The organism is Dorea hominis, from assembly GCF_014287705.1.
Lineage (GTDB): Bacteria > Bacillota > Clostridia > Lachnospirales > Lachnospiraceae > Dorea_D > Dorea_D hominis.
Window position 1 is genome coordinate 1 of the sequence record NZ_JACOOY010000010.1, and the last position, 103591, is coordinate 103591.

A 103591-nucleotide genomic window follows, 5' to 3' on the forward strand; every position below is an offset into this window, starting at 1 on the left:
GCTTCTACTTTTAAGATCATCTCGCCCTCACCGGCTCTTGGTGTGTCCACCATCTCAAATCTGTAGTCTCCAGGTGCATACGCAACGATTGCTTTCATTTTCTCTGGTAAATTGCTCATATTTTTTCCCTCCTATACTTGAAACATACACTTATATCAAAAAGAGCTGCCCTGCGCAGTCTTTTTGTATACTTTGCTATTTATACATAACGCCAGGCACAAAAGTCCTAAAAGCTACGAAACTCTTTTCTCTTGTCCCTGGCATTATAATATCTAACTATTCACGGATACGATCTCCGGTCTCAATATCAAACAAGTGTGTTTTTTCTCCACGAACTTCCAGTTTGATAATATCTCCGGCTTTATATCTTGTCTCATCATCCGTGATAATCATCAGAAGCGATTTTCCTACACGGATACCAATTCTTCTCTCGTCACCGAGGTTCTCAAATGTTGCAACCTCTTCCGGTGTTCCTTTGGAGTGCTCTCCTCCGATCATAACGTCCATAGGACGAACACCCATTTTACATTTGAATCCATTGCTTACTACATTGTAATAACGTTCCGGAACCTGGATCTTCAGGTTACTATCTTCGAATGTGAAGAAGAAGTGCTCTCCGTCTCCAACAATCGTTGTCTCCAAAATGTTCATCGGAGGCTCACCGATAAAGGATGCAACGAATTCATTTACCGGATCATCATATACTTCTGCCGGTGTTCCATACTGCTGAAGAACACCAAAGTTGATAATCGCTATCTTATCTGCCAGCGACATCGCCTCTAACTGGTCATGTGTTACATAAACCGTTGTACATTTGATATCATTGATCAGACGTTTGATCTCTGTACGCATTGCCTGACGTGCTTTACCATCCAAGTGGGAAAGTGGCTCATCCATGAGCAGCAGTTCCGGACGACGGATAATTGCACGAGCAATATTTACACGCTGTTTCTGTCCACCGGATAATTTAACCGGCATTTTGTCAAGCAGGTCATCACACTGCATGAGTGGTGCGATCTCACGGACACGTTTATCGATCTCTGCTTTGTCTACACCTTTTGCTTTTAAGTTGAAAGCAATATTATCATATACGGTAAGAGGCGGATACATCGCATAATCTTCGAACGCCAGACCGATATGTCTGTCCTTCGGATGAAGATCATTTACAAGTGTGTCTCCGATGTATATTTCTCCTTTTGTGATGTCCTCCAGACCGGCTGTCATACGAAGCGTTGTTGTCTTACCACATCCGGAAGGTCCGAGGAAAGCGATAAATTCACCCTGCTCAGCGACAAGATTCAGATCTTTTACCGCATAATCATTCGGTTTTGCACCTTTTTTCTTCTTACCCTGATTGTCATAACGTTTATAAAGATGTTTGATAGTTAATCCTGCCATACTCTTATCCCTCCTGTTCTGCTGCTAACGCTTTCACAGCCGCTTCTCTGTATCTTGTCAAATATTCCTGAGTCTCTGCGTCAAAGAACATAGCATGATCTAACTTCATATCTACATATATATCCTGGTCAATCTTAACTGTCAGTCCGTTCGGTGCGATCATACGAAGCTGCAGTCCGTCTTCTACGTCAGCTACGATAACGGCTTTGTTACCGATACTTTCGTAACTGTAAACGCTACACTTCATATAGCCTTCCTTCGGCTCAAATGAATAAGTAAGATTTTGTGGTCTCATACCGATATCTACGCGATCCAGTCCAAGTTCATCCAGTTTTGCATACAGATCATCCTCATGAGGAAGATCATATTCTTTTCCATTTGCTTCCAGCGTGAACTTATATGTATCGCCGGCTTTTTTGATTGCTCCGGTGATGATATTGATCTCCGGATCACCCATCAGTTCTGCAACGAACTCGTTACATGGCATATAATAAATCTCATCTCCGGTACCAACCTGAACCACTTTACCCTCATTGATAATAGCAATTCTGTCACCAAGTGACATAGCTTCCATGAAGTCATGTGTTACGTATACAGATGTTGTTCCGAAGTTTGCCTGGATCTCTTTTAACTCAGTACGCATGGAGTTACGAAGTTTTGCATCCAGATGTGCCAAAGGCTCATCCATCAGATATACTCTAGGAGAACGTACAAGTGCACGTCCCATGGCAACACGCTGTTTCTGTCCATTGGACAACTGACTCGGAAGACGCTCTAACAGATAGTCCATCTTCATCATCTCAGCAACTTCTGTAATTTTCTTTTTGATATATTCTTCATCTCTCTTGTATAATTTGCTTCTAAGCGGAGATGCCATATTATCATAAACTGTCATCTGCGGATACAATGCATAGTTCTCAAATACCATTGCTGTATCTCTGTGTGCAGCATCAGTCAGGTTTTCAACCTTTCCGTCAAATTTGATCACACCCTCTTCCGGAAGCTGGATTCCGGCAATGCAGTTCAGGATTGTTGTCTTTCCTGCACCGGCAGGTCCAAACAATACGAAGAACTCTTTATCTTTGATATCCAGGCTTACTCCATCAAGAGCTGTAACTTTTCCGAATTTTTTAGTAACATTTTCCAATTGTATTCTTGACATATTCTCACCTCTATCCCTTTACTGCACCGAAACTCAGACCACGAACCAGATGTTTCTGGATACACAGTGCGAAAATGATTGCCGGCAGAGCGGATACGGCTGCTGCTACAGCAAGCTGTCCATAGTGTGCACTGTCTGTTCCAAGGAACTTTGTGATCGCTACAGTGATCGGCTGAACGTTTGTACCTCCAAGCATCAACGGGAATGTAAAACTGTTCCATGCGAAGATAAATGCAAGGAGTGCAGCGGATACAAGACCCGGTTTGATAAGTGGTACAAGGTTCTTAAAGAAGATCTGATACCAGGAATATCCGTCTACCTGGGCTGCATACTCAATCTCAACAGAAATATCTTCGAAGTATCCTCTTACTACCCAGATCAGAAGCGGCATAGAGATTAACTGGTATACCCAGATCAGTCCAAAGTAAGAATCATAGATTCCTAATCTCTGATAGATCATGAACAGTGGTAATACTACCAGGATCTCAGGTGCGAATTTGAAAGAAAGAATCTGGAATGCGATATCTTCTTTCTTCTTGAAGTTGTATCTTGCAAGGGCATATGCTGCCGGTACACCTGCAAGTACGGAAATCAGAACTGCTCCTCCGGATACGATCAAACTATCTAACATATATTTCATATAATCTGTGTGAAGTAATACTTCCTTGTAGTTTGCAAGTGTTGGTGTAAATACAAATGTTGTTGTATACATCTCCGCATCTGACTTAAATGTCAGGATCAGCATCCAGATCAGCGGAAACAGAGCAAATATTGAATATATGGCTAAAAGTCCATTCTGAACTATACGGCCTAATCTTTTTGAAGCTGTACTCATGCTTAACATCCTTTCTATGTGAAAATAATCTTGTTTTCCAGTAACCTGTTATTCTTCCAGACCTGCTGCCTGTTTCTGTGCAGCTCTCTGTCTCTTAACGATCTGTTTTGCAATGATATTAATGAATACCCACAATACCAGGATGTACGGAAGTGCATATCCGAATTTCTGGAACTGGAATCCTGTCTGATAAGCGGTCAGTGACAGGTTCATAAGTGTATCTCCAGGGCCTCCCTTTGTCAGAGCGAAGATAACGGCATATTCCTGTAATGCTGCCATCAATCTGAACAGGAGTGCAATATATAAACTTGGTTTTAACATTGGCAGTGTCAGGTTACGGAAGTTAAACATTGTACTTCCTCCATCGATCTTAGCAGATTCGAATGGTGACTTCGGCAGTGACTGAAGACCTGCAAGTACAAGTAACATACAGAATGATGTGTTAACCCATACATCGATCATAACTGCTGTCATAAGTGCAGTCTTCGGACTTGCTGCCCAAGGGAATCCGACAATACCAAAGATGTTCAAGAATTTTTCGATAATACCAACGGAGTTGTTCAGCATCAACTGCCAGATGATCGTAGCTGTTACAGGTGCAACCATCAGCGGGAAGATCAATGCAACTCTCATAATCTTTGAAAATCTGTTGTTCAGGTTGTTGAGGATAATTGCTACCCCCATTCCTAATCCCATCTCAATTGCTGTACTAAAGAATGCATATTTAATTGTTACCCATGTTGCTTTTAAGAATTCTTTCGATGCCAGAATCTGTGTCCAGTTTCTTAATCCTACAAAACTATATGTTGGCATTCTGAAAGAGAAGTTTGTAAGTGAATAGTAAATTGCCATTACGAAAGGAATCATAATACCTATAGTAATGATTAGAGCAGGTGCCACAATCATATACGGAAGTGCTTTTGTTTTAAAAGGCACCACATTCAGCTCACTCGCAGCGGCACTGTTCTTATTCTGTTCTTTCATCCTAGTTCCTCCAATCAAAAATATTTAACATCCGGTACGGAGTTCTCACAATTTCAAAAGTAAAATCGAGGAGGGTCAGGTAACCCCTCCTCGACTCTAACCCTTAATATGTACGATTATGTCCATTTCGTACTTCAATTTTTAATCTCTCAATTAATCGTCGATCGCAAATAATCTAAACGTTCCCAATATTATTCATCGATCTGAATGTCAGCTACGATCTTATCAAGATCTTTCTTCAGCTGTTTCATAGCCTGCTCTGTAGATTTGTACTTGTTGCTTGTTACAAGATCCTGCAGAGTCTCTGCCCATTTTGTTGTACACTCGAAGAAGTACGGCTGTGGTGTGAAGTAGATAGATGCGTTCTTCTCAAGAGCTGCGATAGACTCGAGATAGTTATCTGCTTTACCAACGATAGATTTGTACTCATCACTGTTCATAACAGATGTACGAGGAGTATCCGGAGAAGCTCCTTCAGTTCCTGACCAAAGCATGTAATCTGGGCTTGTGAAGTACTGAATGAAGTACCAAGCTGCTTCTTTGTTCTTAGAATCTTTGTTCATAGCCAGTGACCAGATCCAGAGGTTTGTCTTAGCGTCAGCATCTGTCTTTCCTTCCGGAAGCGGAACTGTTGACCATGCAATATTTCCGGATTCTGCAGAAGCGCCTTTGTAGTTGTTGAAGTAAGCGTTACTTGATGCATCAAACATCATAGCTGCTTTCTTAGCTCCGAGGTCTTTACCACACTCATACCATGTAGCGTTTGCCCACTGAGTAGATCCGCCTTCTTTGATAAGTTTAACCCAGTAATCTGTCATATCAATAGCTTCTTTAGAATCAAGTTTACATACTAACTTGCCATCTTCGATTGCAAAGTCCTGAGCTCCCCATGTTGCGAATAATGACATATATCCAGGATGGATTGTTGCCCACTCACGAGTACCACGAACTGCGATTCCATATGTTCCGGATCCGTTGAATCCCTTTAATGCTTTAGCAGCTTTCAGAAGGTCATCTGTTGTCTTCGGAACCGCGATTCCTTTTTCTTTTAATACTTTCTTGTTATAGGAAATGTTGTTTAATTCCCATCCCATTGGAAGTGCCCACTGAGAACCTTTTCCAACTTTGTGTCCAGCTGTCAGATCCCATTTCAATGCCCCAACAACACCTGGAATGAAATCATCATAGTTGTAATCTTTGTCTGTAAGAGCCGGGTTGTTAATGTAGTCATCCAATGGCTCCATGTATCCAGCCGGTGCATACTCCCAAACCTGATAAGCACCTGTCATGTAAACATCAGTGTCACCTGAGTGGCTGCTAAGAGAAGTGTTCAACTTGTCAAAGTAGTTAGACTCTGGTGTAGAAGAATATTTAACCTTAATTCCTGTCTTCTTCTCAAATTCCGGGATCTTCTTGATAACGGCTTTTGAGTAGTTGTGCTCATTGAACATTACGTTGATTGTTGTTCCCTTGTAGTTCTGCCAGTCGAAATCTTCGGCTTTTCCTTTGTCCGGCGCGTCACTCTTAGAAGAATCACTTCCTGTGGATCCGCCACAACCAGCGAGCATTGTAGCAACCATTGTCATACATAACAGTGCGCTTATAACCTTTTTTTTCATACCTTTCTTTCCTCCCTTTTCTATGGATTTTAATTTTGTACACTTTGTTTACGTATCAGTTTACCTGCCTGAACGTTTTGTACAAATTGTTTAATATTATTATAGCACAAAGCTGACTTTTGTCCAGGTGTTTTACATATGTAATGTTTCACAAAAAATTCATGGTGTTTTTGCACTATTTTTTCATTTTTTTGGTGATTTTTTTGTTAAATTTTTATTTATCCACTAAAAAAATGACTATAGTTGCCTTAAATACGCTTTTCGTGTATCATTAGTAACATATTGGACACTTTGGAGGTATACATCATGAAAGCATTTGAATACGACAGTGGCTTTATGAAATTTGCAATTCTTCTAAGCCGCCTGACACTCTTAAATCTGATCTGGCTGATCGCCTGTATCCCGGTTGTCACCATCGGTGCCTCGACAGCCGCCATGCATTACAGCGCAGCGAAGCTTATGAACGGCGACAGTCATGTTTTCGGGAATTACAAAACCGGTTTCCGTACATATTGGAAAAAAGGAACTGTGATCTGGCTGATCACCGCAGTATTCAGTGCCATCTTCGGTATGGCATCCTACCTGTTCCAGACAGCACGTATTCCTTATCATACAGTACTGATGGTCATCTCCGGCATGGCTTTCCTTACATTATTATTAGTAGTGATCTGGATCTATCCGACAATGGTGAATTTCTCCGGAAAGTTACAGGAGTTATTTTTCAATGCATTTATCTTCGCTTTTATGTACGCACCTGTCACACTGATCGCAGTGGTATTCTATGGAATCGCAGGATTTTTATTTATCCGCTTCCTGCTCACCAGAATGCTCGTAGTACTGTTCGGACCGGCTCTTATCGTTTACAGTACGCTGGTGCTTTTTGAGAAGGTATTTAAAAAATACAGACCTAAGACCGAAGAAAGTTAAAGTCTGAATTGTAACTACATGCAAAGAACTGTCACTGACATATTTCTTCAGATACTATGACATCAAAAAATCTGTGCAAGCTATGCTTACACAGATTTTTTAATGTCCTTATTATTAGAAAGGAACTAAACGATATCTTATTTTCTACGATGCATTAGTCGAATTTGAATGCAACTTTGAAGTCGCCGTATTTTCCTGATGCATAGTCAAATGCTTTCTCCCACTCTTCAATCTTGAAGATGCTGGATACAACACCGTCTGTCTTTAAGTTGCCTTTCATCATGTTCTCGATTACGAATGGATATGCATACGGGCTTAAGTGTGATCCCAGGATATCCAGTTCTTTACGGTCACCGATGATAGACCAGTCAACTTTTGTCTCTGATCCAAATACACTGAACTCTACGAAACGTCCAAGTTTACGTGTTACAGTCAGTCCCTGGATAACGCTTGAAGGATGTCCGGTTGCTTCGATGTAAACGTCGCATCCATAGTCATCTGTCAGAGCTTTGATCTCTTTGTCAATGTCGCATTTTCCTGGGTTGAATACAAGGTCAGCGCCAAATTCTTTTGCTTTCTCCAATCTTCCATCCTGCATATCCAGAACGATTAAGAGTTTTGGATTCTTCATTCTTGCGTATGTGATCATGCCAAGTCCGAGAGTACCTGCTCCGGAGATAACTACTACGTCTTCGTTTGTGATGCTTCCACGGTCAACTGCATGTTTGGAACATCCATAAGGCTCTACCAGAAGTGCCTGCTCGATAGACATATCTTCCGGTACACGGCTTAATACACAGTTCTTAGGATATCTTACATACTCTGCCATACCACCGTTGTTGTATGACTGGAATCCGAGCATGTCGTGTGGCTGGCACATCCAGTAATGTCCGTCTTTACAGAAACGGCATTTTCCGCAAGGAACAATTTGGTCTGCGATGATTCTGTCGCCCAGCTCATATCCTTCTACGTTCTCACCCATCTCAACGATTCTTCCGAAGAATTCATGTCCCGGAATAAATGGTGGTTTAACCCATGATGGCTGTACATCATCTCCCCAGAACATTGCTGCACCGTGGCTGCACTTTAAATCACCTGCACAGATTCCGCAAGCCTCTGTCTTGATGATAATGTCGTCCGGTCCACATTCCGGTGTTGGATATTCCGGTTCAAAACGATAATCGTCTTTTGAATATGCTACCAGCGCTTTCATTGTTTTCGGAGTACTTCCTTTTGTTGCCATAATACAAACACCTCTTTCTTAAAAAATATATCTTTTGTTATACTTCAAACTGTCCCCAGACAGTATCGAGAGCTTTGCTCACTGCATGATATTTCTCATATTTTTTCTGATAAATCTCATGCATCTGCGGATTCGGTTCTACTCTTCCTGATACGTGTACCATATGTTTTGCCGCATCCTCATAATCCTTGTATACACCAGCTGCGATCGCTGCTGCCATACCACATCCGAGTGCACCTAATTCTTTGGCATCTACCGTCTCAATCGGGAATCCTAAAATATCCGCAAACATCTGTACCCAAACTTCTGAATTTGCAGCACCTCCCGCCATACGAATTGCCTCCGGGCGTTCTCTGGATAATAATAACCTCTCAATATGTGTCTTATGTGAAAATACAACACCTTCATAAATCGCACGTAGCATATGTGCTTTGTTATGGTAAGTTGTAAGTCCGATAAATGCTCCCTTTCCAAGTGGATGTGCATTCGATCCATATAAGAACGGAAGGAAATATACATCACATTCTTCCGGTTTTACGGAAGCTACTTTTGCATTGACTACACTGTAGATATTTTCACCTTCCGGAATCTTCTCATTCTCCATACAGTTCTCCAGATACCACTCCAGGTTCCCGGATGAAGTTGCACTGCATTCTTCTACGAGATAATATCCCGGCATTGCAAACAGAGAGTTCATGGCGATCGTTCCATCCATAACCGGCTCTTTTGCAATATATTCATTGATACTCCATGTACCTGCGATCGTACACATTCTGTCCGGTGATGTAACATCTACCGCAACTGCACAGGCATCAATATCAAACATACCGCCTGCCACTGCCGTCCCTTCCGGAAGTCCGGTCAGTTCAGATGCTTCTTTGGAAATCGTACCGCACAGGTCATAAGAATAACGGATTGGCGGAAGCATATCATATACTTCTCCGATTCCCATCTTCTCTAAAATATCTTTATCAAATCTGACATCTCTGACATTCATAAGTCCTGATCCGGAAATGTCCGTTGCTTCACTGTAAGCCTCTCCGGTCAGTCTGAATCTTACATAATCTTTTACTGAAAATGCATACTGGATATTATCGTAAATATCTCTGTGGTGATCCTTAAACCATGCAAGTAACGATACCTGCTGGCATGCCATGATCTCCTGACATGTTCTGTCATGGATCTCTTCATATACACCATTCTCATGCCACTTCTCCGGATATTTCCACGCACGGCTGTCTGTGGAAATAATTCCGTTATATGCCGGTTTGCCGTCTTTGCCCCAAGGATATAAGCCTTTGCCGTGACCGCACACTGCAATACCCAGAATATCTTCGCCATTAATTCCCGCTTTCTTGATCGCACGCTTGATGCAGTCACAGTTTGCAAGCCAAAGTTCTTCCATATCTCTTTCCGTATAGCCTGACTTTGGTGTGATCACTTTCGTTGATCTGCCGGCTGTTGCAATCTCTTTTCCGGTCAGATCAAAGATCGCAGCCTTGGTCGATGTACCACCATTATCGAGTCCTATTACATACCGTTCCATATTCACGTCCTCCTTTGCCTGTCTCAATTATATATTCTTTGTGCAAATATATCAATGACATTTTTCCACCTCCGTGACTTTTGTCACATTTACACAAAAAAAGAACCTGACGATATTTACCGTCAGGTTCTACGCATGTCTATCTTTAATTTTTAGCCATCTACTATCTTGTAACGTATGCATGTTTGAGTTCAACAGATGTTGCTTTCTTGTCTGCTTTAACTCCTGATGCTGTAATGCCTGATGCCAGTGCTGCTCCAATGTTGTAAAAATCTCTAACCATTACATAAATTCCTGCTGCTACAAAAAGAACGGATAAAATTGTTGCTACTAATGTCATCATACTTGTCACCTCATACTTTAGATTGTTAAAAATTTGTTTATCTTTTTTCTGATTGTATAATAACACAGCCTGTGCTCTTCGTAAATGTCAAAAAGCTCCAATCTTTTTTTGTTTTCAGCATATTTTTTGTTACTTTTTTATCAATGTGTTTTGGCTTTTATTTAATTTTAGCAATTGCTTCCTGTTCTATGCTTAATCCCTGTTTAAATTGCTCTATAAATTTCTCGAATCCGTCCACATCTTCCGGAACTGGTTCCATCTTGCTGCCCTCATTTCCGGCAAAAACTTTATTGTCAAGATAGTCTTCCAACGTCTCGCCTTCTGCTTTTCCAACTTCGTATGCAGCCAGAAGTGCAATTCCCCATGCGCCGCCTTCGCCAGCTGTCTCCATTACGGAAACCGGAGCCTGCATTGCAGCTGCCATGATGCGCTGACCAACTCCCGGAGTCTTAAAGAGTCCACCGTGTCCTAAGATCTTATCAATCTGGATATGCTCTTCTTTTACAAGGATATCCATTCCGATCTTGAGTGCACCGAGTGCCGCATACAAATGTGTACGCATAAAGTTTGCAAGATTGAATTTACTGTTTGGTGTACGAATAAATACCGGTCGGCCTTCATCAATCGGAATAATATTTTCACCGGAATAATATCCATATGATAACAGACCACCACAGTCAGCATCACCTTCCAGTGCTTTGTTATATAATGTTCCGAACAATGTATTCATATCTACTTTCATGCCCATTGCTTCTGAATACTCTTTAAAAATATTCACCCATGCATTCAGATCAGAAGTACAGTTATTTGCATGTGCCATTGCCACCGGACTTCCGGATGGTGTTGTTACCATATCAATTTCCGTATATACTTTGGAAAGTTCTTTTTCCAGTACGATCATAGCAAATACAGATGTTCCGGCAGATACATTACCGGTTCTCTTTGCAACACTGTTTGTTGCAATCATACCGGTTCCGGCATCACCTTCCGGCGGGCACACCGGAATTCCTGCCTGAAGTGTTCCGGTCGGATCTAATAATTTGACACCTTCTTCTGTCAGGCATCCTGCATCATCGCCTGCGCAGAGGACTTTCGGCATGATTTCACGGAGTTTCCAGCTATATCCACGGTCTTCGACAAGTTTGTCAAATTTTTCGATCATTCCATCGTAGAAATCGGATGTAGCCGGATCAATCGGGAACATACCGGATGCATCACCGACTCCTAGGACCTTCTGACCGGTCAGCTGCCAGTGAATATATCCGGATAAGGTTGTAAAATATGCCACATCCTTCACATGTTCTTCTTTATTAAGAATCGCCTGATACAGATGTGCAATGCTCCATCTCTGCGGAATATTGTACTGGAACAGCTCTGTCAGCTCTTCTGCTGCCTGTCCTGTGATCGTATTTCTCCAGGTACGGAATGGAACGAGCAGTGTTCCTTCTTTGTCAAATGCCATATAGCCGTGCATCATTGCACTGAATCCGATGCCGGCAAGGCTTTTGATCTCAGTACCGTATTTTTCCTTTACGTCTGCCGCCATATTAGCATAGCTGGCTTTCAGTCCTTTCCAGATGTCTTCCAGATCGTATGTCCAGATATGTCCGTCCAGTCTGTTCTCCCAGTCATAACTTCCTGTTGCTACCGGCTGATGATTTTCATCGATCATAACCGCTTTGATTCTTGTCGAGCCGAGTTCAATACCTACTACTGCTTTTCCGGCTTCAATCAATGTTTTTACATTCTCCTTGTTCATCTAGTTTCCCCCCTGTCCATAGTATGCATTTGCTCCGTGTTTTCTGTAATAATGCTTGTCCTGCAGTTCCTGTGGTGCCGGCTTATTTTCCGGATTGATCAGTTCACAACGGCACGCCATCTTTGCAACTTCTTCTAATACTACTGCGTTGTGCACTGCTTCGTTGGCATCTTTGCCCCATGTAAACGGACCGTGGTTCTTACAAAGAACTGCCGGTGTTGCAATATAGTCTTTTCCGCGTGCTTCAAACTCGTCCGCGATCAGCACACCTGTATTTTTTTCATAAGCTTCTTCAATCTCTTCTTTTGTCAGATTGCGCACACATGGAACTTCTCCATACAGATAATCTGCATGTGTGGTTCCGTAGCATGGAATGTCTCTTCCTGCCTGCGCCCAGCTTGTAGCCCACGGGGAATGGGTATGTACGATTCCCCCGATATCCGGGAAACGGTTATATAATACCATGTGAGTATCTGTATCGGATGAAGGGTTGTATTTTCCTTCTACTTTGTTGCCCTGAAGATCAACGACTACCATATCATCCGGTGTCAGTTTATCGTATTCTACTCCGCTTGGTTTGATTACAAAAAGACCTTTTTCTCTGTCAATTCCGCTCACGTTACCCCAGGTAAATGTAACCAGTCCATACTTCGGCAGCATCATATTGGCTTCGTACACTTTCTTTTTCAGTTCTTCTAACATTCTATTGTCCTCCGTTCTTAAAGTCTACTATAGTCAATATATCTTAATTTTTATATGTTTTCAACTGATTTTCGGTAATATGTGCCAATAATCACTAATTTTAGTATCTGACGTACGGTTCCGTATACAGCGGTTCTTTCGTTTTCACAAACTACCAGATAATAGTCAAGCATGGATGTGTATCCTTCCCACTACCAGGGCTGATTAGGAACTCTCATCCATGAGTGACGTGCGCTGCAAGGCGCACGCAAAAAAGGAGCAGGAAACTTGCGCTTCCTGCTCCTTAATTGTTCTTTATTCTGTTAAATTCCTGAATTACTCGATTATAACTCCGTCTTCTTCTACAACATTTTCTGTTATATCATCAACGTCATTCATCTCACCGATTTCTATATCATCACCTTCATCAAATGATAATTCATCATCTAATGCGTAATCGGAACCGAGTTTAATATCACGGTATTTTCTCATACCTGTACCGGCTGGGATGTGTTTACCAATGATAACGTTCTCTTTCAGACCTACCAGTGGATCGATCTTGCCCTTGATTGCTGCTTCTGTCAGAACTTTTGTTGTCTCCTGGAAGGATGCTGCTGACAGGAAGGAGTTTGTAGCAAGGGATGCTTTTGTAATACCAAGCATGATCTGTTCTCCGGTTGCCGGCTCTTTACCTTCTGCTTCCAGAGCTGCATTTGTATCTTCAAATTCCAGAATATCTACATTTGTTCCCGGAAGGAATTCTGTATCTCCTGCTTCTTCGATACGGATCTTCTTCAGCATCTGACGAACGATAACCTCGATATGCTTATCGTTGATCTCAACACCCTGCAGACGGTATACACGCTGTACTTCCTGGATCATGTAATCCTGTACGGCGCGGAGTCCTTTGATCTTCAGGATATCATGAGGATTTACACTACCTTCTGTCAGTTCATCACCGGCTTCCAGTTTTGCTCCGTCTAATATTTTGATACGTGATCCGTAAGGGATCAGATATGCTTTGGATTCTCCTGTTTCTTCATTTGTAACGATAATCTCACGTTTTTTCTTCGTGTCGCTGATTGTTGCAGTTCCTGCAAACTCTGTGATAATTGCAAGTCCCTTCGGCTTTCTAGCCTCAAAAAGCTCCTCGACACGAGGAAGTCCCTGTGTGATATCCCCACCGGCTACACCACCGGTATGGAATGTTCTCATAGTAAGCTGTGTACCAGGCTCACCGATGGACTGGGCAGCGATAATACCAACAGCCTCTCCAACCTGTACCGGCTCACCGGTTGCCATGTTGGCTCCGTAACATTTTGCACAGATACCGCTGTGTGAACGGCATGTTAAAATTGTACGGATCTTAATCTTCTTCAGTGTCTCACCATTTTCATCGACACCTTTTTTCATGATCAGCTCTGCACGTTTCGGAGTAACCATATGGTTCTTCTTAACAAGTACATTGCCATCTTTATCTACGATATCCTCGCACAGGTAACGTCCTGTAATACGCTCCTGGAGGCTCTCGATCTCTTCATTTCCATCCATGAATGCATGTACATACATTCCAGGGATCGGACCATCCTTCGGTGCACAGTCTACTTCGTGAATAATAAGCTCCTGGGATACATCAACCAGACGTCTAGTCAGGTATCCTGAATCGGCTGTACGAAGGGCTGTATCAGAAAGTCCTTTACGTGCTCCATGCGCAGACATGAAATACTCCAATACGTCCAGACCTTCACGGAAGTTTGACTTGATAGGCAACTCGATCGTATGACCGGTTGTATCTGCCATCAATCCACGCATACCTGCAAGCTGTTTGATCTGTTTGTCAGATCCACGGGCTCCGGAATCCGCCATCATGAAGATGTTGTTGTATTTATCAAGTCCTGTCAGCAGGGCATGTGTCAGAGCATCGTCAGTTGTCTTCCATGTCTCAACAACTTCTTTGTAACGCTCTTCCTCTGTGATCAGACCACGCTTGAAGTTCTTTGTGATCTTATCTACTGTATCCTGTGCTTTCTGGATCATCTCTGGTTTCTGTGGCGGTACTGTCATATCTGAAATAGATACGGTCATCGCAGCTCTTGTAGAATACTTGTATCCGATTGCTTTTACATGGTCAAGAACTTCTGCTGTAGCAGTTGCTCCATGTGTATTGATAACTTTCTCAAGAATCTGTTTTAACTGTTTCTTACCTACGTGGAAATCAATCTCCAGTAACAGTTCGTTGCCTTCTACTTCACGATCTACGAATCCAAGATCCTGTGGAATGATCTCGTTGAAGATAAATCTTCCCAGTGTAGACTCAACAGTAGCTGTCTTATCTGTTCCGTCGGCAAGTGTCTTTGTTACACGTACTTTAATGCGTGAGTGCAGAGTAATTACCTGGTTCTCATATGCCAGGATTGCTTCGTTCACGCTCTTGAAGAACTTACCTTCTCCGATTGCTCCAGGTCTTTCCTGAGTCAGATAGTAAATACCAAGTACCATATCCTGTGAAGGTACAGCTACCGGTCCACCATCGGAAGGTTTCAGTAAGTTGTTCGGTGAGAGCAGAAGGAAACGACACTCAGCCTGTGCTTCTACAGACAGCGGAAGATGTACAGCCATCTGGTCTCCATCGAAGTCGGCGTTGAACGCGGTACATACGAGTGGATGAAGCTTGATTGCCTTACCTTCTACAAGGATCGGCTCAAATGCCTGGATACCCAGTCGATGAAGTGTAGGGGCACGGTTTAACATAACCGGATGCTCTTTGATCACTTCTTCCAGAACATCCCATACTTCCGGCTGAAGTCTCTCTACCATTTTCTTAGCATTTTTGATATTGTGAGCAGTTCCATTCTGAACAAGTTCTTTCATTACAAATGGTTTGAACAGCTCGATCGCCATCTCTTTCGGAAGACCGCACTGGTAAATCTTAAGTTCCGGTCCTACGACGATAACGGAACGTCCGGAGTAGTCAACACGCTTACCAAGCAGGTTCTGACGGAAACGTCCGGATTTACCTTTCAGCATATCAGAGAGGGACTTAAGAGCACGGTTACCCGGTCCTGTAACCGGACGGCCACGGCGTCCGTTGTCGATCAGTGCATCTACTGCTTCCTGTAACATTCTCTTTTCGTTTCTTACGATAATGTCCGGAGCACCTAACTCAAGCAGACGTTTCAGACGGTTATTTCTGTTGATAATTCTTCTGTACAGATCATTCAGGTCAGATGTTGCAAAACGTCCACCATCTAACTGAACCATCGGACGCAGATCCGGTGGGATGACCGGAATGTTATTCATGATCATCCACTCTGGTTTGTTACCGGACTCACGGAAAGCTTCTACAACTTCCAGACGTTTTACGATTCTTGCACGTTTCTGTCCGGTAGCTCCCTGTAAGCCTTCTGTCAGTTCATTGTATTCTTTGTCAAGGTCGATTGCTTCCAGCAGTTCCTGTACAGATTCAGCACCCATACCTACTCGGAAAGCACTTCCCCATTTTTCTCTTGCTTCCTGATATTCCTGTTCAGACAATACCTGTTTGTACTGAAGGTCTGTATCCCCTTTGTCCAGCACGATATAGGATGCGAAATACAGAACTTTCTCCAGTGTTCTTGGAGACAGATCCAGGATCAGTCCCATACGGCTCGGGATTCCTTTGAAGTACCAGATATGGGATACCGGAGCTGCAAGAGCAATGTGTCCCATACGCTCACGTCGTACGCTTGCTTTTGTAACTTCTACACCACAGCGGTCACAAACGACACCTTTGTAACGGATCTTTTTATATTTACCACAGTGGCATTCCCAGTCTTTGCTTGGTCCGAAAATCTTTTCGCAGAACAAACCATCTTTCTCCGGTTTCAGAGTTCTGTAGTTAATTGTCTCCGGTTTTGTTACTTCTCCCCTTGACCATTCCAGAATCTTTTCAGGTGACGCCAAACCGATTTTGATTGCATCAAAAGTCATAGGCTGAAATGTTTGTTCCTTAGTATTTTCTGGCATACTGGCACCCCTTTCTATTCGTTATCTGCATCATATGCATAGTCATCAGTTTCATTAAAATCGATTGAGAAGTCATCCTCTTCCGGCTCTTCTTCTACATCAACGAGTTCTTCTCCCTGGAATTCCTGTTCGGTATATCCATGTTTACCGAAGTCATCGTCCTGTCCGTATCTTCTGTCTCCTTCAATCAATGAGCGGAAATCTGTATTACCCATCTCTGAGGTTTCCATGATCTCAACTTCTGTATTGTCATCGCGCAGTACACGCACATCCAGTCCGAGAGACTGTAACTCTTTGAGCAATACTTTGAAGGATTCCGGAATACCTGGCTCAGGGATGTTCTCACCTTTGATGATCGCTTCGTATGTCTTCACACGACCGATAACATCATCGGATTTGACTGTCAGGATCTCCTGCAGAGTATAAGATGCACCATAAGCTTCCAGTGCCCAAACCTCCATCTCTCCGAAACGCTGCCCACCGAACTGTGCCTTACCACCTAATGGCTGCTGTGTAACCAGTGAGTAAGGACCCGTTGAACGTGCGTGGATCTTATCATCTACCAGATGATGCAGTTTCAGGTAATGCATGTGTCCGATTGTTACCGGGCTGTCGAAGAACTCTCCTGTTCTACCATCACGAAGACGTACTTTACCGTCTCTTGAAAGCGGTACACCCTTCCACAGTTTTCTGTGGTCTCTGTTCTCATACAGATAATCCAAGACTTCCGGAAGGAGTTCCTGTTCGTGTTTTGCTTTGAACTCTTCCCAGCTTAAGTTGACATAGTCATTAGCCAGATCAAGAGTATCCATAATATCATTCTCATTTGCACCGTCAAATACCGGTGTTGCAATGTTAAATCCAAGTGCTTTTGCTGCCAGGGACAAGTGAATCTCCAATACCTGTCCGATGTTCATACGTGATGGTACACCCAGTGGGTTCAGTACGATGTCAAGCGGACGTCCGTTTGGCAGGAATGGCATATCTTCTACAGGAAGTACACGAGAAACGACACCCTTGTTACCATGACGACCAGCCATCTTATCTCCAACGGAGATCTTTCTCTTCTGTGCAATGTAAATACGAACGGACTGATTTACACCAGGTGACATCTCGTCACCGTTCTCTCTTGTAAATACTTTCGCATCTACAACAATTCCGTATTCACCATGTGGTACTTTCAGAGATGTATCACGTACTTCACGTGCTTTTTCACCGAAGATCGCACGAAGAAGTCTCTCTTCTGCTGTCAGTTCTGTCTCTCCCTTCGGAGTTACTTTTCCGACCAGGATATCACCGGCACGCACTTCTGCACCAATGCGGATGATTCCTCTGTCATCCAGATCTTTCAGAGCTTCATCTCCAACTCCCGGAATATCTCTTGTGATCTCTTCCGGTCCGAGTTTTGTATCACGTGCTTCTGCTTCGTATTCTTCAATATGAACGGATGTATATACATCATCCTGTACAAGTCTTTCACTTAAGAGTACCGCATCCTCGTAGTTATAACCTTCCCAGGTCATAAATCCGATCAATGGGTTCTTACCTAACGCAAGTTCACCGTTTGATGTAGACGGTCCGTCTGCGATAACGTCTCCGGCTTCTACTCTGTCACCTTTGAAGACAATTGCTCTCTGGTTGTAGCAGTTGCTCTGGTTGCTTCGCTGGAACTTCGTCAGTTTATATTTTCTAAGTTTTCCGTCATCCTGCTTAATCTGAATCTCTGTGGATGTAGATCTCTCTACGATACCGCCTTCTTCAGCAACAACACATACTCCGGAGTCAACGGCTGTCTTCTCTTCCATACCGGTTCCGACTACAGGAGCCTCTGTAATAAGAAGCGGTACTGCCTGACGCTGCATGTTGGATCCCATCAGCGCACGGTTCGCATCATCATTCTCCAGGAAAGGAATCAAGGCTGTAGCTACAGAGAATACCATCTTAGGAGAAACGTCCATGTAATCGAACATCTTTCTCTCATATTCCTGTGTCTCTTCACGATAACGACCGGATACATTCTTACGAACAAAATGTCCTTCTGCATCCAGCTGTTCATTCGCCTGTGCTACATGGTAGTTATCTTCTTCATCCGCTGTCATATAAACAACTTCGTCTGTTACACGCGGATTTTCCGGATCGGAGTGATCAATCTTACGGTACGGAGCCTCAACGAATCCATACTGATTGATTCTTGCATAACTTGCAAGAGAGTTGATCAGACCGATATTCGGACCTTCAGGTGTCTCAATCGGACACATTCTTCCGTAATGGGAGTAATGAACATCTCGAACCTCGAATCCGGCACGGTCTCTTGACAGACCACCCGGTCCAAGGGCTGACAGACGTCTCTTATGTGTCAGCTCACCTAACGGGTTGTTCTGATCCATGAACTGTGACAGCTGAGAAGAACCAAAGAATTCTTTTACTGCTGCTGTTACTGGTTTGATGTTGATCAGGGACTGTGGTGAAATACCTTCCAGATCCTGTGTTGTCATACGCTCACGTACAACTCTCTCCAGTCTTGAAAGACCGATTCTGTACTGGTTCTGAAGCAACTCACCGACAGCACGGATACGTCTGTTTCCGAGGTGGTCGATATCATCATCATTTCCAAGTCCATATTCCAGATGCATATTATAGTTGATAGACGCAAAAATATCTTCTTTTGTGATATGTTTCGGGATCAGATCATGGATGTCTCTTCTGATCGCGTCTTTTAATTCATCAATGTCTCCTGCTGACTCTTCTAACAGATTAGCCAGTACCGGATAATAAACAAGTTCTGTTACCCCAACCTCTGCCGGATCAATGTCAACAACAGTCTTAAGATCTACCATCAGGTTCGACAGAACTTTGACTTTTCTGTCCTCTTCCGGCAACTCGATCCATACATATGGAACTGCTGCATTCTGGATCTCATCTGCAATCTCTCTTGTAACCTTAGTTCCGGCTTCTGCGATCACTTCTCCGGTCAGAACACTTGCTACGTCCTCTGCAAGGATCTGTCCTGAAATACGATTTTTCAGCAGAAGTTTTTTATTAAATTTATAACGTCCGACTTTCGCCAGATCATAACGTCTCGGATCGAAGAACATGCTTGTGATCAGGCTCTCTGCACTGTCCACTGCAAGCGGCTCGCCCGGGCGGATCTTCTTATATAATTCCAGAAGACCTTCCTGATAATTGGTAGCGGCATCTTTCTCGAAACTTGCAAGGATCTTCGGCTCTTCACCGAACACTTCCAGGATCTCCGGATTCGTACCAACACCAAGTGCACGAATCAATACTGTGATCGGCACCTTTCTGGTTCTGTCTACACGTACATAGAAAACGTCATTGGAGTCTGTCTCATATTCCAGCCATGCACCACGGTTCGGGATAACAGTAGCGGAATACAGTTTTTTACCAACTTTATCATGTGAAATTGCATAATAAATACCTGGTGAACGAACGAGCTGACTTACGATTACTCGCTCTGCACCATTAATCACAAATGTTCCGGTTGCAGTCATTAACGGCAGGTCACCCATGAAAATCTCATGCTCGTTAATCTCGTCTGTCTCCTTGTTGTGGAGTCTCACTCTCACTTTCAGCGGTGCTGCATATGTTGCGTCACGCTCTTTGCACTCATCGATCGTATATTTTACTTCATTCTCGCATAAAGTAAAATCTACAAATTCCAGGCTGAGATGACCGCTATAATCGGCGATAGGGGAAATGTCATCAAATACTTCTTTTAATCCTTCATCCAGGAACCACTGATAAGAATCTTTCTGGACTTCGATCAAATTCGGCATCTGAAGCACTTCTTTTTGTCTGGAATAGCTCATACGTGAACTTTTTCCGCTTTTGATAGGACGAATTCTGTTTTTCTCCATATTGACGTTTCACTCCTCGTTTATTTTTTGGCGGGCTTTACGAATGCCCTTAAATATTGAAAATTCCGGCAAAAACCTTCGTATTTTACTGGTTTTTGTGCAATATCATGGCATAACTTTCCACAATAGCGCATTTTTAACTATAGCATAGCGATATTTAGCTTGTCAATACCCAATTCAAACTTTTTTTCAAAATAACAGGAGGCATCGTGCTCTCTGCACAGTGCCTCCTGCTTTTCATTTTATGTCTGTAGTATCTGCAACCTATTTTACGGTCACTTTTTTAACCTTAGACCAGTCAGAATGTAAATTCATCTGCTCACCATTGTATTTTATTGTCGTATAAGTACGAACTCTTACATAGTAAACTTTTTTAGATTTTAAGTTTTTCACTGTCTTTGTGACAACCGAGTTCTTTGTGATCTTTTTATTCTTCACAGCTTTTACAAAATTCTTATCTGTAGAATACTGTACCTGATATCCGGTTACTTGTGTCGTCTGTTTGCTCCATTTTACATCAAATCTCTTCTTTGTGGCTTTTAATGATTTTACTGTTACAGATTTCGGAGCAATCTTGAATGTCTTTGTCTTTGTTCCGTTGTAATCACCCTTGAATGTAAGAGTTACTTTGTATTTTCCAACGTTCTTGCAGTTACCTGCATATTTTACAGTGTAGCCTTTGATTACTTCGCCTTTTGCGTTCTTAACTGTTACTTGCGGTTTCTGTACTTTGCCATTGTAAATGTATCTTGTATTGGAAAGTGTAATTGACTTCGGAGTGGCCGCTACTTTTGCATCATCTGCATCTTTAGCATCTTTTAACTCTTTCAGTGTGGTCTCTGCTTTCTCAAGTACATTTTTATTGCTTACCAGTTCTTTCTGTGCATCTGTCAGTGCATCGTAAGCTGTTCTTGCTTCTTTGATCGCATCTTCGGATTCCAGTGTTACATCTCCGATCGCACTGATCTTATCGATCACTGCCGTAACTGCTTCCGGCATGGTTACTGTAACTTTGCAGTATGCATTGCAGGCACCTCTTGTATTATCGTTATTATAATAACGTCCAGATACTACATAAGTTCCCGGTTTATCAAAAGATACTTTGAATTTACCATCTTTATCTACTTCAATATCTTCGCGGTAATCTTCATCTGTAACCTTATCTGCTCCATTCTTTCCGACGAAAATCATTGTATATGCACCATCTTCATTATTACATGGTCCATACTGTGGTGTGTGCATAGAGCTTGTATAACGATAAGTCAGTTCTACATCAGACCCAACCCCCGTTGTAACGTCGTCTGTCTCAATTGCGCTGTAAGGTGTGTAATCCTGTCCCGGTCCATATTCTCCAAAGAAACCATATCCAGGATATCCATATCCTGCGCCCCAGTTTCCGGCTGCCTGATAGAATGTATATTTGTCTCCGTCTTTTGCTTTATACTTTGCACTTACCGTAGGCGCATCAATACCATTTAAGCACCAGAGCTGATCCATTCCCCATCCAAACATATCTGTGATCCATCCGCTGGATCCAATATCTACAGTTGCAAGTTCGTCTGTCATTCCTTTATCTGTTAATGCCTGAAGTAAGATATGAAGCGGTGTGATATAATCCGCATCATCCGGTGCATTTTTAATCTTGTAGGATTGGAAAGACGGTACCTCGTCTTTGTTCATTGTTACTTTCGTATACGGAAGAATGGTTCCGTCATCCTGTTCTGCTCTTACATAGCAGGTAATTGTATTCTTGTCTGATGAATCTGCGTTATCTGCAGCAGATACTGCCATTGGCAGGATAAATGCAAGCATACAGATACTGACTATAGCAGTCATTATTTTGTTTTTAAACTTCATAAATCTTATTTCCTCCCTTTTCTCTTTTCTTTATATATAAAACCTCAGATAAATTCTGAGATATAAGCACAACAACAATAAAAAACCGGCTCCTGAATCACCCAATTCAAAAGCCGGTTATATGCACACACAAGAAAAACATTTGTTTTTCTTCTTACAGCATAACAAATCTTTTATCTAATGTTTCAACTTCGGATTGGGCAAAGTCAAGGATGCAGCACTCCGTGTATCTGACTTAGTCTGTGTATTATAATGGTAAAAATTTCATATTATAATTTCCAGACTTCACAGTGACCGTCTCGCGAGGCTTCTCACCTCATTCCACTGCCGGGGGATTTCTTTATCAATCATCCCGGACGCACTGACCTTTCTTATTCTCTTTTTTATTCATTTCATAATGATACAATATTTTGTTTCATATTTCTACTATTTTGTTTTTACTTTTTTGTAAGATGACCATCCTGAATACAGCTTTGTTGTCTTTCCGTTTATTTTCACAGTTTTGTATGTGCGTACTTTTCCGTAATACAGCTTCTTAGATTTTAATTTTTTCACTGTTTTCTGCACTGTTGTATTCTTAGATATCGTTATGGTCTTTACTGATTTTTTAAATTTCTTATCCGTTGTATAAGAAAACTGATAACCGGTTGTCTGGGTTTTCTGTCTGCTCCATTTTGCTGTAAAGCTTTTCTTTCCGGCTTTCAAAGTTGTGATCTTCGTTCCCTTTGGCACAATCTGAAATATCTTTGTGACCGTGCCTTTGTAATCACCTTTGAATTTTACAGTCACTTTATAGCTTCCGACATTTTTTCGTCCAGATGCATAGGATACGGTATAGTTACTCGTTGCAACGATCCGCCCTTTGGCATTTTTCGCCTTCACGGTTGGCTTCTGCACCTTTCCATTATATGTATAACTTGTTTTCGCAAGAGTTACATTTTTTTCCTGTATGACCTCTTTTTCCGGCTCTACTTCCGGTTCTTTTTTGGAAATATCCAGTGAAACGCTTGTGATCGGCGCTGTGTAATCACACCCTGCCTGTCCGTCTCTGTTCTGATATTTCACATATGGGAATGTGATTGTAAGATCCGTATCATCCGGTGTAAGAGATTCTTCTGAGTAGCTGACATATTCTGTCACATCTCTCGTCTTTCCGTTCGTATAAGTCGCTATAACCTGCATACCGGATGGGTCGAATTTTTCTCCTTCTTTATAAGATGTCTTCTTCGGCTGCTTTGTCACTTCCAGTTTACTGATCGTCGCTCCAAGCGCCATCATATGGTTGGAATCATTGCGGAAATATAAAGTTCCGTACTCGTCCACGATCGGGTTGCAGAGTGCATACTGCGCCTGCGCATCAGACGGTGTAAAAAGCACAGTTCCTACATCATATGTATTTCCTTTATCAGTTTCCTGCTCCAGATCAGTGGCTTCCGTCTGTCCCGGTTCATCAGAGATCACACGGAGTTTCCCCGGTGTGTAATTATCAAAGAAATAGACATACACTTTTCCGGTCTCTTTCTCATATGCTCTTGTCAGAACACCACTCGTCTGCGGATATCCCTGCGTCGGTACAACATATGCAATCGACATTGTTTTCAGATCCAGCACCGCGATTCCATGTCCGCTGTATGCACCAAACTGTTCTGATCCCGACACGCCTACATATGCTCTTCCATTGTAAACCGTCGGTGTTGAGGTACTCATTGTAAGATCGGAGCCTTTGCTGTTCTCCAGCTTGATCCACCGCAGCGAATCTTTGTCAAACGTTCCGTCCGCATTTACGGAAATACGATAGAAATAACCGGATTTTGATGTGAAATAATAATCACCCGTCGGGTTGTCCCCTTCTGTGTCTTTTACAATGTTACATCTGATATCTCCGGTAAACGGCAAGGTCAGATCATCGATCACTTTTCCATTTTTCGGATTCATGGAGAACACATGTGCATATCCGCTCTTGTAACCACTCTCTCCGTCTTCCGTTCCCTGCAGCAGGAATTTTCCACTCTCATCTGTGTAAGTTCCTGCCCAATAGTAGCCGCCTTTTCCGGTATGTGTCCAGGTTGCCACTTTCTTTTCATTTGTCTGGGACGGATCTTCGTCTGCTGCCGAAATACATACATAATTCGCTTCTGCTGTCTCTGAATTCCAGAAACCGGTATAAATATATCCATTTTTATACGTAATCTGGCAGTTCGGCTGTCCGCCGAGCGGATCTTCATAAACCCACAGCGATTCCATTGTCTTTGCATTAAATGCCTGGATCGTTCCCTGGCTGAGTCCGACAAAAATCATTCCGTCCGCATAAGTCGGTGGCTGGATTGCAAAGGAAGAAGGTCTTGCAAGCGCACCTCCGCGTTTCACCAGTTTTCCGGTTATCGTATCCATTTTCAGCAGATTCTTACTGTCATATGTGTACAGATATCCGTCTACAAGAATCGGATGTCCGCAGTAACCGTCAAAATCATCTTTATTTGCCCAGTAGAGAACGCTGTCTTCTGCTTTGACCGGTGTCTTCTCATCTAAGACTACGTTATTATTCTCATCCCGGAAACTCGGCCACTGAGAATTCAAATCTTTAATTTCTGTATTTTCCGGCGCTTCTTCCAGTGTGACCGGAACTTTGATATCTTCCTCCACACGGAAATCTGTCACCCTGACTGCCTTGTAACCATTTTTTGTAATCGTATAGGAATACGGTGTTCCAGGCAACAGTTCACAGATTCCATTTTCCGTATAAACAGTAGTATGATCCGTCTCATTCTGAATGAAAATATTTGCATCTTCCGGATCTACCTGAAATGTCACCTGAACCGGTTCTTTTTTCTTCACACAGATCGTGTATGTATTCTGCACGGTATCCAGATTCGCATGCGCAACCTGGATTTTGATCTCCTCATCTTCTCCATTTTCAGAAATTGGGACTTCTATATCCGACAGATCCGAATACATCTTATCGCCAATGACTGCATAATAGCCGCCATCATACCAGTTTCCATTTTCTTCATTCAGGAAACTTCCGGAAAGGTGTACAGATTTCGTTCCTTTTGCAACATTTACCTGATATTCATAAATTTCCCGGTCAAACGCCTCTGCCGTTCCATTTGCATTTACAAATGTAAGATCTCCGGAAGCGTTTGATGCTTTCAATGACTTTAAATGCAGAGAACGCCGGATATTCATTTCATAATTCTGGTAATAAGTCACACCGGATATTTCTTTGTAAGTGACGATCGTCACTGTATTTCCATACGCACACGCTTCGATCACATGCCCCAGCACCGTTGCTCCTTTGCTTGTATTTACTGCTGCAATTCTTGTCTGCTCTGCCTGGGTTCCATCGGATTGTTTTGTCCAGACAGCTTTCACCTGATAATCATTTTGCGTATTCGCCTGTACATAAATGGCACTGTTTGCATCCGGTACCGCGTACTGGTACATATGCCGACCGGATTCAAATTCCTGCTCCGGTGTAAATACTTCCCGTCTGTTACCCATAGCAGCATTGTACATTGCGAATCCCGCAAGTCCGTCTTTTTCTTCCGGTTCTGTGGCGGTCACCGTCATTGTGCCGTCCGCAACCGCTTTCACCTGAAATGTCTCTTTTGCAAAATAGGTATCATCCTTTGATGCAATGTAAGAGTAGGAAGCGCCCGGAATCAATGCATACGTTCCATCCTCTTCCGGTTCGATCTCTTTATCTTTTGCATCTACAATGACTGCTTTCACACCATCTGGTGTTTTCAGCGTTACCGGTACTTTTTCAACCAGATTTACTTTGAAATGATAGGTACGCGATTTTCCATTCGTGTGGGCAACTGTCACAGTAACCGAATTTGTGCCTTTGGAAAGATTACAGTTTCCATCTTCCGAAACAGTATCTCCATTTTTTACCGTCACGCTGTAGCCGTCCGTTCCATAGGTTTTCGTTTCTACCGATACTTTACTGCTGACTGTATCTGTCTCATATTCTGTAATATCCGGCTCAAATCCCAGATTCAGCGCACGACCTTTTGCATCTTTCAGCGAAATGTCTGCGGTCGGGACACGTTCAAACGTCACCTGGTATTTCTGCACCTGCACACCACTTGTGCCGGAAGAGTTTTTCACCGTATAACGTGCTTCCAACTGAAGTTTTCCACCAGTCATTCCTTCTTTTATACCGGAAGTGCAATCGTTCTTTTCACTTTCCCACGCAATGGTTTCTCTCTCTGCGGATGGCTCCGAATCCTGCGTATCTTCCTTTATTTCCCGCCAGGAGAGGACTGCTGATGCATTTTCCCTGTCCGGAAGATCCTGGCCACGCTCTGCATAGAGGTATACCTTTTCATTTTCCCCGGCACGGTCGTCCACCTCACAGGTTACGCTGTGCCCATCCGCATCCGTTTCATATGCATATGCCTGTTTTTTTCCATCTGCATCTGTCCGGCTTTTCAGTAATTTCACATCGCTAAACCATTTCCCGGACGGAAGTTCCGCCTGAATGGTCATACTTTTTGTAATCTTCAACTCTTTTCCGTCTGCGTTTTCATAACTGTTATAACCGCCATCGGATATTTCATAGCTGTATGTTCCGGGTCTTAAACTGATCGTTGTCCCTTTTGCCGTAACGGTATTGTCATACGCATCTGTAAACTTAAGCGTCAGATTCTTCTGTGTTTTCCCGTCCTGCGTCGCATTTACCGTGATCTTTACGGCTGCCGCACTCAGATATTTTTCATATGCGGCAATTGCATTATTCAATTCTTTTAAAAGAGACGCCGCTACATCCTCTTCGGCATTGCGGTACATTTTTCTTGCATTGTCATATGCCTTCGCACATGCCGGATCTTTCTGCACATGATTCGTCATCTTCTCGTATTCTGCCATGCGAAAAAGCAGCGCACTTCTGCTTTTTGCATATTCTGTCATCTCAGTAAATTCTACTACCTGAATGTCTTCCGGTGACGCATCCAGATCATAACTGCCGTCGTCGCAGAACACGCAATAGTTTCCCGCTTTCCCTTCTATTTTCTTTACGAAGCTGTCATCTACACTTCTTTCGAATTTGTATCCACTTTTCTGCAAAGCCGTCCAGATGGTATCTCCTGCCTCATACGTTACATATACTGGCAAGATCAGATTCTCATTTTTACCGGATGCTGCCAGAACGAAACTTCCTGCTCTCTTCGCGGTTTCTTCTTTCTGTTCTGTCAAATCTGCCGTCTGCTTTTTTGCACCGTCTGGTTCACTCTGCATTTGACTGTCTTTTGCAGAACTTTCCTGCTCATAACTTTCCTTTGCAAAACTGCTCTGCGTGGTGCTCTCATCCGCCGCATACACAACCGGCCCCGTACTGACGCTTACCATCGTCACACATAGTATTCCCGCAAGTAATCGTTTCCACTGTTTCGTTTTCATGCGCATTCTCCTTCCTTCTTATCTCGTTTGTTTCTGTTCAAATATTCTCTGGCTATCCTGCTGTACTTTTTGAATCAGCCAGCTCATTTTGCCAGCTTTATCTGTATCTCCAGCACAGATAATGATCCCGGAAACATTTCCATTTACTCCTTCGTTTCTTACAAAGACAAATCACTTTTTCCACATAAGCAAGCATTTCCTTTCTTTCTTTTTCGCTTACGGTATGCCCGCTGAATCTCGCTTTCTGATTAAGGAAATGCATCCGTTCGCTTTCTGCCTGCGCACATGTTTCGTCAGCCTCCGTTGCACCTGCAAAACCTGCCACCGGCACTTCCATGCCACAGACTTTCACCTCGCACAGTTCCATAAGCTTCTGACTGTAGCCATACAATTCCGCAACTGCTGCCGCTGGTTCCATCTTACTGACTTCTATTTCAAAAGAAACTAATTTTTTTCTTCTCTTCCATAAAATGATAACGCTGATTCCCACAATAACAAGCACCAGAATCAGAAGAAACAGCCACAGAAGATGTTTCCCGGTCTGTCCACGGAATACAGGTTTGTCATTCGAACTCTTCTCCTGCTGACCGTCCGCTTTTCGCGGCTCGTAGGTCTGTCCGCTTTTCTGATATAATTTTCCTGCTGCTCCGCCTTTTCCGTTTGTGCCTGACAGGATGTCTGATAATTTCTGCTCATCTTCCTTATCTGTATAACCCGGTGTCACTTCAAACGGGATCCAACCAACACCGTCCAGATAATATTCTGTCCACGCATGCGCCTGTTTTTTCTTAATTTTCACCGGCTGTCCGGCTTTCACATTTCTCATCTCATCTACGGACATATAATAACCTTCCACATAACGCGCCGGTACTCCGAGATAGCGAAGCATCAATGTAGCTGCTGTCGCATAGTGTACATCATATCCATTTTTTGTCTGCTCAAACGTATAGCGCAGAAAATCCTGTTTGCCATTATCTGTTCGTACAGCTTCATTATAATTCAACTGGTTCGCCAAAGTATCCTTCACCAGCTTTAAGATCTCTGTCAGCGAATGTTCTTCCTTTTTTTCATTTTTCAGAAGTTCTTCCATCACGCCGATCGCCGTGTTCGTAAGGCGGAGATCTTTTGCATAGACAAATTTCCGGTATGCCTCTTCCTTCTTAAGATACTGCTGTACTTTTTGCTCCTTCTGGTGTTTTTCAATCCAGACTGCCTGTTTGTACCAGTCCGCCGTACTTCCGGTGTAGTATGTCAGTTTCTCTTTTCCGGTCTGCGCCGGATTTTCTGTATCTCCGATCACATCTTCCGCAAAAGCGGTTCCTGCTTTCAAACCATATGGTAAATACCTGTTTTTCTCGCATGCCGATACATTTTCAACTATCACGGACGCTGTTTTTTTCTTACCGAAAAGTCCAAGTGCCTCGCCCGTTACGTTCTGTCCATAGAGGCCCGATCTGTGCATCCAGTAAAATAAAGCTTTTCCTTCTTTTCGATCTTTCGCATCCAGTGGCTCCCAGGAACTCCCTGTATAGATTTCCCCGGTCATCTGTCTGAGATAAAGTTTCTGCGGATGCTCCATCGTGACAAGAAGCGCTGTCTTTTTACTCTGTGTCCGCTGTTTTACATCCGTAAGCACACCCTCTGTCAGCGCAGTCTCTCCACGATCGTAACGCATGGCATGTATTTTTCCTGCAAGTTCCAACCTTGCATGTCCGGCATTGAGCGTATCTGCACCTGTACGTTCCAGTATTTCTTTTACGATTCCACTCCCTGCGAGGCAGATGCCGGATATCAGCACCAACGCACCTGCAAGTGCTATCCTGTTCTTCCAGAATCTTTTTCGTAAACTATCTCCTGCCATACCGGAACGGCACGCAAAATATATGGCAAGAAAGAGTGTTCCTGCAAACAGTCCCCATCTTTTCCGGAAAAATCCGATTCCATATCCTGCCATCCAGATTGTCCAGACCACAAGGAGCATTCCTGTTCTTTTCTTTTTCACAAGAACAAAAAGCAACATTCCGAGAAGTACTGCAAGAAGAACTGCTGCCAATACACTTCCTGCTTTTCCATGCACCGGATAATCCAGCCAGATTTTCCCTGTCTTTCCTGTGAGAAATGCTCTCCAGACATTTCCCTGTCTGCTGAAACCATTTTTCACAGCCTTTCTCTTTACCAGCGCTGTAAGAAGCAGGATTATGCTGAGCCCTGCGAACCACCAGTTGTCAGAAATGGCTTTCTTATTCTGTTTTTTCTTTGTGATATAAAGTCCTGCCAATATAACATCCTTCCTGCATTTTACACGCTGTTCTTTACAAACTGTTTCTTATAATCTCTTCTTTGTGATCTGTTCTTTATAATTCCATTCTTATCAGATCTTCTCTGTAAGTTCCGGCGCAGTAGATGATCCTGCCCGGTTCCGCAATTCTTCGTTCCGGTTCTCTGGCGCAGAGCACCTCTGTCACCTGCGTTTCTTTCAGCTCATCCGGAAGATTTCCTTCTTCCTGATTTTCCATTCCAAAAACAATCACTTTCGCATATGTATTCTGCGTCTGCTCTTCCACCGGAAATTCTCCTTTTAACATCTGCGCGATCGCCCGCTGCAGTTCTTCCTCTGTTCCGACCGGCATATAACAGCTCTCCTCATTCTGCTGCCATCCAAGTGTAAATGTCTCACCCATTTCCCAGATCATCTGAGCAGCAGATGAAACAACTTCTGCCATCGTATCCATTTCTCCTGCTTCTGCCTGTCCTTCCTTATTCCAGAACAAAAGCAATGTTTTTATTTCCGGAAGGCTCGGCTCTCTTATGATAAGCTGCCCTCTCTTTGATGATAATTTCCAGTGGATCTGCCGCAGGCTGTCACCGGGTGCATAATCGCGGAGCGCATACGTCTCGGTCTGATCGTTTCCTTTCCGGAACGGCGACCATTCTTCGGCATCCTCTGTACTTCCGGCTGCCGGCTCTAAAACTATCTGCGGTACAAATGTATCCGGCAGTACAACCGTTTTTGCCACAGACTGTGTCCCGTTCTCTTTACAGCGGACAGCAAGAAAACCAAGCCAGTCCATCAGAAAAACTCCGGTTACCTTCATCGTCAGATAACCGCAATAATCTGAGCGAAAGGAAAAACTTTCTTTTGTCTGTTTCTCTGTCACTGTCGGAATCTCAATATCCTGTTCCGTCATTTCTTTCGTCAGCCTGTTTTTCATCTGTACTCTGACAAAACTATGAAATACCGGAAGTTTTCCTCTGTTTTCAACAAAAATATCCGCAGACTGTTCTTTTCCTTTTTCGGCAGACGCCGGGCAGAAAATCTCCATTTTCAGATTCTTTCTTATGTACAGATTCAAAGCTGTGCTTATAAACGGAATCAGAAACCAGAACACCACGCAATAAAATGCTATGGCACTGTCACGAAAAAATACAACTGTTCCAAGTACCGCCAGCACAAATATCCAGCTGATCATTCCTTTGATCCTTTGTTTTCTCATTGAATCACTGACTCCTTTATCTCCGGTCCCGGAATCTGTTCTGTCAGTTCTTTTAAGACAAACTCCGCAGACTGTTCATGCAGTCTGGCTTTGGCGGAAAGCAACAGTCTGTGCACACATACCGGTGCAAAGATTTCCAGCACATCTGCCGGTATCACATAATCCCGTCCTTTGATAAATGCACATGCTTTCGCGCTCCGGCATACTGCAAGCGCCGCTCTCGGACTTAAGCCAAGCTGAATATTTTCCTGTGTTCTCGTCGCTTCAACAAGTTCTGAAATATAATTGTAAATCAGATCATCCACATAGATGTTCTGCACCTCTCCGATCAGTCCGAGAAGTTCCGGAATATCCACTGCCGGCTGCACATCATCCAGCGGATTGGCGTGATGTCTGTCTTTCATCATCTCAATCTGCCCGGCACGATCCGGATATCCCATTTTCAGTTTCATCAGGAAACGGTCAAGCTGTGCATTCGGCAGTTTCTGAGTACCCGCTGTACCGACCGGATTCTGGGTCGCAAGAACAATAAATGGTTCTTCCAGTTTTCTCGTGACGCCGTCCACTGTCACCTGTTTTTCCTCCATTGCTTCCAGAAGCGCTGCCTGTGTCTTGCTGGACGTACGGTTGATCTCGTCTGCCAGCAGAAGATTTGTCATGATCGCGCCCGGTTTATACTGCAATTCTCCCGTCTGCATATCATAAGCAGAAAATCCGACAATATCAGACGGCATCGTGTCCGGTGTAAACTGGATACGCTTATTATCCAGGCCAAGCGCCTTCGCAAATGCTGTCGCAAGTGTTGTTTTTCCGGTTCCCGGCACATCCTCCAACAGCACATGTCCCTGTGCCAGTACTGCGATCAGAACTTTCTCTATGACATCATCTTTTCCGACAATGGCTTTTTTCACTTCTTCCTGTATCTGTACTATTTTATCGTGCATATCTGTTCCTTTCTCCCTGCTATCCTTCTGCATTTTATTTAAAATCAAAAATCCATTTCTTCTCTGTCCGCAATTTCTGTACCGCTTCCAAAGCGATCATTGCCTGATACGTTGCCATCGCACTTCCTTCTTCGTCCGCTTTTTCATGCATATATATGCCATCCTCTTTACGGAACTTTGCAAGCGCGTCCAACAGTGTGCTTTCTTTTTTCGTAAATGTCTCATCCTTTCCCGGATCTCTTTCTAGTGCGCACAGTGCAAGGATCACCTGGGAAATGGATTCAGAACTTGCAATATTATCATATAGAAATTCTGCATCGTCAGACTCCTGCGCAGCAAGCCATTTTACTGCTGCATCGATACTTTCTTTCATCTTCTGCGCATCCAGTTTTTCCTTCTTGCATTTGTCTTCTTTATAATAAGGTGCAAGTGCCTGCACCGCCATAGCTGTTATATCTACTTCCGGATCCAGACTGTTGTCGATACAAAAACCACCACTTTCTTTTTGATACTCCAGAAGCTCTGTTATAAACTTCTTTCTAAGCTCCGGCTGCTTTGGATTGTTATAATCTCCGGCATCCAGCATAAGCAATGCATAGCACAGTCCATTTGCGCCCTGGATTCCCGGATCGCCTTTCGTAAAATTCCAGGTTCCGTCCGCAACAAGATCGATCACTTTCCCGGATGCGTTTTTCACTTTTTCCGGATTCCCGTCAAGCGCCAGCATCGTAAGTGCGATCCGGTGATATTCGGTTGCCTTTACTTTACTTAAACCGCCGCCCCGCTCATATGCTTTTTCGACATACTTCTGCAGCCGATTCAAATATGCCGCCTGCACTTTGCTGTCTGCTTTTCCCGAGAATGTCAGCGCAACCGCCGTCCAGTCGCTCGTTCCGTCTCCCGCCGGGAGCGTACTTTCATCCAGCAGGACAGATTTTTCTTGTGATTCGTAAAATGTATCCAGACTTTCCGCGCTCTGTGCAATCTGCGATTTCAAATCTTTTTTTACCTGCGTCTCTTCCTTTGCACATCCGGCACTTCCAACAGCAAGTGTAAATGCAAGGATTCCTGCAAGCAGGCGTTTTCCATATTTTCTCATCTTCTTCTCCCTGGCAGAGACTTTTATTCTCTGTGATCTCTTAATTTTCTGTTTCCCCTATTTTGTTTGGCGTATCAGAAATTGTTGGTTTTTTCATTTTCTCACTTTCGTGTATCTGCAGTTGTTTCTTCTTTATCTGTCGGCTGCGTCTTATCCGATGAATCCGGCTTATCTGTGGAACCTGGTTTGTCTGATGAATCCGGCTTATCTGTGGAGCCCGGCTTGTCTGTGGAGCCCGGCTTATCTGTGGAACCCGGTTTGTCTGATGAATCTGGCTTATCTGTAGAACCTGGTCTATCCGGTTTCTCAGAGTTTCCTGTCGCCGGAAGTGTTTCCCGCTTTGTCTCGCCACACCGCTTACATGTATACTCTACATATCCATTTTTCGTCGCTGTAGGCTCCACGCGGGATGTCTCTTTATAACTGTGTCCCTGTTCAATAATCTCGCCGTCTCTCCAGACTGCACAATAACCGGATAATGTTCCTTCTGTTGTCGCTGTCACACCGACGTCTTTTCCATAAGCAACTGTATAGCGGAGCACGATCTTCTCTCCACCGTTTAACTTCCATGCAGACATTGCCTTACCCGGGCAGTAACTTCCGTTTATGAAATACAACCATCCCGAACCTCTTGTGAAATCAAATTCGCTCAGCCGGTCTCTGGAGCCCGGCGAAGTAAACGTAATACCATCACGCTTCAGCAATTTTTCCAGTCGTTCTCCAATCTTACAACCTTTAAATGCATCCGCGCGGGCAATGCTGCTCAGATAAAATTCCTGTTTTACAGAACCGCCGGAATTATAAGCATACCCGTAATCATCCAGCATTTTCAGCACCGCTTCTGCCGCCGTATCTCCGGCTTTTACATCTACCGTTCCTTCTTCTACAACGCCACATTCCACGGTTGTCGCGTCAATAACAACCGAAACGCTTCCGATTTTCTCATCTTTATTATGATACTGGTAGCGAAGCTTATATTCCACATACTTGGAATTGCCGTCTTTGTCCCACGCAAGCACTGTGATCACATGGTCGGAAGTATCGCCCACATTCGGACGTTTAAACTGTAATTCATATTCATATACACCACTGCCGGTCGGATTTGTCACTTCTTTTCCATCCATGATTACACGGATCGCATTCGAATAAATACGTTTTTCTTCCCATGTTTTCGCACTGACTGTAAATGTAAATTCCGATGTATGGATCGTATTTAATCCGTCATCCAGATTTGTCTCTATCAATGGCGGATGCTTTCCTACTGTCGGATTATTTTTATCTGCCTTATCTGCCTCATAATCGACCACTGCCTGCACCCAGTCACGGTTTCCTTTTTCATCCGTATAGTAAATGGTAATAACATTTTTACCATGCTTTAATGTTGCCTGATAATCTTTCTGATTTTCTGACTTCAGCCAGGTTCCGTTGCCGGTATCATTCTCATGCTTGTAATTTACTTTTATCTTCGCGTCTACATCAGACTTCGAATAATATGCATAAAAATCCAGCTTATCTTCTGTAAGCTCCGAATAAGTGATTGTCCGGCTGTAAAGATCCGTCACCAGTTTCCCGTCTTTGTTTCCGGTATTATCTCCGTTATCCGGCTTTTTCAGATTATGTTTTCCACTGTCTGCATCATTATCTCCATTCGGATTCTTCCCCGGAACTTTATCGTCCGGTTTGCCATTATCACCCTTTGTCTCCTGGTTTCCTTGCTGTTTCTGCGCTTTTGAACCAGAAGATTTCTTTGTCTTTTTCTGTTTCTTCTGTGTGGTGTTCTCTTTTGACATCTCCTGCGTCTTCGTCCCGGAACCATTTCCGTTCTTCTGCGCTTTGTCATCGGTTCCATTTTTTAACTGTTCTTTTTTCTTACCTGACTGACCGCCGGTTCCGAAATTCGTCTTTAACTTTGTTGTCTTATCCGAAATCGGATTATTCGGTTTCACAGTCCGCCCCGGCAGCATCCACAAAAGTGCAACAATCAGAAGAAACGGAAGGATACCTGTCAACAGTTTTTTTATTCGTTTCTTATCCATTTATTTCTCTCCCAGACTAAATTTTCTTCTGATCCTCATTAGTTTTCGCGTCCACGGTTCTGCTGCCAGATACAGCACAAGCGCCGTGCACACTCCATGACTGATATCAAAATACAAACTCTGTGCATAGGCAAGTCCGATTGTTTTCCAGTTGATCGGATCTACATATCCGATAATATATTGAAGGTTCATAAACCAGCCATAAGCAATTCCGCAGAAAAATCCGAACACACACAGCCGGACTGGTTTCTTTCTCTTTCCATGTTCATCTGTCTGCACCTGTCCTACTGTACCAAATATACCGATCCGGTACAGAAGTCCGGTCACCAGACCGATCATCCCCCATGAAAACATCTGCCACGGTGTCCACGGTCCCTGCCCGAACAGAAAATTACTCAAAAGCGCCGCAAGCGCACCGGTAAGATATCCTGCTTTCGCACCAAATGCAATCGCCGTGATCATCACGATCGCCGTCACCGGCTTGAAATTCGGAAGTGGTACTATGGAAAATGCCGCTCTTCCCACTACGCACATTGCCGCCATCAGAGCAACCGGCACGAGATCTCTCGCCTGTGCTTTTCTTTTATCAAATGTCAGATAGAACGGTACCGATGTCAGAATCAGAAACAGCACTGCCAGCGCCAGATCTGAATTTTGCATGATCCAGTTCAGGAACGGCTTTCCTGCTTTTAAAGAAAGGAACGAAGGCGTACGCATCATCCATGTATAGCAAATAAGCGAAATAATAAGCAACAGACATGTGAAAATTGCTGCTATGTCACTTCTTCGTTTTGTCTTCTGCATACGGGGTCCTCCTCTCCTTGATTTCTGTTCTCTTTGCCGGTAACTGCAAAGACTGCAAATGTATATTATTTTTTATAAACTTATGCGTTTTCAAATTTCCATATGTGATAATACCGCACGCACAACTTCCTCGCACGTAATCGCCTCCGGAATTTCATTCCCGGCAATCTGGTTTGCCGCTGTTGTGTAGAAACGGTTTCCCGCAAAAAATGCGTGCGGCTCTCCTTCGGAGATCACCTGACCGTCGAACAATAAACCGCATCGATCGGCATAAGCTGCCGCAAATTCCAGATCGTGTGTTACAAGGAGAATCGCAATGCCACCCTGTGTCAATTTCTTCAGTAAGCCTGCAAGTTTCTTCTTAAGATATGCATCCAGACCTTTTGTTGGCTCATCCAGAAGCAGTATCTTCGCATCCAGAAGCAGTAACTTTCCAAGTGCCGCCCTCTGCATCTCACCTCCGCTTAAGTCATATGGATGCATGGAAATCTTATCTGAAAGCTCCAGAAATTCTGCCATTTCTTTCGCACGTTCTACATCCTGTCCGGCACTTTCCAGAAGTTCTTCCCATACAGTATCATACTGGAAAAGTACTTGCGGACTTTGCGGGAGCATGGCAATACGTTCTCCCTTTTCCCGGATTACTCTGCCTCGCCGCTCTTTTATAATTCCGGTCAGTATTTTTAATAATGTGCTTTTCCCAGCTCCGTTCCCGCCAAGAAGAGCAAACATTTCTCCTTTATATAAAGACAGATCCAGACTCCTTAAAATGTCCACTCCGCTTCTCTCATACCGGAACCAGACTTCCTTCGCACGCAGGACGATGTGTGAATCTTTTTTATCTGCTTTTCTTGTTCCGCTATATTTCATATCAGACTGTCTATTACATCTGTCAGTCAGCACCTCCGCCAGAGCAAGTCTGCCATCCCGAATTGTAAGTGGCAACGGCTTCCCACTGTCATAGATTCCTCTTTTCTTTAATTCCTTAAATATCCGTACTGCTGCCGGAAGTCCTTCATAGATTCTTGATGTATGCTCATTGTTCTCCTCTTCCATTGAAAAGCTCAGCATCTCTGCCAGCTTCTGCGGTGTTTTCAGTGCTTTTTTCTTTCCATTTTCCATCAAAAGGACACGGTCTGCCATCAGAAATACTTCTTCCAGCCGGTGTTCACACAAAAGTACCGCAACGCCCAGCTCCCGATTGATCTTGTGAACCATCTGCAATAAATTAGATGCCGCCAGAGGATCCAGCATACTGGTCGGCTCGTCCAGGAGCAGAAGTTCCGGATTCATCACCATCACAGAGGCAAGATTTAACATCTGCTTCTGTCCACCGGATAATTCGCATGTCTTTCTGTGAAACAATGTCTCCATGCCGAAAAAGCTCGCCATCTCACTCACACGCCGGCGGATCGTCTGTACCGGCAATGCCGCATTTTCCAGTCCAAATGCCAATTCATGCCACACCGTATCCGTCACGATCTGATTGTCCGGATTCTGCTGCACATACCCAATGCGAAATGCACTGATCTGTTCGTCAAACTCCTGCAATGGCTTATTCTTATAATAAATATCTCCTGCAAATTTTCCTGCCGGTTGCATCTGTGGTTTCGCCATCCGCAGAAGTGTTGTCTTTCCACATCCGGATGCCCCGCACACAACAAGAAACTCTCCTTCTCCCATCGAAAAGGTAAGTTCATCTAACGCTTTTTGTTCCGCTTCCGGATAAGTAAAACCTACCCCTTCAAATCGTAAGAGTTCCATGCTTTTTCTTCCTTCCATTGTATCAGTCCCGGGATTCCGAGAAGTATCAAAAATAAAACAAGAAACAAAATATTTGCTTTTTTGCTTCCTCCACTTTGTATCTGCGGGTAAAATTCCATCGTCATACATCCCATGCCCCGAAGTACGAAACAAAAAATCACGATTACACCCACTATGCCTGAAAAGAAAATATCTTTTTGTTCAAACCGGAACAGATGAAATGTTGTTCTTTTTCGCAGTCCGTAACCTCTTGCTTTCATAGAATCCGCCTGCTCCACTACATTTTCCAGGCTCCACCCAAGCAGTACCGTAACTGTTTGCAGTGCGTCCTTTGTCCGTGAAAGTATCTGTTTCCACCCGCGCTCTTCTTCCATTCCTTTTAACATCTTCTGACTGTCACGGATCTCTTTCATTTTTTTAGTCAGATCCGGGATATAATTCCATGCCATTGTAATAAGGAGTGCGCTGGATGGAGCAATTTTCCCAAAAAGATAAAGAAATTTATCATTTGTCATCACTTTCTGATAACAGGCAAACCATAAAATAATCGCCGCCATCGACAAGCCCGATGTCAAACCATACCCAAACGCTTCCAGTGTGATCCACTGATTTCCAAGTTTGAATAACCGTGTCACACCTCTGTGATTCAGAAGCGGATTGACAACCGCTATAAAAAGCACAACTGGAAGCATCCATTTACACCACGAAAATGCACGTCTTCCTTCTATATTATATAGAAAAAACAGTGCACATGCACACGCCAGCACCATTGTCAGCGGATGATGGCAGAGAAAAAACAGTACCATCACTGCCACGAAATATGAAAATAAACATGCCGGGTGTAATTCTTCAAAACTACTCATTCTTTTCCTTCCACTCTTTTGCTTTCTCTTTATCGGTTCCTTTCAGATCAGCACCAAGATCACAACTGTAATTCCATTGCACTTCATCGCCATCTTTTAATGTATATTCACCACAGCTTACTTTTGCATATTTGCCGTTCACACTGTACATCCAACCGCTCCAACGTCCACCGTCCTGTTCATACAGGTTGCCGATTCCCTGAATATAGGCTGTCTTTTTGCCGCCGGAATATTCCATCTGTATTCCTTTGGCATCCTGCACTTCGCAGAGCAGATCAAACACGGAACTGCCCTTCTTCACCTGCATTTTTTCCTTTTTCAGCATGCAGCCATCTTTCGGCAACACACCTTTCCACTTTTTCTGTTTTGTCAGACCCTTTTTAATCGCCGTATCACAACGGATTTCCACAGATACATCCATCTTTTCTTCACTGATCTTTGAAGATCCGGCTCTGTCCGGTGTCTCCTGTGCACATCCTGCCAGCAGCAGACAAACGCTCAATATCGCTGTGATTTTCCACAATTTCTGTTTTATTTTTATCATTTTTCCACCTTGTTCTTACTTTTTATCCTCAATATATCTGCCTGCCTCCTCTGCTTACAAACAAACTCATTCAGAATCAGACCTTCTAACCTGTTATAAACTATTATAAATAAGTATAAAAAATAAGCCTCCGTCTTCATGCCTCCGGACTTCTCTTTTATGATCTCCAGATACCTGTATCCTGTCTCGCAGTTCCAACCTACTCACGTCCCTTCTCAAGAACCTCTCGTTCTCAATGGATCTGACGCTTTCGTCCTGATTACAGTAGGGATAAAGTCTGTGGCGGAATCTCACCGCATGTTCCTTGAAAAATATAATAAGCCACTGCAAAATCTGTTCGGGCTTCTGTATTTTCCTGCATCTGTACAGACGACCATTTTCATTCTGTTAATCCATATGAATCTTACTATCCCTGCCTGTGTTTGTCAAGCACACCACAGTTCCTGCCACCGACACTTTTCTCCGGCTGCTATGGCAACAGAGACGAGATAACAAAAAGCAGAAGGACTTCCTGCCCACCGGACAGGCTGCCTTCTGCTTTTTATTATTCCTATATTATGATTCCTCACCCATGCTCACACGCTCAATGTGCATGGCAAGATAACCGATCTCCATATCTTCCAGAGTTACCCGGAGCGCCTTGCTCATATGTTCACAGACAGTCTTCGCCAGTGCATATGATTCTGGAAACTTATACTCTACATAATCATTCATGTTAATTTTCAAAGATTCTCCGTTAAGCGCTCTTGCCACCATATATTTGACATGATTCATAAGACGGTTATAACTCAGTGAAATAATATTAATATGGATACCTTTCTTTTCTTCAATCAGGGATACACACTCTCGCACAGCTCTCGCCATTTGCATCGAAACAGAAACCGACTCCTCTTCCAACGCAGAATGAATATGAAGCGCCACATAACCAACTTCATCATCATCGATCTCTATATTTTTTTCCTTTTTCAGCATCTCTTTCAGCATGCAGGCAATCTTAAATTCACTGTAAAATAAAGCCTGTATATCTTCCGTCAATGGATTCGATATCTGCTCACCGCGTTTAATTCGCTCTACAGCAAATGCAATATGATCTGCCATCGGGAATAAAATACTTCTGTCTACTTTTCCAAATTGTTCCTCCGCTGCATTCAGGATCTGATTCGCCATCTGAAAATACTCCGGTGCTACACTTTTGATCAAATCTGCCGCGTCACCTTTAGAAGATGTTTCCTGCAGGGAATAAACGGTGCAGGTTTCCGGTTTCTCCATCCGTTCACCGATTTTTCTTCCAAATCCTGCTCCCTTCCCGAGTAGAACATATTCTTTCTGATCATTCAGGTCAATTACGATCACACCATTGTGATTTAACACTTTGCTAATACGATACATGTTTTCCCCACCTTTATCTGCCTTTGACAGATTTCCTTCACTATTCCTAGTCTAACATATATCCTTCATATTCACAAATCTGTTTTCGAAGTTTTAACACCATAGACGGTGCTACGGAAAGTTCATCCACGCCAATTTCCATAAAAGTATCCGTCAATTCCAGATCTGCGCCAAGCTCACCGCAGATTCCAACCCATTTTCCATGTTTGTGCGCATTTTCTGTCACCATTCGGATCATACGGATAATTGCCTTGTGATGGGCATTATAAAAATCATCCAGCTTTGCATTCTGACGGTCGATTGCCATCGTATACTGCGTCAGATCATTCGTTCCGATACTGAAGAAATCAACCATCTGCGCCAGTTCGTCGCTGACCATCACTGCTGCCGGTGTTTCAATCATAATTCCCTGTTCCGGAATCTGATATGGAACTCCCTTTTTTGTCAATTCGTTTTCTACTTCTTTTACAATTTTCTGGATTTTGGCAACTTCCTCTTCCGATGTAATCATTGGATACATCACAGACAAGTTCCCATATACCGCTGCGCGAAGAAGTGCACGAAGCTGTGTTTTGAAGATTTCCGGCTGTTTCAGGCAGATACGGATGGCACGATATCCCATTGCCGGGTTTTCTTCTTCACCCAGTCCAAAATAATCCACCTGTTTATCTGCTCCAATGTCCAGTGTACGGATAATCACTTTCTTTCCCGCCATTGTCTGTAATACCTGACGGTATGCACGAAACTGCTCTTCCTCCGTCGGAAAATCTTCTCTTCCCAGATACAAAAACTCACTCCGGAACAGGCCCACACCTTCTGCATCATTTTCCAGTACGGAAGGAATATCGCCCACATTTCCGATATTTGCATACAGATGTACTTTTTTTCCATTTTTCGTACAGGTTTCTTTTCCTTTGTATTTTTGCAGAAGTGCTTCTTTTTCCTCTTCCTCCTGCATCTTTTCCTTTGCAGCCACACACTGTTCTTCTGTCGGCTCTGTGATAAATGTTCCTGCAAACGCATCCAGGACAGCGGTCATTCCATTTTCCAGTTTATCCAGATCCATTTCTGTTCCGATCATTGCCGGAATATTCATCATTCTCGCAAGAATTGCTGTATGGGAATTGGAAGAGCCATGTACAGTTACAAATCCAAGAATTTTCTCCTTATCCAACTGCACGGTCTCACTCGGCGTAAGATCATCTGCAACAATAATAGATGCTTCCTCTCCTGCTTCCATTCCTATGCTGTTTCCATTTAAATTCTCAACCAGACGATTAGAAATATCTTTGACATCCGCAGCTCTTGCCTGCATGTAATCATCATCCATTGCCGCAAACATCTCTGCAAAATTATCACCTGTCACTGCGACGGCATAAGAAGCACTGACTCTTTCTGTACGGATCATATTGCGGATGGCATCCTGATAATCTTCATCTTCCAGCATCATCTGATGCACTTCAAAAATTGCCGCACTCGCTTCACCAACCTCACTTAATGCTTTTTCATATAAATGCTGAAGCTGTTCTTTCGATGTCTCAACTGCTTCTTCTACTTTTTTAATCTCCGATTCCGGATCCCCTGCTTTTTCTCTTTTTACCTGTACATCCTGTTTTTTAAGGACTGTAACCGGTCCAAGGGCAATGCCCTTGAATACCGGTTTCCCTTTATATTCCTGTGCCATAGTTTTTACCTCAACGATATTTTCCACTCTTTTGCATTCTGCAAACTTTTACAGATTTGCCTCCAAAAATGCTTTGATTCCATCTGCTGCCGCTTCTTCATCCGGTCCTTCTGCTGTCACACGTACTTCCTGTCCGCATTTGATTCCCAGTGCCATTAAAGCCATCAATCTTGTAACTTCTGCAGATTTTTCATCTTTGTAAATCGTAATCTTACTTTCGTATTTTTTTGCCTCTTTCGCAAGCATTCCTGCCGGTCTTGCATGGATTCCCTGTTCGTCTTTTACTGTGTACATAAATTCTTTCATTTGTTTAATCTCCTTTTTTCATTTTTCTTTATATAATGTTGGATCCTCCAACGGGTTTCTTAATATCTGTCTATTGCAAATAATGGTTCTCCGGCTTTGATCTCGCCTTCTGCCAGAAGTCTTACCTTGTCATTATCGTCCAGTTCTGTACAAAGGACCGGCGAACACAGAGACGGGGCATGTGCTTTCAGAAAATCAATATCAATTTCCATCAGTTTTTCGCCCTTTTTCACTTTCTGTCCATTTTCTACAAATACCTGGAAGCCTTCACCGTTCAGGCTTACTGTATCAATTCCGATATGAAGCAATAAAGATAAGCCACTGTCAGTTAAAAATCCAATTGCATGTTTCGTATCAAATACAAACACGACTTCTCCGTCCTCCGGCGCAACAATCTGTGCATTTTCCGGTGTCACAACTGCTCCATCTCCCATCATGCGTCCGGCAAATCCTTCATCCGGTGCAGTAGACAGGTCGGCTGCCAGACCTGTGATCGGACTGGACACGATAATTGTCTCTTTTACTTCTTTTGTTTCATTTTCTGCAGTTGTATTTTCTTCCTTTGTTGCAGCAACTTCTTCTGCCTGCGGAACGATTTCTTCGTCCGGTGCTGTTTCTAAATAGTCTTCAAAGTTTGACTTGATCACTGTAACTTTCGGTCCGTAAATGATCTGCACTCCATTTCCTTTATGAACCACTCCGGAAGCTCCTGTCGCTTTCAAAATGCTATCCTGTACAAGCTCCGGTTTATAAACTGTGCAGCGAAGTCTTGTCGCACAGCAGTCTACGTCAGAAATATTTTTCTTTCCACCAAGTCCTACAAGAATTCCTTCTGATACTGCATCCTCTGGATTTGCTGCTGCACCTTCTTTTCTTGCGTTGACATCTGCTCTCGTATAAAGCTTTACTTCTTCCACATCGTCACGTCCCGGTGTTTTCAAATCCATTTTCTTGATCAGGAAACTAAACAAGAAATAATAAACGATAAAATATCCAACTCCGACGATCACAATCCAGATCCAGTTTGTCTTTTCATTTCCCTGTAAAATTCCAAACAGGAACATATCGATCAGTCCACCGGAGAATGTCATTCCGACACCGACTTTAAAGACGTGCATCAGCATATAAGCAAGTCCTGCGAATACACAGTGAATTCCATACAGCACCGGTGCAACAAATAAGAATGTAAATTCCAGTGGCTCTGTAATTCCTGTCAGCATAGAAGTCAGGGCTGCGGATAATAATAAACCTGCAACTGCTTTCTTCTTTTCCGGTTTTGCTGTCTTATACATTGCAAGCGCGGCTCCCGGCAATCCAAAGATCATAAGTGGGAATTTTCCACTCATAAATCTTGTCGCGGATACTGCAAAATGTTTTACAGACGGATCTGCAAGCTGTGCAAAGAAAATATTCTGCGCACCTTCGATAGTTTTTCCAGCCACCTCTAATGTTCCGCCTACACCGGTCTGCCAGAATGGAAGGTAGAATACGTGATGCAATCCAAACGGGATCAGCAGACGCTCCATAAATCCGTAAACCCATGTTCCTGCATATCCGGATTTCAAAACAAGATCTCCGATGTGGTAAATACCAGACTGGATCACCGGCCATACAAAGAACATTAAAATTCCGACTCCTACATAGACCAGACCGGAAATGATCGGTACAAATCTCGTTCCGCCAAAGAATGATAACACCTGCGGAAGTTCGATCTTATAAAAGCGGTTATGCAGCGCCGCAACTCCAAGCCCTACGATAATTCCACCGAACACACCCATCTGCAGGGAAGTGATTCCACATACATCTGCAACTGCTCCTTCTAACATCGCGTCTGCTCCACCGTTTGCCGTAATCAGTGCCCCGATGGAAGCGTGCATGATAAAAAATGAGATTACAGATGCAAGTGCTGCAACTTCTTTCTCTTTCTTTGCCATACCGATTGCAACACCCATTGCAAAAATCACCGGCAGATTCGTGAAAATAATATTTCCGGCTGCACTCATAACCTGCAGGATCAAGTTCAGCACCGTACCCGGTCCCATAATCTTCATCAGTCCATACGTTTTCAACATTGTTTCATTGGTGAACGATCCACCAAGCCCGAGCAGCAGTCCCGCTACCGGAAGAATTGCGATCGGAAGCATGAAGGATCTTCCTACTCTCTGCAAAACTCCGAAAATTTTGTCTTTCATAGTTTTTCTTCTCCTTTAGTTTCTTGTTATAGTGTATCCGTTTTTAACATTTATATAGGAGAATTCCCCGCTTCGCGCGAGTGGGCATCTTTTCAGAGAGGTTTATGCAAGAAAAACAAAGTATCATATATACAGCAAAAAAAAGACATTACCCCTACATAAATATCAAAATACTTATGCACAGTTAATGCCTGCTTACTCAGTTACACACCATGTATGTCATATTTATAACATATCAAAAAAAGAAAGTCAAGATGTAAATTTTATAGAAATCACATACAAAATTTACATCCCGACTCACCTTTGTTGTACTGCGCACAGCTTTGGCGTGCTCATAATTTGTGGTATCCAGCTTCTTCTCTGTTTTCTTTACAGATAGTTCATAAGAAGTCGCCTCCTGCCAGGAACGGCAACGGATGTAAAGGACTTCACCGGCGTTGACTTTCTGCCATAAAATTGGCGCTGTCCCTCAGCCTTACAGTTGAAACTGACGCTCCGGTCAGCGGCAGGTATATGTCAATTATAGCAACACAGCACGACCTTGAAAAGTAAAGAAAGCCGGAATATGAATTTTATAGAAATCACATACAAAATTCACATCCCGGCTGACTACCGTTATTTGTTCTTATTTACTACAGTTTTATTTACCATAGTAGCATTTCAGATACATTTCTTTGATTTCTTTCATCAGTGGATATCTTGGGTTAGCTGCTGTACACTGATCGTTAAATGCCTGCTCTGTCATCTCATCTAATGTATCAAGGAAGTATTTCTCATCGATACCATAGTCTTTGATCGTCTTCTTGATACCGATCTTCTCTTTGAGTACTTCCAGTTTTGCAAGGAAGTTTTCAAATACTTCTTCATCTGTATTTCCCTGGCATCCTGCGAAACGTCCAAGCTCTGCATAGCGGGCAAGTGCGTGTGGATACTGGTACTGAGAAAATGTTCCCATCTTTGTCGGTACTTCTGCTGCATTATATCGCATAACTTCTGTTAAAATAACTGCGTTTGCAACACCATGTGGCAGATGGTGGAACGCTCCTAATTTATGAGCCATTGAGTGGTTCAGTCCAAGGAATGCATTTGCAAATGCCATACCAGCCATGCAGGAAGCATTTGCCATATGTTCTCTTGCAATCGGATCATTTGCTCCGTTTTCATAAGCAGATGGCAGGTTTTCAAATACCATTTTCACTGCTTTCATAGCAAGACCATCCGTGTAATCTGTTGCCATGATAGATACATATGCCTCGATCGCATGTGTCATAACATCAATACCGGATGCACTTGTCAGCCCTTTTGGGGCTGTCATTGCATTGTCAACATCTACGATTGCCATATTCGGAAGCAATTCGTAGTCAGCAATCGGCCATTTTACACCAGTCTCTGCATCTGTGATGATCGCGAAAGGTGTCACCTCAGATCCTGTTCCAGAAGATGTAGGAATTGCTACGAAATATGCCTTCTCTCCCATTTTCGGGAATGTAAATACTCTCTTACGGATATCCATGAAATCCATTGCCATGTCTTCAAAGTTTGCTTCCGGATGTTCATACATCACCCACATAATCTTTCCGGCATCCATTGCAGATCCACCACCGAGTGCGATGATCGTATCCGGCTCAAATGCGCGCATCTGGTCTGCACCTTTCTGTGCACACTGTAATGTCGGATCCGGTGCTACTTCATAGAAGCATGTGTGCTGAATTCCCATCTCATCCAGTTTCTCTTCAATCGGTTTTACATATCCATTTTTATATAAGAAGCTGTCGGTTACGATAAATGCCTTTTTCTTATGCATTACGGTTCCAAGTTCATCCAGTGCTACCGGCATACAGCCTTTCTTAAAGTATACTTTCTCAGGTGTTCTGAACCACAGCATGTTCTCTCTCCTCTCAGCTACCGTCTTAATGTTGATCAAATGTTTTACGCCTACGTTCTCTGATACAGAGTTTCCACCCCATGAACCACATCCAAGTGTGAGGGACGGAGCAAGTTTGAAGTTGTACAGATCACCGATTCCACCGTGTGAAGATGGTGTATTAATAAGGATTCGGCATGTCTTCATTGCTGCTGCATGCTTTGCAATCTTTTCTGTCTGTGCCGGATGCACATATAAAGAAGCTGTATGTCCATATCCACCGTCAGCTACAAGCTGAGCTGCTTTTCCAAGTGCCTCATCAAATGTCTTTGCTCTGTACATTGCGAGTACCGGAGATAATTTCTCGTGTGCAAATTCTTCTGAAATATCAACGGATTCTACTTCACCGATCAGGATCTTTGTATTTTCCGGAACTTTTACACCTGCCAGTTTTGCAATCTCGTAAGCAGACTTTCCAGGGATCTTATTGTTCAATGCGCCGTTGATGATGATTGTCTTACGAACTTTATCAAGCTCTTCGCCTGGTTTCAGGAAATAGCATCCACGGTATGCAAATTCTTTCTTTACTTCATCATAAATGCTGTCCAGTACAGTTACAGACTGCTCAGATGCACAGATCATACCATTATCAAATGTCTTAGAATGAATGATGGAGTTTACTGCCATCCTCACATCTGCTGTGTCATCAATAATAACCGGTGTATTACCAGCTCCAACTCCGAGTGCCGGTTTGCCGGAAGAATATGCTGCTTTTACCATTCCAGGTCCGCCGGTTGCAAGAATAATATCTGCATCTCTCATAACGGTATTCGTCAGCTCCAGTGAAGGTGTATCGATCCATCCGATGATTCCTTCCGGTGCTCCTGCTTTCACTGCCGCATCCAGAACAACTTTTGCTGCTGCAATTGTAGATGCCTTAGCTGCCGGATGTGGACTAATGATGATTGCATTTCTTGTCTTCAAGCAGATCAGTGTTTTGAAAATTGCTGTTGATGTCGGGTTTGTTGTAGGAATAACTGCCGCAACCAGTCCGATTGGTTCTGCAATCTTCTTAATTCCATATGCTTTATCTTCTTCGATCACGCCACAGGTTTTTGTATTCTTGTATGCGTTATAAATATATTCTGCTGCGTAATGGTTTTTAATAACCTTATCTTCAACGATTCCACGACCTGTTTCTTCGACTGCCTGTTTCGCAAGAGGGATACGCATTTTATTGGCTGCCATTGCTGCTTCGAAGAAAATCTTATCAACTTGTTCCTGCGTGTATGTAGCAAAGATCTTCTGTGCTTCTCTCATCGCTTTCATTTTTGCTTCAAGAGTTTCCACGCTATCAATGATTGTTGGTACTGTCTCTTTTTTCTTTGCCATCTTCTGATCCTCCTGTAAATGGTATATATGATTTCTTTCTATGTTTCATACTATACATGCTCGTTAATATTTTGTCAATTACTTTTGGTATTTTTTTAACATATTTGTTAATTTTTAAACAATCGCTTCGAAAAGCAATAATTTTCAGGAGGATTTTTGTATATATTTACCACACTATCAATGCGGTGTAATAAAGTAGCTATCATTATTTGATCTTCTCATAAAGAAGTGCTTCCAATTCTTCGTAAGATTCTGTCCGGTTGATTTCATCTCTTAATTTGGATGAGCCTTTCATTCCTTTCGTATACCAAGCAACGTGTTTTCGCATCTCGCGGATACCGATAAAGTCACCCTTGTACTCCATCTGAAGTCTCGCATGTCTTAGCATTGTCTCGCGAATCACTTCCGGCGAAGGACGTTCCGGCAGTTTTCCAGTCTTTTCGTATTCCAGAAGTTCTCTGAAAATCCATGGATTTCCCTGGGCGCCTCGTCCGATCATTACGCCATCACAGCCGGTTTCTTCCCGCATCCGGATTGCCTGCTCTCCGGTTGTCACATCACCGTTTCCGATAACCGGAATAGACACTGCTGCTTTAACCTGTCTTATAATATCCCAGTCTGCTTTTCCGGAATAATACTGCTCTCTTGTTCTTCCATGTACGGCTACTGCTTTTGCTCCTGCTTCTTCTGCAACTTTTGCGATCTCCACTGCATTAATATGCGCATCGTCAAATCCTTTTCTGATCTTCACTGTCACAGGTTTCTTTATTGCTTTTGCCGTCTTTGACACAATCTCATAGACAAGCTCCGGTCTTAACATAAGTGCAGAACCTTCTCCGTTCTTCACAATCTTCGGTACCGGGCAGCCCATATTGATATCCAGGATCTGAAATGGAAGTGGTTCGATCATTTTCGCGATCTCACTGATGATATCCGGCTCCGATCCGAACAGTTGCAATGAAACCGGATATTCTTCCGGATGAATCGCCAATAAAGTCTTTGTATTTTTATTCTTATATTGCAGTGCTTTCGCACTGATCATCTCCATACATAAAAGCCCTGCCCCCTGCTCTTTGCAGAGCAAACGGAAGGGCAGGTCTGTAACCCCCGCCATCGGTGCGAGGATATATGGATTTTCAAGCTTTACTTCTCCAATCTTCATGCTTAACGTTTCCTGTTCTTTTGATAAATAATATGAAGTCCTTTTAAAGTCAGCTGAGGATCATACACATCAATCGTATCTGTTTCTGCAGCAATGATTTTTCCAAGTCCTCCGGTCGCAACGACTTTTGCATTCTCATAACCAGACTCTTTTTTCAACTGATTGATGATATATTCTGTCTGTCCGATCTGTCCGTAGACCAGACCGCCCTGCATTGCCGAAATCGTCTCTTTCGCCAAAATAGATGCCGGTTTCTTAATCTCGATCGCCGGCAGCATATCTGCCTCACCCCACAATGCCTGCGCGGAAGTGCGGATTCCCGGAGCAATCACACCTGCTTCAAATGTGCCATCTGCTCCGACAATATCATACGTTGTCGCTGTTCCAAAATCTACAACAATAACAGGTCCTCCAAATAATGTATATGCTGCAACCGCATCCACGATACGATCAGCCCCTACCTGTCTCGGATTCTCTGTAACGATACGGATTCCGGTCTTAATTCCTGCTGAAACAACCATCGGTTTTACGCCAAAATATTTAATAATTGCGCTTCCTAAAGAATGCATGATATCCGGAACTACAGAGGCGATAATTACGTCTGTAATCTGTTCGCCTTCAATTCCATGTCTTTCCACCAATTCACGCAATGTGATTCCATATTCATCTGATGTACGCGGTTGTTTTGCCTTCATACGGAAAGTACCGGAGATCTTGTCTTCCGAAAAAATGCCGAGTGTAATGTTTGTATTTCCCGCATCTATAACTAATAACATATTTTCCTCCTACAGCTCTTCTCCCAGGAAGAACACTTTGTAATATAACTGCAGCGACTGCAGTAATTCCTGTTTTTCTCTCTGAAGCTGTTTGATTTTCAACTGGCTTCCAATATCATCAAACATCGGATCTCCCTCTTCAGATGTCACTTCAAAACACAGCTCTCCGTTTTCTTCATAGACCAGTGTCAGTATGCCACCTACGTCGTGTACATATAACACACACATGATTTTCAGTTCGTCTTTGATATGATCCGGTAGTCCTGAAAAATCAGGATTCAGATAATATTTTTCTTCATAAGAATTTGCCCCACAAAGGACGATTTTCTCTTCGTACATAATACCTCCGCTATTTTACAACAGTTTATCCCGGCTGTCTATACATATCCGTAGATTCCTCGCACAGACACTTCTCCGGCATAGATTTCACGCTCAGTGCCATCCGGCAGAACTACGATCAGCTCACCGGTATCGTTAATTCCTTTTGCGTGTGCTTCATATGCTCCCGCCGGATCCAATACCCGCACATCCCGGTCACGATTAACCAGACACGCTTCATATGCCTCCCGGATTCCGGACAAATCTTCCCGCTGCACAAACTGTTCATAATATTGTTCAAATCTTTCCATAACCGTCGCAATAACTCCGGCACGCTTTACAGGCTTGCCCGTCTCCACCTTCAAAGATGTTGCCGTCTCTTTGATCTCATCCGGAAATGTTTCCTGATTGACGTTGATCCCAACTCCGATCACAACATAATTGATATAATCAATTTCCGTACTCATCTCCGTCAGGATTCCGCAGATTTTCTTCTTATTCAGTACGATGTCATTCGGCCACTTGATTCCCGCGTCCACACCAAGCACATCCCTGATTCCATCTGCTACCGCAAGCGCCATTACAAGTGTCAGCATCGGTGCTTTCACCGGCGGTATCTCCGGTCTTAATAAAATAGTCATGGAAACACTGTTCCCAGACGGTGACTCCCAGCCGCGTCCGCGTCTTCCTTTACCGGCAGTCTGTCGATCTGCGACAAACAGTGTACCGTGTACTTCACCTTTCTCACCCGCCGCTTTCGCCTGATTATTCGTGGAATCCGTCTCGTCGTAGTAAACAACCTGTCTACCCGCCCATTTTGTCGTAACCAGACTTTCAATTTCTGCTTTTGACAAAACATCCGGACTATCCAGAAGGCGGTAGCCTTTATTGCGTACCGCCTCAATTGTGTAACCTTCTTTTTTTAACTGTTCCATTACTTTCCAGACTGCAGTCCTTGACACCTGAAAATGATCACAAAGCTGCTGCCCGGATATATAAGAGCTGCTCTCTTTCAGCAGTCGTAAAATCTCTGCTTTCATCTTATCGCTCCGACTTTCTATCTCTCACCAAGTGTTGCAACCATAACCGCTTTGATCGTATGCATACGGTTCTCTGCCTCATCGAATACCTTGGACTGTGAAGATTCAAATACTTCATCTGTTACTTCCATATCTGTAAGACCATATTTTTCATAGATTTCTTTACCGATTTTGGTCTTCAGATCATGGAATGCAGGCAGGCAGTGCAGGAAGATTGCTTTCTCTCCGGCATTATCCATTACTTCCTTCGTAACTTTATATGGTGACAGTTCTTTGATTCTCTCTGCCCATACTTCATCCGGTTCACCCATAGATACCCACACGTCTGTATAAATAACATCTGCACCTTTGGTTCCGGCTTTTACATCCTCTGTCAAAGTAATGGTTCCGCCGCTTTCTTTTGCATAGCCTCTGCATGTTTCAACAAGCTCTGCATCCGGGAAATATTTTTCAGAAGTACATGCTGTAAAATGCATTCCCATCTTCGCACACGCAATCATCAGAGAGTTACCCATGTTATACCTTGCATCGCCCATGTATACAAGATGGATATTTTCCAGTGTTCCAAAATGCTCACGGATCGTCAGCAGATCTGCCAGCATCTGTGTCGGATGATACTCATTTGTCAGGCCATTCCATACCGGCACACCTGCATGTTTTGCCAGTTCTTCTACACGTTCCTGACCGAATCCACGATATTCGATACCATCAAACATTCTTCCGAGTACTCTTGCTGTATCTTCAATACTCTCTTTCTTGCCAATCTGGGATCCACTTGGATCCAGATAAGTGGTTCCCATTCCCATGTCATGTGCCGCCACTTCAAAAGAACATCTGGTTCTTGTACTTGTCTTTTCAAAAATAAGCGCAACATTCATGCCTCTGTATTTATCTACCGGAATTCCTTTTTTCTTCTTATCTTTCAGATCTGCTGCCAGATCCAGCATGTAGGTAATCTCTTCCTTTGTAAAATCTTTCAGTGTTAAAAAATGTCTGCCTTTTAGGTTCATCCTTCGTGTCCTTCTTTCCTTATTGTCCAGTCAGCCTTTTTGGCCGTTGTTTAGCCGTTGTTTATTTTATTTATCTTTTCCACCAATCTCTGCCATGGACTTCACCAGTCCTGCCATGCCCTGGATCTCGGATGGAATAATAATCTTGGTTGCTTTTCCGTCTGCTGCCTTCTCAAATGCTTCCAGGCTCTTCATTGTCAGCACGGCTTCATCTGCTCCTGCTTCTTTCAGGAAACGAATACCGTCTGCATTCGCCTGCTGCACCTTTAAGATTGCTTCTGCTTCACCTTCTGCTTCACGGATCATTGCTTCCTTCTGTGCCTCTGCTTTCAGGATTGCTGCCTGTTTCTCTGCTTCCGCATCAAGGATTGCCGATTCTTTATGACCTTCTGCTACCAAAATTGTTGACTTCTTCTCACCTTCTGCACGCAGGATTGCTTCACGTCTCTCACGCTCTGCTTTCATCTGTTTCTCCATTGCGTCCTGAATAGCTGCAGGTGGTATGATATTTTTCAGCTCTACACGATTTACTTTAATTCCCCATGGATCTGTTGCCACATCCAGGGAAGCACGCATCTTCGTATTGATCGTCTCTCTGGAAGTCAATGTCTGGTCAAGTTCCAGATCACCGATAATATTACGAAGTGTCGTTGCTGTCAGATTCTCAATTGCCATGATCGGATTGGCAACTCCATAACAGAACATCTTCGGATCTGTGATCTGATAAAACACAACTGTATCGATCCGCATTGTTACATTATCTTTTGTAATAACCGGCTGTGGCGCAAAATCTACAACCTGTTCTTTCAGATCAACACGTCTTGCCACACGGTCAAAAATCGGAACTTTAAAATGAAGTCCCGTACTCCATGTTGCCTGGTAAGCCCCCAGTCTTTCGATTACAAGTGCCTCTGCCTGTCTGACAATCTTCACACAGGATATAATAAGCATCACAACAATCAATATTAATATTGCTAAAAAAATCGTATTTAGTGCCATCATCTTTACTCCTCCTCTTTTCTTCTCTCTCTGACAATAAGCTTCACACCTTGGATACCTTCCACTACAACGATCGTATCTTTTGCGATCTTTCCATCCGGTTCGTCTGTCTTTGCCGACCATTCCTGTCCACGGATTTCTACATGCCCTGCTGCCTGCAGTGTATCAATATCTTCTGTCACCAGTGCCTGTTCCCCAATAAGACTCTCAGCGTTCGTCTTCTGCCGCTCTTTATTAAAGTACTTCACGGCAAGTGGTCTTGTAAGCACCAGTAATATAACAGAAACTATGAGAAATGCAACAACCTGCACAGGCAGACCGAAGCCGATCACTCCGCTCACAAATGCCACCAGCGCTCCGCCGGCAAACCAGATTGTCGTAAGTCCCATAGTCAAGATCTCGATAATTAATAATATTACAAATAATATAAGCCAGTATACAGTCTGCATAAATATTCCTCACTTTGCTCCGTGCTTCGCACTCCCTCAATCTGCCCGAGCCCCAAAGTCTTGCATCCACTTATGAGTAAACTCATGTGGATGCCGGACTTTTTGTCTCTGGTATCATTATCTTACTATATTTTCTCCGATAACGCAATTCTAACTGTCTACTGACTTCTTTATGATTTTATGAATTTTTCTCTGTATTTCTTCTCTGTCTCTTCACTTCAAACATCAATACCGAAGCGGCTATTGCGGCATTTAACGACTCCACCTCTCCGCTCATTGGAATAATGATATAGTGATCTGCCATTTTCGAGGTTTCTTCACGCAGCCCGTTCCCCTCATTTCCAATCAGGAATGCACAGGAGAAAGCATAATCTTCTTCATCATAAGACTTCTCCCCGTCCAGATGCGCCGCGTATACTTTAATCCCGGCATCTTTGATCTTGTGGATTGCCTTCAGGATATCTTCCGCATAATAAAACGGCATCCGGTAAATAGAACCCATCGTTGAACGGATTGTTTTCGGATTGTAAATATCCACACAGTCACGGCTCATGATCACACCTGTTACACCTGCGCCTTCTGCAGTCCGCACGATCGTACCCATATTTCCCGGATCCTGCAAATTATCCAGCACTAGCAGATGCCTCTTTTCGCCTTTTAACAAATCCTCCAGCTTATAGGATTTCTGCCGCACAACACAGAGAACACCCTGTGGTGTCTTTGTATCCGATGCATGCGCAAATACAGTATCCGTCAGCACTTCTATGTGCACTCCGGCTTGCCCTGCAATCGCATTTACCAGCACTTTTTCTTTTTTATAAAAAGATTCAGATACATATACTTCCTGTAATTCATCCACCGGCACTTCCCGGAACATCCGGATGCCTTCCACAAGAAATACATGTTCTTCATCTCTTAATTTTCTCTTCTTTTTTAAATTAATCAGTCTTTTAACTTTTCCGTTTGCTGTACTTGTAATCATTCTCTCTGTCCCTTAATAACTATAATATTGAAGCACCTCTGATTATGGTGCCTGCAAATCGCTTTTTACTTCACCTTTTTCACAATAATTGTTATACTTTGAAACGGTATCCGACACCCCAGATTGTCTCGATATACTGAGGGTTGGATGTGTCCATCTCGATCTTTTCACGGATTTTCTTAATGTGCACGGTTACAGTTGCGATGTCACCGACAGATTCCATATCCCAGATTTTCTGGAACAGTTCATCTTTGGAATACACATGATTCGGGTGTGCCGCAAGAAATGACAACAGATCAAATTCTTTTGTTGTAAATGTTCTCTCTTCTCCATTTACCCATACTCTTCTTGCAGTCGTGTCAATCTTAAGTCCTCGGATCTCGATCACTTTATTTTTTTCTGCCATGCTTCCGATCAACCGATCATATCTTGCAAGATGTGCTTTCACACGTGCCACCAACTCGCTCGGGCTGAACGGCTTTGTCATATAATCATCCGCTCCCAATCCCAGTCCACGAATCTTATCAATATCATCTTTTTTTGCTGATACCATAATGATTGGTGTGTTCTTCTCATCTCTGACCTTCCGACAGATTTCAAATCCATCTACCCCCGGAAGCATCAGATCAAGAATCAGAAGATCATATTCTTCCTGAAGTGCTTTCTCAAGTCCACTGTCTCCATCATTTGCAACTTCCACTTCAAATCCGCTCAGTTCCAGATAGTCTTTCTCCAGATCTGCAATCGTCTCTTCGTCTTCAACTATTAAAATCTTACTCATTCAATGGTACCTCCTGATATTTTCTCAAAACAAAATACATCGTTGTTCCTGTGTCTTCTCTGCTGGTTGCCCAAATCTTACCACCATGCTCTTCCACAATCTTCTTAACAATAGAAAGCCCGATACCGCTTCCGCCTTTGGAAGAATTTCTTGAAGCATCCGTTCTGTAAAAACGGTCGAAAATATTTGGCAGATCCTTGGCTGCAATTCCTTTGCCGTTATCTTCCAGTTCAACCTGAATAAAGTCACCGACATCTTTTACACGAAGATTGATGATCGGTTTGCTTTTATCCATATATTTCAACGAATTATTTACAATATTATGCACAACACGCTTGATCTGTTCCGCGTCTGCAATCACTTTCACTTCTGGATCTACATAATTAAAATATCCAAATTCTACATTTTTTGACTCCAGTTCCAGCGACAAATCTTCTGCACAATCTGTGAAATAATCATTTACAGATATAATATTGAAGTTATATGGAATACGGTTTGTGTCAATCTTGGAATACAATGTCAACTCATTGATCAGTGTATTCATCTCATTCGCTTTATTATAGATCGTGCGGATATATTTGTCCATTTTCTCCGGTGTATCCGCTACTCCGTCCATGATTCCTTCTGCATATCCTTTGATTGCTGTCACCGGTGTCTTAAGGTCATGGGAGATATTACTGATCAGCTCTTTGTTCTCCTTGTCAAACTGAATCTTCTCTTCTGCACTGTCCTTTAACCGCTTACGCATATCTTCCAGATCACTGCAGAGCTGGCCGAGCTCATCATCAGACTCCGGTTTGATCTCAAAATCCAGATTACCTTCTTTGATATTATAAGCTGCCCTCTTCATCTTTGACAACGGACGCATGATTCCGCGGTAGATCCACATGAGCAAAATAAATGCCGTTGCGATTAAAACAATAACAACCACACAGATCAAGTCTACAAAAAGCTCCTCCACTTCTGGTATAACATTCTTCATGTCTGTAACGATAAATGCGCTTCCTTTTTCTCCGCTTCGATATTTAAAATCAATCTGCTTGATCAGTACCTGAGCATTGCCACCCAGATAAAGTCCATTTTTCGCATCGGCATCTGCCTCACCATACTTCGGAAGCTGACGGATCACATATTTTGTTTCCCCACTGTCTGTACCAATGTAAACAATGGTACTTCCTTTTCGCACAAGCAGATAGGCTTTTTTCTTTTCCAGTTTTTTATTTACTTTCTCAAGTCTGGTCGCATCGCCCATCTCTTCCGGATCTTCGGCAATAATCTTCTTTAGTTCTTCATACGGCTTCTCAGTTACTTTTGACAATACCTGCATAGAATTTGATAAGCTCTCCCAGGTTGTATCCGTAACTCCATATGTCTTTTCGATTGAGCTGATCTGATGTCTGCACAGGACTATTCCCATAGTTGTTGTCAATATAATCGGAATCAGCGTAATCGTTAAAAATGCTATCACAAGTCTTGTTCTTATTTTCATAGGAACACCTCCAGACTCAAGTATAGCATGAAAAAAGGCGCTTCACATCAAAGCGCCTGTAAACATTTCTAAAAATTTTATAAATATGCTTTCAGTACATCCACCTTATCTGTCTTTTCCCAGGAGAGGTCGATATCTGTACGTCCAAAGTGTCCGTAAGCTGCTGTCTGCTTGTAAATTGGTCTTCTCAAATCCAGCATTTTGATAATTCCTGCCGGACGGAGATCAAAGTTCTCGCGGATGATCTCAACCAGTTTTTCATCAGATACTTTACCGGTTCCAAATGTATCTACCATAATGGAAGTCGGATGAGCAACTCCGATTGCGTAAGAAAGCTGGATTTCACATTTCTTGGCAAGTCCTGCTGCAACAATATTTTTCGCAACGTAACGTGCTGCGTACGCTGCTGAACGGTCTACCTTTGTGCAGTCTTTACCTGAGAATGCTCCGCCACCGTGACGTGCCATTCCGCCGTAAGTATCTACAATGATCTTGCGTCCTGTCAGTCCACTGTCTCCGTGTGGTCCACCGATAACAAAACGTCCTGTCGGGTTGATAAAGAATTTTGTATTCTCGTCTACCATCTCTGCCGGAAGTACTGTGTCAAATACATATTTCTTAATATCTTCGTGAATCTGCTCCTGTGTCACATCCGGATCGTGCTGTGTAGATAAGACAACTGCATCCAGACGTTTCGGAACATCATTTTCATCATATTCTACTGTAACCTGTGTCTTTCCATCCGGTCTCAGATAAGAAAGCGTTCCGTTCTTCCTTACTTCTGTAAGTTTTCTTGCCAGTTTATGCGCCAGAGAAATCGGATATGGCATCAGTTCCGGAGTCTCATCCGTTGCGTATCCGAACATCATACCCTGGTCGCCGGCTCCGATCGCATCAATCTCATCATCGCCCATTGTATGCTCTTTTGCTTCCAACGCTTTATCAACTCCAAGAGCGATATCTCCAGACTGCTCGTCAATTGCTGTGATCACACCACATGTCTCTGCGTCAAATCCAAATTTTCCTCTTGTATAGCCAATCTCTTTTACTGTATCGCGTACGATTTTCTGAATATCAACATAAGCATTTGTAGTAATCTCACCCATAACGAGAACCATACCTGTCGTTGTTGTTGTCTCACAAGCCACACGGCTCATCGGATCCTGTTCCATCAATGCATCAAGAATCGCGTCTGAAATCTGGTCGCACATTTTATCCGGATGTCCTTCTGTAACGGACTCGGATGTAAATAATCTTTTTTCCATGTCATTCTCCCTTCTACTTTCTCCCGGGGACGGGGATTTTCTAGAAAATCCCCGTCCCCTTTTAAAAAAGACCTGTCCCTTTTTATGTTATCCACATAATCATCCACAATGCGAAAAAAACAGTCCACAACAAGTGGACTGTTTATATTCTCATATATCAATCTTCTTATTGTTCGATTACTCGCTCAGGTTGGCACCTTCCCATGATGGGGGTTGCCGCAGCTTCACAGATCCTTTGTACCTCCACTGCTCTGAATAAGAGAAAGTTAGCAATATTTATTATTTTCTTTGTTACCTTATAAGACTTTACACGTTTTAACTGTTCTTGTCAACTGATTTATCCAACTTTTAATTTGAATTTCTGAATTTCTTTCTCAGTTTCTACTTTTTCGATAATACCGCCAAGACCTCTGAGCTTCTCTTCGAATCTCTCATATCCTCTTTGGATATATACAATATCATCTACAATTGTAATGCCTTCTGTTGCAAGTCCTGCAATACAAAGTGCAGCTCCTGCGCGGAGATCCGGTGCACTCACTCTTGCTCCGCTGAACTTCTCAACACCTTCGATAGTTGCTGAGTTGCCTTCCACTTTGACATTCGCTCCCATTCTGGCAAGTTCGTCCAGATATTTGAAACGATTTTCAAAAATACTCTCTGTAATTGTGCTTGTTCCCTTGCAAAGTGCAAGCGTCACACCAATCTGTGGCTGCATATCCGTTGGAAATCCAGGATATGGAAGTGTCTTCACATGTGTACTTGTAAGATCTCCCTTGGATACAACACGCACTGCATCGTCAAATTCTTCTACCTCACAGCCAATCTCTTCCAGCTTGGCAATCGTAGCTTCCAAATGCTTCGGAATGACATTCAATACTGTCACATCTCCTCTGGTTGCCGCTGCCGCAAACATAAATGTTCCGGCCTCAATCTGATCCGGAATAACCGAATACTCTGTACTGTGAAGCTGTCTGACTCCACGAATCTTGATCACATCTGTTCCTGCACCACGAATATTCGCTCCCATGCTGTTCAGGAAGTTTGCCACGTCTACAACGTGTGGCTCTTTAGCCACATTCTCCATAATTGTAAGACCGTCTGCCATCGCAGCCGTCATCATTACATTGATCGTAGCGCCTACACTGACAACATCAAAATAAATATGTTTACCAACAAGCTTCTCAGCTTCTGCCATGATCTTACCATATTCAATCTCTACTTCTGCGCCCAGTGCACGGAAACCTTTCAGATGCTGGTCAATCGGTCTGCTTCCGATATTACATCCTCCCGGCAGTGCCACTTCCGCATGTTTGTACTTTCCGAGCATCGCGCCAAGTAAATAGTAAGATGCACGGATCTTTTTAATATAATCATATTCTATACTGAAATCATGAATGCCTCTTCCGTTGATCGTCACAGTATGACGGTCAATTCTGTTCACTGTCGCTCCGATTCCGGCAATTGCGTCCAGTAATACATTAATATCGTTGACATCCGGAAGATTATCAATCTTAACTGTCTCATCTGTCATGATCGCAGCCGCAAGAATCGCAAGTGCCGCGTTCTTTGCTCCCCCTATTTCGACCTCTCCGACTAACGGATGGCCACCTTTAATAATATACTGTTCCATTAACCACACCTCTATATAATATTGCTGTCTATGATATAAGCATATTGGATATAGCAGTTATGCCCATTTTGTTCTCTTAAAAATCTAAAACAGGAAGACTCCCACTTCCTGAGTCTTTGCTATTATAGCACAAATCCAACATTTGTAAAATATTTTTTAATTTTATGTAATTATTTTGTAACATTTAATCCGTTTTCAAGCACACGAAGAACTTCCTCGATTGTCTCTTCCAGATCCCGTCCTTCTTCACTGATCGTGAGGTCTGCATACCGTTCAAATAATGCGGTACGCTCCTCATACAGATCTTTTAATGTCTGACCGTCTTTTAACACAACACCTCTGTTTTTAGCATTATGGAGTCTGTTATTTATTGTCTCATACGACGTATGTAAATATACGATCGTTCCGGTCTCTTTGTAATGCCTCATTGCATTCTCGCAATATACAACACTTCCTCCCGGCGAGATAACAGCACGCTCTTCCTGAATCTCCGCATTCACCCGGTCTTCAATCCGTAAGAAACCTTCATTTCCTTCTTCTGCAATAATCTCTTTAAGCAAACGCTTCTCCACTTCCTGGATTACCAGATCTGTATCTACAAACTTATATCCCAGTCTCTTAGCAACAACAACACCGACTGTGCTTTTCCCCGATGCCGGCATTCCGATAAATACGATATTCTTCATATTTTTCATCCTTTAGTCTGTATTTGTTTGAAATCTTTTGATACTTATTACATTTTAATCCTATCCATTTTAACATAAGATTCCTTTTTCGTCCACTTCTTGCTTCAGAATCTACTGCCTTTACAAGATTCAAACTCATTTTTTATCATTTTCTGACCAATTCTACCAATACCGCTCTGCCTGATCTGCCAACGGATACTTTACCATAAAAAATAAGAACCGGAAATCCTTTTATTCCTCCGGTTCTTATTTTGTATAAATTATCTCTTCAGGATACACTCTCATTCAGAAAATAATATTTTCTCTGAAAGTTTCTCCGCTCCTGCCTTCGGCGGCATATCTCCTGACAGGTCATTACCCACACCAGCTCACGAAGCCAGTCATCTTCCATTTTCGTCGGAAGATCATCTGTTTTATCCTTCTGCTTATCTGCAAAGTCGATCTGACCTTTCACATTTGCATAAACACGACCGCATATCATCTGTATTTGCAAACGATCCGGATACTCATCATAAATCATACTGACGTCATATTCCAGTCGGTCGCATTCTGCCTCTACATATGGCAGAATCTTTTTCACTTCGGCCGGATACATACTCTTCATATAAGATACATCCCGGCTGTTTTCCCGCTCCCAGGCTGTATCGATTGGCAGCTGATTTTGATATGCCATATAAAAAGGCAGTTTCTCGCTCATCGGTTCTGCTCCTTCCAGGGAAATTATCTGCTTTATTATATGCATTTTTTCATAAGCTGTTCCCTGAAATCTTTTCTGTTATTCATTTTTTGCGGCTTCAAAATTCCGATGCAGAAGTTTGTGTTCTTTTCCTTTCAGCAAGCCATCGTACAACGTCTGAACCAACGGATTTTCATTGGACTTCTTAATCTGGGTATTCACATCTGAATCATAAAGACCCTTCATTCTTGCTGATTTTGTTCTCGGTCCGGCCGGTACCGGCTGTCCACCACCCATGACACAGCCTCTGTAACATGCCATTACTTCTACGAAATCATAGTGTACTTCCCCGGCCTTGATCCGCTTCAAAAGTGCATCTGCATTTCCGAGACCACTTACGATTGCCGCACGAATGGTTCTGCCGTTGTAATCAAATTCTACTTCTTTCAGGCCTTTCTCTCCACGCACACCGCTGAATTTGATATTATCCATATCTACACGGTTATGTCCTTTACGCAGACGTCTCAAAACCGCTTCGGTCACACCGCCGGTTACACCAAAGATCACTCCGGCACCGGATCCGATTCCAAATGGCATATCTGACGCTTCAATTTCCAGATTCTCAAAACGGATACCAGACTTGCGAATCATGGAAACGAGCTCGGTTGTTGTCAGTACATAATCGATATCCTGCTTACCGTTTGTTGAAGATTCCGGTCGTAAAATCTCATCTTTCTTCGCTGTACAAGGCATAATAGATACAGATACCACTCGTTTTCCGAGATTCTTCTCCGGATCTTTATAATATTCCCGTACTACAGCGCCGAACATCTGCTGTGGTGACCGGCAGGTCGAAAGATTCTCGGCAAATTCCGGATAACGGTTTTCACAATATCTTACCCATGCAGGACAGCAGGATGTAAAGAGTGGCAATTTTTCTCCGGATTCCAGCCGATTCAAAAGTTCTTCCGACTCTTCTATAACTGTAAGATCCGCACCGTAAGATGTATCAAATACTTCATCAAATCCCATACGATGCAGGACATTTACCAATTTACCCATAACATTTTCGCCACGCGGCAGACCGAACTGATCTCCTACTGCCACACGGACTGCCGGTGCGATCTGTGCGATCACTTTGGTATCTTTATCTGCAAGAAGATCCCAGATAACATCCATGTTGGTCTTAATACTGATTGCGCCTGTCGGACATACAACCCGGCATTGTCCACAGTTCACGCAGTCGGTCTCTGCAATTTTCTTATCAAATGCAGGTGTTACCAGCGCTTTTGTTCCTCGATATGCAAAATCAATTGCATTTACTGCCTGCACATTGTCACACATACGTACACAGTCACCGCACAAAATACATTTATTCGGATCTCTCACGATCGCCGGCGAACTGTCATCGATCGGCTGTAATTCTTTCGTATTTTCAAATCGGACATCCATAACACCCATCCGGTGCGCAAGGCTTTGCAGCTGACATTCTCCACTTTTGATACAAGTTGTACAGTCTCTGCAGTGCGCTGCCAGAAGTAACTCCAGAATTAATTTCCGATACTTCATCAGGCGCGGTGTATTTGTATAGATCACCATTCCGTCTCTCGGTGGTTCGGAACAGGATGCAAATGTTTTTCCTTTATCATTTTCTACTGTACATAAACGACAGGCACCATATACAGACAGTTCTGAATGGTAACATAAGGTTGGTATATCAATATCTGCTTTACGAATGACGGTAAGAATATTCGGTTCATCCGTAAATTCTACTTTTCTTCCATCTATAGTCATTACTCCCATGACGTTTCCTCCTATCTGGCAACAGAAATTGCCTTAAACGGACACTGTTCCATACAGGCTCCGCACTTAATGCATTTCTCCTGATTAATGTGATACGGTGATTTCAACTCACCTTCAATTGCTCCAGCCGGACAATTTCTTGCACACTTGGAACATCCTTTACAGATGTCCAGATCAATCTGGAACTGTCTGAGATTTGTACAAACCCCTGTTTTACACTTCTTATCCTCAATATGTTCTCTATATTCTTCTGCAAATGCATTCAATGTACTGATAACCGGTTTTGGCGCACTCTTTCCAAGTCCGCATAACGCGGTACTCTCAATCATATCGGCCAGTTCACGCAACTCATCTATATCTGTCGGTTTTCCATTTCCGGCTACGATTCTTTCAAGAATCTCCAGCATTCTTTTTGTACCTTCTCTGCATGGCACACATTTTCCACAGGATTCTCTCTGCGTAAAGCTCATAAAGAACCGGGCTACTTCTACCATACAGGTATTTTCATCCATAATAACAAGTCCGCCGGAACCGATCATCGCTCCGATCTTCGCCAGCGAATCAAAATCCATCTTGCTGTCCAGCTGTTTCTCTGTCAGACATCCGCCCGATGGTCCGCCGATCTGAACCGCTTTGAACTTTTTACCGTTCTGAATGCCTCCACCGATATCATAAATAACTTCCCGGAGAGTAATTCCCATCGGCACTTCGATAAGTCCTGTGTTTCTTACATTACCTGTCAATGCGAATGCTTTTGTTCCCGGGCTTTCCGGTGTACCGATACCCAGATACCACTCTGCGCCGTTTTGAATGATCATTGGTACATTTGCGTAAGTCTCAACGTTATTTAATACTGTAGGTTTTGCCCAGAGTCCCTGCTGTACTGTACGCGGCGGTTTTACTCTCGGCATACCACGTTTGCCTTCAATAGATGCTGTCAGCGCACTTCCTTCGCCGCAGACAAATGCTCCGGCTCCTCGGTTGATATGTAAACGGAAGCTGAAGTTTGTTCCCAGGATATGATCTCCTAAAATTCCAATCTCTTCCGCCTGATGGATTGCCGTCTCCAGTCTCTGGATCGCGAGCGGATATTCGGCACGGACATAAATATATCCTTCCTGCGCCTGAACCGCATATGCAGCGATCATCATACCTTCGATCATGCGGTGCGGATCACCCTCCATAATACTTCTGTCCATGAATGCGCCCGGGTCACCTTCGTCACCGTTACAGACTACGTAACGAATCTTTTCCTTCTGGGATGCTACCTGTTTCCATTTACGTCCGGTACGGAATCCTGCACCGCCACGTCCTCTTAAATTTGACTCATAAATCATATCGATCACGGATTCCGGTGTCATCTCAAACAATGCTTTTTCTAATGCAGAATATGCTCCGACCACCATCGCTCCTTCGATGTGATCGGCATCGATATGTCCGCAGTTTTTCAATACAAGTCTCGTCTGCTTTGCGTAAAATGGGATCTCTTCCTGTGAAGCATAGACCTGTCCGTCCATATGATATAACAAACGTTCAATCGATTTTCCTTCGCAGATTGTTTTCTGATAGATCTCTTCACAATCATCCGGCGACACTTTAATATATAAATAATTATGTGGTTCGATTCTCACCAGCGGTCCCATTTCACAGAATCCGTGGCAACCACTCTTCATAACCTTGGTATGTGCAATCTCTGCGCCGAACTCCACCGATACATTCCCGTCATTCTTTGTCAGTTCCAGCATTTTCTGGTAAATTTTATCTGAACCCCCGGCCAGACATCCTGTTCCACCGCAGATCAAAACGCGACATTTCGCACGCTGCCGCTTCTGACATTCAGTACGATATTCTTTTAATTCCGTTCTGTTCTCTATCTTCATGTTATTCTCCTCTCAACTCTTTCAGCAGATCCACTACTTTTTCCGGTGACATCTTAGGATACACAACATCATTTACTGTAATCGCCGGTGCCAGACCACATGCCCCCAGACAGGACACCGTCTCCACAGTAAAATACAGATCGTCTGATGTATGCTTCTTATCATTTAATCCGAGTTCCTTATACAAACGTTCCAGGATCGGAATGGATTTTCTCACATGACAGGCTGTTCCATCACAGACTTTAATGACATATTTGCCTTTCTGCTCGAAAGAAAAATTCTCATAAAAACTTGCCACGCTGTACGCCTTTGCTTCCGTAATCCCGATCTGTTTTGCCACATATGTCAGAAGTTCCGGTGGCAGGTATCTGTACTCCTCCTGAATATCCTGGATAATCGGGATCAATGATCGTTCTTCTCTTGTGTGTCTTGCTATGATTTCATCTGCTTTCTCATAATACGATGTATCTAACATAATATCCTCATCCTCCTTTTTGTTCATTTTCCCCTGATATTGGCTATTTTTTATCAATTTATTGTATATTATATCATAGAAATTATTGATATGTTTATATCAATATCCGATGTCTTCCATATAGAATTTTATATATCCTAAAAAAAGATGCACCCTCAGGCACACCTTCTTTCTTCTAGACAATTATATTTCTTCAATTTTCCTTCTCAGATGCTCAAGAAATTCTTTTTCTTTCTGATTCATCACATATCCTTTTTTATATATCAGTGCATCCCTCATTTTATGTCTTAGAAATCCGACTTCCTTCTGCACAAGATGATACCGTTCCAGCATCTTTTCCGGCAGCGGAGATACCCACATATAACTGTTCTTCACTTCTCTTAAAATATCAAACTGACTTCCTCTTTCAAAAATATATATTTTCTTTTTCGGATGATAGGCTTCCCTTCCTTCCCGGTAAAATTCAATATATTCTCCGTTCGGGAGCCTGGAATCTCCATGTAAGATTTCTACTCCGTCCGATAATTCTCCCGGAGACTGAAAATCCTTTTCTGCAAGTTCTCCGTCTGCGGAAGTCAAAAGTAAATAATCAAATTCATTGATCACCTGCATTTCCAGATTCCGAAGCTGAAGAAGCGATTGGTAATCCTCCTGCTTTCTCCGCTGATACCGTATAATTCCAAGATCATATCCATTCTGACCGATACTGTCGATTGCCGTCATCGTACTTGTCTCCCGGAAATCCACATCCATCTCCATCTGGTCATCCTGGTTGCTGATATACTCGGCAAAAGCATGCGCAATATAGCTGGCCCGGGGCACACAAAATCGAAGTGTCAGCTTTTCACTGCGTTCTTTTCCATAATGTTCCCTTAGCTCATCAACATCCCGGATGACTTTTCTGGCATATTCCAGAAAATTCTGTCCGTCTCTTGTCGCCTGTACTCCTTTTGAGGAGCGTTTAAAAATCTGTATGCCAAATTCTGTTTCTACATTTTTAATTGCTTTGCTTAAGTTTGGCTGCGCAATGTAAATCTCTTTTGCAGTCTGTGAAATCGATCCTCTTTTATCTATTTCAATAATGTATTTGAAATCCGTCAAATTCATTTGTATCTCTTCCCTTTTCCATGATGCCGATGTTCCGTTCCGCCTTATTCTCTACGCGAAACGAAAAGGCGACACATCTTTTGTATCGCCTTTTCATTCTAAGCTCTTTCGCTGTAGTGATGTGCTTCTTCAAGCATCATATCTTTTACTTTCATCAGACGGATCTGAGAGCTTCTCTCGTTCTCGTCCAGCTTCATCGTGATATATTTGATTGTCTCCTGAGCCTCCGGAATTGTCACATGCTCCAGCGCATTTACACGACGTCTTGTCTTCTCGATCTCAGCCGCCATAAGCTGGCATGCTTTTTCTGTCTCCGCAAGTTTCAACATATCCGGCAGAATGTCCGCCAGTGATTTTACAGCACCATCCAGATCACTGGATGTAAATGCAAATCCATAAGAATAAATATCATTGGCATCAGCAGTCCTTGTCTTCGTATTGAACACAGGAATGTCAACGCTCATAACATTTTTATTGCCTACTTCCAGATTTACTTCCTGTTTTGGTGCCATCAGTGCGGTATTCAACGTAGCCTCATCCATTCCGGCTTTGGCTATAACAAAGTTCTTATTTGCAGAGAGGATTCCGGCTTCTACTTTCTGACGAAGTGCCATGTTCTCCTTTACCAGCTCCAGAAACTGACGCATCAGCTCATCACGCTTGTCTTTCAGGAGCTTATGTCCCCTTCTTGCTGTAACAAGCTTCTTCTTCGTCTTGGTCAGTTCCATCCGGGTAGGAGTGATCTGTTTCGATGCCATTCGCTACCTCCTTATTTCCATTACCTGATTATTGCTTTCCATAATACTGGTCTAAGAATTTGTCGTCGATACGTTTCAACTCTGCTCTTGGCAGCATAGACAATAATTTCCAGCCAATTTCCAGTGTCTCCTCAATAGATCTGTCGTTGTCATATCCCTGGGAAACATATTCTTTTTCAAATGCTTCTGCAAATTCTGCATATTTCAGGTCAATCTCTGTTAAGGCAGCTTCTCCTAAGATTGTCATCAGTTCTTTTGCATCTTTTCCACGGGAATACGCAGCAAATAACTGGTTCATCGTATTGGAGTGGTCTGCTCTTGTTTTGCCTTCACCGATACCTTTATCTTTCAGACGGGAAAGAGACGGTAATACATCAATCGGCGGCTGTAATCCTTTACGATACAGCTCACGACTTAAGATTACCTGACCTTCTGTGATATATCCGGTAAGATCAGGAATAGGATGTGTCTTATCATCCTCAGGCATAGTCAGGATTGGGATCATAGTGATACTTCCGTCTTTACCTCTCTGACGTCCGGCTCTTTCATACATTGTTGCAAGGTCTGTGTACATATATCCTGGATATCCACGACGTCCAGGTACCTCTTTCTTCGCTGCGGAAATTTCACGCAGCGCATCTGCGTAGTTCGTGATATCTGTCAGGATAACCAGAACGTGCATATCTTTTTCAAATGCCAGATATTCTGCTGCTGTCAGTGCCATACGAGGAGTTGCGATACGCTCTACAGCCGGGTCATTTGCAAGGTTGATAAACAGAACGGTTCTGTCAATCGCACCTGTCTCTTTGAATGACTCGATGAAGTAGTTAGACTCTTCGAATGTAATACCCATTGCAGCAAATACAACGGCAAATTTCTCATCTGTTCCACGTACCTTTGCCTGTCTTGCAATCTGGGCTGCCAGCTGGGAATGTGGCAGACCGGAACAAGAGAAGATTGGCAGTTTCTGTCCACGAACCAATGTATTCAGACCATCAATGGCAGATACACCTGTCTGGATAAACTCTTCCGGGTACACGCGGGCTGCCGGGTTCATAGGCAGACCATTAATATCTCTTCTTTCCTCCGGCAAAATCTCCGGTCCATCATCAATCGGACGTCCCAGTCCATCGAAGACACGTCCCAGCATATCCGCAGATACACCAAGCTCCATGCTTCGTCCGAGGAAACGTACTTTACTGTTACTTAAGTTAATACCGGCAGCATTCTCATAGAGCTGTACTACTACGTCATCTCCATCTACTTCCAGTACTTTACAGCGTCGTTTTTCTCCGCTTGCGAGTTCGATTTCACCAAGCTCGTCGTATTTAACGCCTTCTACACCTTTTACCATCATCAGCGGTCCGGCAACTTCCTGTATTGTTCTATATTCCTTTGGCATAATTAGAAGTCCTCCTTCCCGATCGTTCCTGCTACTTCTTTACCGAGTTCATCCATGATCTTCTCATATTCTGTCTCAATATTTTCAGCTAATGTATATTTATAACGACCGATTTTCTCTCTGACATCCATTACAAGAAGATCTTTCATGGATGCACCTTTGTTCAGAGCTTCTGAAGCCTGATCATAGAATGCAAGAACCAGTTTCATCATCAGATACTGTTTACGAAGTGGTGTGTAAGTATCTATTTCGTGGAAAGAGTTCTGATGCAGGAAATCTTCACGGATAGATCTTGCTGCTTCCATCTTCAGACGGTCAGACGGAGACAATGCATCCATACCTACCATCTGTACAATCTCTTCCAATGCTGCTTCTTCTGTCAGAAGGCTCATCATTCTCTGACGGTCATCCATCCAGTCCGGAGCAACGGTTTCATTAAACCAGTCTTTCATATTATCCAGATACAGCGAATAACTGGTCAGCCAGTTAATAGCCGGAAAATGTCTCTTATATGCCAGTGCGGAATCCAGTCCCCAGAATACCTTAACGATACGAAGGGTTGCCTGTGATACCGGCTCTGATGTATCACCACCCGGAGGAGATACGGCTCCGATTACGGACAGGGAACCTTCTCTTGCATCTTTACCGATGGAAACTACACGTCCGGCTCTCTCGTAGAACTCTGCCAGACGGGAACCTAAGTATGCCGGGTAACCTTCCTCACCAGGCATCTCTTCCAGACGTCCTGACATCTCTCGAAGCGCCTCTGCCCAACGGGATGTAGAATCTGCCATCAATGCTACAGAATATCCCATATCACGGAAATACTCTGCAATCGTAATACCTGTATAAATAGATGCCTCACGGGCTGCGAAAGGCATATCGGATGTGTTCGCGATCAGAACGGTTCTTTCCATAAGGGAACGTCCTGTCTTCGGATCCTTCAGTTCCGGGAACTCATTCAGAACGTCTGTCATCTCATTTCCACGCTCTCCACAACCGATGTAAACTACGATGTCAGCTTCTGCCCATTTTGCAAGCTGATGCTGGATAACTGTCTTACCGCTTCCGAAAGGTCCCGGAACGGCTGCAACTCCACCTTTTGCGATTGGGAAAAATGTATCAACAACACGCTGTCCTGTTACAAGCGGTGCATCCAGCGGCAGTTTCTTCACATATGGACGTCCTGTACGAACCGGCCATTTCTGCATCATTGTCAGCTCTTTGTCTCCGTCCTTCGTCTCCAGAACTGCAACAACTTCTTCTACCGTAAATTCACCGGATTTGATCTCTTTGACTGTTCCGCTTACTCCATAAGGAACCATGATCTTCTGCTCAACAACTGCTGTCTCCTGAACAGTACCGAGCACATCTCCCGCTCCAACTTCTTCTCCGACTTTTGCAACCGGAACAAATTCCCATTTCTTGTCTCTCTTCAGGGAAGCAACTTCAACACCACGCTGTAAGTTATTTCCCGAAATCTTCATAATATCATCCAGAGGACGCTGGATACCATCATAAATGCTTGTGATCAGACCAGGGCCAAGTTCTACTGACATTGGTGCCCCTGTTGATTCTACCGGTTCTCCCGGTCCAAGTCCTGATGTTTCTTCGTATACCTGAATTGATGCCTCATCACCGTGCATCTCGATGATCTCTCCAATCAGACGCTTTTCACTAACACGTACAACGTCACGCATGTTAGCATCTCGCATTCCGGATGCGATGACCAGCGGTCCTGCTACTTTTTTAATCGTACCTGTACTCATTTGGACGAATCACCCTCCATTTCTTATTTTATTGTTGCGAAAACAGAATATCAGAACCGACAGCCACTTCCACAGACTTCTTAACGCCCGCGACTCCTGCTCCCGTATTACCGGCAATGCCAGGAATCTGGATGATCGCCGGGATGATTTCTTCCTGATATCTTGCAATTTCATGTTTTAACTGATCGGCCCAGGCTTCTGTAATATAAATAATTCCGTAACCACCTGTTGCCAGTTTGTGAAGCTCTTCGGCAGCTTCTTCATGGGTAGTAACCGGAAATGTGTCAAGCCCCAGTGTAGCAAAGCCGTAGATGCTGTCATAATCGCCTAATACTGCAATCTTATACATACATTTCCCTTACCCTTTCCCGAATAGAATCATCCGGCAGGTCGTTAAGCTTACCGGAAAGAATGATTCGTACCGTTTTTATTTCATTCTGTCTTGCAATTACATAGGCAATTACCGGTCCTATTGTAAATGCATTATATTTCTGCGGGCTGATCGTCTGGATGATCCGGTTGTCGCACCACCGTTCAAATGCGGATGGAGATTCCAGAAGTGCCTGCGCACCTTCTGCATATGCCGTTCCCATCAGATAATCACGAAGCGCTTCCTTACCGGAAAGTGCCGCTTTGGAAAGCTGATCCACACTGACACTGTCGCACTCCGCCATTGCCCTTTTCATAAAGTCTATAGATTTCGCGGTTTTCTGTGATCGCACTGCAATCTTAATATCTGCAACTGCAACCGTTGATTCTGCATAATCCCGGATGATCTGGGCTTTTGACGCTTTACCCGCCGCATATACGGCATCCAGCGTTGCTCTGTCGATCATCACGTCGCACAACTGACCATCTCTTGTATGAAGCAGTGTCTCATAAGCATCCGCTGCCACATGCTGCATGTAGTCCGGAAGTCTGGTAAACGCTTTCTCTCTTACGATCTCCAGCATCTCATCCCCCGGAATCGCTACATCATCATAGAAAATGTGCCGGTTCTTTTCCTCCGTGCATACTTCCTTGATCGCAGCTTTCAGATTATGGAAAAGTTTTGGATAGGAAAGTACTGCAAAGTTCTCCATGTCAATGGAAAGATCCTTCACTACCTCCCAGATCTTCTCTTCCTCTCTGGTCAGTATCGCCTCTGCATCTCCGGAAGTATCTGTGCCTCCCCACCCCTTCTCTTCCAGGAACTGCAGGCACTGATGATAATTCTGGCATGCAATCAGCTGGTCGATCGTGCTGTTTGAAAACAGTGACACTTCCAGTGCACGTATGCGCGCAACCGCGTAGGTATACTGTTCACTCATGTTACTTCCTCCTGTCACGCGTTACGCAAATAATATATGGTATACTTTGTCAGACAATTCGTCTTTTTTCTCATCGAACATTGCCTGTAAAGTACAGTTCTCTTCTATCCCGCCATAGGCAAGAACAAATCCATTCTCAATCTTTCTTTCTTCTGCGGAAATCTTAAGGCTTCCGCCTTTGTCTCGCGCAGTGTTCTCCACTGCATTTTTAAAGTCGTCAGACATTCTCTGGAGATCTCCTGCGGAAAAGAAGATTTCTCCGTCCTGCGGCAATGCATATCTTGCAAGTAATTTTAATAAAACTCCAAAATACTCTTCCTCATTCATAGACTCCAGAGACTGATATGCCTTATCCAGCACGTTCTGGATCATCTCCTGTTTTGCTGCCAGAAGTTTTGTTCTTCTCTGCAGATCAATGGAAGATGCCGTACGCTCTTTGTAATTCACTGTATCCAGTTCGGATTTGTGGGCAATCGTCTCGGAAATCTTCTTAGCATCTGCTTCAGCCTGCGCTACAATCTCGTCCGCTTTTGCCTTTGCTTCTGCAATCTTGCTGTCTGCTGCCGCTTTTGCTTCATCCAGGATCTGACTTTTTATTTTTTCTAATCCTGTCATCGCTTCTTTGCTCCTTCCTGTTTTATACCTGAATTGCTGTTACTGCCAGAATAGAAATCAGGAGTGCAAGAATTGCGTATGTCTCAACCATTGCAGGGAACAGCATTGCTTTACCGAACTGCTCCGGTTTTTTAGCTACAATTCCGATTGCTGCCGCTGCTGTCTGTCCCTGTGCTTTACCAGAGATCAGTCCAACGATTCCGATTGGCAGACATGCTGCAAGGATCAGAAGTCCTGTCTGTGGATCAAGATCTGCTGCGCCGCCGCCAAGGAGACCAATCTTGGATAATGTAATGAAACCAACCAGCAGTCCGTAAATTCCCTGTGTACCAGGAAGCAGCTGCATGATCAATACTTTTGCAAATTTGCTAGGGTCTTCTGTTACAACTCCGGATGCTGCCTGACCTGCGATACCAACTCCGATTGCTGATCCTGCTCCTGCGAGAAATACTGCTACTGCTGCGCCAAGTAACGCATATACAAGTCCTAAATTACTCCAAATACTCATGATAAAGTTTCCTCCTTAATATCTACATATTTTGTATCTGATTCAAATGGTTCAAATGGTTTTCCACCGCCTTCGTAGAATTTTCCGAAAAATTCCACAAACTGAAGACGGTTCGTGTGCACATATGCACCAAGTAAGTTGATCGCAAGATTCAAAGTATGTCCCACCACGAACACAATCGCAAATCCGATCGCACCAACCACGCCTTTTCCAAACATGCTACCCATCTGGTTTACAACAGATGCAATAACACCGGTTGCAAGTCCGAGAGCTAACAGACGTGAATAAGATAATACATCACTGAGCCATCCGGTAATATTATAGATGTCATACGCTCCAAGCGCGATCCTGAGAACCGGATTTTTATTTGCTCTTCCTGACATCAGAAGCAGTCCCAGTGCACCGATAATCGCAAGCGCTTTTGCAAGCGTATTCACAAACGGTGGAAATACGATTTTTGCCTGTGCTATAGAAGCAAAAATATCAGACGGGATCAGCATCAGTAAAAGTCCTGCCAGAAATACGTACCATAAAATAACATCACAGAAAAAGTCTAATACTTTTCCTTCTTTCAGAAGCATGTAACCTTTGATTCCAAGGCCGACGAACAAATGTACAAGTCCGAATGCCATGGAATAGATCAACAGCTTCATCGGATTATTCAGCGGCGCAAACCATAATGGCTTGATCGTTATATCTTTATTAAAGAATGTCTTTCCTACAACATCGACAACGTCTCCGAAGTAACCGCCAAATAATACACCCCACACAAGTGTAGATAAACCACAGAACATAAACATCTTCATGGACTTTCTCATACTCTTGCTCATCCGTGGGAATTTCTTCAATACTACAAAACATGCGATTGCAATGATCGCACCGTATGCAGCATCAGATAACATCATACCAAAGAAGAATACATAGAAAAACGACATGATTGTCGTCGGATCAAACTCTCCTTTATGCGGAAGTCCGTAGGATTCCAGAACACCTTCTACACTGTCTGAGAAAGCGTTGTTCTTTAAAATAACCGGCGGTTCTTCCTCTTCCTTTAACTCTTCCACATCCATCACACAATCGTATCTGTCTGCGATTGCTTTCTTAAGGACAGGAACTGTTTTCTCTGCAACATATCCGCTAATTACGAATGTTCGCTGTGACTGTGGAAGTGTGCCAAGCACTTCGTACTTCTCTGCACGGAGTCTGAAATAATCCCCCACTACTTTCAACTCTTCTCTGCTTGTGGCATATCCTTTGATCTCTTCCTCTGTCACTTCAATCTCTTTGTTCAGTTTCTGGATCTCGGCTTTCAGATTCTCTTTTTCCTTCGCCGGGATCTGGTTGGATATCTGCGATGGTCTTGCAAATCCTCCAGCTCTCAGAGTTTCTTCGGTCTTCTCTGCCTCTTTTTTCAGACAAAATACAGCAAGATAAACCGCGTCTGCATCTTCGGAAATGATCTGCACATCCAGTGCTTCAATCTCCGGACACTCTGCAGCTACCTTTTCATGAATAGCCGCTTCATCTGTGCCCGCCGGCATCGTTCCAAGTAACATTGCTGTTCTGGCTGTACCTGCATAATTCATAGGTGCATCCAACGAAAGCCACGGTTCAAGCGATTCAATCCGATTTTCAATCTTCACAATATTTGCTTTGATCTCTGCAATCTCTTTGCTCTTTGTGAGCAGAGCATCTGCTTTTTCGATGACTTCGTCTTTTTTCGCTGTGATTTTCTGGAATTCATCCTGACTGACAAGCTCTTTTCCCGCTAACCCGGACAACATTGACTGCTTCTGCGGTGCATATATATCAAGGATACCCAGCGCCGTCTCTGTAAGCTGTGCTTTCTTCTCAAAGCTAAGCTTCGCATTCACTGTGTCCATCTTTTCAAAGCCTTCTTCATCAGCGATCTGGTTCATCTCCATAACGCCGAGTGCCTGCAGCTTTTCCAGAATTGCTTTGCGGTCTTTTTTAAGTGCGCAGATACTGACTCTTTGCATCTGCAATACTGCCATAGATCTATCCCTCCTTTACATTTTATTTCCGGTTAGATCTTGATCAAACCAGCTGTGCAATAACTGCTGCTATTGCTTCGGCTTCTTTACTGCCCGCTTCCCGCTTTAACGAAACAATCTCTTCATCTACTTTCTGAAGTGCGTCCTTTACCGCTTCTTCTCCGGCTTTCTTTGCTTCATTCATTGCGAACTGCACATTTTCTTTTGCTTTTGCTTCTGCTTCTTCTTTTATCCTCCCTGCAGATGCATCCGCTTTTTCAAGAATCTCGGCACATGCTGCATCGGCTTCTTTCATGGCCTTATCTGCCTCACACTCCGTGTCCTTAATGGTTCTAATGGTCTCTTCTACCATTCCTTCACCACCTCCCTCGCGTTCGTTAAAACTTTGTTGTAAGTTTGATTATAATACCGCAATTATCAAATGTCCAGAATAATTTGTATTCGAACAAGAACAAGCGTGCTTATTGTTGCGGAATTTACATAATTTTTATATATTTTTCAAATAATTCAGACATTCCAGTGCAAATGATGCAAATGTCCTTCCAGATTCATTCCCGGGAAATTATTTTGCCGCAACGCTTCATATAACACGATAGCGACTGAATTGCCCAAATTCAGAGAGCGTATGTCTCCCAGCATCGGAATACGGATACAGTCCTCCTCATGATTCACTAATATTTCTTCCGGAATTCCTGCGCTTTCCTTTCCAAACATGATATAGCAGTCCGGCTCATACTGCACGTCTGTATATACTTTATGCGCCTTTGTTGTAGCCATATAGATCTTTGCTCCCGGATTCTTCTCCATAAAATCGTTAAAATCAATGTAAGTCGTCACATCCAGATCTTTCCAGTAGTCCATTCCTGCTCTTTTTAAGTTCTTTTCATTCAAACGGAATCCTAACGGCTCGATCAGGTGCAGCCTTGCATTTGCTGCCACGCAGGTTCTTCCGATGTTTCCTGTGTTTGCCGGAATCTCCGGCTCATGTAATACAATGTTTAACATAATCTCTCCTCTTTTCTGCATAACTTAATTTTATAATACTATATAATGGATACACTTTCTACAGCAATAAAAAACGATCCCATACAAAAAATTCATCACCTTTATTTACAAGCGCAAATTCTTTATATGAGATCATTCTATTATTTTTCTTTTGGCTCTGAGAAAATACCATACACCGCATCCGGTGCCGGGCGGTCAATGTAACGTATTTCCTCTCCATTTCTTATAATCTTGTCATTGTTATCTGTAAAATATCCGATCATTGAGACCGGAATTCCTGCCTCTTCCATCTGACGCAGAAATGCTGACTGGTCCGATACTACCGCAAGAAAACTTCCTGTTGATGTCATCTGATACGGATTCAGATGGAACTGTTCACAGACTTCGACTGTCTCCTGCAAAAGGCTGATGTTATGAAGTTCCAGATCAAGACCCAGCCCTTCTTCCTTTGCCATCCGGTAAAGTTCGGCAAGAATACCGCCTTCTCCGATCTGGCGCAATCCAAATGCTCCTGCTTCGCGTGCTTTTCTCATTTCTTTCATCGAAAATACCTGCGGTGCATAGCTTTTGATCTGCGCAAGAAATGCTGGTGAAAATCGTTCCTTAAGCTGCTCCTCTTTCTCTTCTGTCACACGCAGCATTCCTTCCATTCCTGCCCATTTTAGCAGAACCACTGCCTGTCCGGCTTCCGGCTTACGCGTCTTAGTCTCAGCGACAGCAGCTACACCGTTTACGACAACCTGTGCAAAACGGAGCACCGGACTTTTTCCGGACTTTACTTCCAGAAGTTCCAGATCTTTTTCTTTGCAGATTTTCCGTATAGACTTTTCCAGTCCATGAATCCTCGACTGGTATCCATAATCCGGAATCTGTATCTGTACACTGATTCCGATATGCTCTGCACCTTCTGCTGCCAGTGCATTTGCCACAGCCGCAACACCGTACACACCGATCTGCTTTGAATATCCACATATCACTGTCTGTTCACTTATTATATGGCCATCTTTTGTTTCAAATCTCATTTATGCCTCTCCATCTTTTCCTGCATTTATTCCGACACATACGCTCTGTTTCCTGTTCCATGATTATTCCAGAGCCTGCGCCTGACTAATCGCCGCATTAATCTTACTTCTGTCCTGCGAACCGATCGCATTTCTTACAATCGCTGAAGCCTGTGCATTTGACGACTTCGTTCCCACTGAAATCACCTGATCCGACTTATTGTAAGTGCTGTTATTAATAACTTTCCGGCTCACTTGCTTTCCATCCTGTATTACAATCTTCCACAGTCTTGCTGTACGGCCGGTATGCCCACCACCGGCTGCAACGATCGAACCAATCGCCGCATCCGCATTTGCCTGATATCTCACACCCGGTTCTTCTGTATGCGTCGTCTCACTTTCAAATTGGAGCTTACGACTTTCTTTTCTTGTTTCTTTACCATAAATTGAAAATGTCAGCTGGTTTGCTCCATCAATTCCACCTTCAATATATATTGGATCTTTGTAATTGTTCTGGAATCTGAAATCTTTATAATCGCCTGCGATCGCCGCATCCCTGGACGGATCTACATATGCTACTGCCATAGAATGTGGAAAACGCTTTATCACTTTTAATTCCGCATACAAAACGGCATTATACAATGTCGTAGATACCTGACAGATTCCTCCGCCGTAAGAATCTACAACCTGTCCATTCTCATAAGAACCCGCCAGTGCATAGCCGTGTTCTGCATCATATGGAGAAGTAATATCATGTACCGATACGACGTCTCCCGGCATCAGAATCGTGCCATTTAACTTCTCTGCTCCGTTTTTCAGATTCTTCCAGCGCTCACCTCCACCGGCATCGGTCGAAAATGTTCCCAGGCAGTCTTTGATATTTTTCAGATCTGCTGCTTTGATCCTCGGATGTTCTGTCTTCTGCGGAAGTGTAACCTCAAGCTTTTTATGATTCCATTTCCGGTTCAATGTTTGTACCAACAACTTTTTTGTTTCTTTTATATCGATTGTTTTTCCTTTTTTTTCCGATGTAATCTGAAATTCTCCGTTCACACGCGCAATCGTTGCATCCGTTGCATGCGGTGCAAGCGGAACCGCCTGTTTCTTCAGAACTTTCTCTGTCTTATCCGCATCAAGCGCCAGCTTCATATTTATCTTTGTTTTTTCTTTTTTCAGTCTGCGAAGTTTGCGGTATCTGCTAAGAAGTGTTCCCTTTTTTCCATAAGAAACTGCTTTCTCGATTGCCTGATCTTCTTTTTTATATTGAAACCCAAGATCTTTCAGCGTTGTTTCTGTCTCTTTCTCCCCGGTTTTCAATACAACTGCCTGCTTCTCATCTTCAGCGAAATGTTCTTCCATCGCACGCTTTGCTTCTTCCCGTGTCATTCCGGACACATTTACCACATTAATATATACGTTATCGCAAATCTTCTTCTCCGGATATTTTGACACATAACGATAGAGTGCCAGATAAGCGGCACCCCATACTAACACAACCAGGACAACTGTCATCAGACCAATGAGCTGTCTTCTTTTTCTCCTTCTTCGTAACATCCTTCTGGAAACTCTTCCGAAGCCCTGTCTTCTCCTGTCTCCTGTCTTTTCCCCCACTGCTCTTTTGTCTCCTTCTATAACGATCTTATACCATTGCCGGCAAAATCATAGTGGCTACCATGGCTACAATCACAATCATAATGATAACTGCGACTGCTTTTTTTACTCTTTTATCATTAAAATTCATATTTCTTCCTTCCTCTCTATGCGTTATGCGTTTATATTTTACCCTCTTTTTCTATGCTTTGCAACGATTTTCCCCACAATCTGCCAGACTGTCGATCAGACAGATTCTTGCATCCTGCGTAAGAGGATTTCGTTCCAGATAATCAAACAAAACTGTTTTCTGTAATCTTGAAAATCTTTCCAGATGCGTCATTTTACGCAGCTGGTTTTTGTCATATTTATCATAGGAAGTAAGATAACGCCTTTCTTTATCTTCTGTTTCATAAAACTGACGGTATTCTTCCTTCGTAAGCACTTCTTTTCCTGCAAATGCCGGTCTGGATTTTGCATTTTCACGCAGATAATAATCATACGTCAGCAATTCTCTGTAGTATTCCACTTTTTCCGGATGATATTCACGTACAAATCCAAGCAATATCTCATAGCGCTCGCTTCGTTTATGATTGACCTGATGATAATTTTGTTTCTTATAATAACTCCAGAGTTTCTCATACATGGTAAATGCACTCTCATATTCTTTTCCCAGTTCTTCAAGCGTCTCTTCAAATTGTCTGCTGTTATAATAAACTTCAACCATTTCTTCAATGCCTTTTAGATGTAAGATTTCCTCATAAGAGATCCATCTGGTCGAAAGCACTTCGTATGGCGGTGTACTTTTATACTGCAATCCATAATCTTCTTTTTTTGTTTCCATATAAGAACCTTTCAGAACTTTCAGGAAACCAAGCTGCAACTGTTCCGGGCGCATTCGGTATACATCATCAAAAGACACTGCAAAACTTTTGATATCCTCAAATGGCAATCCGGCAATCAGATCCAAGTGTTGATGGATATTTCCTGCCTGATTGACTCTTGCCACTTTTGCAGCAAGCTTATCAAGATCCATTGTTCGGTGAATCTCCCGGATCGTATCCGGATTCGTTGACTGTACGCCGATTTCCAACTGGATCAATCCCGGACGCATAGCAGTAATAATCTCAAGTTCTTCTTCATTTAACAGATCCGCTGACACTTCAAAATGAAAATTCGTAATTCCATTATCGTGTTCTTCCAGATATTTCCATATTGCCAGTGCATGGTCATGCTTGCAATTAAATGTACGGTCTACAAATTTAACCTGCGGAACTTTATGATCCAGGAAAAACTGTAATTCTCGAAATACAAGATCAAGGCTGCGGAAACGAAGTCTCTTATCTATAGAAGAAAGGCAATAGCTGCATGCAAACGGACAGCCTCTGCTTGTCTCATAATAGATGATTTTATGTTCAAAATCTTCCAGATGTTCATATACAAACGGGACTTCGCTCAGATCGATCGGCTGCCGCCACGGTGTTTCTACTACTTCGCCGTTACTGTCACGAAATGTAATTCCATCAATCCCACCCAGCACATCATCCGGGATCTCACATCCGTTCATTTCCTGTTCTGTCTGTACATATGCTTCACACAATGCATGAAAAGTCAGTTCGCCTTCTCCTTTCATTACACCGGTAACTTCCGGCAGTCTTCGAAGTACATCCGGTGCGTCATAAGAAACTTCCGGGCCGCCGGTCCAAATCTTAAGATTCGGACAGACTTTTTTTATTTCCCGGATCAGTTCTTCAACATATTTTAAATTCCAGATGTAACATGACAGACATAAAACGTCGGGCTGCCTTTCGTAGACATCCCGCATAATATCATCCATCTGCTGGTTGATCGTATATTCTCCGATCTCAATCTGTAATTCATGATTTTCCTGTTCTGTGTGGCAGTGCAGGTCAGCGTATGCTTTCAGACAATAGACTGCTAAATTTGAATGTATATATTTGGCATTGATCGCTGCCAGCAAAATCTTCATTGTATATTTCCTCCAATTCCGGTATTTCCATTGACAATTCGGGCAAAACACGTTAAAATATAGACTCGTGCAGCCGGGGTGTTAGCGGTACCTTGTACCTACAATCCGCTATAGTAGGGGTGATATTGCGCAGAGGGCATTTTTCTTTCGGAGCTGCCCTTAATAAGTGGCGTTGATGACTGGGTCTTACGCGACGGGAATCTGTGAACCGTGTCAGGTCGGGAACGAAGCAGCACTAAGCAGAACCTCCCGGGTGCCGTAAGGCAGCCTGGTCTGAGTTAACTGTTAAGGTAACGTCCGGGAGAAAGTGTTCGAAGCGCAATGCACGTTTTTTATTTCTTGTTTTTATTTTCTCCCTGTTTTTTCAATTTCTTGTTTTCTCTTAGTTCTCTGAAAAAATCTTTCATCATCTGACTGCATTCTTCTTCTAAAACTCCTGTTTCCAGCTCAACTTGATGATTAAATTCCGGCATCTGCAAAAGATTTAAAATAGATCCGGCACATCCGGCTTTTGGATTCATACAGCCGACCACAACCCTGTCAATCCTTGACTGCACCAGTGCACCGGCGCACATCTGACAAGGTTCCAGTGTCACATACATCGTACAACCTTCCAGCCGCCAGTCATCTAATTTCTTACTCGCTTTTTTGATCGCCGCCAACTCTGCATGAGCCAGCGTATTCTTATCAATCGTCCGGCGATTATATCCCCTGCTGATGATCTTCCCGTCCCGGACAATTACACAACCAATCGGTACTTCCCCGATCGCATATGCTTTCTTTGCCTGTCTGATTGCCTCTTTCATGTATTTTGCATCTGTATCTGTCATCTTCCGCTGTCCTTTTTCTTTATTTTCTGACACGCCTGCACCAGTATCCAAATCGCTCTTCTTCACTGTCTGCTGCCTGCGCTTCTTTTTTGTCTATGTTATCATCTACAATTGTTTCTGCAGTTTTATTTATATTTTCATCTATATTATTGTCAAATGCCAGTTCCTCTGCCATAACAAATTTCCCAAATCCGAAAACGCCTGCTGCCTGCGCTTCTTTCTCATGATACACTCCCGGTACTCCCAGATAACAGCCATCCTCTTCTTCCAGGAAAAGTAAATGCCCGTAATTATAATAGCCATGTAATAGAAAGCGGTTATTCGCTAATTTCCATTCGCACCGCGGCAGCCTTGCGATCTCCCGTCTTGTGATCCGGTGTGCATTACATTTTTCCATGTGCTCTGTGGCTGCTTCAGATGCGGATATCTCCGGGGAAAAATCGGTTTCTGTTTCTGAACTTATTTTCTCCGATGGCTTTATGTCTTTGCCTGAAGCATGATCTGAAGTCAGTACCGGTTCATCTTCTATCCCATCTTTTATATCTAAATTAAGACTGGGCTCTGTATTCGACTTTTCTTTTTTAGATGTACTTTCACTTTCCTCACCCAGCCATAAGCGCTCCGGCACCACCGGCATGTCATTCCACGATGCCGCATAATAATTATTTCCTTCTTTCATAAGAAGTACGCCGCACACAGTATGGCCTTTCATTTCATAACAAAAGCGATAATTAACAGCAGGGTTGATATTTCCAATCTCACCCTGCCTGATTCCAACGTAGCCTCTGTCTTCTTCACAAAGCAGGTACAGGAACAATGTCCGTTCACTTCCGAGGCGCAGTCCCTTTCCGTGAATGTGTACCATTCCTCTTGCTCCGCTTTGTTCCACTTTTACAAAACCTACATTCCTTATTCTTTTTCCCTGATCGTATTCATACAGATATCGGATAAATTGCTTCACCATTCCACATCCTGTCTGGTTTATTTATCACAATCTATTCCATGTCCTGTTAAAAAATACCACTCCACGGCCAATCCATTGCTTTGAGTTCCTGATACAGCTGTTTGGCATAGCTGTCTGTCATTCCACAAATATAATCAGTCACCAGAAGCAGTCTTAAATACAGCCGTTCAATATCTGATTTTCCTTCTGCCTGCAAATGATACGCACTTTTATAATTGCTCGATATAAAAGAAACCATACGCACATCCAGCGATTCTAACTTCTCCGGCTCATCGTCATAGCTGATGATCGCATGCATGAACTTGTCCATCAGGAAATCCAGAACAGCCTCTTCTGCAACTTCCATCCGGTAGATCACATCGGACGTAAACACTTCCCGGTATGCCAGCTTTCCGAGCATGTCCATTAATTTCTCCGCTTCTGTATGATAAAACAGATCATACGGATATTTTCCTGCCATAATCTGATCATAATTAGAAGTAAATCCATAAGTTGCCTGACCGATGAGAAATCCCTGCACGCATATGATCCAGTTCTTAATCGCATACGCTTCCGGATGTGCGACATTTTTTTCTTTCCCACGTAAATACAACTCTTCCAGTACATCTGCCGGGGAAAATGTCTCTGTCTGCTCCGATTTCGTTAATCCTTGCACTTCTTTCAGCTCTTCCAGCAATGTATGGTAACTGATAAATTTCTTAATAAACGCATCTTCAATATCTGCTGTCTTGTACGCGATATCATCTGCCGCTTCCAATATATATGTCAGCGGATGACGGTTACCGTTTGTTTCGGTTTCTTTTTCAATCTCCCGGAAAATCTCCTCATCCGCATAATAATATCCCATTTTTTTCTTCTTAATATCTTCTGAATGAGGATCCATCTGATGGGACGGCACAGGATACTTTACAATTGTATTCAATAACGCATATGTCAGGTTCATTCCATGCTCATCCACCAGAAAGTGTAATTTCGTTACCAGTCTGAGTGCCTGCGCATTTCCTTCAAAATGATACAGATCTGCAAGCATCTGTTCATTCAGAAGCTGATCGACCGGGCGTCCGTGAAATTTGATCTTTGAAAGATTTCTTTCAAACCACTCTCTTATCGCGACCTCACCGTAATGACCGAACGGCGGATTACCAATGTCATGGATCAATCCGGCACACTGCAAAATATTACAGATATCTTCCTTCATGTGCGGTTTGAAGCCCTCATCCTTTTTATATAACAGAATATTTTCCGCAATATTCTGTCCCAGTGATCTTGCGATCGAAGATACTTCCATCGAGTGTGTCAGTCTTGTCCGGATAAAATCGCTCTTGTCCAGTGGGAACACCTGCGTCTTATCCTGCAAACGACGGAAAGAAGCGCTTCCGATAATTCTGTGATAATCTTTTTCAAATTCACTTCTCAGATCCGTATTGCCATCCGTCCTGCGGCCGGATCCGGACTCTCTGCTTCGCTTTGTCGATAATAGCTGTTCCCATTTCATATATCTTCACGCTTTCTAATCGAGGTAAATCGGTGAAACATAATCATCACCGAGTTCTACTTTCTTTCGTTCCTGCTCACCAAGAAATGCCCACTCTGTCATATCCTGCCATTTGTGATCTTTGCGGCTGTAAACCTGTACATAACCGATACGTTTCGGATGCATCCGCACACTGTTGGACTCATATTCACGACCGGTATATGGATTCATCTCACCAATGGATAAATCCTCTGTCTCTTCTTCCTGCTCGTTCTCTTTCGCAACAGCTTCCTCAAATGCTTCTGCAAATTCCTCTTCTACCGGTGATACTTCTACTTCTGCTTCTGGTTCTGTAAATTCTTCACCGAGTTCTTCCTTATATTCTTCTTCCGGTTCTGTTATTTCCGGTTCCGGCACTGGTTCCTGTTTTGGCGACGCTTCCTGTTCCGGTTGCTGTTTCTGTTCTTCCACTTCCGCCTGCTTTACGCCTTCTGCTTCCTTGTCTGCATGTTTGCCAGTCATTCTCTGGAAATAATCCTTCCAGCTGTGGTGTTTCTTTTTCTTCACCGGTTCTTCTGATTTTGCTGTCGGTTCTTCATCTTCCGCTGTTGACTCTGGCTCTTCCGGCTCCGATGTTGTCTCTTCTGCTTCTCCTGTTGTGACCTCTGAAACTTCTTCCTGGTTCTCCTCTTCAAATGTTTCCCGGATCAGTTCCTCTGTCTCTCGGAAATCATCATATTCCTCTACAGGTTCTTCCACAGGCTCTTCTACAGGCTCTTCGTAGATTTCTTCCGTTACTTCTTCCATCGGTTCTTCTTCATAGACTTCCTCCACGATCTCTTCTGTCGGCTCTTCGTAGATTTCTTCCGTTACTTCTTCCACCGGTTCTTCTTCATAAAATATCTCTTCCGTTGGTTCTTTGTAGACCTCCTCTTCCGGCTCTTCGTAAACTTCTTTCGTTGATTCTTCGTAGACTTCCTCTTCCGGCTCTTCGTAAACTTCTTCTACTGTCTCTTCTACAATCTCTTTTTCCGGCTCTGCTGCCACTTCCTGTATATGTTCCATGCTGTCATTTTCAGCAGCTGTATCCTCTCCCAGAATATTCAATTGAAAAGGACAGCCTAATATACTCGCAATCGTTCGCATATCCTGCTCTTGAAAATTATCGCGATTCAGTCTCTGCGTCATATTCTGACGGGACATCTTCTTTCCCGTCTGCTCTTCAATGAGCTTTGCAAGCTCTTTGATCGTCATACCTTTTCTCTTTAAGATAATCTTGACTTGCTCTCCAAATGTCAAATCCAGCATAGCTTATCCTCCTTATTCTATTCCATAAAAGCTCCCCATATTTACCTTATTTATTCTATCAAATACATAAACGAGCGTCAACTTGCACACAGCTATAAAACCGAAAACATATCATGCCGATTTTAGCATCAAAACAGACTTTTCTCTTAATATAAAAATGCATACCTAAATAAAGACGGATACCAATTCGTTCATTGATATCCGCCTTTATTCTGATTGTTCTTCCATCTTCATTACCTTCTACCTTTTGGTGGTCCGTACCTTCCTTTCTTAGTATCATTGTCCTTCCGCATTACGCCTCGGACACTTTCAATTGTATAATTGAAATCGTATAACAAATGAATTATCTACAGCTCGCGTCTGTCTTATAATTTCGATTTGTTATTTTGTAATTACATTATAGCCTTGTATTATATATTTGTCAATATATTTTTTGTATTTATTTTCATTTTCAGATTATTCTAGAGCGTCAGACGTTATCCAGTGTAGGATCTTCTATCTCTTCCAGCTCCACAATATCTCCCAGCGGAATTTCCATCCCGTCTTTTAATACCAGGTGATTTGTCTCAGAATCTATCCTTTTAAATATTCCTGTTGCGATTTTGTAATCTCCGCCATCTTTTACTTTATCCGCGACAAAATACTTACACTGAATGAAAGCCTTCCCTTCTCTATGACAAATATGGCCGAATACATAATCCAGCTCTTCCCGATACTCTTCATCCTGTATAATCTTGTCCTTTGTCAACCGGTGTTCCTCCTGCAATTCTTCTTTATGACCGGTCAGGGCTGCAAATGGTGCAAACTGTGCTGCTCTTGCTTCCAGCGACATACGGGGATGCTTTCTGGATGTTGGATGTGGAAGATCTATGATATCTTTGTACTTTTTTTCTGCACTTTCAAATTTTCCATACACGCTCATGCTTTGTGTCCTCCAATCTGGCTGTTTCGCTCCACTGCCGTCGCGCCTTCCTGCAGATTCATGCCTTTTAAGATTGCATTTTTCCCATATTTTTTCTTAATATCCAGTACTGCTTTCTGCATCTTCTTTTCCCGTTCCAGTTCTTCCTGCTCCTGTTGCTTCTTCTGTGGTTCATCCGGATCATTATCAAATAGCGAAAGCTGTTCAAAGCCGTTCTTTTCCTGCGCCGCAGATTCCGACACTACATGATTCGCAGTGATTGTAATACGTCTGACTAGAAGTTCCGGATCTACGATCCGGTCATATAATTCCAATACCGCTTCCATAATTTTTTTCGTTGAAGATGTCCACTTTTCTAAATTTGCCGTACCATGAGCATGCTTTGGCACTTTGCGTCCATAACGATCCGTCGCTACTTCACCTTTAAATTGACTTTTTCCTTTTTGATTCGCCAGATTCTCCCTGTCAAAACCAATCGTCAGGACAATCTGATCTGTCACCAGCTGCTTTTCCACCAGATCCAGAACTAACTGGTCTGTCATTTCCTTTACAACAAGTTTTGCCTGTTTCCCGGAATAAGGACAATGCAATACCTGTCCGGCGCCCATACTGTTCTGCTCCGGCTGATAAGATTTCACAAAATCCATCGTACATGGCTCATAACCCCACGCATGATCAATCAATAATTCTGCATTCACGCCAAACATCTTGTATAAAAGTTCTTCATTATAATATTCATTTTCTTTCCCAATGGAACACCTCGCAATATCTCCCATCGTGTAGAGCCCTGCAGCTTCTAATTTCTGTGCATACCCGCGGCCAACCCGCCAAAAATCCGTCAGTGGTCTGTGATCCCACAATATTTTCCGGTAAGATCTTTCATTTAATGATGCAATTCTCACACCGTTTGCGTCCGGCTCGATATGTTTCGCCACAATGTCCATTGCCACTTTGCACAAATACAGATTCGTCCCAATCCCTGCTGTAGCCGTAATTCCGGTTTCATTTAAAATATCAAGAATTATCTTTCCTGCCAGTTTCTTCGCCGTTAATCCATACGTTTTCAAATAATGTGTCACATCCAGAAATACTTCATCAATCGAATATACATGCATGTCTTCCGGTGCGATATATTTCAGATATATACCGTAAATCCGGCGGCTGTAATCCATATAAAGCGCCATCCTCGGAACAGCAATAATGTATTGTAATTCCAGTTCCGGATGCTGCTTTAACTCTTCCATATTATAGGAATCTCCGGTAAACTTTCTTCCCGGAGCCAGACTTTTTCGCTTCCTGTTTATTTCGCTGACTTTTTGTACTACTTCAAATAAACGTGGTCTTCCCGGAATTCCACATTTTTTTAAAGAAGGAGAGACTGCAAGACAGATTGTTTTCTCTGTACGACTTGGATCCGCAACAACCAGATTCGTTGTCATCGGATCTAAATCACGTTCCTGACATTCCACAGATGCATAAAATGATTTTAAATCAATCGCTATATAAGTGTGTTCCATCTCGCATTCTCCCTTTCTTAATTCAGAACGTATGTTCGCCTTATTATAATCTATTTTTCATATTTCGTCAAATATCTGAACCTACCGGATCTGCCACCGGTAGCTTCCTCGTCGCTATAATCGAACAGGCTAACTCCTGTTCGATTCGTATACCATCTCGCTTGGCAGCTCGCTGATTAGCGGTCGTCATAACAAAAAGTATACTCTCCGCCGGAAAGTATACTTTCATTATCTATCATATCTTAAGGTTTCATACACCTACTACTTCTTCAGTTCTCGTACCAATGCATCCACGCCGATCTTCACATTTTCCGGCGATGTAGCCAGATTCATACGGATAAATGTGCCAAATCTGCTACCACCGAACCAGTCACCAAAATCAACTGCCAGATGACATCTTTTCTGCACAACTTCTTTGACTTTTTCTGCCGGAACATATGCGCCCAGATCGATCCAGCACAAATATGTTCCCTCCAACGGCGAGACTACTACATCCGGAAGTTCTTTTTCAAATGTTTCTCTGACATATGCTTCATTTTCACAGATCTGTGCTTTCACACTTTCCAACCAGGAAGCTCCTGTCCGGTATGCCGCCTCTGCTGCGATATATCCAAACGGATTACCACTTCTGACACGGATTCCATCTACAAATGTATCCCATTTCTTCCGGAGCTTATCATCTGGAATGATCACAATGGAATTCTGCCCGCCGGCAAGGTTAAATGTCTTCGACGGCGCTGTGATTGCTACCATCATATCTGCATACTCACCAACAGATAAAGACGGTACATGCGGATGTTCACTGAAGACCAGATCATGATGAATTTCGTCCGAAATCACATATACCTGATGCTTTCTGCAGATTTCAAATAATGTCTTTAACTCCTCTTTTTTCCATACACGTCCTGCCGGATTATGCGGTGAACACAGAATAAATATTTTCACCTGATTCTCTACAATTTTCTTCTCAAAGTCTTCATAATCTATATGATATTTTCCGTCTTCGTTGATCAGATCTGAACAGATCAGCTTCCGGTTATTATTTTTCACTGCATGCAGGAACGGATAATATACCGGCGTATTGACGATTACTGCATCCCCCGGCTCTGACAGAATCTGCACAAACCAGTGAAATGCCGCAACCACACCAGGTGAAAATCGCATCCATTTCTTCTCTACCGTAAATCCGTGCTGCTCCTTTTCCCATTTTATAAATGCTTCATAATAGGACTCCGGTATTTTATAATATCCAAATACTCCCTGCTCTACATATTCTTTCAGGGCATCCACCACCCCCTGCGGCACGCGGAAATCCATATCTGCCACCCACATTGCATGTAAGCCTTCCTCGCCAAACATGCCTGTCTGACCATCCCATTTGTTACAGTTTGTATTTTTACGATCTACATATACAAGTTCTTCCATACCATATACCATCCATTTCTTTTGTACTTGCATTTACAATGCTAACGTCATTATAACACGATTTTTTCTGTTCCCCTATCCCCCAATATATCCTATCATCTTTTTACACAAATCATGCTGCAGAGTTTCTAAAATGTGCGCTTCATATTAATGAAAAAATTTACGCAAAAAGGCCCTAAAGTCTTTCTTGCATGAGTAAACTCATACAGAATTTAACCTTAGGGTCCCTTCTATCATTATCTCAGTTTATCCGCAAAGCTGCTGCCGTCACCGGTATAATCAATCTGGAACAACTCACCGATCGTAGCTGCAATATCTGCATACGTGTCCCTCGTTCCAATGTTGATTCCCTGTTTCCATGCCTTGCTGTATCCAAGAAGCGGCACAGCCTCTCGTGTATGATCTGTTCCCCTGTATCCCGGATCACATCCGTGATCTGCAGTAATAAAGAGCACATCATCATCCCGCATATTTGCAAGAAATGTTCCGAGTGCTTCATCAAATTCATTCAATGCATTTGTATAACCCGGAATATCTCTGCGGTGTCCATACATCATATCAAAATCAACCAGGTTGATATAGCAGAGTCCGTCGAAATCTTTTTTCTGGATTTCAAACACTTTCTCCATATTTTTTGCATTTCCATGATTCGGTGTTGTCTCCGTCAGTCCCTGACCCGCAAAAATATCATAAATCTTTCCGACACCGATCACATCTTTTCCTGCTGCCTTTAACTGATCCAGAATCGTCGGTTTCGGAGGCACCAGTGAAAAATCATGTCTGCGGTCTGTTCTTGTAAAGTTCGGATACTCACCAATGAACGGTCTTGCAATGACACGTGCCACTGCATGATCTCCCATCAGGATCTTTCTTGCAATCTTACAGTATTCATATAATGTCTCAATCGGTACGACTTCCTCGTGAGCTGCAATCTGAAATACACTGTCCGCAGAAGTATACACGATCAGCGCGCCTGTCTCCATGTGCTCTTTTCCATAATCACGGATTACATCCGTTCCGGAATATGGCTTATTACAAAGCACTTTCCGTCCAGTCTGCTTCTCAAATTCTGCCAGCACCTCTTCCGGAAATCCATTCGGGTAAACCGGGAACGGTTTTGGTGAGATCACACCTGCCATCTCCCAGTGACCGATGGTTGTATCCTTCCCCTGGGAACTCTCATACAGTCTTCCATAGCAGCCTTCCGCTGCCTGATCCTGATTTCCATATCCCATATCATCAATATGGTAAATGCCAAGTTTCTCCATATTCGGAATGTTCAATTTTCCTGAATCATAACAGGTTTTCCAGGTATTACTTCCTTCATCTCCAAACTGCGCCGCATCCGGTGCTTTTCCGATTCCTGCGCTGTCCAGTACGATCCAAAATGCTCTCATCCCGGTCCCTTCTTTCTTCTTACTATTGATTCGCTTTTTTATAAGCGACAAAATCTTCTGGGTTTAAAAATGCTTCTTTATATCCAAGTTCGTAACAAAGCTGCATGGTGTATGGCTGCTCCAAATATGCCTTCTCAAGAATATCCTTTTCCTTGAACACGCTTTTCACATCTCCGTCCAGCAGTGCATCTCCTTTTGCAAATACGATTGCCCGGTCAAATGTTTCCGCGACGAAATCCATATCATGCAAAATAGAAATCACAATCTTATGCTGTCTCTGTAATTCCTTCATGATAGCCTGAATTCTCTTCTTGCCCATGTAATCCTGTGCGATCGTCGGCTCATCAAAAATAACTACCTTTGTATCCATCGCAACGATCGCTGCGATCGATACCATCTTACGCTCAGAGAGTCCCAGGTCATACGGATTAATCTTCTCTGTTCCCTTTAAGCCTACCATATCCAATGCTTTTAACGCAACTTCTTTTGCTTTATCTTTACTCATGCCGATCTGCATCGGTCCGAACATTACTTCATCCAAAACTGTATTTTTGAAAATCTGGTCATTCGGATTCTGGAAAATAAGTCCAATATCTTTTGCTAAGGTTGCAACTGTCTGTTTGGAAATATCCTGCCCGTTAAATAAAATCTGTCCTTCTGTCGGACGCAAAAGTCCTTTTAATAATTTTACAAATGTTGTCTTTCCGGCACCGTTCTGTCCGATAATCGCAGTGGAGCGTTCATCAATCGTCAGATTCAGTCCCTTCAGGATCTCTTCTCCTGCATTGTATGAAAAATGCAGATTTTTTATCTCGATCGTATTCATAATGTCCTCCATTTCCACTACTTACATGCCAGCAGTTTATGTGCTTCGTCCAAAGTTACCGGATAATAATCTGTTCCCGGAACACGAAGTCCCAGATCTTTGCAGATTCTTGTATAAACCGGTGCAACTACACCATGTTCAGCCAGATCTTCTCTTGCGAAGATTTCCTGTGGTGTGTCAAATGCAACCAACTTACCGCCATCTAATAACATAATTCTGTCGCTGTAAGCTGCAATTTTTTCAATCTTATGCTCTACCATGATGACTGTAATACCTTTTTCACTCAGCTTGGCAACTGCTTTAAATACTTCCTCGCTTCCCTGTGGATCGAGCTGTGAAGTTGGCTCATCCAATACAATAATTTCCGGATTCATCGCGATGATACTTGCGATCGCCATTCTCTGCATCTGTCCACCGGAAAGATCAAACGGAGCACGGTCTCTGTATTTTGCAATATCGAGAAGTTCCAGCGCATCATCGATTCTCTTCTTCATTTCGTTTCTTGGAATACCAAAGTTTTCCAGTCCGAAAGCAATTTCTTCATATACCGTCAATTTTGAACCTGTTACCTGATTAAATGGATTCTGGAACACCATTCCAACTTTCTGGCAAAGTTCGTCTACTTCCACATTGCGTACTTCAATATCATCAATAAAAACTTTTCCGCCGTAAGCGCCACGGTAAAAGTTTGGCACCAGTCCGATAAGGGACTGGCAAAATGTACTTTTCCCTGATCCGTTACGTCCGATCACGCCGATAAATTCTCCCGGTTTAATATCGCAGGTGATTCCATCCAGTGCTAGTTCTTTCGTATCCGGATATCTGTATTTTAAATTTTCAATTTTAATCTCAGCCATTGTCTGTCTCTGTCCTTTCTGCGTATTTTATGCAAACATCATCACAAGTTTCCATACTACAGATGCCACTGTGGCAATTAATAAAATCCAGTAAATCGGACGGCTTGCAGCATTTGCATGGAATACATTCAAAAATGATTTCTTTTCTTTTGAGTTAAATCCACGAACTTCCAGCGCGATCGCACGCTCTTTTGTATCAATAAAAGAACTCATGATCACAGGAGAAATCAACGGAATAAATGCCTTCATTCGGATTAATAGACTTCCCTCAGTCTCCATACCACGGCTTCTCTGCGCATCTGTGATTGTAGACATACGCTCTGTCATCTGCGGAATCAACTGGAACAGGGATACAAATACATATCCGATTCTCGGTGAAAATCCGCGGCTTACCATACTCTCAATAATATCAGAAGGTTTTGTTGTCAGAACGAGTACACAGAAAGCAAAAATAATATTTAACACATTAATTGCAATATCTACCGCAAATATTAAACCTTCTTTATAAAATGCAACCGGTCCAAGATCCAGTACTACAGTCTCGTTACCTGCACGGAACAATCCCTGAATAATAATTACAGTGATCAATACAAATCCAGATACTGCAAGGATTGGCAGTGTTCTGCGGATTACTTTTGACTGGGTAAGAAGTAAAATACTTAAAACAATAAATCCGATACTGATCAGTTTACTTCCCAGCATTGCCGGAATTACAAGTGCTGCAATAATGTAAAAAGCCTTGCATCCCGGAGTCAGTCCATTTAAAAAGGACTGTTTATCTTCATACAAACTCAAACTTTTCATGATTAGCCTCCATTCTCTTTTCTGTCCTGCCTAGTCCAGGCTCTCGATTCTGTGATTGCTCTGATACAGGGACATCAGACTCTTCGGAAGTCCTTTGAAAAGAGCTGCTACCAACAGAAGTACTACAATTTTATCCGGGATATCTACAATGATCTCATCGATCGTAGATGCCTGCCACAGAGGGAAATGTTTGGCAACCGTTGCCGCATATGCCAGGTCTCCCCAGAGGTTACCGGTTGTTCCTCCCCAGAAAATAATATTTAAAGGGGTAGAAATCACAACTGCCGCTGCACCACCAAATATACCTGTAAGCAACGTACCCTTTAAACTCTTAAGTGCTCCGTAATATGCCATCAGCCCTACTACGATTCCGATTCCTGCCTGCGAAAATGCATAGACAGTAGAGATCGGATCCATAGTTACACCATAAATAATATTGTTAATTGCTCCGGAAATCGCTCCGACAACCGGCCCTGCCAATGCTGCTGCAAGACAGGTTCCGATGGAATCCAGCCATAATGGCAGTTTTAACATTCCTGCAAATAATTTCCCAATATAATTGATACCTACTGCCGCCGGGATCAATACAAGTGATGCCGTATTGATTTTCAGCGACCATGGGCTGTTATTATTTTTATTTTTCATTTTTCTGCCTCCGTCCTTTGTGTCTCAGTTTTTTCATAGCTTACTTGACACTACCTTTGTATCTTTCGCTTTCTTAATTCTTCTTGTCCATACGAACGATTGTTTCCAGTGCAGCAATGATTTCATGCTCTTCGCCAACTGCTGCTGCGTTGTCCGCATCTACATAATTATTAATCTCTTCTTCCAGATTTCCTTCATACAGGCTGACTGTATTTAAAATAGAAGCTGTCTTAACACCTCTTAAACCGCCAATGATAAATAAAGCGGCTGTTTCCATATCTGCACCAAGGATTCCTTTGCCTGACCAGTAGTGATCGATCTCATCCTCACGGTCTGTGTAGAAGCTATCATGACTTCTTCCACGTCCTACGTGGTAAGCATATCCGAGATCCTTTGTTGCTTCGATCAGATTCATCAGTACTCCTGTATCTGGAATTGCCGGATAAATCTCTTCGATATAAGCTTTGGAAGCTCCCTCATCACGGACAGCTCCGTTAATGAGGATCAGATCTCCCATATTGATCTCCGGTTGTAATGCTCCACAGCTTCCGATACGAATCATAACTTCAACACCAATATTATGAAGCTCCTCTACTGTAATTCCTGTAGACGCTCCTCCCATTCCGGTAGAAACTGCCATCACCTTTACACCTTTATAATATCCACTGATACTCTTCATCTCACGGTTAAATGCGATCTCTTTCACATCTGTTAAATGCTCTTTGATACGGTCTACTCTCGCCGGATCTCCCGGAAGAATCGCATATTTTGCCGCATCTTCCTCGCTGCATCTGATATGTGGCTGTAATGTACTCATAGTTCTCAATCCTTTCTTAATATATCTTCCAAAGCCTGTTGATCGCAGATTGATATTTTCCCTTTCTCGAGTTCAATAAATCCCTGTTCTCTTAACTGTTTCAATACCCGGTTGACACTTCTTGTTGTCACCGCCATCTGCTGACTTAAAACTTCTGAAGAAATCATGACAAATTTTGCATCCATTTCCATATTACGAAGCAGATACTGACAAATTCTCTGCTTTAATGTATATAGTGTATTTTCTCCCATATTCAGACACATCCGGTATGAATTATCACACAGTGTACGAATCATATATTCATTAAAATTCTTATCTGTCCGAATCCATTGTAAAAAGAACGTTCGATCCAGTTCCAGAATCCGTACTTTTCCACGCGACTGTATCCGGCTGATGTAGCCTGTCTGTTTGAAGATTTCCAGTTCGCCAATATAATCGCCTTTCATATATGTGCAAAGAAGATAACGTTTTCCATGCGCTGACTCTACATAAATATCCACATACCCGGAAGCGATGATATAAAATCTGTTATGAATCTCTCCCTGGTTCAGTACAAACTGGTCTGCCTCATAATCCTTTACTTCAAAACGTCTCAAAATCTCATATGGGCACTGACGCAACATCTGAAATATTTCTCTGTCTTTTTCCAAAAGTTCTACTAGTTTTTCTAAATTTTGATCCATTTTAGTCTTCCTTCCTCACTGCAGTTTATTGGCATCAAAGAATGAAATGGATATTTCCTTATTTCCATTTCCTATTATAAAAAAATAGCGCAAAAATGTGTAGGAATTATGTCCGGCAGTTTTACTCTGTTAAAATAAAATCAAATTATTTCTGCCATGAATTCAGGACATTTGTCCTTTTGCTATTTTACAGTCATTATACATTAAAATAAAGCTCTCAGTTATTTAGATAAAGAAGAACTGAAAGCTTTATATAACATTTTCTTTCTGGTACCTCTTTGCCATAATATGCCTAATTATATACATCACATCTGCTCTATCAGCCTATGTTCTTTCATCTGAAATATTCTATCCATACCTTCCAAATTTTCTTGTTTATGTGTAATCACGATAATCGTCTTGTTTGAACAATCATTCAGAAGCATATCATGAATAAATTTGTCATAATCTTTATCAATGCTGGAGGTTGCCTCATCTAATATTAAAATCGGTGAATCTTTTATAAGTGCCCGAAGCAGACCTATCTTCTGCCGTTCACCCCCCGAAAGATTTTCTCCATTTTTTTGTAAACTGCTCTCATACCCATTTGGCAATTTTTTTAAAAATCCTTTCATATCCATTTTCTCAAGCTTTTGATTCATTTCCTCCAGTCCTATATTTTTTCCCATGACAATATTATTCCACAATGTATCCGCAAACAAATAAATATTCTGGCTTACGACACTAAACATACTTCTATATTGGTCTATATCATATTCTTTTATATCCACACCATCTATATAAATATTTCCCTGTTCTGGTTCGATAAAACGCAGCAACATTGATAACAATGTTGATTTTCCGCTTCCGTTATCACCAATAATGGCAATCTTTTCTCCCTTGTGGATTTCGAGGTTCACATTTTGCATTATCGACCGTTCCGTGTAAGAAAAAGAAATATTTTCCATATTAATACTATGTTTTAACTGACAAATTTTTCCCTCTATATTTTCTTTCTTTTCCACATCTGTCTTAATAAATTCTTCTATTCTTTTTATAGATGGTTTTATCTGCGCAAATATAAGTTTTAAATTCATCACTATTGATATCGGATTAATCACATAATTACTATATGTAATAAATGCCGTGAGACTCCCTATTGTAAGTTTACTCTTACAAATAAAATATCCGCCTATTCCATATAGAGCCGCTGTTATTAAGCCTTTCAAAGCAGAATCTGTCGACATATTATATGCTTGTATAAGTTTACCTTTCTTATTGATTTCCAAAATCTCTTTCTGTTTGCTAATCAAATTCTGTTGCTTTTCTCTATATAAATTCCATAATTTTATCTCTCGTATTCCATTAATAGAATCTCCAAGCCATGAAGAAAAATTTGCAGACGCTTCTATCTCCTGTTCTGACAATTTTTCTTCTTTCTCTGCAAACATCTTAATTAGCAAATATTTTATCGGTACAACCAATAATACCAAAAGCGCCAGTTTCCAGTTAATTACCACTAAGCCGATAACACCACTTATAATTTGTAAAGCATATCCTAATACATACATAATATTACTATCAAAAAGTGAACATACACTATTAATATCTGTTGACAGTTTATTTACTATTTCCGTAGAACTATTCTCCATAAAATAACTTTGTTTTAGTCTAAATAATACTTGTCCGGCTTTTGTATATAAACTGATCACAAGTCTATTCTGCATATCCACAAATAGCCTGGTCTGTATTATGCTGGTTAGTTCTTCTATGACTACCAATACAATAAGGGAAAATGCAAATTGCAGTATCAGTTTCATATCTTTCCCAAGAATTCCCTGATCCATTATCCTTTTCAGAATCATTGGGCGCAGAAAAGAACTACCTATTAAAATCAAATAGCAAAAAACAATCCATATAATATTTTGTTTTTTTATTATTTTTTTCATGAAATTCTTCCTCTTTCTACTACTAATTATGAAACAAGGCGTTTTCCATGCTATAACAGCCTGTAAAACGCCTTCAGTTTCTTATCTATAAGTTCTGCATTCGTCCAATTATCTGATTATAAAACGCTTCCCTTGTTCCTTCTCTTTTCAACTCCTCTAATATCTGTCCATCTTTCAAAAAGATAATTCTTTTACAATGACTCGCCACCAGTGGATCATGTGTAACCATGATAATTGTCTTATTCATTTTTTCATAAATATCTTGAAAAAGATTAATCAATACTTCACTCGTTTTAGAATCTAAATTTCCTGTCGGTTCATCCGCAAGAATTACTTCCGGATTATTAATTAATGCACGACAAATTGCTACTCTTTGCTTTTCTCCTCCAGATAATTCATAAGGCCTTTTCTTAGCAAGCCTGCCGATTTCTAATATTTCCTCAAATTTTTTTGCTCTTTTTATACTATCTGTTGCGCAAGCCTTGTCAATCAACATTGGAAGTACAATATTTTCCTCTACCGATAAACTATTCATCAAATAATAGTCTTGAAACACAAATCCTAATTGTTGCCTTCTTATTACCGTCCTGTCATTTTCCGACATATCTCCTATATTCTTATCTTTATAATACAGTTTTCCGTTTGTTTGTTTTTCTATTAGTCCCAAAATTTTTAATAGTGTTGTTTTTCCGCACCCAGATTTTCCCATAAACGCTACATATGCATTTTCTTCTATTTGAAAATCCATTCCTTGCAAAACATGTATTGCTTCATTCCTTTCCTCACTATCATTATTAGTTAAATAGTAATCCTTTGTCAGCTCTTCTGCCTTAAAAATTATTCCCATATTTATTCCTCCCGCAAAGTTCTAATATATCCAAATACAACACCTTGCATTGTAACTATGTATGCCAGACAATAAATACTCCAGAATAAAATCAGATATTTTGAAAATTTCCACCATGTTTCTATAGGATATAATCTTACCGAAAAAGTCACAATTGAAAACAAACACGCTGAAACCAATGCAACTCCCTCCGAAATATAAATACATTTACTATTTTCCTTAAATAATATCTTTTCACGTTCTTTTAGGGGCATGCCCATATATTTTAAAAACCTATTACGATTTTTATTCTCTTCCCTTTCTGTCATCAATTTAATAAGCAGTAAAAAAACTCCAATCAAAAAGAAATACAAACTCATAAGTATATTTATGACGATTTTAACACTTCTTTCCATTATCAAATTATTTTCAGCCATATCTTTTAAATAATAAGAACGTATTGACTGATCATACTCTTCATCATCAATATGTTTTTTTTGATACTTTTTTAATATTTTCTCTATACCCGGCATATCTATTTTTTTCACGCCATTAATTAATACCAATTTTGTTGGTCCTTGCCTGATCGTTACATCCGGTATTCTCTCCTTCGGATTTTCAATTTCCCTTCCTGTATAAATATTTCTTGTCTTCCACCATTCTTGCGCTACATCAAAATAGTTATCCGATAAGACAATGATATTCTCCTTAATTCCTTGTCCAAAAACACCTATAAGACTCTCTATTTCCTCTCCGCGGATTTCCTTAAAGTAGTATCCTATATCACTCCTTAGCGCAGTAAGCGCTGTTTCTCTGCTAATTCTGGTACATGGCTGCCCAATATGCAGAAGCGGTTTCCTCGAATGCATCCAAAAATCTGTCGGTTGTGCTTTTATAGACATATCCTGTTGATGAACAATATAAATATTTTTTCCATCTTTCGATAATCCAAGTGGTTTTGGCACATACGATTGATCTAATTTTTCCTTCAACTTATGATATGTACTTTCCGATATTCCAATCTGTTGTCCCTGTACAGTTTTTTCTCCAAAAGATTCCAAGCGTTCTGTACAATCGAAATTCGAAATACGTACCATCGGATATTCTTCTATATTTACTTTGTAATCAATTGCCATTTTATTAAAAACAGACCTATCTCCATCATCAGCGATACAAACTATATCATAGGGATACAATTGTTGTGGCTTTACGACCAGAATAATAGAGATAATTTGAAAAGAAAATAAAAATAATACGCATAAATGCACAACCGTTAATGCGTATAAATATCCCGTTTGTGTCAGAGATTTATTCCACATTTTATTTTCTTCTATCATTTTATACAAATAGCTGATTTTTTTTCGTCGCTTTATACAAAGATACGCTGACATGTATCTAAACAACACTAGCAGTCCGCCTAAGAAAACTCCAATAATATAAAACGACTCAAAATTGTATATTTTACTATATCGATAAAGTTGGCTGACACATAAAACCATTCCAATTGCTGTCAAAACTTTAAGAAACCGCTTTGGCATACGCTCTTGTATATCACGTTTATCTACTGAATTTCCCATCTGGAAACTCCCATAAATATCTCTTGTAAACATACAGGAAAAAATATATATTACCCCTGTGATGGATAGAGCTTTAATATAACAATCTGCCCCTATACTCTGTATATCCATTGATAAATTTGCCCATTTCTCCAACACGTAGACAAAAATATTCAGCAACAATTTGCCAGCCACTATCCCTGCTATTCCAATAATGATTCCTCCAAAAATGCTTTCTATAACTCTAATATAGACAGAAAGTTTTTTCTCCATTCCCAATGTCACAAGCATCTCATAGTTATTTGTACTGCATTTAACATAATATAGAAGAAGCAAAATGATTGTAAATAATAATATAAGTTCAAGTGGCGCATACAATTTTAGTAAAAACTGCGTATCATTTCCCATCACTGACTTATTTATTCTGTAATTTAAAGCAAATAACTTCTGCATGCCAAAGCCACAGAAAAATATGCCCAATGCTAAACTGCCACTGAGCAGCACCATTACATAATTTTTCCAATTACTCCTGAAAAGTTTCCATAATATTTTGTAAAAAAGCGCACTATATCCTTCATTATTTTTTATTTTTAAATAATATTTTTTATACCTGTTTTGAAATTCTTCAACTATTATTTTTTTGCAGTTTTTTTTTCCGGTAATGCTGAACTCAATAATTCGATCAGGGTTATTATTACTGTTATTATCGGGAAGAGTGTTCCTTGTATGGTATTTGTACAAAGAGACGCTATACTATATCCAGTTATATTAACAATCATAAGCCCAATTGATGCGTAAAATGTCACTAAATTCAGTCTCCAGTTTTTTCCGATTACTACACACACAATATATCCAAGACACAAAAGGATAAAGCAAAAGTAAAGAACAACCTGAACCTTAACCATAGCCCCTACGAAATTAGGATTGTCTACTATTAGCCCGTTTCGTTTAATCATTGTATGTATTCCTATCGTTTCAATCTTTCTTTTCAGTTGAACAATATTATATTTTGTATTACCTACAATAATCCAAGGGTAAAAAACAATAATGATATTTATAATATAGCATATAATAGAAAATACGCGTTTTCGACGATTTCTTTTCATACTCTCTTCCTCCATTCTATGCTATTATATTCTAGCATTAACCCACTATCAATGTATAGCGGAAAATACCGCTATACATTGATAAATTTCCTTATGCTGTGGAATAATCGCCAAGAAGTGCTGCCGTATTGAAATTGGAAGAATATCCAGCTGGAGTATTCCTACAATGACATTTAGCATTACAAATACACCATCTTGAAACAACGACCGTTCCATAGCAAATCACTATTTTCTCCAATTCTTCATAATTATTATATCTATCCATTACTGCAACTATTTGTTCCGCTAATGCTTTTGTATAATTCTTCATCATCGCCTCTTCTCTGAAAAAATCTGTTTTGTCTTTCTTTTTAAGAATATTATATTCTTTTTTCAGATTTTTTCATTCTTTTATCCTCAACGTACACTTTTTGATCCCCAATGTAAAAAAGTACCGTAAGAATCATTTCCTACGATACTTTTTATACCTTATTTCTTTATTTTGTTATAATTTCCAACTCTTGAATCACTCTCTCTTTCTCTATTTTCAAGTTATGAATCATGTCTTCATGTTTCTCTAAAACTTGTTCTGCCCAGTATAAGCCATTTCCTCTTCCTTCCCCTTTTGTAGAATGTCCTTTCTGTGTCATGCGAGAAATATCCGGCTGATTTTCAAAATTATTTTGTATACAAAATCGAACTCCCTTTGTAGTCTCTTGTATAATAATTTCAATTTCGCCATTTTTCATAAACTCTGTTTCCTCAATCGCATTATCAAGAAATATGCCCAATATACGAACCAACTCTTCCATATACTTATAATCAACTGTCAGATTTTCAGCTATATTTACCCGTACATCTATGTTTTTTGCGAAAGCCGATAACAATTTCTCATATAAAAACCCTTTTATTTCCATTGGTTTAATATTTTTCAGGCTTCCCCATGCCATAGATTGCGCTTCCACTTTTCCCTCTGGTAAATAAATTTTTTTATAAAAGAAGGTCCGTAATTCCTCCATTTCATTTTCACGAATATATCCTGACATCGTGGATAAAATATTTTTATAGTCATGGCGAAAAGCCCTTGTCTCTTCTAACATCTTTTCGAGATTTTCTACATAATTTTCTAACAATTCCTGCTGGTGAAGCATGGTCTTTTGTTTCTCTTCTGCTTCAATTCCCTTTGTAACATTCACAAGAAGCCATGTTGTTACTATCAAACACAACAAAAATAATATATTATTAAAAGCTAAACCGCCGGTGGGATAACCCACTTTTTCACCCATAGAAATGTTTATAATAAATATCACCATATATACTAATATATTTATAGCCACCGCTTTCTGAATACGCTTAGATACGGTAAAAAACATTTTTTTCATTCTTCTTTCCGAGTATAATAATTTTCCTACTCCCTTCATCACATATGTTAAAATCACTCCATAAAAAATGTAAAAGTAAATCCAATATCTGGCTACTATACTTTCCACACTTATATGAAAAACAGAATCTAAAACCAGAAGGCAAAAATTATTTAGCAAGATATTCAGCATACTTCCTACCGCTGCTAATCCTACATTGATAATTCTTTTTTCATCTACCGTAAAAAAAATTATTACTAAAACCACAGGCAGAACAATCAGACCAACCAAGTGTCCAAGCATACTTCCTGCCAACGTTAGTCCTGTAATTACACTAATGATAAATAATTTTTCTACACTTTTTAATTTTTGTGTCAATAATTCCGTCGTCGCTATACAAAGAAAAATCCCTGTGCAAAGGCAGCTTATTACATTATAAATCATTCTCCTTCCTCCATCTCTACTGCTCTTTTACCAATTTTCTCATTTCTCTATATGAAATCTCTACTTGCAATCCTCCTGACATAATTGCAAAATAATTCTTCTTATTAATCTCTCTAATCAATCTCTTCTGAACAATACATGATTTATTTACGTATGTAAATTCTTCTCCCAGTTTCTCAAGCATATTTTTTAATGTCACTTTAATTCGTATCTTTTGACTTGTTGTATAAATATCTACCAAATGGCTACTTTTTATTGCCTGTACTACAACAATATCCTTTATCGGAATTTCTATAATCCGACTTCCTGACTCTACTCTTACCGTCGGATGTATATCTCCACTTGTAGATTCCTCTATTTTTCGAAATACTCTGTCCAATCTTCTTTCTATTCTTATACTCATCTTTCCTGCGAGAAAATCCTGTGGTTCCTTCACTATATATTCCACCGCTTCTAATTCATACTCAAAAGCTTTATAAGCCAATTCATTACAAGATGTCAAAAATACAATATAACTATTTTTAACATTCTTTTTTATTTTTTTCGCCAATTCAAACCCATTCATAATATATCCATCCAATTGGATGTCTATAAAAAACAATGCCGGATTTTCTCCACATTCTCTCATGTCCAGCAATATATGCTCTGGATTTTTCCTGGCTGATACAATTCGAGCATCTTTATATGTATCCGTAATATATTTTTCTATTATTTGTTTAAAATATAATAATTGCTTTTCCTGATCTTCACACAAATATACCTGTATCATAGAACTCTCCCCCCCCACGTTGTTATGCATTAATATATCCTTGACAATGTTACCATAAATTGTCAAAAAAATCATCCCAAGATACTTGAAGGCGGCACTACAAAATTAACATCCCCCTTTTCAATGTACTCATTTATGTAACTCCTGTCACTTCAAACGAATCCTTTTTTCTTAAAAAGTTATATACGATAATGGGGAATTTCAACGAAAAATCTTAGAAAATTTCGTGTAAATATATTTGAAAACAAGACCATTGCTCTTATCTGCCGAATCTGCCATTGAGTGTTTCTACACTACAGTTTCTATAACACAATATCTTACAATATAGTAAAAACCTGTAAAGCTTATGCCTTACAGGTTTACAAACTCCCCGAGTTGGGCTCGAACCAACGACCCTTCGGTTAACAGCCGAATGCTCTACCACTGAGCTATCGAGGAATACTTATATAGTATAAACCCATGCAATATATTTTGCAAGGGGTTTTAACAATTTTTTATATACCTTCAAAACTGCATACAAGAAATATTCTTCATCCTTTACCTATCACCTTGCTTGGTCATGCCCTCGACCGATTAGTATCAGTCAGCTCCATGTGTTACCACACTTCCACCTCTGACCTATCTACCTCGTCGTCTTCAAGGGGTCT

The 103591-nt window shown here is 42.2% G+C and carries 82 protein-coding genes, 1 tRNA gene, 1 rRNA gene, 1 other RNA gene and 2 riboswitches; of the genes, 2 read left to right on the plus strand and 83 right to left on the minus strand.

The window, feature by feature from the left end:
• Window positions 1-276: 276 nt before the first annotated feature.
• The 5 genes from H8S07_RS08675 to H8S07_RS08695 all read right to left on the minus strand — a co-directional run bounded on the left by H8S07_RS08675 (window position 277) and on the right by H8S07_RS08695 (window position 5998).
• Window positions 277-1398 carry an ABC transporter ATP-binding protein gene (locus H8S07_RS08675; protein ID WP_021860181.1) on the minus strand — a complete coding sequence of 374 codons (1122 nt, stop codon included), beginning with the start codon at window positions 1396-1398 and terminating at the stop codon, window positions 277-279.
• 4 nt (window positions 1399-1402) lie between these two features.
• The gene (locus H8S07_RS08680) at window positions 1403-2560 is read right to left on the minus strand and encodes an ABC transporter ATP-binding protein (RefSeq protein WP_118288734.1); all 1158 of its coding nucleotides are present in this window, start codon (window positions 2558-2560) and stop codon (window positions 1403-1405) included.
• Between the two features lie 10 nt (window positions 2561-2570).
• Entirely contained in the window at window positions 2571-3395 is an 825-nt protein-coding gene (locus tag H8S07_RS08685; protein WP_021860183.1) for a carbohydrate ABC transporter permease, read from the minus strand.
• 48 nt (window positions 3396-3443) lie between these two features.
• Window positions 3444-4379, minus strand: coding sequence for a carbohydrate ABC transporter permease (locus H8S07_RS08690; RefSeq protein WP_021860184.1), 936 nt, complete (start codon window positions 4377-4379; stop codon window positions 3444-3446).
• Between the two features lie 191 nt (window positions 4380-4570).
• Window positions 4571-5998, minus strand: coding sequence for an ABC transporter substrate-binding protein (locus H8S07_RS08695; protein ID WP_186855882.1), 1428 nt, complete (start codon window positions 5996-5998; stop codon window positions 4571-4573).
• A gap of 306 nt (window positions 5999-6304) precedes the next feature.
• Here H8S07_RS08695 and H8S07_RS08700 point away from each other — a divergent pair, with 306 nt between their 5' ends.
• Window positions 6305-6925, plus strand: coding sequence for a YesL family protein (locus H8S07_RS08700; protein ID WP_118520579.1), 621 nt, complete (start codon window positions 6305-6307; stop codon window positions 6923-6925).
• Window positions 6926-7079: 154 nt separating this feature from the next.
• On the opposite strand, the gene H8S07_RS08705 is transcribed toward H8S07_RS08700, so the two are convergent.
• The 54 genes from H8S07_RS08705 to H8S07_RS08970 all read right to left on the minus strand — a co-directional run bounded on the left by H8S07_RS08705 (window position 7080) and on the right by H8S07_RS08970 (window position 80506).
• A complete protein-coding gene (locus H8S07_RS08705; RefSeq protein WP_117538332.1) occupies window positions 7080-8168 on the minus strand; it encodes an alcohol dehydrogenase catalytic domain-containing protein in 1089 nt (362 codons plus the stop codon).
• A 37-nt stretch (window positions 8169-8205) separates the two neighbouring features.
• Window positions 8206-9714, minus strand: coding sequence for an FGGY-family carbohydrate kinase (locus H8S07_RS08710; RefSeq protein ID WP_021860188.1), 1509 nt, complete (start codon window positions 9712-9714; stop codon window positions 8206-8208).
• A 163-nt stretch (window positions 9715-9877) separates the two neighbouring features.
• The gene (locus tag H8S07_RS08715; RefSeq protein WP_021860189.1) at window positions 9878-10057 is read right to left on the minus strand and encodes a hypothetical protein; all 180 of its coding nucleotides are present in this window, start codon (window positions 10055-10057) and stop codon (window positions 9878-9880) included.
• 157 nt (window positions 10058-10214) lie between these two features.
• The gene (locus H8S07_RS08720) at window positions 10215-11816 is read right to left on the minus strand and encodes a xylulokinase (RefSeq protein WP_021860190.1); all 1602 of its coding nucleotides are present in this window, start codon (window positions 11814-11816) and stop codon (window positions 10215-10217) included.
• Window positions 11817-12518: an L-ribulose-5-phosphate 4-epimerase gene (locus H8S07_RS08725; RefSeq protein ID WP_021860191.1), complete on the minus strand. Its 702-nt coding sequence runs from the start codon at window positions 12516-12518 to the stop codon at window positions 11817-11819.
• A gap of 315 nt (window positions 12519-12833) precedes the next feature.
• Window positions 12834-16502, minus strand: coding sequence for a DNA-directed RNA polymerase subunit beta' (gene rpoC / locus H8S07_RS08730; protein ID WP_117538328.1), 3669 nt, complete (start codon window positions 16500-16502; stop codon window positions 12834-12836).
• Between the two features lie 14 nt (window positions 16503-16516).
• Window positions 16517-20380, minus strand: coding sequence for a DNA-directed RNA polymerase subunit beta (gene rpoB / locus H8S07_RS08735; RefSeq protein ID WP_021860193.1), 3864 nt, complete (start codon window positions 20378-20380; stop codon window positions 16517-16519).
• A gap of 264 nt (window positions 20381-20644) precedes the next feature.
• Window positions 20645-22237 (minus strand): fibronectin type III domain-containing protein, encoded by a 1593-nt coding sequence (locus H8S07_RS08740; protein WP_186855883.1) that lies wholly within the window; start codon window positions 22235-22237, stop codon window positions 20645-20647.
• 426 nt (window positions 22238-22663) lie between these two features.
• On the minus strand, window positions 22664-27640 hold the full coding sequence (locus H8S07_RS08745) for an outer membrane protein assembly factor BamB family protein (protein ID WP_186855884.1): 4977 nt from the start codon (window positions 27638-27640) through the stop codon (window positions 22664-22666).
• A 97-nt stretch (window positions 27641-27737) separates the two neighbouring features.
• The gene (locus H8S07_RS08750) at window positions 27738-29918 is read right to left on the minus strand and encodes a transglutaminase-like domain-containing protein (RefSeq protein ID WP_186855885.1); all 2181 of its coding nucleotides are present in this window, start codon (window positions 29916-29918) and stop codon (window positions 27738-27740) included.
• Between the two features lie 76 nt (window positions 29919-29994).
• Window positions 29995-31134: a DUF58 domain-containing protein gene (locus H8S07_RS08755; protein ID WP_186855886.1), complete on the minus strand. Its 1140-nt coding sequence runs from the start codon at window positions 31132-31134 to the stop codon at window positions 29995-29997.
• A complete protein-coding gene (locus H8S07_RS08760) occupies window positions 31131-32078 on the minus strand; it encodes an AAA family ATPase (protein ID WP_021860198.1) in 948 nt (315 codons plus the stop codon). Before H8S07_RS08760 ends, H8S07_RS08755 begins: the two co-directional genes overlap by 4 nt.
• A 34-nt stretch (window positions 32079-32112) precedes the next feature.
• Entirely contained in the window at window positions 32113-33177 is a 1065-nt protein-coding gene (locus H8S07_RS08765; RefSeq protein ID WP_186855887.1) for a prenyltransferase/squalene oxidase repeat-containing protein, read from the minus strand.
• Between the two features lie 101 nt (window positions 33178-33278).
• Entirely contained in the window at window positions 33279-35213 is a 1935-nt protein-coding gene (locus tag H8S07_RS08770; protein ID WP_186855888.1) for a DUF4430 domain-containing protein, read from the minus strand.
• The gene (locus tag H8S07_RS08775) at window positions 35214-36017 is read right to left on the minus strand and encodes an ECF transporter S component (RefSeq protein WP_186855889.1); all 804 of its coding nucleotides are present in this window, start codon (window positions 36015-36017) and stop codon (window positions 35214-35216) included.
• Window positions 36018-36107: 90 nt separating this feature from the next.
• On the minus strand, window positions 36108-37781 hold the full coding sequence (locus H8S07_RS08780) for an ABC transporter ATP-binding protein (protein ID WP_186855890.1): 1674 nt from the start codon (window positions 37779-37781) through the stop codon (window positions 36108-36110).
• Window positions 37754-38644, minus strand: a complete 891-nt coding sequence (locus tag H8S07_RS08785) for an energy-coupling factor transporter transmembrane component T (RefSeq protein WP_186855891.1) — start codon at window positions 38642-38644, stop codon at window positions 37754-37756. Before H8S07_RS08785 ends, H8S07_RS08780 begins: the two co-directional genes overlap by 28 nt.
• Complete coding sequence (locus tag H8S07_RS08790; RefSeq protein ID WP_021860205.1) at window positions 38637-39188, minus strand: DUF4430 domain-containing protein; 552 nt, start codon at window positions 39186-39188, stop codon at window positions 38637-38639. Before H8S07_RS08790 ends, H8S07_RS08785 begins: the two co-directional genes overlap by 8 nt.
• A gap of 155 nt (window positions 39189-39343) precedes the next feature.
• A riboswitch (cobalamin riboswitch) is annotated at window positions 39344-39528 on the minus strand.
• A gap of 215 nt (window positions 39529-39743) precedes the next feature.
• Window positions 39744-40577, minus strand: a complete 834-nt coding sequence (locus H8S07_RS08795) for a PRD domain-containing protein (RefSeq protein ID WP_118660972.1) — start codon at window positions 40575-40577, stop codon at window positions 39744-39746.
• A 46-nt stretch (window positions 40578-40623) separates the two neighbouring features.
• On the minus strand, window positions 40624-42261 hold the full coding sequence (gene ptsP / locus H8S07_RS08800) for a phosphoenolpyruvate--protein phosphotransferase (protein ID WP_186855892.1): 1638 nt from the start codon (window positions 42259-42261) through the stop codon (window positions 40624-40626).
• A 48-nt stretch (window positions 42262-42309) separates the two neighbouring features.
• Entirely contained in the window at window positions 42310-42567 is a 258-nt protein-coding gene (locus H8S07_RS08805) for an HPr family phosphocarrier protein (RefSeq protein WP_021860209.1), read from the minus strand.
• Window positions 42568-42626: 59 nt separating this feature from the next.
• Entirely contained in the window at window positions 42627-44759 is a 2133-nt protein-coding gene (locus H8S07_RS08810; RefSeq protein WP_186855893.1) for a PTS transporter subunit IIABC, read from the minus strand.
• Between the two features lie 640 nt (window positions 44760-45399).
• Window positions 45400-48015 (minus strand): bifunctional acetaldehyde-CoA/alcohol dehydrogenase, encoded by a 2616-nt coding sequence (adhE, locus tag H8S07_RS08815; protein WP_021860211.1) that lies wholly within the window; start codon window positions 48013-48015, stop codon window positions 45400-45402.
• 205 nt (window positions 48016-48220) lie between these two features.
• Window positions 48221-49177: a tRNA dihydrouridine synthase DusB gene (dusB, locus tag H8S07_RS08820; protein WP_117538314.1), complete on the minus strand. Its 957-nt coding sequence runs from the start codon at window positions 49175-49177 to the stop codon at window positions 48221-48223.
• Window positions 49178-49179: 2 nt separating this feature from the next.
• Entirely contained in the window at window positions 49180-49953 is a 774-nt protein-coding gene (locus tag H8S07_RS08825; protein WP_021860213.1) for a type III pantothenate kinase, read from the minus strand.
• 9 nt (window positions 49954-49962) lie between these two features.
• Window positions 49963-50292, minus strand: a complete 330-nt coding sequence (locus H8S07_RS08830) for a DUF6145 family protein (protein WP_021860214.1) — start codon at window positions 50290-50292, stop codon at window positions 49963-49965.
• Between the two features lie 38 nt (window positions 50293-50330).
• Complete coding sequence (locus H8S07_RS08835) at window positions 50331-51311, minus strand: biotin--[acetyl-CoA-carboxylase] ligase (RefSeq protein WP_186855894.1); 981 nt, start codon at window positions 51309-51311, stop codon at window positions 50331-50333.
• A gap of 17 nt (window positions 51312-51328) precedes the next feature.
• Window positions 51329-52321 (minus strand): ornithine carbamoyltransferase, encoded by a 993-nt coding sequence (argF, locus tag H8S07_RS08840; RefSeq protein WP_021860216.1) that lies wholly within the window; start codon window positions 52319-52321, stop codon window positions 51329-51331.
• 66 nt (window positions 52322-52387) lie between these two features.
• Window positions 52388-53320: an SPFH domain-containing protein gene (locus H8S07_RS08845; protein WP_408640168.1), complete on the minus strand. Its 933-nt coding sequence runs from the start codon at window positions 53318-53320 to the stop codon at window positions 52388-52390.
• A gap of 5 nt (window positions 53321-53325) precedes the next feature.
• Complete coding sequence (locus H8S07_RS08850; protein WP_021860218.1) at window positions 53326-53769, minus strand: NfeD family protein; 444 nt, start codon at window positions 53767-53769, stop codon at window positions 53326-53328.
• A gap of 178 nt (window positions 53770-53947) precedes the next feature.
• Window positions 53948-54751, minus strand: a complete 804-nt coding sequence (locus H8S07_RS08855) for a TrmH family RNA methyltransferase (RefSeq protein ID WP_186855895.1) — start codon at window positions 54749-54751, stop codon at window positions 53948-53950.
• A 91-nt stretch (window positions 54752-54842) separates the two neighbouring features.
• Window positions 54843-55532: a response regulator transcription factor gene (locus tag H8S07_RS08860; RefSeq protein ID WP_021860220.1), complete on the minus strand. Its 690-nt coding sequence runs from the start codon at window positions 55530-55532 to the stop codon at window positions 54843-54845.
• Window positions 55525-57021: a HAMP domain-containing sensor histidine kinase gene (locus H8S07_RS08865; protein WP_186855896.1), complete on the minus strand. Its 1497-nt coding sequence runs from the start codon at window positions 57019-57021 to the stop codon at window positions 55525-55527. Before H8S07_RS08865 ends, H8S07_RS08860 begins: the two co-directional genes overlap by 8 nt.
• 77 nt (window positions 57022-57098) lie before the next feature.
• Window positions 57099-58286, minus strand: coding sequence for a methionine adenosyltransferase (gene metK, locus H8S07_RS08870; RefSeq protein WP_021860222.1), 1188 nt, complete (start codon window positions 58284-58286; stop codon window positions 57099-57101).
• Between the two features lie 163 nt (window positions 58287-58449).
• A riboswitch (SAM riboswitch) is annotated at window positions 58450-58548 on the minus strand.
• A 75-nt stretch (window positions 58549-58623) separates the two neighbouring features.
• Complete coding sequence (locus H8S07_RS08875) at window positions 58624-59916, minus strand: UDP-N-acetylglucosamine 1-carboxyvinyltransferase (RefSeq protein ID WP_021860223.1); 1293 nt, start codon at window positions 59914-59916, stop codon at window positions 58624-58626.
• Between the two features lie 170 nt (window positions 59917-60086).
• Window positions 60087-60602, minus strand: coding sequence for a shikimate kinase (locus H8S07_RS08880; protein ID WP_186855897.1), 516 nt, complete (start codon window positions 60600-60602; stop codon window positions 60087-60089).
• Window positions 60603-60870: 268 nt separating this feature from the next.
• Window positions 60871-61299, minus strand: coding sequence for a hypothetical protein (locus H8S07_RS08885; RefSeq protein WP_021860225.1), 429 nt, complete (start codon window positions 61297-61299; stop codon window positions 60871-60873).
• A gap of 78 nt (window positions 61300-61377) precedes the next feature.
• On the minus strand, window positions 61378-63081 hold the full coding sequence (locus tag H8S07_RS08890; protein ID WP_021860226.1) for a [FeFe] hydrogenase, group A: 1704 nt from the start codon (window positions 63079-63081) through the stop codon (window positions 61378-61380).
• An 11-nt stretch (window positions 63082-63092) separates the two neighbouring features.
• Window positions 63093-64961 (minus strand): NADH-quinone oxidoreductase subunit NuoF, encoded by a 1869-nt coding sequence (locus tag H8S07_RS08895; RefSeq protein WP_021860227.1) that lies wholly within the window; start codon window positions 64959-64961, stop codon window positions 63093-63095.
• 1 nt (window position 64962) lies between these two features.
• Window positions 64963-65436 (minus strand): complex I 24 kDa subunit family protein, encoded by a 474-nt coding sequence (locus H8S07_RS08900; RefSeq protein ID WP_117538307.1) that lies wholly within the window; start codon window positions 65434-65436, stop codon window positions 64963-64965.
• 183 nt (window positions 65437-65619) lie between these two features.
• Window positions 65620-66543, minus strand: coding sequence for a LysR family transcriptional regulator (locus H8S07_RS08905; RefSeq protein WP_021860229.1), 924 nt, complete (start codon window positions 66541-66543; stop codon window positions 65620-65622).
• Window positions 66544-66641: 98 nt separating this feature from the next.
• Entirely contained in the window at window positions 66642-67301 is a 660-nt protein-coding gene (locus tag H8S07_RS08910; protein WP_021860230.1) for a V-type ATP synthase subunit D, read from the minus strand.
• A 28-nt stretch (window positions 67302-67329) separates the two neighbouring features.
• Window positions 67330-68703 carry a V-type ATP synthase subunit B gene (locus tag H8S07_RS08915; RefSeq protein WP_021860231.1) on the minus strand — a complete coding sequence of 458 codons (1374 nt, stop codon included), beginning with the start codon at window positions 68701-68703 and terminating at the stop codon, window positions 67330-67332.
• Window positions 68704-68705: 2 nt separating this feature from the next.
• Window positions 68706-70472, minus strand: a complete 1767-nt coding sequence (locus H8S07_RS08920) for a V-type ATP synthase subunit A (RefSeq protein WP_117538305.1) — start codon at window positions 70470-70472, stop codon at window positions 68706-68708.
• Between the two features lie 28 nt (window positions 70473-70500).
• Entirely contained in the window at window positions 70501-70821 is a 321-nt protein-coding gene (locus H8S07_RS08925; protein ID WP_021860233.1) for a V-type ATP synthase subunit F, read from the minus strand.
• Entirely contained in the window at window positions 70814-71782 is a 969-nt protein-coding gene (locus tag H8S07_RS08930; RefSeq protein ID WP_021860234.1) for a V0D/AC39 family V-type ATPase subunit, read from the minus strand. Before H8S07_RS08930 ends, H8S07_RS08925 begins: the two co-directional genes overlap by 8 nt.
• Before the next feature lie 21 nt (window positions 71783-71803).
• Window positions 71804-72397: a V-type ATP synthase subunit E gene (locus H8S07_RS08935; RefSeq protein WP_118520537.1), complete on the minus strand. Its 594-nt coding sequence runs from the start codon at window positions 72395-72397 to the stop codon at window positions 71804-71806.
• A gap of 22 nt (window positions 72398-72419) precedes the next feature.
• A complete protein-coding gene (locus tag H8S07_RS08940) occupies window positions 72420-72905 on the minus strand; it encodes a V-type ATP synthase subunit K (RefSeq protein WP_021860236.1) in 486 nt (161 codons plus the stop codon).
• The gene (locus tag H8S07_RS08945; RefSeq protein ID WP_186855898.1) at window positions 72902-74920 is read right to left on the minus strand and encodes a V-type ATP synthase subunit I; all 2019 of its coding nucleotides are present in this window, start codon (window positions 74918-74920) and stop codon (window positions 72902-72904) included. The genes H8S07_RS08940 and H8S07_RS08945 overlap by 4 nt, the downstream gene beginning before the upstream one ends.
• 43 nt (window positions 74921-74963) lie before the next feature.
• Complete coding sequence (locus H8S07_RS08950) at window positions 74964-75272, minus strand: hypothetical protein (RefSeq protein WP_186855899.1); 309 nt, start codon at window positions 75270-75272, stop codon at window positions 74964-74966.
• 155 nt (window positions 75273-75427) lie between these two features.
• Complete coding sequence (locus H8S07_RS08955; RefSeq protein ID WP_021860239.1) at window positions 75428-75925, minus strand: tRNA (cytidine(34)-2'-O)-methyltransferase; 498 nt, start codon at window positions 75923-75925, stop codon at window positions 75428-75430.
• Window positions 75926-76065: 140 nt separating this feature from the next.
• The gene (locus H8S07_RS08960; protein ID WP_186855900.1) at window positions 76066-76947 is read right to left on the minus strand and encodes an AIR synthase-related protein; all 882 of its coding nucleotides are present in this window, start codon (window positions 76945-76947) and stop codon (window positions 76066-76068) included.
• A gap of 63 nt (window positions 76948-77010) precedes the next feature.
• A complete protein-coding gene (locus H8S07_RS08965; RefSeq protein WP_330598546.1) occupies window positions 77011-78537 on the minus strand; it encodes a VanW family protein in 1527 nt (508 codons plus the stop codon).
• 181 nt (window positions 78538-78718) lie between these two features.
• Window positions 78719-80506 (minus strand): B12-binding domain-containing radical SAM protein, encoded by a 1788-nt coding sequence (locus tag H8S07_RS08970; protein WP_186855901.1) that lies wholly within the window; start codon window positions 80504-80506, stop codon window positions 78719-78721.
• Between the two features lie 65 nt (window positions 80507-80571).
• Between H8S07_RS08970 and ffs the strand changes: the two genes are divergently transcribed.
• Window positions 80572-80835, plus strand: an RNA gene (gene ffs, locus H8S07_RS08975) — signal recognition particle sRNA large type.
• 3 nt (window positions 80836-80838) lie between these two features.
• On the opposite strand, the gene tadA is transcribed toward ffs, so the two are convergent.
• The 24 genes from tadA to H8S07_RS09095 form a co-directional block, all read right to left on the minus strand.
• Window positions 80839-81336 (minus strand): tRNA adenosine(34) deaminase TadA, encoded by a 498-nt coding sequence (tadA, locus tag H8S07_RS08980; protein ID WP_186855911.1) that lies wholly within the window; start codon window positions 81334-81336, stop codon window positions 80839-80841.
• Between the two features lie 19 nt (window positions 81337-81355).
• A complete protein-coding gene (locus H8S07_RS08985) occupies window positions 81356-82300 on the minus strand; it encodes a DUF6128 domain-containing protein (protein WP_186855902.1) in 945 nt (314 codons plus the stop codon).
• A 46-nt stretch (window positions 82301-82346) separates the two neighbouring features.
• Entirely contained in the window at window positions 82347-83795 is a 1449-nt protein-coding gene (locus tag H8S07_RS08990; RefSeq protein ID WP_186855903.1) for a deoxyguanosinetriphosphate triphosphohydrolase, read from the minus strand.
• A gap of 15 nt (window positions 83796-83810) precedes the next feature.
• On the minus strand, window positions 83811-85082 hold the full coding sequence (locus H8S07_RS14465) for a hypothetical protein (RefSeq protein ID WP_243176007.1): 1272 nt from the start codon (window positions 85080-85082) through the stop codon (window positions 83811-83813).
• 469 nt (window positions 85083-85551) lie between these two features.
• On the minus strand, window positions 85552-86004 hold the full coding sequence (locus H8S07_RS09000) for a hypothetical protein (RefSeq protein WP_186855904.1): 453 nt from the start codon (window positions 86002-86004) through the stop codon (window positions 85552-85554).
• Entirely contained in the window at window positions 86001-87521 is a 1521-nt protein-coding gene (locus tag H8S07_RS09005; RefSeq protein ID WP_186855905.1) for a Y-family DNA polymerase, read from the minus strand. Before H8S07_RS09005 ends, H8S07_RS09000 begins: the two co-directional genes overlap by 4 nt.
• Before the next feature lie 67 nt (window positions 87522-87588).
• Window positions 87589-87750: a hypothetical protein gene (locus H8S07_RS09010; protein ID WP_186855906.1), complete on the minus strand. Its 162-nt coding sequence runs from the start codon at window positions 87748-87750 to the stop codon at window positions 87589-87591.
• 32 nt (window positions 87751-87782) lie between these two features.
• Window positions 87783-88946, minus strand: coding sequence for a MalY/PatB family protein (locus tag H8S07_RS09015; protein ID WP_186855907.1), 1164 nt, complete (start codon window positions 88944-88946; stop codon window positions 87783-87785).
• Window positions 88947-89182: 236 nt separating this feature from the next.
• The gene (locus H8S07_RS09020) at window positions 89183-90343 is read right to left on the minus strand and encodes a phosphopentomutase (protein ID WP_186855908.1); all 1161 of its coding nucleotides are present in this window, start codon (window positions 90341-90343) and stop codon (window positions 89183-89185) included.
• A gap of 22 nt (window positions 90344-90365) precedes the next feature.
• A complete protein-coding gene (locus tag H8S07_RS09025; RefSeq protein WP_117538293.1) occupies window positions 90366-91169 on the minus strand; it encodes an energy-coupling factor ABC transporter ATP-binding protein in 804 nt (267 codons plus the stop codon).
• A 17-nt stretch (window positions 91170-91186) separates the two neighbouring features.
• Window positions 91187-92026: an energy-coupling factor ABC transporter ATP-binding protein gene (locus H8S07_RS09030; RefSeq protein WP_117538292.1), complete on the minus strand. Its 840-nt coding sequence runs from the start codon at window positions 92024-92026 to the stop codon at window positions 91187-91189.
• Between the two features lie 27 nt (window positions 92027-92053).
• Window positions 92054-92830, minus strand: a complete 777-nt coding sequence (locus H8S07_RS09035; protein WP_186855909.1) for an energy-coupling factor transporter transmembrane component T family protein — start codon at window positions 92828-92830, stop codon at window positions 92054-92056.
• Window positions 92831-92860: 30 nt separating this feature from the next.
• Complete coding sequence (locus H8S07_RS09040) at window positions 92861-93475, minus strand: ECF transporter S component (protein WP_186855910.1); 615 nt, start codon at window positions 93473-93475, stop codon at window positions 92861-92863.
• A 73-nt stretch (window positions 93476-93548) separates the two neighbouring features.
• Entirely contained in the window at window positions 93549-94292 is a 744-nt protein-coding gene (locus H8S07_RS09045; RefSeq protein ID WP_021860256.1) for a nucleoside phosphorylase, read from the minus strand.
• Between the two features lie 5 nt (window positions 94293-94297).
• A complete protein-coding gene (locus H8S07_RS09050) occupies window positions 94298-94975 on the minus strand; it encodes a Crp/Fnr family transcriptional regulator (protein WP_117538288.1) in 678 nt (225 codons plus the stop codon).
• 305 nt (window positions 94976-95280) lie between these two features.
• Window positions 95281-96903, minus strand: a complete 1623-nt coding sequence (locus H8S07_RS09055; protein WP_117538287.1) for an ABC transporter ATP-binding protein — start codon at window positions 96901-96903, stop codon at window positions 95281-95283.
• Between the two features lie 85 nt (window positions 96904-96988).
• Window positions 96989-97750 (minus strand): ABC transporter ATP-binding protein, encoded by a 762-nt coding sequence (locus tag H8S07_RS09060; RefSeq protein ID WP_117538286.1) that lies wholly within the window; start codon window positions 97748-97750, stop codon window positions 96989-96991.
• Window positions 97751-97752: 2 nt separating this feature from the next.
• Window positions 97753-99792, minus strand: coding sequence for a hypothetical protein (locus tag H8S07_RS09065; RefSeq protein WP_117538285.1), 2040 nt, complete (start codon window positions 99790-99792; stop codon window positions 97753-97755).
• 125 nt (window positions 99793-99917) lie between these two features.
• Window positions 99918-100391: a hypothetical protein gene (locus H8S07_RS09070; RefSeq protein WP_117538284.1), complete on the minus strand. Its 474-nt coding sequence runs from the start codon at window positions 100389-100391 to the stop codon at window positions 99918-99920.
• Window positions 100392-100482: 91 nt separating this feature from the next.
• The gene (locus H8S07_RS09075; protein ID WP_147323704.1) at window positions 100483-100704 is read right to left on the minus strand and encodes a hypothetical protein; all 222 of its coding nucleotides are present in this window, start codon (window positions 100702-100704) and stop codon (window positions 100483-100485) included.
• 163 nt (window positions 100705-100867) lie between these two features.
• A complete protein-coding gene (locus H8S07_RS09080) occupies window positions 100868-102175 on the minus strand; it encodes a sensor histidine kinase (RefSeq protein WP_117538282.1) in 1308 nt (435 codons plus the stop codon).
• Between the two features lie 16 nt (window positions 102176-102191).
• Entirely contained in the window at window positions 102192-102944 is a 753-nt protein-coding gene (locus tag H8S07_RS09085) for a LytR/AlgR family response regulator transcription factor (RefSeq protein WP_158549924.1), read from the minus strand.
• Between the two features lie 366 nt (window positions 102945-103310).
• Window positions 103311-103382, minus strand: a tRNA-Asn gene (locus H8S07_RS09090).
• Window positions 103383-103497: 115 nt separating this feature from the next.
• Window positions 103498-103591: ribosomal RNA gene (locus H8S07_RS09095) — 23S ribosomal RNA — on the minus strand; the annotation flags it as partial.

What these genes read in the sequence shown, in the direction of transcription:
- H8S07_RS08845 (WP_408640168.1), bottom strand. Translation starts at nt 53,320, where the DNA reads ATGGCACTAAATACGATTTTTTTAGCAATATTAATATTGATTGTTGTG.
- H8S07_RS08850 (WP_021860218.1), bottom strand. Translation starts at nt 53,769, where the DNA reads ATGCAGACTGTATACTGGCTTATATTATTTGTAATATTATTAATTATC.
- H8S07_RS09055 (WP_117538287.1), bottom strand. Translation starts at nt 96,903, where the DNA reads ATGAAAAAAATAATAAAAAAACAAAATATTATATGGATTGTTTTTTGC.
- H8S07_RS08915 (WP_021860231.1), bottom strand. Translation starts at nt 68,703, where the DNA reads ATGCCAAAGGAATATAGAACAATACAGGAAGTTGCCGGACCGCTGATG.
- H8S07_RS08970 (WP_186855901.1), bottom strand. Translation starts at nt 80,506, where the DNA reads ATGAAGATTTTGCTGGCAGCGATCAATGCCAAATATATACATTCAAAT.
- H8S07_RS08675 (WP_021860181.1), bottom strand. Translation starts at nt 1,398, where the DNA reads ATGGCAGGATTAACTATCAAACATCTTTATAAACGTTATGACAATCAG.
- H8S07_RS08795 (WP_118660972.1), bottom strand. Translation starts at nt 40,577, where the DNA reads ATGTATCGTATTAGCAAAGTGTTAAATCACAATGGTGTGATCGTAATT.
- H8S07_RS08860 (WP_021860220.1), bottom strand. Translation starts at nt 55,532, where the DNA reads ATGAGTAAGATTTTAATAGTTGAAGACGAAGAGACGATTGCAGATCTG.
- H8S07_RS08765 (WP_186855887.1), bottom strand. Translation starts at nt 33,177, where the DNA reads ATGAGAAAATATGGAAAACGCCTGCTTGCAGGAATCCTTGCATTTACA.
- H8S07_RS08725 (WP_021860191.1), bottom strand. Translation starts at nt 12,518, where the DNA reads ATGTTAGAAGAACTGAAAAAGAAAGTGTACGAAGCCAATATGATGCTG.
- H8S07_RS09060 (WP_117538286.1), bottom strand. Translation starts at nt 97,750, where the DNA reads ATGGGAATAATTTTTAAGGCAGAAGAGCTGACAAAGGATTACTATTTA.
- H8S07_RS09030 (WP_117538292.1), bottom strand. Translation starts at nt 92,026, where the DNA reads ATGGCTGAGATTAAAATTGAAAATTTAAAATACAGATATCCGGATACG.
- H8S07_RS09020 (WP_186855908.1), bottom strand. Translation starts at nt 90,343, where the DNA reads ATGAGAGCATTTTGGATCGTACTGGACAGCGCAGGAATCGGAAAAGCA.
- H8S07_RS09075 (WP_147323704.1), bottom strand. Translation starts at nt 100,704, where the DNA reads ATGATGAAGAATTATACAAAAGCATTAGCGGAACAAATAGTTGCAGTA.
- H8S07_RS08910 (WP_021860230.1), bottom strand. Translation starts at nt 67,301, where the DNA reads ATGGCATCGAAACAGATCACTCCTACCCGGATGGAACTGACCAAGACG.
- H8S07_RS08905 (WP_021860229.1), bottom strand. Translation starts at nt 66,543, where the DNA reads ATGAATTTGACGGATTTCAAATACATTATTGAAATAGATAAAAGAGGA.
- H8S07_RS08760 (WP_021860198.1), bottom strand. Translation starts at nt 32,078, where the DNA reads ATGCACGATAAAATAGTACAGATACAGGAAGAAGTGAAAAAAGCCATT.
- H8S07_RS08880 (WP_186855897.1), bottom strand. Translation starts at nt 60,602, where the DNA reads ATGAAGAATATCGTATTTATCGGAATGCCGGCATCGGGGAAAAGCACA.
- H8S07_RS08890 (WP_021860226.1), bottom strand. Translation starts at nt 63,081, where the DNA reads ATGGGAGTAATGACTATAGATGGAAGAAAAGTAGAATTTACGGATGAA.
- H8S07_RS09035 (WP_186855909.1), bottom strand. Translation starts at nt 92,830, where the DNA reads ATGAAAAGTTTGAGTTTGTATGAAGATAAACAGTCCTTTTTAAATGGA.
- H8S07_RS08825 (WP_021860213.1), bottom strand. Translation starts at nt 49,953, where the DNA reads ATGTTATTAGTTATAGATGCGGGAAATACAAACATTACACTCGGCATT.
- H8S07_RS08895 (WP_021860227.1), bottom strand. Translation starts at nt 64,961, where the DNA reads ATGAAGATAGAGAACAGAACGGAATTAAAAGAATATCGTACTGAATGT.
- H8S07_RS08685 (WP_021860183.1), bottom strand. Translation starts at nt 3,395, where the DNA reads ATGAGTACAGCTTCAAAAAGATTAGGCCGTATAGTTCAGAATGGACTT.
- H8S07_RS14465 (WP_243176007.1), bottom strand. Translation starts at nt 85,082, where the DNA reads ATGCTGGATTTGACATTTGGAGAGCAAGTCAAGATTATCTTAAAGAGA.
- H8S07_RS08960 (WP_186855900.1), bottom strand. Translation starts at nt 76,947, where the DNA reads ATGAGATTTGAAACAAAAGATGGCCATATAATAAGTGAACAGACAGTG.
- H8S07_RS08770 (WP_186855888.1), bottom strand. Translation starts at nt 35,213, where the DNA reads ATGGATAAGAAACGAATAAAAAAACTGTTGACAGGTATCCTTCCGTTT.
- H8S07_RS08755 (WP_186855886.1), bottom strand. Translation starts at nt 31,134, where the DNA reads ATGAGAAAACAAAGGATCAAAGGAATGATCAGCTGGATATTTGTGCTG.
- ptsP (WP_186855892.1), bottom strand. Translation starts at nt 42,261, where the DNA reads ATGGCACAGGAATATAAAGGGAAACCGGTATTCAAGGGCATTGCCCTT.
- rpoB (WP_021860193.1), bottom strand. Translation starts at nt 20,380, where the DNA reads ATGGAGAAAAACAGAATTCGTCCTATCAAAAGCGGAAAAAGTTCACGT.
- H8S07_RS09045 (WP_021860256.1), bottom strand. Translation starts at nt 94,292, where the DNA reads ATGAGTACATTACAGCCACATATCAGATGCAGCGAGGAAGATGCGGCA.
- H8S07_RS08940 (WP_021860236.1), bottom strand. Translation starts at nt 72,905, where the DNA reads ATGAGTATTTGGAGTAATTTAGGACTTGTATATGCGTTACTTGGCGCA.
- H8S07_RS08710 (WP_021860188.1), bottom strand. Translation starts at nt 9,714, where the DNA reads ATGGAACGGTATGTAATAGGACTCGATAATGGTGGTACATCGACCAAG.
- H8S07_RS08925 (WP_021860233.1), bottom strand. Translation starts at nt 70,821, where the DNA reads ATGTATAAGATTGCAGTATTAGGCGATTATGACAGCATCTACGGCTTT.
- H8S07_RS08855 (WP_186855895.1), bottom strand. Translation starts at nt 54,751, where the DNA reads ATGATTACAAGTACAGCAAACGGAAAAGTTAAAAGACTGATTAATTTA.
- rpoC (WP_117538328.1), bottom strand. Translation starts at nt 16,502, where the DNA reads ATGCCAGAAAATACTAAGGAACAAACATTTCAGCCTATGACTTTTGAT.
- dusB (WP_117538314.1), bottom strand. Translation starts at nt 49,177, where the DNA reads ATGAAGATTGGAGAAGTAAAGCTTGAAAATCCATATATCCTCGCACCG.
- argF (WP_021860216.1), bottom strand. Translation starts at nt 52,321, where the DNA reads ATGAACCTAAAAGGCAGACATTTTTTAACACTGAAAGATTTTACAAAG.
- H8S07_RS08805 (WP_021860209.1), bottom strand. Translation starts at nt 42,567, where the DNA reads ATGAAAGAATTTATGTACACAGTAAAAGACGAACAGGGAATCCATGCA.
- H8S07_RS09085 (WP_158549924.1), bottom strand. Translation starts at nt 102,944, where the DNA reads ATGATACAGGTATATTTGTGTGAAGATCAGGAAAAGCAATTATTATAT.
- adhE (WP_021860211.1), bottom strand. Translation starts at nt 48,015, where the DNA reads ATGGCAAAGAAAAAAGAGACAGTACCAACAATCATTGATAGCGTGGAA.
- H8S07_RS09065 (WP_117538285.1), bottom strand. Translation starts at nt 99,792, where the DNA reads ATGGTGCTGCTCAGTGGCAGTTTAGCATTGGGCATATTTTTCTGTGGC.
- H8S07_RS09015 (WP_186855907.1), bottom strand. Translation starts at nt 88,946, where the DNA reads ATGGAAGAACTTGTATATGTAGATCGTAAAAATACAAACTGTAACAAA.
- H8S07_RS08780 (WP_186855890.1), bottom strand. Translation starts at nt 37,781, where the DNA reads ATGGAACTCTTACGATTTGAAGGGGTAGGTTTTACTTATCCGGAAGCG.
- H8S07_RS09040 (WP_186855910.1), bottom strand. Translation starts at nt 93,475, where the DNA reads ATGAAAAATAAAAATAATAACAGCCCATGGTCGCTGAAAATCAATACG.
- H8S07_RS08695 (WP_186855882.1), bottom strand. Translation starts at nt 5,998, where the DNA reads ATGAAAAAAAAGGTTATAAGCGCACTGTTATGTATGACAATGGTTGCT.
- H8S07_RS09070 (WP_117538284.1), bottom strand. Translation starts at nt 100,391, where the DNA reads ATGAAAAGAAATCGTCGAAAACGCGTATTTTCTATTATATGCTATATT.
- H8S07_RS08705 (WP_117538332.1), bottom strand. Translation starts at nt 8,168, where the DNA reads ATGGCAACAAAAGGAAGTACTCCGAAAACAATGAAAGCGCTGGTAGCA.
- H8S07_RS08945 (WP_186855898.1), bottom strand. Translation starts at nt 74,920, where the DNA reads ATGGCAGTATTGCAGATGCAAAGAGTCAGTATCTGCGCACTTAAAAAA.
- H8S07_RS09025 (WP_117538293.1), bottom strand. Translation starts at nt 91,169, where the DNA reads ATGAATACGATCGAGATAAAAAATCTGCATTTTTCATACAATGCAGGA.
- H8S07_RS08740 (WP_186855883.1), bottom strand. Translation starts at nt 22,237, where the DNA reads ATGAAGTTTAAAAACAAAATAATGACTGCTATAGTCAGTATCTGTATG.
- H8S07_RS08830 (WP_021860214.1), bottom strand. Translation starts at nt 50,292, where the DNA reads ATGTACGAAGAGAAAATCGTCCTTTGTGGGGCAAATTCTTATGAAGAA.
- H8S07_RS08835 (WP_186855894.1), bottom strand. Translation starts at nt 51,311, where the DNA reads ATGAAAGCAGAGATTTTACGACTGCTGAAAGAGAGCAGCTCTTATATA.
- H8S07_RS08745 (WP_186855884.1), bottom strand. Translation starts at nt 27,640, where the DNA reads ATGAAAACGAAACAGTGGAAACGATTACTTGCGGGAATACTATGTGTG.
- H8S07_RS08900 (WP_117538307.1), bottom strand. Translation starts at nt 65,436, where the DNA reads ATGTTAGATACATCGTATTATGAGAAAGCAGATGAAATCATAGCAAGA.
- H8S07_RS08990 (WP_186855903.1), bottom strand. Translation starts at nt 83,795, where the DNA reads ATGAAATGGGAACAGCTATTATCGACAAAGCGAAGCAGAGAGTCCGGA.
- H8S07_RS08955 (WP_021860239.1), bottom strand. Translation starts at nt 75,925, where the DNA reads ATGTTAAACATTGTATTACATGAGCCGGAGATTCCGGCAAACACAGGA.
- H8S07_RS08690 (WP_021860184.1), bottom strand. Translation starts at nt 4,379, where the DNA reads ATGAAAGAACAGAATAAGAACAGTGCCGCTGCGAGTGAGCTGAATGTG.
- H8S07_RS08920 (WP_117538305.1), bottom strand. Translation starts at nt 70,472, where the DNA reads ATGAGTACAGGTACGATTAAAAAAGTAGCAGGACCGCTGGTCATCGCA.
- H8S07_RS08720 (WP_021860190.1), bottom strand. Translation starts at nt 11,816, where the DNA reads ATGAACAAGGAGAATGTAAAAACATTGATTGAAGCCGGAAAAGCAGTA.
- H8S07_RS08950 (WP_186855899.1), bottom strand. Translation starts at nt 75,272, where the DNA reads ATGGTAGAAGAGACCATTAGAACCATTAAGGACACGGAGTGTGAGGCA.
- H8S07_RS08865 (WP_186855896.1), bottom strand. Translation starts at nt 57,021, where the DNA reads ATGAAAATAAGAACAAGACTTGTGATAGCATTTTTAACGATTACGCTG.
- H8S07_RS08700 (WP_118520579.1), top strand. Translation starts at nt 6,305, where the DNA reads ATGAAAGCATTTGAATACGACAGTGGCTTTATGAAATTTGCAATTCTT.
- H8S07_RS08790 (WP_021860205.1), bottom strand. Translation starts at nt 39,188, where the DNA reads ATGATAAAAATAAAACAGAAATTGTGGAAAATCACAGCGATATTGAGC.
- H8S07_RS08715 (WP_021860189.1), bottom strand. Translation starts at nt 10,057, where the DNA reads ATGATGACATTAGTAGCAACAATTTTATCCGTTCTTTTTGTAGCAGCA.
- H8S07_RS09005 (WP_186855905.1), bottom strand. Translation starts at nt 87,521, where the DNA reads ATGGAACACACTTATATAGCGATTGATTTAAAATCATTTTATGCATCT.
- H8S07_RS08680 (WP_118288734.1), bottom strand. Translation starts at nt 2,560, where the DNA reads ATGTCAAGAATACAATTGGAAAATGTTACTAAAAAATTCGGAAAAGTT.
- H8S07_RS08935 (WP_118520537.1), bottom strand. Translation starts at nt 72,397, where the DNA reads ATGACAGGATTAGAAAAAATAAAAAGTCAGATCCTGGATGAAGCAAAA.
- H8S07_RS08785 (WP_186855891.1), bottom strand. Translation starts at nt 38,644, where the DNA reads ATGAGTAGTTTTGAAGAATTACACCCGGCATGTTTATTTTCATATTTC.
- H8S07_RS09010 (WP_186855906.1), bottom strand. Translation starts at nt 87,750, where the DNA reads ATGAAAGTATACTTTCCGGCGGAGAGTATACTTTTTGTTATGACGACC.
- H8S07_RS08775 (WP_186855889.1), bottom strand. Translation starts at nt 36,017, where the DNA reads ATGCAGAAGACAAAACGAAGAAGTGACATAGCAGCAATTTTCACATGT.
- H8S07_RS08930 (WP_021860234.1), bottom strand. Translation starts at nt 71,782, where the DNA reads ATGAGTGAACAGTATACCTACGCGGTTGCGCGCATACGTGCACTGGAA.
- metK (WP_021860222.1), bottom strand. Translation starts at nt 58,286, where the DNA reads ATGGAAAAAAGATTATTTACATCCGAGTCCGTTACAGAAGGACATCCG.
- H8S07_RS09050 (WP_117538288.1), bottom strand. Translation starts at nt 94,975, where the DNA reads ATGGATCAAAATTTAGAAAAACTAGTAGAACTTTTGGAAAAAGACAGA.
- H8S07_RS08810 (WP_186855893.1), bottom strand. Translation starts at nt 44,759, where the DNA reads ATGAAAGACAAAATTTTCGGAGTTTTGCAGAGAGTAGGAAGATCCTTC.
- tadA (WP_186855911.1), bottom strand. Translation starts at nt 81,336, where the DNA reads ATGACAGATACAGATGCAAAATACATGAAAGAGGCAATCAGACAGGCA.
- H8S07_RS09080 (WP_117538282.1), bottom strand. Translation starts at nt 102,175, where the DNA reads ATGATTTATAATGTAATAAGCTGCCTTTGCACAGGGATTTTTCTTTGT.
- H8S07_RS09000 (WP_186855904.1), bottom strand. Translation starts at nt 86,004, where the DNA reads ATGAGCGTGTATGGAAAATTTGAAAGTGCAGAAAAAAAGTACAAAGAT.
- H8S07_RS08985 (WP_186855902.1), bottom strand. Translation starts at nt 82,300, where the DNA reads ATGGTGAAGCAATTTATCCGATATCTGTATGAATACGATCAGGGAAAA.
- H8S07_RS08885 (WP_021860225.1), bottom strand. Translation starts at nt 61,299, where the DNA reads ATGAGCGAGAAACTGCCTTTTTATATGGCATATCAAAATCAGCTGCCA.
- H8S07_RS08875 (WP_021860223.1), bottom strand. Translation starts at nt 59,916, where the DNA reads ATGGAACAGTATATTATTAAAGGTGGCCATCCGTTAGTCGGAGAGGTC.